97 protein-coding genes (2 of these 97 only partly in view) are annotated in these 115,343 nt (G+C 73.2%); 53 read left to right on the top strand and 44 right to left on the bottom strand.

Translation table 11 applies throughout. The features are described 5' to 3' along the window. Together BKA05_RS16460 and BKA05_RS16455 are read left to right on the top strand one after the other, a co-directional pair. Nucleotides 1–460, top strand: partial view of a hypothetical protein gene (locus BKA05_RS16460; RefSeq protein WP_179532395.1) — the 3' portion only. Its footprint begins 116 nt before the window's first position; the window shows 460 of its 576 coding nt (coding positions 117–576); its start codon lies beyond the left edge, outside the window; the stop codon is at nt 458–460. Continuing rightward, entirely contained in the window at nt 460–993 is a 534-nt protein-coding gene (locus BKA05_RS16455) for a SecDF P1 head subdomain-containing protein (RefSeq protein WP_179532394.1), read from the top strand. Before BKA05_RS16460 ends, BKA05_RS16455 begins: the two co-directional genes overlap by 1 nt. A 100-nt stretch (nt 994–1,093) precedes the next feature. Here BKA05_RS16455 and BKA05_RS16450 read toward each other — a convergent pair whose 3' ends face one another. Together BKA05_RS16450 and BKA05_RS16445 are read right to left on the bottom strand one after the other, a co-directional pair. Continuing rightward, nucleotides 1,094–1,939: an aldo/keto reductase gene (locus tag BKA05_RS16450; RefSeq protein WP_179532393.1), complete on the bottom strand. Its 846-nt coding sequence runs from the start codon at nt 1,937–1,939 to the stop codon at nt 1,094–1,096. Between the two features lie 97 nt (nt 1,940–2,036). After that, nucleotides 2,037–2,786: an aspartate/glutamate racemase family protein gene (locus BKA05_RS16445; RefSeq protein ID WP_246289823.1), complete on the bottom strand. Its 750-nt coding sequence runs from the start codon at nt 2,784–2,786 to the stop codon at nt 2,037–2,039. Between the two features lie 76 nt (nt 2,787–2,862). Here BKA05_RS16445 and BKA05_RS16440 point away from each other — a divergent pair, with 76 nt between their 5' ends. Together BKA05_RS16440 and BKA05_RS16435 are read left to right on the top strand one after the other, a co-directional pair. Further along, nucleotides 2,863–3,777 (top strand): LysR family transcriptional regulator, encoded by a 915-nt coding sequence (locus BKA05_RS16440; protein WP_179532392.1) that lies wholly within the window; start codon nt 2,863–2,865, stop codon nt 3,775–3,777. A gap of 123 nt (nt 3,778–3,900) precedes the next feature. Then, nucleotides 3,901–4,344, top strand: coding sequence for an NUDIX hydrolase (locus tag BKA05_RS16435; RefSeq protein ID WP_343045714.1), 444 nt, complete (start codon nt 3,901–3,903; stop codon nt 4,342–4,344). Nucleotides 4,345–4,438: 94 nt separating this feature from the next. Here BKA05_RS16435 and BKA05_RS16430 read toward each other — a convergent pair whose 3' ends face one another. After that, nucleotides 4,439–4,993 carry a GNAT family N-acetyltransferase gene (locus tag BKA05_RS16430; RefSeq protein WP_179532390.1) on the bottom strand — a complete coding sequence of 185 codons (555 nt, stop codon included), beginning with the start codon at nt 4,991–4,993 and terminating at the stop codon, nt 4,439–4,441. A 193-nt stretch (nt 4,994–5,186) separates the two neighbouring features. On the opposite strand from BKA05_RS16430, the gene dnaK reads away from it, so the two are divergent. The 4 genes from dnaK (at nt 5,187) to BKA05_RS16410 (ending at nt 9,490) form a co-directional block, all read left to right on the top strand. Then, a complete protein-coding gene (dnaK, locus tag BKA05_RS16425; RefSeq protein WP_179532389.1) occupies nt 5,187–7,058 on the top strand; it encodes a molecular chaperone DnaK in 1,872 nt (623 codons plus the stop codon). Beyond that, the gene (gene grpE, locus BKA05_RS16420; RefSeq protein ID WP_343045713.1) at nt 7,055–7,756 is read left to right on the top strand and encodes a nucleotide exchange factor GrpE; all 702 of its coding nucleotides are present in this window, start codon (nt 7,055–7,057) and stop codon (nt 7,754–7,756) included. Before dnaK ends, grpE begins: the two co-directional genes overlap by 4 nt. Before the next feature lie 89 nt (nt 7,757–7,845). After that, a complete protein-coding gene (gene dnaJ / locus BKA05_RS16415; protein ID WP_179532388.1) occupies nt 7,846–9,024 on the top strand; it encodes a molecular chaperone DnaJ in 1,179 nt (392 codons plus the stop codon). Between the two features lie 16 nt (nt 9,025–9,040). Beyond that, on the top strand, nt 9,041–9,490 hold the full coding sequence (locus tag BKA05_RS16410; protein ID WP_179532387.1) for a heat shock protein transcriptional repressor HspR: 450 nt from the start codon (nt 9,041–9,043) through the stop codon (nt 9,488–9,490). 35 nt (nt 9,491–9,525) lie between these two features. On the opposite strand, the gene BKA05_RS16405 is transcribed toward BKA05_RS16410, so the two are convergent. Then, nucleotides 9,526–11,436, bottom strand: coding sequence for an alpha-amylase family protein (locus tag BKA05_RS16405; RefSeq protein WP_415836686.1), 1,911 nt, complete (start codon nt 11,434–11,436; stop codon nt 9,526–9,528). Between the two features lie 169 nt (nt 11,437–11,605). Here BKA05_RS16405 and BKA05_RS16400 point away from each other — a divergent pair, with 169 nt between their 5' ends. Further along, a complete protein-coding gene (locus BKA05_RS16400) occupies nt 11,606–12,922 on the top strand; it encodes a DUF445 domain-containing protein (RefSeq protein ID WP_179532386.1) in 1,317 nt (438 codons plus the stop codon). After that, the gene (locus BKA05_RS19385; protein ID WP_218842432.1) at nt 12,919–13,932 is read left to right on the top strand and encodes an Abi-alpha family protein; all 1,014 of its coding nucleotides are present in this window, start codon (nt 12,919–12,921) and stop codon (nt 13,930–13,932) included. Before BKA05_RS16400 ends, BKA05_RS19385 begins: the two co-directional genes overlap by 4 nt. A 252-nt stretch (nt 13,933–14,184) precedes the next feature. On the opposite strand, the gene BKA05_RS16390 is transcribed toward BKA05_RS19385, so the two are convergent. The 3 genes from BKA05_RS16390 to BKA05_RS16380 form a co-directional block, all read right to left on the bottom strand. Next, nucleotides 14,185–15,816: an ATP-binding response regulator gene (locus BKA05_RS16390; protein ID WP_179532385.1), complete on the bottom strand. Its 1,632-nt coding sequence runs from the start codon at nt 15,814–15,816 to the stop codon at nt 14,185–14,187. A 2-nt stretch (nt 15,817–15,818) separates the two neighbouring features. Further along, the gene (locus BKA05_RS16385) at nt 15,819–16,466 is read right to left on the bottom strand and encodes a hypothetical protein (RefSeq protein WP_179532384.1); all 648 of its coding nucleotides are present in this window, start codon (nt 16,464–16,466) and stop codon (nt 15,819–15,821) included. A gap of 73 nt (nt 16,467–16,539) precedes the next feature. Then, nucleotides 16,540–17,301 (bottom strand): hypothetical protein, encoded by a 762-nt coding sequence (locus tag BKA05_RS16380; RefSeq protein WP_179532383.1) that lies wholly within the window; start codon nt 17,299–17,301, stop codon nt 16,540–16,542. Between the two features lie 261 nt (nt 17,302–17,562). Here BKA05_RS16380 and clpB point away from each other — a divergent pair, with 261 nt between their 5' ends. Then, nucleotides 17,563–20,154, top strand: a complete 2,592-nt coding sequence (gene clpB, locus BKA05_RS16375; protein ID WP_179532382.1) for an ATP-dependent chaperone ClpB — start codon at nt 17,563–17,565, stop codon at nt 20,152–20,154. 390 nt (nt 20,155–20,544) lie between these two features. On the opposite strand, the gene BKA05_RS19380 is transcribed toward clpB, so the two are convergent. Beyond that, nucleotides 20,545–21,297, bottom strand: a complete 753-nt coding sequence (locus BKA05_RS19380) for a pentapeptide repeat-containing protein (protein ID WP_343045712.1) — start codon at nt 21,295–21,297, stop codon at nt 20,545–20,547. 76 nt (nt 21,298–21,373) lie between these two features. Between BKA05_RS19380 and BKA05_RS16365 the strand changes: the two genes are divergently transcribed. Further along, entirely contained in the window at nt 21,374–22,546 is a 1,173-nt protein-coding gene (locus BKA05_RS16365) for a hypothetical protein (RefSeq protein WP_218842431.1), read from the top strand. Between the two features lie 88 nt (nt 22,547–22,634). On the opposite strand, the gene BKA05_RS16360 is transcribed toward BKA05_RS16365, so the two are convergent. Then, nucleotides 22,635–23,819 (bottom strand): pyridoxal phosphate-dependent aminotransferase, encoded by a 1,185-nt coding sequence (locus BKA05_RS16360; RefSeq protein WP_179532380.1) that lies wholly within the window; start codon nt 23,817–23,819, stop codon nt 22,635–22,637. A gap of 49 nt (nt 23,820–23,868) precedes the next feature. On the opposite strand from BKA05_RS16360, the gene pyrE reads away from it, so the two are divergent. After that, nucleotides 23,869–24,420: an orotate phosphoribosyltransferase gene (gene pyrE / locus BKA05_RS16355; RefSeq protein WP_343045711.1), complete on the top strand. Its 552-nt coding sequence runs from the start codon at nt 23,869–23,871 to the stop codon at nt 24,418–24,420. Next, on the top strand, nt 24,417–25,382 hold the full coding sequence (locus BKA05_RS16350; RefSeq protein ID WP_179532378.1) for a DUF368 domain-containing protein: 966 nt from the start codon (nt 24,417–24,419) through the stop codon (nt 25,380–25,382). The genes pyrE and BKA05_RS16350 overlap by 4 nt, the downstream gene beginning before the upstream one ends. Here the strand turns inward: BKA05_RS16350 and BKA05_RS16345 are convergent. After that, entirely contained in the window at nt 25,342–25,998 is a 657-nt protein-coding gene (locus BKA05_RS16345; RefSeq protein ID WP_179533273.1) for a DedA family protein, read from the bottom strand. The two genes, BKA05_RS16350 and BKA05_RS16345, sit on opposite strands and share 41 nt — an antisense overlap. Before the next feature lie 124 nt (nt 25,999–26,122). On the opposite strand from BKA05_RS16345, the gene BKA05_RS16340 reads away from it, so the two are divergent. Together BKA05_RS16340 and BKA05_RS16335 are read left to right on the top strand one after the other, a co-directional pair. After that, nucleotides 26,123–27,136 (top strand): IS481 family transposase, encoded by a 1,014-nt coding sequence (locus tag BKA05_RS16340; RefSeq protein ID WP_179532377.1) that lies wholly within the window; start codon nt 26,123–26,125, stop codon nt 27,134–27,136. Nucleotides 27,137–27,219: 83 nt separating this feature from the next. Then, nucleotides 27,220–27,858 carry a TrmH family RNA methyltransferase gene (locus BKA05_RS16335; RefSeq protein WP_179533272.1) on the top strand — a complete coding sequence of 213 codons (639 nt, stop codon included), beginning with the start codon at nt 27,220–27,222 and terminating at the stop codon, nt 27,856–27,858. Between the two features lie 160 nt (nt 27,859–28,018). On the opposite strand, the gene BKA05_RS16330 is transcribed toward BKA05_RS16335, so the two are convergent. From BKA05_RS16330 to BKA05_RS16315, 4 genes are all read right to left on the bottom strand, one after another. Continuing rightward, nucleotides 28,019–30,145: a M14 family zinc carboxypeptidase gene (locus BKA05_RS16330; RefSeq protein WP_179532376.1), complete on the bottom strand. Its 2,127-nt coding sequence runs from the start codon at nt 30,143–30,145 to the stop codon at nt 28,019–28,021. 111 nt (nt 30,146–30,256) lie between these two features. Next, nucleotides 30,257–31,999, bottom strand: coding sequence for a M14 family zinc carboxypeptidase (locus tag BKA05_RS16325; protein ID WP_179532375.1), 1,743 nt, complete (start codon nt 31,997–31,999; stop codon nt 30,257–30,259). A 105-nt stretch (nt 32,000–32,104) separates the two neighbouring features. Then, on the bottom strand, nt 32,105–32,851 hold the full coding sequence (locus BKA05_RS16320; RefSeq protein ID WP_179532374.1) for a septum formation family protein: 747 nt from the start codon (nt 32,849–32,851) through the stop codon (nt 32,105–32,107). Nucleotides 32,852–32,902: 51 nt separating this feature from the next. Beyond that, entirely contained in the window at nt 32,903–33,400 is a 498-nt protein-coding gene (locus tag BKA05_RS16315) for a DUF2867 domain-containing protein (protein ID WP_179532373.1), read from the bottom strand. Between the two features lie 61 nt (nt 33,401–33,461). On the opposite strand from BKA05_RS16315, the gene fbaA reads away from it, so the two are divergent. Next, nucleotides 33,462–34,493, top strand: a complete 1,032-nt coding sequence (gene fbaA, locus BKA05_RS16310; protein WP_179532372.1) for a class II fructose-bisphosphate aldolase — start codon at nt 33,462–33,464, stop codon at nt 34,491–34,493. 110 nt (nt 34,494–34,603) lie between these two features. Next, a complete protein-coding gene (locus tag BKA05_RS16305) occupies nt 34,604–35,029 on the top strand; it encodes a DUF3151 domain-containing protein (RefSeq protein WP_179532371.1) in 426 nt (141 codons plus the stop codon). 16 nt (nt 35,030–35,045) lie between these two features. Here the strand turns inward: BKA05_RS16305 and BKA05_RS16300 are convergent, their stop codons facing one another. Beyond that, complete coding sequence (locus BKA05_RS16300; protein WP_179532370.1) at nt 35,046–35,807, bottom strand: PIG-L deacetylase family protein; 762 nt, start codon at nt 35,805–35,807, stop codon at nt 35,046–35,048. Between the two features lie 32 nt (nt 35,808–35,839). After that, nucleotides 35,840–36,766 carry a LysR family transcriptional regulator gene (locus tag BKA05_RS16295; protein WP_179532369.1) on the bottom strand — a complete coding sequence of 309 codons (927 nt, stop codon included), beginning with the start codon at nt 36,764–36,766 and terminating at the stop codon, nt 35,840–35,842. Between the two features lie 102 nt (nt 36,767–36,868). Between BKA05_RS16295 and BKA05_RS16290 the strand changes: the two genes are divergently transcribed. Beyond that, on the top strand, nt 36,869–37,906 hold the full coding sequence (locus tag BKA05_RS16290) for a YeiH family protein (RefSeq protein ID WP_179532368.1): 1,038 nt from the start codon (nt 36,869–36,871) through the stop codon (nt 37,904–37,906). Nucleotides 37,907–37,962: 56 nt separating this feature from the next. Here the strand turns inward: BKA05_RS16290 and lysS are convergent, their stop codons facing one another. Beyond that, on the bottom strand, nt 37,963–39,711 hold the full coding sequence (lysS, locus tag BKA05_RS16285) for a lysine--tRNA ligase (protein WP_179532367.1): 1,749 nt from the start codon (nt 39,709–39,711) through the stop codon (nt 37,963–37,965). Nucleotides 39,712–40,070: 359 nt separating this feature from the next. Here lysS and BKA05_RS16280 point away from each other — a divergent pair, with 359 nt between their 5' ends. Next, complete coding sequence (locus BKA05_RS16280; RefSeq protein ID WP_179532366.1) at nt 40,071–41,054, top strand: helix-turn-helix transcriptional regulator; 984 nt, start codon at nt 40,071–40,073, stop codon at nt 41,052–41,054. A gap of 93 nt (nt 41,055–41,147) precedes the next feature. On the opposite strand, the gene BKA05_RS16275 is transcribed toward BKA05_RS16280, so the two are convergent. After that, nucleotides 41,148–42,065, bottom strand: coding sequence for a diacylglycerol/lipid kinase family protein (locus tag BKA05_RS16275; protein ID WP_343045710.1), 918 nt, complete (start codon nt 42,063–42,065; stop codon nt 41,148–41,150). Between the two features lie 214 nt (nt 42,066–42,279). Between BKA05_RS16275 and BKA05_RS16270 the strand changes: the two genes are divergently transcribed. The 4 genes from BKA05_RS16270 to ppc all read left to right on the top strand — a co-directional run bounded on the left by BKA05_RS16270 (nt 42,280) and on the right by ppc (nt 49,447). After that, a complete protein-coding gene (locus BKA05_RS16270; RefSeq protein ID WP_179532365.1) occupies nt 42,280–43,578 on the top strand; it encodes an adenylosuccinate synthase in 1,299 nt (432 codons plus the stop codon). Nucleotides 43,579–43,623: 45 nt separating this feature from the next. Then, the gene (gene purD / locus BKA05_RS16265; RefSeq protein ID WP_179533270.1) at nt 43,624–44,889 is read left to right on the top strand and encodes a phosphoribosylamine--glycine ligase; all 1,266 of its coding nucleotides are present in this window, start codon (nt 43,624–43,626) and stop codon (nt 44,887–44,889) included. Nucleotides 44,890–45,099: 210 nt separating this feature from the next. Continuing rightward, a complete protein-coding gene (purB, locus tag BKA05_RS16260; RefSeq protein WP_425489725.1) occupies nt 45,100–46,530 on the top strand; it encodes an adenylosuccinate lyase in 1,431 nt (476 codons plus the stop codon). Between the two features lie 67 nt (nt 46,531–46,597). Then, nucleotides 46,598–49,447, top strand: a complete 2,850-nt coding sequence (gene ppc / locus BKA05_RS16255) for a phosphoenolpyruvate carboxylase (protein ID WP_179532363.1) — start codon at nt 46,598–46,600, stop codon at nt 49,445–49,447. A gap of 93 nt (nt 49,448–49,540) precedes the next feature. Here ppc and BKA05_RS16250 read toward each other — a convergent pair whose 3' ends face one another. Continuing rightward, entirely contained in the window at nt 49,541–51,004 is a 1,464-nt protein-coding gene (locus BKA05_RS16250; protein WP_343045709.1) for an MFS transporter, read from the bottom strand. A gap of 284 nt (nt 51,005–51,288) precedes the next feature. Here BKA05_RS16250 and BKA05_RS16245 point away from each other — a divergent pair, with 284 nt between their 5' ends. The 5 genes from BKA05_RS16245 (at nt 51,289) to BKA05_RS16225 (ending at nt 55,154) form a co-directional block, all read left to right on the top strand. Further along, complete coding sequence (locus tag BKA05_RS16245) at nt 51,289–51,879, top strand: antibiotic biosynthesis monooxygenase (RefSeq protein ID WP_179532362.1); 591 nt, start codon at nt 51,289–51,291, stop codon at nt 51,877–51,879. Nucleotides 51,880–52,006: 127 nt separating this feature from the next. After that, nucleotides 52,007–52,903, top strand: coding sequence for a phosphoribosylaminoimidazolesuccinocarboxamide synthase (locus tag BKA05_RS16240; RefSeq protein ID WP_179532361.1), 897 nt, complete (start codon nt 52,007–52,009; stop codon nt 52,901–52,903). Between the two features lie 11 nt (nt 52,904–52,914). Next, complete coding sequence (locus BKA05_RS16235) at nt 52,915–53,343, top strand: SRPBCC family protein (protein WP_179532360.1); 429 nt, start codon at nt 52,915–52,917, stop codon at nt 53,341–53,343. Nucleotides 53,344–53,427: 84 nt separating this feature from the next. Then, a complete protein-coding gene (locus BKA05_RS16230) occupies nt 53,428–55,008 on the top strand; it encodes an AMP-binding protein (RefSeq protein ID WP_179532359.1) in 1,581 nt (526 codons plus the stop codon). Then, the gene (locus tag BKA05_RS16225; protein WP_179532358.1) at nt 55,005–55,154 is read left to right on the top strand and encodes a hypothetical protein; all 150 of its coding nucleotides are present in this window, start codon (nt 55,005–55,007) and stop codon (nt 55,152–55,154) included. Before BKA05_RS16230 ends, BKA05_RS16225 begins: the two co-directional genes overlap by 4 nt. A 114-nt stretch (nt 55,155–55,268) precedes the next feature. Here the strand turns inward: BKA05_RS16225 and BKA05_RS16220 are convergent, their stop codons facing one another. Together BKA05_RS16220 and BKA05_RS16215 are read right to left on the bottom strand one after the other, a co-directional pair. Next, a complete protein-coding gene (locus BKA05_RS16220) occupies nt 55,269–55,769 on the bottom strand; it encodes a YflT domain-containing protein (RefSeq protein WP_179532357.1) in 501 nt (166 codons plus the stop codon). A 61-nt stretch (nt 55,770–55,830) separates the two neighbouring features. Continuing rightward, nucleotides 55,831–56,619, bottom strand: a complete 789-nt coding sequence (locus BKA05_RS16215; protein WP_179532356.1) for an N-acetylmuramoyl-L-alanine amidase family protein — start codon at nt 56,617–56,619, stop codon at nt 55,831–55,833. A gap of 100 nt (nt 56,620–56,719) precedes the next feature. Between BKA05_RS16215 and purS the strand changes: the two genes are divergently transcribed. Genes purS through BKA05_RS16200 form a run of 3 tightly spaced genes read left to right on the top strand, consistent with a single transcriptional unit; the run spans nt 56,720 to nt 58,121 of the window. After that, entirely contained in the window at nt 56,720–56,995 is a 276-nt protein-coding gene (purS, locus tag BKA05_RS16210; RefSeq protein WP_179532355.1) for a phosphoribosylformylglycinamidine synthase subunit PurS, read from the top strand. Continuing rightward, a complete protein-coding gene (gene purQ / locus BKA05_RS16205) occupies nt 56,992–57,660 on the top strand; it encodes a phosphoribosylformylglycinamidine synthase subunit PurQ (RefSeq protein ID WP_179532354.1) in 669 nt (222 codons plus the stop codon). Before purS ends, purQ begins: the two co-directional genes overlap by 4 nt. 14 nt (nt 57,661–57,674) lie before the next feature. Then, nucleotides 57,675–58,121: a DUF3817 domain-containing protein gene (locus BKA05_RS16200; protein WP_179532353.1), complete on the top strand. Its 447-nt coding sequence runs from the start codon at nt 57,675–57,677 to the stop codon at nt 58,119–58,121. Between the two features lie 298 nt (nt 58,122–58,419). On the opposite strand, the gene BKA05_RS16195 is transcribed toward BKA05_RS16200, so the two are convergent. Beyond that, nucleotides 58,420–59,871, bottom strand: coding sequence for a glycoside hydrolase domain-containing protein (locus tag BKA05_RS16195; RefSeq protein WP_179532352.1), 1,452 nt, complete (start codon nt 59,869–59,871; stop codon nt 58,420–58,422). Between the two features lie 239 nt (nt 59,872–60,110). On the opposite strand from BKA05_RS16195, the gene purL reads away from it, so the two are divergent. From purL to BKA05_RS16160, 7 genes are all read left to right on the top strand, one after another. Further along, the gene (gene purL / locus BKA05_RS16190) at nt 60,111–62,360 is read left to right on the top strand and encodes a phosphoribosylformylglycinamidine synthase subunit PurL (protein WP_179532351.1); all 2,250 of its coding nucleotides are present in this window, start codon (nt 60,111–60,113) and stop codon (nt 62,358–62,360) included. A gap of 122 nt (nt 62,361–62,482) precedes the next feature. Continuing rightward, nucleotides 62,483–62,905: an alternative ribosome rescue aminoacyl-tRNA hydrolase ArfB gene (arfB, locus tag BKA05_RS16185; RefSeq protein WP_179532350.1), complete on the top strand. Its 423-nt coding sequence runs from the start codon at nt 62,483–62,485 to the stop codon at nt 62,903–62,905. A 67-nt stretch (nt 62,906–62,972) separates the two neighbouring features. Beyond that, nucleotides 62,973–63,812, top strand: a complete 840-nt coding sequence (locus BKA05_RS16180) for an alpha/beta hydrolase family protein (RefSeq protein WP_179532349.1) — start codon at nt 62,973–62,975, stop codon at nt 63,810–63,812. A 52-nt stretch (nt 63,813–63,864) separates the two neighbouring features. Further along, entirely contained in the window at nt 63,865–64,224 is a 360-nt protein-coding gene (locus BKA05_RS16175; RefSeq protein ID WP_179532348.1) for a sterol carrier family protein, read from the top strand. Nucleotides 64,225–64,251: 27 nt separating this feature from the next. Further along, nucleotides 64,252–65,589, top strand: coding sequence for a dipeptidase (locus tag BKA05_RS16170; RefSeq protein ID WP_179532347.1), 1,338 nt, complete (start codon nt 64,252–64,254; stop codon nt 65,587–65,589). A gap of 224 nt (nt 65,590–65,813) precedes the next feature. Next, complete coding sequence (locus BKA05_RS16165; RefSeq protein WP_179532346.1) at nt 65,814–68,195, top strand: molybdopterin cofactor-binding domain-containing protein; 2,382 nt, start codon at nt 65,814–65,816, stop codon at nt 68,193–68,195. Between the two features lie 11 nt (nt 68,196–68,206). Continuing rightward, on the top strand, nt 68,207–68,683 hold the full coding sequence (locus tag BKA05_RS16160) for a (2Fe-2S)-binding protein (RefSeq protein ID WP_179532345.1): 477 nt from the start codon (nt 68,207–68,209) through the stop codon (nt 68,681–68,683). 18 nt (nt 68,684–68,701) lie between these two features. Here BKA05_RS16160 and BKA05_RS16155 read toward each other — a convergent pair whose 3' ends face one another. After that, nucleotides 68,702–70,414 carry an ATP-binding protein gene (locus BKA05_RS16155; protein WP_179532344.1) on the bottom strand — a complete coding sequence of 571 codons (1,713 nt, stop codon included), beginning with the start codon at nt 70,412–70,414 and terminating at the stop codon, nt 68,702–68,704. Nucleotides 70,415–70,730: 316 nt separating this feature from the next. Between BKA05_RS16155 and purF the strand changes: the two genes are divergently transcribed. The 3 genes from purF to BKA05_RS16140 all read left to right on the top strand — a co-directional run bounded on the left by purF (nt 70,731) and on the right by BKA05_RS16140 (nt 73,738). Then, complete coding sequence (gene purF / locus BKA05_RS16150; RefSeq protein WP_179532343.1) at nt 70,731–72,284, top strand: amidophosphoribosyltransferase; 1,554 nt, start codon at nt 70,731–70,733, stop codon at nt 72,282–72,284. A 17-nt stretch (nt 72,285–72,301) separates the two neighbouring features. Then, nucleotides 72,302–73,384, top strand: coding sequence for a phosphoribosylformylglycinamidine cyclo-ligase (gene purM, locus BKA05_RS16145; RefSeq protein ID WP_179532342.1), 1,083 nt, complete (start codon nt 72,302–72,304; stop codon nt 73,382–73,384). A gap of 174 nt (nt 73,385–73,558) precedes the next feature. Then, on the top strand, nt 73,559–73,738 hold the full coding sequence (locus BKA05_RS16140) for a DUF3073 domain-containing protein (RefSeq protein WP_179532341.1): 180 nt from the start codon (nt 73,559–73,561) through the stop codon (nt 73,736–73,738). A 106-nt stretch (nt 73,739–73,844) separates the two neighbouring features. Here BKA05_RS16140 and BKA05_RS16135 read toward each other — a convergent pair whose 3' ends face one another. From BKA05_RS16135 to BKA05_RS16100, 8 genes are all read right to left on the bottom strand, one after another. Then, nucleotides 73,845–74,984 carry a Glu/Leu/Phe/Val family dehydrogenase gene (locus BKA05_RS16135; RefSeq protein ID WP_179532340.1) on the bottom strand — a complete coding sequence of 380 codons (1,140 nt, stop codon included), beginning with the start codon at nt 74,982–74,984 and terminating at the stop codon, nt 73,845–73,847. Between the two features lie 79 nt (nt 74,985–75,063). Beyond that, nucleotides 75,064–76,461: a hypothetical protein gene (locus BKA05_RS16130; protein ID WP_246289822.1), complete on the bottom strand. Its 1,398-nt coding sequence runs from the start codon at nt 76,459–76,461 to the stop codon at nt 75,064–75,066. An 80-nt stretch (nt 76,462–76,541) separates the two neighbouring features. Further along, a complete protein-coding gene (locus BKA05_RS16125) occupies nt 76,542–79,829 on the bottom strand; it encodes a response regulator (protein WP_179532339.1) in 3,288 nt (1,095 codons plus the stop codon). A gap of 139 nt (nt 79,830–79,968) precedes the next feature. After that, nucleotides 79,969–81,228, bottom strand: coding sequence for an SGNH/GDSL hydrolase family protein (locus BKA05_RS16120; RefSeq protein WP_246289821.1), 1,260 nt, complete (start codon nt 81,226–81,228; stop codon nt 79,969–79,971). 225 nt (nt 81,229–81,453) lie between these two features. Then, on the bottom strand, nt 81,454–82,557 hold the full coding sequence (locus BKA05_RS16115; RefSeq protein ID WP_179532338.1) for a substrate-binding domain-containing protein: 1,104 nt from the start codon (nt 82,555–82,557) through the stop codon (nt 81,454–81,456). A 183-nt stretch (nt 82,558–82,740) separates the two neighbouring features. Beyond that, nucleotides 82,741–83,028, bottom strand: a complete 288-nt coding sequence (locus BKA05_RS16110) for a DUF1905 domain-containing protein (protein WP_179532337.1) — start codon at nt 83,026–83,028, stop codon at nt 82,741–82,743. Nucleotides 83,029–83,072: 44 nt separating this feature from the next. Beyond that, the gene (locus BKA05_RS16105; RefSeq protein ID WP_179532336.1) at nt 83,073–84,368 is read right to left on the bottom strand and encodes a hypothetical protein; all 1,296 of its coding nucleotides are present in this window, start codon (nt 84,366–84,368) and stop codon (nt 83,073–83,075) included. Continuing rightward, the gene (locus tag BKA05_RS16100; RefSeq protein ID WP_179532335.1) at nt 84,365–84,766 is read right to left on the bottom strand and encodes a hypothetical protein; all 402 of its coding nucleotides are present in this window, start codon (nt 84,764–84,766) and stop codon (nt 84,365–84,367) included. The genes BKA05_RS16105 and BKA05_RS16100 overlap by 4 nt, the downstream gene beginning before the upstream one ends. 187 nt (nt 84,767–84,953) lie before the next feature. On the opposite strand from BKA05_RS16100, the gene BKA05_RS16095 reads away from it, so the two are divergent. From BKA05_RS16095 to ppsA, 3 genes are all read left to right on the top strand, one after another. Beyond that, the gene (locus BKA05_RS16095) at nt 84,954–85,580 is read left to right on the top strand and encodes a hypothetical protein (protein WP_179532334.1); all 627 of its coding nucleotides are present in this window, start codon (nt 84,954–84,956) and stop codon (nt 85,578–85,580) included. 185 nt (nt 85,581–85,765) lie between these two features. Continuing rightward, a complete protein-coding gene (locus BKA05_RS16090; protein WP_179532333.1) occupies nt 85,766–86,665 on the top strand; it encodes a pyruvate, water dikinase regulatory protein in 900 nt (299 codons plus the stop codon). Next, entirely contained in the window at nt 86,662–89,091 is a 2,430-nt protein-coding gene (ppsA, locus tag BKA05_RS16085) for a phosphoenolpyruvate synthase (protein ID WP_179532332.1), read from the top strand. Before BKA05_RS16090 ends, ppsA begins: the two co-directional genes overlap by 4 nt. A 144-nt stretch (nt 89,092–89,235) precedes the next feature. Here the strand turns inward: ppsA and BKA05_RS16080 are convergent, their stop codons facing one another. After that, nucleotides 89,236–90,306, bottom strand: a complete 1,071-nt coding sequence (locus tag BKA05_RS16080) for a hypothetical protein (protein ID WP_179532331.1) — start codon at nt 90,304–90,306, stop codon at nt 89,236–89,238. A gap of 208 nt (nt 90,307–90,514) precedes the next feature. Here BKA05_RS16080 and BKA05_RS16075 point away from each other — a divergent pair, with 208 nt between their 5' ends. After that, a complete protein-coding gene (locus BKA05_RS16075; RefSeq protein WP_179532330.1) occupies nt 90,515–93,094 on the top strand; it encodes an AMP-binding protein in 2,580 nt (859 codons plus the stop codon). On the opposite strand, the gene BKA05_RS16070 is transcribed toward BKA05_RS16075, so the two are convergent. The 5 genes from BKA05_RS16070 to BKA05_RS16050 form a co-directional block, all read right to left on the bottom strand. Continuing rightward, nucleotides 93,041–94,138, bottom strand: a complete 1,098-nt coding sequence (locus BKA05_RS16070; protein ID WP_179532329.1) for an ABC transporter ATP-binding protein — start codon at nt 94,136–94,138, stop codon at nt 93,041–93,043. The two genes, BKA05_RS16075 and BKA05_RS16070, sit on opposite strands and share 54 nt — an antisense overlap. An 11-nt stretch (nt 94,139–94,149) precedes the next feature. Further along, nucleotides 94,150–95,811: an ABC transporter permease subunit gene (locus BKA05_RS16065; protein WP_179532328.1), complete on the bottom strand. Its 1,662-nt coding sequence runs from the start codon at nt 95,809–95,811 to the stop codon at nt 94,150–94,152. A gap of 4 nt (nt 95,812–95,815) precedes the next feature. After that, nucleotides 95,816–96,844, bottom strand: a complete 1,029-nt coding sequence (locus BKA05_RS16060) for an extracellular solute-binding protein (protein WP_218842430.1) — start codon at nt 96,842–96,844, stop codon at nt 95,816–95,818. A 224-nt stretch (nt 96,845–97,068) separates the two neighbouring features. Beyond that, nucleotides 97,069–97,719: a helix-turn-helix transcriptional regulator gene (locus BKA05_RS16055; RefSeq protein ID WP_179532327.1), complete on the bottom strand. Its 651-nt coding sequence runs from the start codon at nt 97,717–97,719 to the stop codon at nt 97,069–97,071. A gap of 202 nt (nt 97,720–97,921) precedes the next feature. Further along, on the bottom strand, nt 97,922–98,863 hold the full coding sequence (locus BKA05_RS16050; RefSeq protein WP_179532326.1) for a MerR family transcriptional regulator: 942 nt from the start codon (nt 98,861–98,863) through the stop codon (nt 97,922–97,924). A gap of 174 nt (nt 98,864–99,037) precedes the next feature. Here BKA05_RS16050 and BKA05_RS16045 point away from each other — a divergent pair, with 174 nt between their 5' ends. Then, on the top strand, nt 99,038–99,334 hold the full coding sequence (locus tag BKA05_RS16045) for a hypothetical protein (protein WP_179532325.1): 297 nt from the start codon (nt 99,038–99,040) through the stop codon (nt 99,332–99,334). Nucleotides 99,335–99,404: 70 nt separating this feature from the next. On the opposite strand, the gene BKA05_RS16040 is transcribed toward BKA05_RS16045, so the two are convergent. After that, nucleotides 99,405–100,268: a sigma-70 family RNA polymerase sigma factor gene (locus BKA05_RS16040; protein ID WP_179532324.1), complete on the bottom strand. Its 864-nt coding sequence runs from the start codon at nt 100,266–100,268 to the stop codon at nt 99,405–99,407. Nucleotides 100,269–100,454: 186 nt separating this feature from the next. Here BKA05_RS16040 and BKA05_RS16035 point away from each other — a divergent pair, with 186 nt between their 5' ends. Both BKA05_RS16035 and BKA05_RS16030 read left to right on the top strand, forming a co-directional pair. Then, entirely contained in the window at nt 100,455–101,996 is a 1,542-nt protein-coding gene (locus BKA05_RS16035; protein WP_179532323.1) for an adenylate/guanylate cyclase domain-containing protein, read from the top strand. Between the two features lie 58 nt (nt 101,997–102,054). Further along, a complete protein-coding gene (locus tag BKA05_RS16030; RefSeq protein ID WP_179532322.1) occupies nt 102,055–103,170 on the top strand; it encodes an acyltransferase family protein in 1,116 nt (371 codons plus the stop codon). On the opposite strand, the gene BKA05_RS16025 is transcribed toward BKA05_RS16030, so the two are convergent. The 6 genes from BKA05_RS16025 to BKA05_RS16000 form a co-directional block, all read right to left on the bottom strand. Continuing rightward, entirely contained in the window at nt 103,143–104,060 is a 918-nt protein-coding gene (locus BKA05_RS16025) for a serine/threonine-protein kinase (protein WP_179532321.1), read from the bottom strand. The two genes, BKA05_RS16030 and BKA05_RS16025, sit on opposite strands and share 28 nt — an antisense overlap. 56 nt (nt 104,061–104,116) lie before the next feature. Next, the gene (locus tag BKA05_RS16020) at nt 104,117–104,851 is read right to left on the bottom strand and encodes a helical backbone metal receptor (protein ID WP_179532320.1); all 735 of its coding nucleotides are present in this window, start codon (nt 104,849–104,851) and stop codon (nt 104,117–104,119) included. A gap of 129 nt (nt 104,852–104,980) precedes the next feature. Beyond that, nucleotides 104,981–105,487, bottom strand: coding sequence for a thioesterase family protein (locus BKA05_RS16015; protein WP_179532319.1), 507 nt, complete (start codon nt 105,485–105,487; stop codon nt 104,981–104,983). Between the two features lie 234 nt (nt 105,488–105,721). Next, nucleotides 105,722–108,910, bottom strand: a complete 3,189-nt coding sequence (icmF, locus tag BKA05_RS16010; protein WP_179532318.1) for a fused isobutyryl-CoA mutase/GTPase IcmF — start codon at nt 108,908–108,910, stop codon at nt 105,722–105,724. A gap of 182 nt (nt 108,911–109,092) precedes the next feature. Beyond that, complete coding sequence (locus BKA05_RS16005) at nt 109,093–109,602, bottom strand: MarR family winged helix-turn-helix transcriptional regulator (RefSeq protein ID WP_179532317.1); 510 nt, start codon at nt 109,600–109,602, stop codon at nt 109,093–109,095. 5 nt (nt 109,603–109,607) lie between these two features. Next, on the bottom strand, nt 109,608–110,411 hold the full coding sequence (locus BKA05_RS16000) for a putative protein N(5)-glutamine methyltransferase (protein WP_343045708.1): 804 nt from the start codon (nt 110,409–110,411) through the stop codon (nt 109,608–109,610). 139 nt (nt 110,412–110,550) lie between these two features. Between BKA05_RS16000 and BKA05_RS15995 the strand changes: the two genes are divergently transcribed. The 4 genes from BKA05_RS15995 to BKA05_RS15980 all read left to right on the top strand — a co-directional run. Beyond that, nucleotides 110,551–111,732 carry an oxidoreductase gene (locus BKA05_RS15995; protein WP_179532315.1) on the top strand — a complete coding sequence of 394 codons (1,182 nt, stop codon included), beginning with the start codon at nt 110,551–110,553 and terminating at the stop codon, nt 111,730–111,732. A 74-nt stretch (nt 111,733–111,806) separates the two neighbouring features. Beyond that, complete coding sequence (locus tag BKA05_RS15990) at nt 111,807–114,701, top strand: ATP-binding response regulator (RefSeq protein WP_179532314.1); 2,895 nt, start codon at nt 111,807–111,809, stop codon at nt 114,699–114,701. Between the two features lies 1 nt (nt 114,702). Then, nucleotides 114,703–115,083 (top strand): response regulator, encoded by a 381-nt coding sequence (locus tag BKA05_RS15985; protein WP_179532313.1) that lies wholly within the window; start codon nt 114,703–114,705, stop codon nt 115,081–115,083. A gap of 41 nt (nt 115,084–115,124) precedes the next feature. Further along, nucleotides 115,125–115,343 carry the 5' end (the start) of an NAD(P)H-dependent amine dehydrogenase family protein gene (locus BKA05_RS15980; RefSeq protein WP_179532312.1) on the top strand. It continues 945 nt past the right edge of the window, so 219 of the gene's 1,164 nt are visible here — the first part of the coding sequence; the start codon lies at nt 115,125–115,127; its stop codon lies beyond the right edge, outside the window.

The raw sequence follows: 115,343 nt of genomic DNA, 5'->3' as shown, positions 1-115,343 counted from the left end.
CTTCCTCGGCATCGGCGAGGACCCGTCCGCCGAGACCGTCTCCGACGACGTCGACTTCTACCTGCCCAAGCCCTCGCCGACCGACGGGCCCTCCGGACCGCTCATCACGCTGGCGCCGTCCGAGGACGGTGGCGAGTCGCAGAGCCAGCCCGCGGAGCCGGAGGAGTCGGAGTCCGAGGAGCCGGAGCAGGACGAGATCACCCTCTCGGCCGGCCAGACCTCGGTGGGCGTCATGGAGAACATCGACCTGACCGGCGTCTACCCGGGCGGTGAGGGGTCGGTCCTGCAGGTGCAGAAGTTCGCCAGCGGCGGCTGGCAGGACTTCCCGGTGACGGCGGTCGTCAGCAACGAGACCTTCTCGACCTTCGTGCAGACCAGCTTCCAGGGCGTCAACCGGTTCCGGGTCGTCGACAACGACACCGGCACGGCGTCCAACGAGATCAAGGTGACGGTCGGCTGATGCGCCGTCGCACCACCGCCCCCGCCGTCGTGGGCCTGCTCGTCGCCTCCCTGGCCCTGACCGGCTGCGGCGGCGACGACGAGGCCGCTCCTCCCGCCGACGGCCTGCAGGTGCGGCCCGTGCTCGGTGGGGCCGACGGGCTCGGCTGCACCGCGCTGGGCGACGAGCAGTCGCTCGCTGACCTGGGTCTCCCCGGCAACGCGCCGGCCGAGGACGAGGTGGAGGCCTGCGCCCTCGACGGCGTCGGCTACCGCCTCGGGCGGGCCGCGGTGGACGGCGGGGTGGTCAGCGTGGAGCTGCGCGCCTCGGCCGACGACTACCTCATCGAGATCGTGCTGGACGACCAGGCCGCTGCGGCGATGGAGGACCTCACCTCCGACGCCGCCTCCTCGGACTCCCAGATCGCGCTGCTCGCCGACGGGCTGGTCCTCAACGCCCCGATGGTCGCCGGTGTCGTGGGCGGCAGCCTGCAGGTCAGCGGTCCGTGGAGCGGCAGCCAGGCCGAGGAGATCGCCGCGCTGCTGCGCGGCTGAGCCCGGCCGGCCTCTCGGCGTACGACGACGAAGTGTGGAGCCCCGGATCCACCAGGTTGATCCGGGGCTCCACACTCTGCTCGTCGCGGCGGCCGACCGCTCAGGCGGGCACGTAGTCGAAGGTGTCCGGGTTCGGACCCCGACGACCCTCCTCGCCGCGGTCCAGCGCGCTGATCGCCTCGATCTCCTCGGGGCTCAGCTCGAAGTCGAAGATCGCGAAGTTCTCCTCCATGCGCTCGCGCTTCGTCGACTTGGGGAAGACGATGTCGCCGCGCTCGACGTGCCAGCGCAGCGTCACCTGGGACGGGGTCTTCCCGTGGGCGGCGGCGATCTTGCCGATCACCTCGTCGTCGAGGACCGCGCCCTGCGCGATCGGGGACCAGGCCTCGACCTCGACCCCGTGGCGGATCGAGGCGGCACGGGCCTCCTCGTTGCAGAAGTAGGGGTGCACCTCGATCTGGTTGACCGCGGGGATCACGCCGGTCTCGGCCACGATGCGGTCGAGGTGGGCGGGCTGGAAGTTGGAGACGCCGATCGACCGGGCCCGGCCGTCGGCCACGAACTCGCCCAGCGTGCGCCACGTGGAGACGAAGTCGCCGTCGTACAGCGTCGGCAGCGGCCAGTGGATGAGGAACAGGTCGACGTGGTCGAGCCCCAGCGCCTGGAGCGACTCGTCGAAGGAGCGGCGGGCGTCGTCGGGACGGTGGAAGCCGTTGTTGAGCTTGGAGGTGACCCACAGGTCGCGGCGCGGGAGGCCGGAGTCGGCGATCGCCCGGCCCACGCCCTGCTCGTTCTGGTACATCTGCGCGGTGTCGATGTGGCGGTAGCCCACCTCCAGGGCGGTGCTGACCGTGTCGGCGGTCTGCTCGGGCGGCACCTGGAAGACACCGAAGCCGAGCTGGGGGATCTGCGTCTGGTTGTTCAGGGTGATGGTGGGAACGCTCATGCCTCCCACAACACCAGCCGGTGTACCGGTATTCACCACCCGGCCGGTCGAGTGGGTGCGGGCCTTCTCACACCGCGGCTCCGGTGTGCGCGCGGCGTCAGGCGGGGACGCGGGGCAGCGCCTGCGGCAGGGGCAGCGGCAGGGCCGGGTCGAGCGCCAGGTCGGCCAGTGCGTCCGCGTGCACGAGGGCGGTGTCGAGCACCGGCAGGGGCGCGGCCCCGGGCGGCACGAGCAGGCCGATCTCGGTGCAGGCCAGGGCGACGACGTCGGCTCCCCGGGACGCCAGGCCCCGCATGATGTCGACATATCGATCGCGTGAGGACTCGCGGAAGACGCCCCGGGTGATCTCCTCGAAGACCACGCGGTCCACCTCCACCCGGTCCTCGAGGTCGGGGGTGACGACCTCGAGGCCGTACGCCGCGAGCCGGGTCGCGTAGAAGTCGAGCTCCATCACCGGGCGGGTGCCGAGCAGGCCGACCCGCGTGCGGCCCTCGCGCAGGCAGGCCGCGGCGACCGCGTCGGCGATGTGCAGCACCGGGGTCCGCACGGCCGCGACCAGGTCGTCGTAGTTGCGGTGCATCAGGTTCGTGCAGATCGCCAGCACCTCGGCGCCGCCGGCCTCGCAGGCCGTGCCGGCCTCCGCGAGCATCCGGCCCGACCGCGCGTAGTCGTCGGCGACCTGGCAGGCGCGCACCTCGGAGAAGTCCAGCGACTGCAGCGAGATCCGGGCCGAGGCGTGCGCGCCGCGCGCCTGCGCCACCCGCTCGTTGACCCGGCGGTAGTAGGTCGCCGTGGAGTGCCACGACATGCCACCGATCAGGCCGAGGGGACGCAGGCGCTCGCTCATGGCTCCATCGTCGACGGACGGGGACTGATAAGGAATCCGTGTTCTGGTTCGGCACCCCATAAGCGATGCTTGGGTCATGGATCCGCGCCGCCTGCTCGTCTTCCGCGAGGTCGCCCGGGCGGGCTCGCTCACCGCGGCCGCCCGGGCGCTGGGCTGGACCCAGCCGGCGGTCAGCCAGCACCTCGCGGCCCTGGAGCGCTCCGTCGCGATGCCGCTGGTGCTGCGCGGCCCGGGCGGCACCTCGCTCACCGAGGCCGGGGAGGTGCTGCTGCGCCGGGCCGACGCGGTGGCCGCCGAGCTGCACGCGGCGGGGGAGGAGCTCGCGGCGCTGGCACAGCTGCGCGCGGGGCGGGTGCGCCTGCAGGCGCACCCCTCGGCCGCCGCCACCCTCGTCCCCGACGCCGTCCGCGCCCTCGCCACCTCCCACCCGGGCATCTCCGTGGGCCTGGTCGAGGCCGAGCCGCCGGAGGCGCTGGCCGCCGTCGAGGCCGGGGACGCCGACCTCGCCCTGGCCTTCGGGTACGACGCGGAGCCGGTCGGTCTCGGGTCGCTGGTGTGGCGGCCGCTGCTCACCGAGCCCGTGCACCTGGTGCTGCCCGGGGGCGTGGGGTCGGGCGTTGGGTCGGGCGCGGCGTCGGGCGTGGCGTCGGGCCCGGGGGTCGGGCTCGCCGACCTCGCCGACGCCGATTGGATCGGTGGCTGCGAGCGCTGCCGGGTCCACCTCGTCGACTGCTGCCGGGCCGCCGGGTTCGAGCCGGCCCTGCGCCACGAGACCGACGACTACGTGGTCGTGCAGAACCTCGTCGCCCGCGGGCTCGGCGTCACCGCGCTGCCGCAGTCGGCCCTCACGGCCTACCGGCACCCCGGCGTACGCGTGGTGGAGGAGGCGGCCCTCGGGCACCGCGTCGTCGGCGTCGCCCACCGCCCCGGCGCCGACCAGGTCCCCGCCACCGCCGCCCTGCTCGAGGAGATCCGGCGCGTCGCCACGTAGCCGCACGGACCGATGGCGACCGCAGCCGGCCCGACCACGCTCGGCGCCGGGGGTCGGGCCGGTGTTCGGTCCGTCCGGCTACGCCGCCGCCGAGCGTTCCTGACGGCTTGTCACAATGGGGCGGTGCACTACACCGAGTACGACACCCGTCTCGCGGCCTACGCCGTCGTCACCGACGACGAGGGCCGGGTGCTGCTCGCGCTGTGGAACGAGGGCTCGCGGCGGCAGTGGACCCTGCCCGGCGGTGGCCTGGAGCTGCACGAGCGCGCCGAGGACGGGGCGGTCCGCGAGGTGCTGGAGGAGTCCGGCTACCACGTCGAGATCGACGAGCTGCTCGGCGTGGACAGCTACGTCTTCCCGGCCGAGCGACGCAGCGTCCCCACCGACCGGCCGATGAAGGCCTTCCGGGTGCTCTACCGCGCGCACGTCACCGGTGGTGAGCTCACCCACGAGCGCGACGGCAGCACCGACGAGGCCGCGTGGTTCCACGTCTCCGAGGTCGCCGGGCTCGACCGGGTCTCGGTCGTCGACGTGGGCCTGCGGATGGCGGGCCTGGCCCTGCGCTGAGCGCCCCGCGGGCGAGCGTCGCACGGTCGAACCGGCGTATTGATACGCCGGCTCGACCGGTGTCGAACCGGCGTATCAATACGCCGGGTCGGCGTCAGGCGGTGGGGACCCAGAAGCGTCGCTTCGCGGCGACCTGCGGCGTCCCCTCGGCGACGGGTCGGTCGGGGTCGAGCACGCCGCCGCAGCGCTCGATGACCGCCGCGGAGGCGGCGTTGTCGACGTCGCAGGTGACCAGCGCGCGCTCGATGCCGAGGTCGGCGCACAGGGCCAGGCAGCCGCGCAGGATCGCGGTGGCGTGGCCCCGGCGCCGGTACGCCGGCCGCACGCCGTACCCGATGTGCCCGCCCCAGACCTCGAGGAACTCGTTGAGCTCGTGGCGCACCGAGGCCCGTCCGACGAGCACCCCGTCGACCTCGGCGACCAGGAACGAGGCGGGCACGAAGCCGGGGTCGAGGCGACGGCCGTGGCGCTGGTCCTCCAGGCGTGCGACGTACTCCGCCCACGTCTCCTCGGCGGCGCCCTCCTCGCGGCGCTGCGCGAGCAGGAAGTCGAAGCCGTCGGCGGCGAGCTCCTCGTGGGCGGCCCTGGCCGGGGCCTCGTCCTCCACCCGCAGCGGTCGCAGCAGCAGCTCTCCCCAGATCTCCGTCATGGGTGCAGCCGATCACGGGAATGAACACGGGCGCGAATGCATTGAGCCCAGTGAAGAAAGTTGAGTCACTCCCACTCAAGTAACTTGCCTGAGCATCCGGAGCGACGCACACTGGCTCCATCAAGCGCGATCCCGAGCGAGCGATCCCGGGATCGGTGTTCCCCAGATCCAACTCATCGTGGAGGTAGCAACCATGGCCCGTGCCGTCGGCATCGACCTGGGTACGACGAACTCCGTCGTGTCCGTCCTCGAGGGTGGCGAGCCCACCGTCATCGCGAACGCCGAGGGCGCCCGGACGACCCCGTCCGTCGTCGCCTTCGCCAAGAACGGCGAGGTCCTCGTCGGTGAGGTCGCCAAGCGGCAGGCTGTCACCAACGTCGACCGGACCATCCGGTCCGTCAAGCGCCACATGGGCACCGACTGGAAGCAGTCGATCGACGACAAGGACTTCACGCCCCAGCAGATCTCGGCGTTCATCCTGCAGAAGCTCAAGCGCGACGCCGAGGCCTACCTCGGCGAGACGGTCACCGACGCGGTGATCACCGTCCCGGCGTACTTCTCCGACGCCCAGCGCCAGGCCACCAAGGAGGCCGGCGAGATCGCGGGTCTCAACGTGAGCCGCATCGTCAACGAGCCGACCGCTGCCGCCCTGGCCTACGGCCTGGACAAGGGCGAGGACCAGACGATCCTGGTCTTCGACCTCGGTGGCGGCACCTTCGACGTCTCCCTGCTCGAGGTGGGCGAGGGCGTCGTCGAGGTCAAGGCGACCTCCGGTGACAACCACCTCGGTGGTGACGACTGGGACGCCCGGATCGTCGAGTGGATGGTCAAGAAGTTCAAGGACAACAACGGGGTCGACCTCGCCGCCGACAAGATCGCCAAGCAGCGCCTGCAGGAGGCCGCGGAGAAGGCGAAGATCGAGCTGTCCTCCTCCAGCGAGACCACGATCCACCTGCCCTACATCACCCACGGCGAGTCCGGCCCGCTGCACTTCGAGGAGCGGCTGACCCGCGGTGAGTTCCAGCGGATGACCCAGGACCTCCTCGAGCGCACCAAGGCCCCCTTCCAGGCCGTGCTCAAGGACGCCGGTGTCTCGATCTCCTCGATCGACCACGTCGTGCTCGTCGGTGGCTCCACCCGCATGCCGGCCGTCACCGAGCTGGTCAAGGAGCTGCTCGGTGGCAAGGAGCCCAACAAGGGCGTCAACCCCGACGAGGTCGTCGCCGACGGCGCGGCCCTGCAGGCGGGCGTGCTCAAGGGCGAGGTCAAGGACGTGCTGCTCCTCGACGTCACCCCCCTCAGCCTCGGCATCGAGACCAAGGGTGGCGTGATGACCACCCTCATCGAGCGCAACACCACGATCCCGACCAAGCGCTCGGAGATCTTCACCACCGCCGACGACAACCAGCCCTCGGTGGAGATCAAGGTCGCCCAGGGCGAGCGCCAGATGTGGAGCCAGAACCAGCCGCTGGGCAACTTCGAGCTCACCGGTCTCCCGCCGGCGCCGCGGGGCGTGCCGAAGATCGAGGTCACCTTCGACATCGACGCCAACGGCATCGTCCACGTCATCGCCAAGGACCAGGCCTCCGGCAAGGAGCAGTCGATGACCATCTCCGGCGGCTCCGCGCTGTCGAAGGAGGACATCGACCGGATGGTCAAGGAGGCCGAGCAGTACGCCGAGGAGGACGCCAAGCGTCGCGAGGCCGTCGAGACCCGCAACCAGGCCGAGCAGCTGGTCTACACGACCGAGAAGTTCCTCGCCGACAACGACGAGAAGCTCCCCGAGGACGTCAAGACCGAGGTCCAGGCCGACGTCGACGCCCTGAAGTCGGTCCTGGAGAACGCCGAGGCCCCGGCCGAGGACGTCCAGGCCGCCGTCACCAAGCTCGGTGAGTCGAGCCAGAAGATGGGCGCCGCGATGTACGCCGCCGCCGAGGCCGACGCCTCGGCCGCCGGTGGCAGCACCGGCGCCACCGGTGAGGCCGACGACGACATCGTCGACGCCGAGGTGGTCGACGAGACCGACGCCGACGGCAGCGCCGACGGCCAGGACGAGAGCAAGTGACCCAGCCCGACCACGAGGGCACCACCGACCGGGGGTCGCAGCACGCGGCCCCCGGCTCGGGGTCCTTCGGCGAGGAGGCAGCGACCATGACCGAGAACACCGAGGTCGAGGCGGGCGCCGAGGGCGGCGACCCCGCCGCCGAGCCCACCCCGGCCGAGCAGCAGGACGCCGGCCCCGCCGAGCAGCAGGCCGGTGCCACCGGCGACGCCGCGGACGACGGCGGGGCGCTCGACGTCGACCCGCTCCAGGCCGCGCACGACGAGGTGGCCACGCTCAAGGCCGAGCTCGCCGAGCGGACGCTGGACCTCCAGCGCCTGCAGGCGGAGTTCGTCAACTACAAGCGGCGCGTGGACCGCGACCGCGACCTGCTCAAGGAGAACGCGACGTACGCCGCTCTCGCGCCCATCGTCGAGGTGCTCGACACCATCGACCGGGCCCGCGAGCACGAGGAGGTCGCCGGCGGGTTCAAGTCGGTCGTCGACCAGCTCGAGCGCACCGTCGCGAACGCGGGGCTGGTGCGTTTCGGCGCGCCGGGCGACGCGTTCGACCCCACCCTCCACGAGGCGCTGTCCCACATCGGGGAGGATCCCGACGTGGAGGTCACGACCTGCAAGGTGATCGCCAAGGCCGGCTACCGGATCGGTGAGCGGGTCGTGCGCGCCGCGCAGGTGCTGGTGGTGGACCCGGCTGGGTCCTGACCGACGTGCCGACCGGCGTAGCGGAGCGGCACTGAGCAAGAACTGAGACGAAGGGAGGTTCCCCCGTGGCGGGCAACGACCATGACGGCATGCGTCCGGACTGGGCGCAGAAGGACTTCTACGCCGTGCTCGGCGTGAAGAAGGACGCGAGCGCCGACGAGATCAAGAAGGCCTACCGGCGCCTCGCCCGGGAGAACCACCCCGACTCCAATCCCGGTGACACCACCAAGCACGACAGGTTCAAGCAGGTCGCCGAGGCCTACGACGTCGTCGGTGACCCCGAGAAGCGCACGAAGTACGACGAGCTGCGTCGCATGGTCGCCTCCGGTGGCTTCGGCGGCGGCTTCGGCGGCGGCTTCGGCGGCGGCCAGGGCATCAACCTCGAGGACCTGCTGCGCGACCGTGCCGGCGGGGCCGGTGGGGGCGGCGGCGGGTTCGGCGACATGTTCGGCGACCTCTTCGGCGGCGGCTTCGGTGGCCGTCGTGGCAGTGCGCGCCCGCGGGCCGCGAAGGGCCAGGACGTCGAGAGCACCGCCACCATCTCCTTCACCGACGCCATCGACGGCGTCACCATCTCGCTGCGGCTGACCTCCGACACCGCGTGCGCGACCTGCTCGGGCACCGGCGGCAAGCCCGGCACCAAGCCGCACGTCTGCGCCCAGTGCGAGGGCAGCGGCTTCGTCACCGGGTCGATGGGCGGCGGCTTCTCCCTCAACGAGACCTGCCCCGCGTGCGGCGGCCGGCAGCTGCTCTACGACGAGGCCTGCCCCACCTGCCACGGCTCGGGCCGCGGCGCCTCCTCGCGGACCATCCAGGCCCGCATCCCCGCCGGGGTGAAGGACGGCCAGCGGATCCGCCTGCGCGGCAAGGGCGGCCCCGGGCAGCACGGCGGTCCCGCTGGTGACCTCTACGTGACCGTGAAGGTCTCCGGTCACCGCGTCTTCGGGCGCTCGGGTGACAACCTCACCCTCGACGTCCCGGTCTCCTTCGACGAGCTCGCGCTCGGCGCCGAGGTCAAGATCCCGACCCTCGGTGGCTCGCCGGTCACCCTGCGCGTCCCCGCCGGCACCCCCAACGGGCGCACCTTCCGCGTGCGCGGCAAGGGCGCGACCAAGGCCGACGGGACCAAGGGCGACCTGCTCGCCACCGTCGAGGTCCAGGTCCCCGCGGTCCTCGACGTGGACGCCCGCGCGGCGGTCGAGGCCTACCGCATCGCGATGGCCGACAAGCCGTTGCGCTCGAACCTCTTTGACCAGGCCCGGTCGTGAGCGGGCGGTGCCGGACATGACCCGCGGACGCGGACCGTACGGCGCCGACCCCGACGCTGCCGTCTTCGTCATCTCCGTCGCCGCCGAGCTCTCCGGCCTGCACCCGCAGACCCTGCGCACCTACGAGCGGCTCGGCCTGATCTCGCCCGGTCGCACCGGCGGCGGCGGTCGCCGCTACTCCCAGCGTGACATCGAGCTGCTGCGGGTCATCTCCGAGCTGACCTCGGCCGGCATCGGCATCGAGGGCGTGCGACGGATCCTCGACCTCGAGAACCGCGTCACCGCCCTCGCCCAGCGCAACGAGGAGCTGCAGGCAGAGCTCGAGGCGACCCGGGACGCGCTGCGGCAGGCGCTGGCGCAGCGGCGTACCGACCCCCGCGCCGCGGCGGCCGCACCCAACCGGCTGCCGGTCCTGCGCGGCCCCGACCCCGGCTCCTCGCTGGTGGTCTGGCGCCGCCAGCGCTGAGCGGGCCCCCGGTCGCCCCCCGGTCGCCTGGCAGGTCAGCGGGTCAGCCAGCGCACCTGGTACGCCGCGAGGAGCACCTCGCCGGGCCCGACGTCGCCCCCGGTCGGGGCCAGCCGGTCGCGGACGGGCTCCGGCCCGTCGAGGCCGACCCGCTCCAGCAGCCAGCGGGGCACCGCGCGGGGCGTGGCCGTCATGTTGTGCAGGGCGAGGAACGGGCCGTGGGGGTGGCGGCGCAGCACGGCCAGCACCCCGTCGGGGGCCTCGGTGAGCACCTCGGCCGGGGTGGCGGCGTGCAGGTGCGGGGTCGAGGCCCGCACGGAGGCCAGGTGCTGGATCCGGGGCAGCAGCCCGTGCGGGTCGGGCGGGCGGGGCGACCCGTCGATCCACGGCATCCGTGGCCGGTGCACCCAGCGGTTGTCGTCGGCGTGCTCGGGCTCGGCGTCCCAGGTCGGGTCGTTGAGCAGGCCGACCTCGTCGCCCATCCAGATCACCGGGACGCCACCGAAGCCGAGGATCGCGGCGTGCAGCAGCAGGATCCGCTCCACCGCGAGCGGGTCGCCGGCCTCCAGGCCCGCCAGCGAGGCCAGCGACCCCGACGTGCGCTTGTCGCCGGTCGCGGGGTTGAACTGGAAGACCAGCCCGCGGGCCCAGGAGCCGGGGAAGGAGCCGTCGTACCAGTCGGCGAGGAAGCGTCGGTGGGCCGCGCCGTCGAGACCGGCCGCGCCGGCGTCCTCGTCGGAGATCGCCCAGCCGATGTCGTCGTGGCAGCGCGCGTAGCAGATCCAGCCGGTGGTCGACGGCGGTGCCGGCAGCGCCGCGAGCGCCTGCGAGGACAGCCGGGTGTCGCCGCTGGCGAGCATCGACCACAGGTGGACCATGAGCGCGTTGTGGTAGGCGAGGTCGCTGACCTTGCCGTGCCGCTCGCCCTCACCGAGGTAGGCCAGCAGGTCGCGCGGACCCACGATCGCCTCGGCCAGGAAGACCACGGCCGGGCAGGCGATCCGCGCCACCGCGCGCAACGCCTGGGTCAGCGCGTGGACCTCCGGCTGGTTCTGGCAGGTGGTGCCCTTCCGCTTCCACATGAACGCGATCGCGTCGAGGCGGAAGACCTCGCAGCCGGAGTTGGCGAGGTCGCAGATGATGTCGGCGAACTCCTCGAGCACCGCGGGGTTGGCCCAGTTCAGGTCCCACTGCCAGGCGTTGAACGTCGTCCACACCCAGCCCTGCAGGTCGTCGTCCCAGGTGAAGTTGCCCGGTGCGAAGTCGGGGAAGACCTCCGGCAGCGTCTCCTCCCAGCGGTCGGGCTCGGTGCGGTCGGGGTGGACGAGGAAGAAGTCCCGGTGGGCCGGGTCGCCGGCGCGCGCCTGCTCCGCCCAGGCGTGCTCGCGCGCGACGTGGTTGAGCACGAGGTCCAGGCACAGGCTCATGCCCTGCTCGCGCATCCGGGCCGTCAGCGCCCGCAGGTCGTCCATCGTGCCGAGGTCGGAGCGGACCGAGCGGTAGTCCTGCACGGCGTACCCGCCGTCGTGCGGTGCCGGCCGCGGCTGCAGCAGCGGCAGCAGGTGGAGGTAGGTGACGCCCAGCTCGCGCAGGTGCTCCAGGCGCTGGCCGACCCCGTCGAGGGTCCCGGCGTAGCGGTCGACGTACGTCGCGTAGCCGAGCGTGTCGGGCGCCTGGAACCAGTCCGGCGCGAGGACCCGGCGCTCGTCGAGGTCGTGGAGATCCTCGGGGCGCGCGGCGAACCGGCGCGCCGCCACGAGGAGCAGGCGCTCGACGACGGGGTCCGCGTCGGCGTACACCGCCTCGACCCCGGCCCGCAGGTCGGGGAGCCAGCGCTCGACGCGCCGCTCGAAGGTCCGCGCGAGGTGGTCGGGCAGGTCGGCGAGCGCGGCGCGGACCTCGGCTCGGACCGACTCGGGCAGGACGCTGGCGGTGTGACGGCTCACACGCAAACGTTATCGCCGTCCCGGTGGTCGCTCGGCTCCGCACGACGCGAACCTGTCTGAGACGTCGTGTCGCACACAACGTCCCGGACCCCTGTCGCGCGGCGCCGCGGGCGGATAGCCTGCGCGGACGGCCGACGACGGGGTCGGGCGGGACGGCAGGGGTAGCACGGTGGACTGGTTGCTCGAGTGGGTCCGGGACTGGGCCGCGCACGTGCACTGGGTGCACTTCCTGACGATCCCGGTCTTCACCGGCGTGGTGGGCTGGCTCATCAACTGGTCGGGCCTGTGGATGCTCTTCAGTCCCGTGCACTTCAAGGGGGTGCGGATCCCCGGCATGCGCGAGCTCGCCAGCGTGCTGCCGCGCAAGGTCCAGGAGGTCCCGGGTGTCCTGCAGGGCGGGATCGGCTGGCAGGGCATCGTGCCGGCGCGGGCGGCCAAGATGGGCTCGATCGCCGTGGACAAGGCGATCGCCAAGCTGGGCACGCCGGCGGAGTTCTACCAGCAGCTCGAGCCCGACAAGATCGCCGAGCACATCGTCACCGTCTTCCGTCCCGAGCTGCCCCAGCTCGTCGACGACGTGATGCGCCGCGAGCACCCGCGGCTGTGGCGCGACCTGCCCCGACCGGTCCGGCAGGCGGTCATCGACCGCGTGCAGGCCCAGCTGCCCAGTGTCGTCGGCAACGTGACGACCGAGATCGGCATCCACATCGACCAGATCCTCGACCCCAAGATCATGGTCATCGACCACTTCCGCGAGAACCCCGCGCTGGTGGTGCGCATCTTCCGCGACTTCGGTCAGCGCGAGCTCAACCTGATGGTGACCTTCGGCTTCGTCTTCGGGTTCCTGCTCGGCATCCCGGTCGCCTTCATCGACAGCATCTTCGCGCAGTGGTGGCTGCTGCCGATCCTCGGCGTCGTCGTCGGCTGGATCACCAACGCGTTGGGCATGTGGCTGATCTTCGAGCCGCCCGAGCCGCGGCGGATCCTCGGCATCCCCGTGCACGGGCTCTTCCTGCGCCGTCAGGACCAGGCGGCCGAGGTCTACGCCCGGATCATCGCCGAGGACGTCATCACCCTCGAGCGGATCGGCGACTTCATCCTCGAGGGGCCCAGTGGCGACCGGACCCGCCAGATGCTGGCCACCGCCCTGCGCCCGGCGATCGAGAAGGCGGCCGGCCCGGCGCGCGCCGCGGTGCGGGTCGCGATGGGGCCGGCGCGTTTCGACACGATCCGCGACAGCGTCGCGGAGGAGGCGGTGAGCCGCACGCTCACCCCGTTCAAGGATCCCGAGTTCAGCCGACGGCAGTCGGAGAAGATCCGGACGCTCATCGCCCGGCGGACCAAGGAGCTCCCGCCCCGCGACTTCGTGGAGATGATGCGCTCGGCCATCAAGGAGGATGAGTGGATGCTCTACGCCCACGGCGCGATCATGGGGCTCGGCGGTGGCTTCCTGCACCTGTGGATCTTCGGGGTGTCGGGCGGATGAGCAGCGGCACCGAGCGACGCCCCGGCGCCGCCGGGCCCACCGTGGGTCCCCGGGTCGAGCCGCGGGTCGAGCCCCGGGTGGAGCCCCGGGCGGAGACGGAGTCCGCGCGGGCCCTGGCCGAGCAGGTCGCGCCCGTCGTGGAGGCCCTGCCCGGCCTGGCGCGCGTCGCCGCGTCCGCGGCCTGGCACACCGGCGAGTGGGGCGTGCGCAGCTACGTCCGCTCCGCCAAGCGCCTGGCCCGGGCGGCCACCGACCGCGAGGAGGCCGCCCACCTGGCCCAGGAGGCCACCGAGGCCGCGCAGGTCGTCTCCGACCTGGCCCGCGCGGTCAGCGCCGGCACCCCCGTCGGTACGGCGCTGCTGCGCGCCGCGGAGTCGCTCGGCGCGGTCCGCGAGCCGACCGGTCGCTCCGGGAGCCCGGTCGTGCCCGGCGGGCTGGTGGATCGGGACGAGCCCCAGTCGCAGTCGCTGCGCGAGCGGGGCGCGGAGCTCCTCGAGCGCTCCCGGGACGTGTGGTCCAGCGAGGCCGGCCACCCGGCGTACGAACGGATCCTCAGCGAGCTCGCCCCCGACGAGGCGCGCATCCTGGTGCTGCTGCTCGAGAAGGGCCCGCAGCCCAGTGTCGACGTGCGCACCGGAGGGCCGATCGGGATGGTCTCCAGCCAGCTGATCGCGCCGGGGCTGACGATGATCGGCGCCCGCTCGGGGGCGCGCTTCGTGGACCAGGTCCCGGCCTACCTCAACAACCTGCACCGGCTCGGCCTGGTGTGGTTCTCACGCGAGCCGCTGCGCGACCCGCTGGAGTACCAGGTCGTCGAGGCGCAGCCCGACGTGCTCGCCGCGATGCACTCGGTGAAGTTCGCGAAGGTCGTGCGTCGCAGCATCCACCTCACGCCCTTCGGCGAGGACTTCTGCCGCACCGTGCTGGTCGACGAGCAGGCCGCCGCCCGGACCTTCCCCGCCCACCAGGCGCCCCCGGAGGCGCATAGCGGCGAGCCCGCCCCGGACTGACCTCAGTCCGCCCGCTGGTGCCGGACGGACCACTTCGGGCATCGACCGCGGTCTCGTCACGCGGGTCGCGCCTTCGCAGGCTCAGGCGCGCCGCTGCTCGACCTCCTCGGCCGCGCCCCTTCGCTGCGCTCAGGTGCTGCCTCGGACGCCCCCGGCAGCCACGTTCGCTGCGCTCACGTCGTAGCCGGACCCCTGACCACGCCCCGCCCGGGGGTGGCCAGGGGTCGGTGCTCCCTGAACTGCGGAACGGCTCTAGGACTGGTCTGGAGACGGGTCCCTCAGGGCCGGTCCGCCCGCTCCCTCCACGGGCGGCTCGGAGAGCGGCGGCTCGTCGACCGCCATCAGGGAGATCGTGAAGACCGAGCCGCCGTACTGGCCCGGCCGGTAGGAGACGTCGCCGTTCTGCGCCTCGGCGAGCGTGCGGACGACGTAGAGGCCCAGGCCGGTGCCGGTGGCGACCGTGCCGGTCGCGCGCGAGAACTCCTTGAACAGCTGCGCGCGGAACTCCTCGGGCACCCCGGCGCCCCGGTCGACGACGTCGATGGCGACGTGGTCGTCGTGCTGGTCGTCGGGGCGGATGCGGATGGTGTACGGCGCCTCGCCGTACTTGATGGCGTTGCCCAGCAGGTTGCTCACCATCTGCTCCAGGCGCAACGGGTCGGCGCGCACCATCCGGTCGTCCTCGACGGTGACCTCGACGTCGATGCCGTAGCGGTCGCCGGCCACCGACTCCACGACGGTGCGCGGGTCCAGCGGGGCGAGGTCGATGCGCAGCGTGCCGCGCTGGATCTGCGCCGCGGTCAGCAGGTCGGCGGTGATGGAGTCGAGCATCCGCGCCTGGCGGGCCACCGAGGACATCAAGCGCGCCTGCATCTCGGTGTCGAGCTGCTCCTCGCCGTCCCAGCCGCTGGCCTCCGCGATGCCGCAGATGACCGCGACCGGCCCGCGGATCTCGTGGGCGGTGGTCGCGATCGCCCGCCGCAGCAGGGCGACGTCGTCGGAGGTGGAGTCGAGGTAGACCAGCAACGACCAGCCGGTACGCCGGATGGTGGCCCGGCAGGTGCCGCCGTCGAGCTCGACCTCGAACGACGCGTCGGCGTCGAGGCGGTGGTAGGCCACCAGGGTGGCGAGGTTGGGGGCGCTGAACCCGAGGGGCGTGCCGGGGCTGGTCTTGTTGACCAGCAGCCGCTGGGCGGTGGTGTTGGCGTAGACGATGCGGAAGAGCGGCTCGTCGGCGAGCTCGAGGATCCCCACCGGTGCCATGCTCATCGCCTGCCACCAGGAGATCGAGGAGGCGGCGACGCCGCCGGGGGTGGCCGGGGAGCTGGGCGAGGCGGGGGCGGGCAGGTGCCCGGCCGCGCCGCCGGGGATCGGCTGGGGCGAGGTCCCCGCCCGTGCCTCGGGGTCGGCCTGGCCGAAGGTCGGCGGCTGGGGGGCCATGCTCTCGGGGACCTCGAGCGGCGGGACGACCGACAGCGAGCGGGCGGGCCTGGGCTTGGAGCCGCTGGTCATGTCGCGGACGTAGTCGAGGATGGAGTCCAGCGAGGCACCCTTCTGCACGTACCCGTCGGCGCCGTTGGCCAGGGCGCGCTCGGACATCTGGGTGGCCCCGAAGCCGGAGAGCACGATGATCTTCGCGCCGGGCACGGTGCGGCGGATGGTGGGCAGTGCCTCGAGGCCGTCCATCACGGGCATCGACAGGTCCAGCAGGACGACGTCGGGGTGCTCGGTGCGGACCAGGTCGATCCCGGCCTTCCCGTCCCCGGCCTCGCCCACCACGTCGAAGCCGCCGCGGTTCAGGGCGAGGCGCAGCAGGTCGCGCAGGTCCGCGGTGTCGTCGATGATCACCGTGCGGAGGGGTCGTACGCGGGTGGCGGCGCTCATGGTCATGGCCTCTCGGGGTCCTTCTGCTGCGGTCGGTCGTCGTTCGGCTCGGTGGCGACCGACGGGTCGGGGGAAGCGTCCGCACCGACGGTGGCCGCGCTGCTGCGGACCAGGTCGAGCGCGTGGTAGCTGCTGCCCAGGAGATCGGTGATGATCCGGCTGGCGGAGTCGATCGAGACGGTCAGCGACTCCTGGGCACGCTGGCGGTCGTCGAGGTCGAGGGCCATCTTGGCGACGACCAGTCCCTGCAGGACGGTGTCGTTGAGCTCGAGGGCCTGCTGCTCGCGCTGGCGCAGGTCCTGGAAGAGCTGGGCGCCCTCCATGAGCGAGGAGTAGTTGCGGCGCAGCGTCCAGTAGTAGACGCCGACGACCGCGCCGACGACGTCCCACAGCGACAGCGGCCAGTCCCACGCCTCACGCATGGCGTAGCCCTGCGGGTCGTCGATGCCCAGCGAGGGCAGGGCCATGTGGACGGAGTGGATGCCGTGGTGGACGGCGCAGGAGAAGAAGATCGACGCGGTGGCGGCGCCCAGCGGGTTGCTGCGCAGCTGGCCGGACCGGGCGAGCGGCACGGTGATCGCCAGGGAGATGAAGACGTAGGCGGTGGCGATGATGCCGTTGCAGATCATGCCGATGACCCAGGGTTCCATGGTGGTTACCTCCTCTCGCTCGTGGTCAGGTCCGTGGGGTCGTGCGCGGTGCGTGCGGCGCCCTGGTGCGGTGTCATCCGCCGGCCCCGCTCAACGAGAGCGTCAGCAGCGCCAGCACGGAGGCGACGGCGACCGCCCGGGCCCCGCGGTGCCAGTCGACCCACGCCGGCAGCCGGAGACCGGCGTACGACGCGGGTGGACGGGCGCGCAGCAGGACTGCGCACGCGGCGACCACCCCGAGCTCCCACGCCACGGCCGCGAGGTCCCAGGGACCCACCGGCTCGGGCGCGGGCATGAGGCCCAGGGGCAGTCCCCAGGCCCGGGTGGTCGCCCACAGGACGACGCACCCGAGGTTGAGGGCCACGCCGACCCGCAGCAGGGCGGGGGTGATCGAGCGCAGCGCGAGGGCGGTCCACCCGAGCTGGGCCACGGCGGCGGTGGCGAAGAACAGGCCGAACAGCGTGGCCTCGCGGAAGTGCAGGGGACCCATCGCGGCGTGCACCCCCGCAGCGGCGGTGCTCGCGACGATCGCGAGCGGCAGCAGCAGTGACACCTCCGGTGCGGCCGTGGCCGCGGGGGTCGACCGGACGGGGGCGACGATGCCGGCGGCGGGCGGCGCCAGGGTGGCGAGTCGGCCCGTGGCGGCGGCGCTGCGCAGTGCGGCGATGCGCAGCTCGTGCTCGCCCGGTGCCGTGGGACGGGGGCTCCCCGGGGCGTGCGGGGTCACCAGGTGTGGCACCAGCAGCCAGCCCAGACCGATGAGGCCGCCGGCGACCAGTGCGTAGTGCACGGCGTGCGCGAGCAGCGTCAGGGTGTCTTGCGACCAGGCAGTCACGGGGTCTCCCTCCCACACCCCGTCTCCCCAGGCGAGGTGGCCTGCCGCACACGGTAGGCGCGAGCGGTCCCCGGGGCGAGTGGAATGCACACTTTCGTCACGTCCCCCGGGGTGGACCGGCCGATCGGAGGGGAGGGGTGGACCCGAACGGGTCATGCCGGGAGAATTCAGATAAGTTGAGTGGAACAGACTCAACTTGTGGTGCGTTGCACGAGGTGGGAGCCACACTCGGTCCCGCCAGTCGTCGAGGAGGAGACACCCATGAGCCAGTTCGGCGCCGACAGGTTCACGACCCGCAGCCGCGAGGCGATCGAGACCGCCCAGCTGACCGCCACGTCGGCCGGCCACTCGGCCACCGAGCCCATCCACCTGCTCGTCGCGCTGCTGTCCCAGGAGGACGGCGTCGCGCGGTCGCTGGTCACCAAGGCCGGCGTCGACGCCGCCGCGCTGGTCGCCGGAGCCCGCAGCGCGCTGGAGCAGCTGCCCCGCGCGAGCGGCGCCACCGTCCAGCAGCCGGCCGCCTCGGCCGCGCTGACCCGGGTGCTGGCCGCCGCGCTCGACCTCGCGTCGTCGATGAAGGACGACTACGTCGCGACCGAGCACCTGCTCATCGCCATGGCCGGCACCGAGTCCAGCGCGCAGAAGGTGCTGACCGACGTGGGGCTGAGCGAGGCCGGGCTGCGCGAGGGCCTCACGGCGGTCCGCGGCAGCCGGCGGGTGACCAGCCAGGACGCCGAGGACACCTACGAGGCGCTGGAGAAGTACTCCGTGGACCTCACGGCCGCCGCGGAGGAGGGCAAGCTGGACCCGGTCATCGGTCGCGACGCGGAGATCCGGCGCGTCGTGCAGGTGCTGAGCCGGCGTACGAAGAACAACCCGGTGCTCATCGGTGAACCCGGCGTCGGCAAGACCGCCGTCGTCGAGGGCCTGGCCCAGCGCGTGGTCGACGGCGACGTGCCCGACTCCCTCAAGGGCCGCCGGGTGCTCTCGCTCGACCTGGCCGCGATGGTCGCGGGCGCGAAGTACCGCGGCGAGTTCGAGGAGCGGCTCAAGGCGGTCCTGGAGGAGATCAAGTCCGCCGAGGGCCGCGTCATCACCTTCATCGACGAGCTGCACACCGTCGTCGGCGCCGGTGCCGGCGGCGACTCCGCGATGGACGCCGGCAACATGCTCAAGCCGATGCTGGCGCGCGGCGAGCTGCACATGATCGGCGCGACCACCCTCGACGAGTACCGCGAGCGGATCGAGAAGGACCCCGCGCTCGAGCGCCGCTTCCAGCAGGTGCTGGTCGGGGAGCCCAGCGTCGAGGACACCATCCAGATCCTGCGCGGCATCCAGGAGAAGTACGAGGCCCACCACGGCGTCCGCATCACCGACGCCGCGCTGGTGGCCGCCGCGACGCTGTCCGACCGCTACATCAGCGGCCGTCAGCTGCCCGACAAGGCGATCGACCTCATCGACGAGGCCGCCTCCCGGCTGCGGATGGAGATCGAGTCCTCCCCGGAGGAGGTCGACCAGCTGCGCCGGCACGTGGACCGGCTGAAGATGGAGGAGTTCGCGCTGGCCAAGGAGACCGACGACGCGTCGGTCGAGCGTCTGGCCGCGCTGCGCGCCGACCTCGCCGACGCCGAGGAGGAGCTGCGCGGCCTCGAGGCCCGCTGGGAGCGGGAGAAGTCCACGCTCGAGGGCGAGGGCGAGCTGCGCCGCCAGCTCGACACCCTGCGCATCGAGGCCGAGCGGCTCCAGCGCGAGGGCGACCTCGGGCAGGCCAGCGAGATCCTCTACGGCCGCATCCCCGCCCTGGAGAAGCAGATCGCCGCCGCGACGGAGTCCGTCGACGAGGGCGACCTCGAGCCGCTGGTCGGCGAGGAGGTCGGCCCCGAGCAGATCGCCGACGTGGTCGAGGCGTGGACCGGCATCCCCACGGGCCGGCTGCTGGAGGGGGAGTCGACCAAGCTGCTGGAGATGGAGGCGGTCATCGGCGAGCGCCTCATCGGGCAGCGCGAGGCGGTCACGGCCGTCAGCGACGCCGTACGCCGCTCGCGGGCCGGGATCTCCGACCCGAACCGGCCCACCGGCTCCTTCCTGTTCCTGGGCCCGACCGGGGTCGGCAAGACCGAGCTGGCCAAGGCGCTGGCGGACTTCCTCTTCGACGACGAGCGCGCGATCGTGCGCATCGACATGAGCGAGTACTCCGAGAAGCACGCCGTCTCGCGGCTGGTCGGTGCGCCTCCGGGGTACGTCGGCTACGACGAGGGCGGCCAGCTCACCGAGGCGGTGCGCCGGCGGCCGTACTCCGTCGTGCTCCTCGACGAGGTCGAGAAGGCCCACCCCGAGGTCTTCGACATCCTCCTGCAGGTGCTCGACGACGGGCGGCTCACCGACGGCCAGGGCCGCACGGTCGACTTCCGCAACACCCTGCTGATCCTCACCAGCAACCTCGGCTCCCAGCACCTCGTGGACCCGCTGCTGGACCCGGAGAAGCGCAAGGAGTCGGTGCTGGCGGTGGTGCGCTCGGCCTTCAAGCCGGAGTTCCTCAACCGCCTCGACGAGATGGTCACCTTCGACGCGCTGTCCAAGGACGACCTCACCCACATCGTCGACCTGCAGCTGGCGCTGCTGGAGAAGCGGCTGGCCGTGCGCCGGATCTCGATCGGGGTCTCCGACGCCGCGCGGACCTGGCTGGCCGACGTCGGCTACGACCCGGCGTACGGCGCCCGCCCGCTGCGCCGGCTGATCCAGTCCGCCATCGGCGACCCGCTGGCCAGGATGCTGATCGGAGGCGAGGTCACCGACGGCGGCACGGTGTCGGTCGACGTCGGCGACGGCGGGCTGGTGCTCTCCGCCGGCTGACCCACCGCCGGTCGTCCCGCCCCCGGCCCACCGTCGATCGGGTCGAGCCGGCGTATCAATACGCCGGTTCGACCCGTGTTCCCGCCGAGCCGGCGTATCAATACGCCGGTTCGACCCGTGTTCCCGCCGAGCCGGCGTATCAATACGCCGGTTCGACCCGTGTTCCCGCCGAGCCGGCGTATCAATACGCCGGTTCGACCCGTGTTCCCGCCGAGCCGGCGTATCAATACGCCGGTTCGACCCGTGTTCCCGCCGAGCCGGCGTATCAATACGCCGGTTCGACCCGTGTTCCCGCCGAGCCGGCGTATCAACACGCCGGTTCGACCCGTGTTCCCGCCGAGCCGACGTATCAATACGCCGGTTCGGCGCTGCCGTGCCGGACCGACCGACTCAGCGGCGGGCGGCGGCGAGCTGGGGGCCGGTGAGGAAGAGGGCGTCGTCGAGCCGGGTGCCGCGCAGGTCCGCTCCGCGCAGGTCGGCGCCCAGCAGGTCGGCGGGGCCGAGGTCGACGCCCGAGAGGTCGGCGCCGATCAGCAGCGCCCCACGCAACGAGGCGCCGTGCAGGTCCGTGCCGCGCAGGTCCGCGCCGGCGAGGTCGGCGCGGGAGTGGTCCGGGCGACCGGGGCCCCGCACGCGTGCCGAGGCGGCGGCCAGCAGTCCTCCGCAGGTCTCGTGCAGCTCGTCGAGGTCGGCGGTGAGCAGGTCGAGCGGGGTGGCGTCCCGCAGCGTCCAGAGCCGGCCGGCCAGCGCCTCCGCCTCGGGGTCGGGGGAGCGACGGGCCACCTCCTCCAGGTGCAGCAGCATCTCGTGGAGCAGCCGCTGGGCCGAGAGGACGGCCGCCATCTCGCCGAGGTCCTCGACCTCGCGCCACGAGCGACCCTCGTAGGTCACCGCGGTGACCTGCTGGCCGGCGCCGAAGCAGTCGAAGGTCGCGCACCCCGACCAGCCCCGCTCGACGAGGTCGGCGTGGATACCGCAGCGGTCGTCGCCCAGCAGGTGCAGGCAGGGGACCTGGCCGGGCTTGTCCGCCCCGAACCCCTGGTCGCGTCGGTAGGGCAGCAGGACGCAGCACAGCCCGGTGCACGCCGAGCAGTCCGCCGTGAGCGCGCCGGCGCGGCCGGTGCCGAGGGAGAGGGGGAGCACCCGCCCATCATCCCGGTCGACGCCCCGGCCCCCTGCGGCGGCGTCCCGCGCCCAGGGGTCTGCTGGAATGGGGTCCGTGCCGAACCCCCACGACCGCCCCCGCCAGGTGACGATGGCCGGGTGGGTGACGATCCTCGGCTCGGTCCTGGTGATCCTCTCCGTCTTCGCCCAGATCGGCTCGCTGGACTCCCTGGAGACCCGCCGTGGTCTCGAGGAGCTGCTCTCCGAGCCGCCCGCCGACGGTCTCGGGCTGGAGGTCAGCACGGTCCTCGACCTGATCCGGGTCATCGCCACCGCGACCGGCGCCATGGCCGCGGCCACCGCGATCCTGGGCTGGCAGGTCATGCAGCGCAGCCGCCCCGCCCGCCTGGTGCTCACGGTCCTGGCCGTCCCGATGTTCCTCGCCGGCTTCGTCACCGGTGGGTTCACCACCTCGCTGGTGGCCGCTGCGGCGGTGGTGCTGTGGCTGCAGCCGGCGCGCGCGTGGGTCAACGGCGACCCGGTCCCCGAGCGCTACCTCCGCCCGCCCGACGACGCGCGCCGCGACCGCGGGTCCGACGGGGCCGACCGGCCCTCGGGCGCCCCCGGCGCCCCCGGTGGCTGGCCCCCGCCCGGCCCCCCGCAGGGGCAGGGCGGCGCCGGTGACGCCGGCCCCGCGCCGTACTCCGGGTTCGGCCAGCAGCCCACCGAGGGCACCGCTCAGCAGCCCGACCAGCAGTCGGGCCAGCAGCCCGGCCAGTTCCCCGGGCCGCAGGGTGGGACCTGGCCCCAGCAGCTGCCGCCGTACGCCGCCGGCGACCGCGCCCCGCGGGGACCCGCTCCGCAGCCGCTGAGGGCGGGGCTGGTGATCACGTGGGTGACCTGCGCGATGGTGCTGCTCGGTCTCGGGCTGAGCGTCGTGGCGATGGCCGTCGACCCGTCGTTGGTCGACGAGGCGATCCAGCAGGCGATGGACCAGAACCCCTCGATGGCCGGCGAGGTGACCACCGAGCAGGTGCGGATCGCGCTGTTCGTGGTGCTGGCCGGCTTCGGGTTGTGGGCCCTGCTGGCCGCCGGCCTGGCCGTGCTCGCGTGGGTCGGCCGGTCGTGGGCGTGGGTCCTGCTGTGCATCTCCGCCGGGCTCTCGGCCGGGCTGTTCCTGGCCGTGACCGTGCTGGGCGCCTTCGTGGCCGTGATCGCCCTGGCGGCGACCGCCGGCAGCCTCGCGCTGCTGATCCGGCCCGAGGTGCGGGAGTGGTACCGCCGCTGACGCCTCACCACCGCCTCGTGTGTCCGAGCGCGGGCCATGGGCCGCGCTGTCGCACGAGCCGGTCAGCGGGGCAGGTCAGCGGGGCAGGTCAGCGGGCCAGGTCAGCCCGGGAGAGCCGGTCGATCCCCTCGGTGATGACGTCGGGGGTCTTGCAGAAGGCCCAGCGCACCAGGTGCCGCCCGGCGGCGGGGTCCTCGGAGTAGAAGCCCTGCAACGGGATGGGGACGACGCCGGCCCGCTCGGCCACGCCGAGGCTGAAGGCGCGACCGTCCTCCCAGCCGAGGTGCTCCACGTCGGTGACGGTGAAGTAGGTGCCCTCGCTCGTGCGCGGCGAGAGCCCCAGCGAGCGCAGCCCCTCCAGCAGCAGGTCGCGACGCCCCTGCAGGTCGCGCGCCAGCTCCAGCGGCCACTCCGCCTCGTGGTCGAGGGCGTACGCGACCGCGGGCTGCAGCGGAGAGCCGGAGGTGAAGGTCAGCCACTGCTTGGCCGCGAGCACCGCGGCGACCAGCCGGGCCGGGCCGGTCGCCCACCCGACCTTCCAGCCGGTGAACGACCACGACTTCCCGACGCTGGAGAGCGTCAGGGTCCGCTCGCGCATGCCCGGCAGACCCGCGAGCGGGACGTGCGACCGGCCGTCGAAGACCAGGTGCTCGTAGACCTCGTCGGTCACGACCAGCAGGTCGTGCTCGATCGCCACGTCGGCGACGAGCCGCAGCTCCTCGCGGGTGAGGACCGTCCCGGTCGGGTTGTGAGGGGAGTTGAGCAGCACCAGGCGGGTGCGCGGCGTGACCGCCGCACGCAGCGCGTCGCCGTCGAGGCGGAAGTCGGGCGCGTGCAGGGTCACCCCACGGCGTACGCCGCCGGTCATGGCGATCATCGCGTCGTAGGAGTCGTACGACGGCTCGAGCACGATCACCTCGTCGCCCGGGTCGAGCAGGCCGAGCAGCGCCGCCGCGATGCCCTCGGTGGCCCCGGTGGTCACGCAGACCTCGGTGTCGGGGTCGAGCTCGATCCCGTGGTGCCGCTGCTGGTGGCGCGCGACCGCCTGCCGCAGCGCGGGCACCCCGATGCCGGGGGCGTACTGGTTGGCGCCCTCGCGCAGCGCGCGCACCGCCTGCTCGACCACCGACGAGGGGCCGTCCACGTCGGGGAAGCCCTGCCCGAGGTTGACGGCGCCGGTGCGCACGGCCAGTGCCGACATCTCCGAGAAGACCGTCGGGGGGATCCCCGCCAGGCGCGAGGCGAGCAGGGAGCGATCTGCGGGGGCCACCATGCACCCCACCGTAGACACGGTCGGCTGCGGGCCCTGTTGAATGGGCCCCGTGACCGACGCGAACGCCACGGACCCGGCGCTGGCCGCCGACATCGACGCCCGCTGCCGCCTGACCGGCACCTTCACGCTGCGCTCGGGGCAGGTGGCCGACACCTACTTCGACAAGTACCTCTTCGAGGCCGACCCCGCGCTGCTGCGCCGCGTCGCCGAGCAGATGGTGCCGCTGCTGCCCGAGGACACCGAGCTGCTCGGGGGGCTCGAGCTCGGCGGGGTGCCGATCGCCACGATGGTCGCCCAGCTCACGGGCACGCCGGCGCTGTTCGTGCGCAAGACGGCCAAGGAGTACGGCACCTGCAAGCTCGCCGAGGGCCCCGACGTCTCCGGTCGCCGGATCACCCTGATCGAGGACGTGATCACCACCGGTGGCGCCGTCCGCGACGCGACCCGCGAGCTGCGGGCCGCGGGCGCGATCGTCGAGACGGTCGTCTGCGCCATCGACCGCAGCCCCGAGGGGGAGAACCCGCTCGCCGACGTGGGCCTGGAGGTCCGCCCCGTGCTGACCCGCGCCCAGCTCGACGCCGCCCAGGCTGCCGGCCGATGACCAGGACCGCCCCCGCGGAGCCCGCCGCGCCCGTACGCCGCTCGCGGGCCCTGCTGCCGCTCGACCTGCTCCGCGGCTTCCTCATCGGGATGGCCGAGCTGGTGCCGGGCGTCAGCGGGGGCACGGTCGCGCTGGTGACCGGTGTCTACGACGAGCTCATCGACTCCGCCTCCCACGTGATCGGCGCGGCCCGTCAGGGGATCGCTGGCCGGCGGGCTGCGCTGCGGACCGAGCTGGCGCGCACCGACTGGTGGCTGGTGCTGCCCGTGCTCGTGGGCATGGGGGCCGCGGTGCTGACGGTGGCCGGGGTGATGGAGTCGTTCGTCTCCGACCACCCCGAGCACGCGCGCGGGCTGTTCTTCGGCCTGGTGCTGGTGAGCATCCTGGTGCCGATCCGGATGCTCCCCGAGGCGACCCGGCCGCGCTGGGCGGACGCCCTGCTCGTGGTGGCGGTCGCCGTGACCGCGTTCGTGGTCGTCGGCCTGGCCGGCTCCGGGGCGACGGCCGACCCGCCGCTGGTGCTGGTCGCCCTGGCGGCGTCGGTCGCGATCTGCGCCCTGGTGCTGCCCGGTGTCTCCGGCTCGTTCTTCCTGCTCACCGTCGGTCTCTACACCACCACCCTGGACGCGGTGGACTCGCGCGACCTGGTCTACGTCGGCGTCTTCGCGCTGGGCGCGGTCGCCGGACTCGTGGTCTTCGTGCCCGTGCTGCGCCACCTGCTGCACGCGCACCGGCGCACCACGCTGCTGGTGATGGCCGGGCTGCTCGCCGGCTCGCTGCGCGCGCTGTGGCCCTGGCAGGAGGCTCCCGAGGGGGCCGCGGGCGAGGCGCACGGCCCGGGCGCGCTGCTGGCGCCGTACGACCCGGTGGGCGGGCCGCTGCTGCTGGCCCTGCTGGGCGCGGCCGTGGTGGCCGCGCTGCTCAGCCTCGAGACCTGGCGAGCTCGCGCCGCCACTCGATGACCAGCGGGATCGCGAAGACCGCGAGGATCGCGAGCAGCGCGAAGTCGAGGTTGTCGCCGAGCCACTTGATGTTGCCGAGGAAGTAGCCGAGCAGCGTGATGCCGACGACCCAGAGCACGGCGCCGACGAAGCTCCAGACGAAGAACACCCGGCGGTCCATGCGGGTGGCGCCGGCCACCACGGTGATGAAGGTGCGCACGAACGCGACGAAGCGTCCCAGCACCAGGGCGATCGCCCCGTGCTCGTCGAAGAACTCGTGGGTGCGGTCGAAGTGCTTGCGGCGCAGGAGCCGCCCGTCCCGCTCGTAGAGCGGCGGACCGATGCGTCGGCCGATCTCGTAGCCGGCGACGTTGCCGCCGAACGCGGCCAGCACCATGAGGGCCATCGCGATCGTCAGCTCGGTGGCCACGCCGCCGGGGAAGAGGTCGATCTGCTCGGTGGCGATGAACAGCCCGATGCTGAACAGCAGCGTGTCCCCGGGCAGGAACGGGAACAGCAGCCCGCACTCGACGAACAGCACCGCCAGGCTGATCCAGAAGAGCGCCTCCCCGAAATGACCCAGCCACCACTCCAGGTCGAGGAACTCGATGCCGAACAGGAGCGGCTCGATCCCCATCACCCGTTCAGCCTAGCTGTTCTGACCACGGACGTTAGGTACGGCGGGTCGGCTGGACCATGACGAAGACCTCCGGGTGAGGTGTGGAGCTACCACAGCAACCACATCCACCACGGAGGTCTTCATGACCCACGCTAACGCCACCCTCACCCCAGCCGGGCGACTGCGTCTGGCCCAGCTCGTCGTCGACCACGACTGGACCTACGCCCGTGCCGCCGAACGGTTCTCCGTCAGCATCACCACCGCCCGCCGCTGGGCCCTGCGTTACCGCGAATCCGGCAGGGCCGGCATGGTCGACCGGTCCTCACGACCGCACCGCTGCCCAAACCAGCTGCCCCGACGAACCGAGCGTCGGATCGTGAGCCTGCGAGTCACCCGGCGCTGGGGACCGGCCCGGATCGCCTACCACCTCGGGCAGAACCCCTCGACCGTCCACCAGGTCCTGCGCCGCTACGGCTGCCCACGGCTGAAGTGGACCGACCCCGCCACCGGCACCCGGATCAAGACCTCCTCGCGGGACAAGCGACGCTACGAGCACGCCGCACCGGGCGATCTGGTCCACGTCGACATCAAGAAGCTCGGCAAGATCCCCGACGGCGGCGGCTGGCGCGTCCACGGCCGCGGATCAGCCCAAGACCGCAGCGCCGGCGCCACACGCGACCGGGCCGCCCGCTCCGGTGCCACACCCTCGCGCGGCTACGTCTACCTCCACCACGCCGTAGACGACCACTCCCGGCTGGCCTACTCCGAGATCCTCACCGACGAACGCAAGGAGACCGCCGCAGGGTTCTGGCAACGCGCCCGCGCCTACTTCGCCGAGCACGGCATCGCGGTCAGCGCCGTCTTGACCGACAACGGCTCCTGCTACCGATCACGGCTCTGGGCCGCGACCCTGGGCCAGGACGTCAAACACCGCCGCACCCGCCCCTACCGGCCCCAGACCAACGGCAAGGTCGAACGCTTCAACCGCACCCTGCTCGAGGAATGGGCCTACGCCTGCGCCTACACCTCAGAAGCCGACCGCGCGTCCGCCTACCCGGAGTGGCTCCATCACTACAATCACCACCGCGGCCACACCAGCCTCAAAGGCAAGTCACCCATCGACCGCGTGCCCAACCTCCCCGGGCAGAACACCTAGCCAGCGCCGCCGACTACCGTGCGGGGGTGTCGCGAATCGAGCAGTCCTCCGAGGAGGAGGAGCGGCGTGCGCCGTACGACCCGATGCCGCACGGACCCGCCGAGGTGGGGGTCGGCCCGTGGCCCGGCGAGTGGCCCGTGGGCGACCACTGGGACCGCGACCTGCTGCGCGACGGCGACCGACGCAACGTCGTCGACCGGTACCGCTACTGGACGATGGAGGCGATCCGCGCCGACCTCGACACCCGGCGGCACGGCTTCCACGTCGCCATCGAGAACTGGCAGCACGACTTCAACATCGGCACCGTCGTCCGCTCGGCCAACGCCTTCCTGGCCGCCGAGGTCCACATCGTCGGCAACCGGCGGTGGAACCGCCGCGGTGCGATGGTGACCGACCGCTACCAGCACGTCCTCCACCACCCGACGGTCGAGGACCTCACGGCCCACCTGCGCGAGCGGGACCTGCCGTTGTACGGCGTGGACAACCTGCCGGGCTCCCAGCACCTGGAGACGATGGCGGTGCCGCGCGAGGTGTGCTTCCTCTTCGGCCAGGAGGGCCCCGGCCTCTCGCCCGCCGCCCGCGAGGCCTGCGACGCCACCTTCTCCATCGCCCAGTTCGGCTCCACCCGCTCCATCAACGCCTCTGCCGCGGCCGCCATCGCCATGCACACCTGGGTGGTCCAGCACGCCGACCTCTCCCACGACGACACCTGGCGCGGCTGAGGCGGCGGAGCCCCGCGGGACGTCATACGGACGGGACGTCCGCTTGCGCTGGACGTATGACGTCCCGCGCCGCCGCGAGCACCTAGGTCAGCGACGGGCCGAACGCGAACGCCGGGCCGGACCACGAGGGTCCGACCCGGCGTCCAGGTGCTGCAGTGCGTCAGCGGCAGGCGCGTCGCAGGTCGAGCTTCTTGACCTGGCCGCGGGCGATGTAGAGGTTCTTCTTGCTCTGCACCTTGCCGTCGACCTCGCAGGTGAGGACGTAGGACTCCTTGGTGCCCTTGACCTTCGAGGACTTCGCGGAGAACTGGCCGACCTCGACGGTGTAGGTCGGGGTCACCGAGGCGTAGTTGATGACCTCGATGACGTAGGTGCCGGCCGGGGCGTCGGGGATCTCGACGGCCTCGCCGGAGCCCGGCAGGTTGCCCGAGGTGCCCATCTCGACCAGCTCGTCGCCCTTCTTCAGGTAGACCGCGAGGTCGAGGTCGTCCGGGGTCGGCCAGGTCAGATCGATCCGCATGACGTCCGAGGCCTTCTTGGCGACGTACTCGTGGGTGGCGGTGCCGACGCCGGGGACGGTCACCGAGCCCTCGATGGTCTCCGAGGCGAACGGGGCGTCAGCCAGCTCGTCGACCTTCTTGCCCATGACCACCGGGCGGGTCGAGGGGTTCACGATCCAGTTGAACCTGCCCTTCTTGCCCACCGTGATGGAGGAGTCGACGAAGTCCTCGAAGCTGGAGTCCCAGGTCGGGGAGTCGAAGTCCTTGCGCAGGCGGATGGTCGCGCCCTTGGGGGCCTTGCCCTTGAGGACACCGTGGTACTTGGTGTCGATGGCGTGCTTCAGGGCGATGAAGTAGGCCTCGCGGTTGCCCTTGCCGGCGTACTCGCCGGCACCGAGGTACTGGTCGACGACGTCCTCGTACGGCGGGTGGAACTCGTCGGGGCCGATCTCGAAGGTGTAGCCGTAGCCACCGGTGGCGTTGTAGGACCAGTCCTCGGTCGTGCCGGTGGTGTCGTAGAGCTGCCAGCCGTGCTGGTTGGAGTAGCCGTTCTGGGCGGCCATCTTGGCGCCGACCTTCTTCAGGCCCTTCTCGTCGGGGCTGTCGCCCACCGGGAGGCCGTCGGGGCCGATGGTGGAGGGGGCCACGCCGTTGGGGCGCAGGATCAGGTTGCCGAAGGTGTGGTTGGAGATCAGCATCGTGACCTGGCGGCTGCGCACCAGCTCCTGGATGTTCTGGGTCTCCGGCTCCGAGAACGGAGCGGCACCCCGGTAGGTCGGGTCGAGCGGGCCGAGCTCGACCTCCGCCGGGTTCGGGGTGCTGCCGGCGGCGCCGGGGCCGCCCCAGAAGCCGCCGTAGTTGCGGTTGAGGTCGACGCCGAGCAGGAAGCCGCCGTTGGTGGTGAGCTGCGCGGCGCAGGACCCGTCGGGGGTGTCGACGCCGTCGATGAGGCGGCAGTTCTTGCGCATGTAGGCGTGACCCGGCGTGCCCAGGATGGAGACGGTGTCACCGCCGTCCAGAGCACGCAGGTCGACGAACTCACCGTCGGTGCGGGAGAGGTCGAAGCCGTCGGCGTTGACCACGGGGACCACGACGACGCGGCCCTTCTTCAGCAGCTTCGTGGTGCGCTTGTCCTTGCCGTAGCCCTCGGCGAGGTCGATGGCGAACTCCATGGCGTTCTCGCCGGAGGGCCACTCGCGGGCGTGGTGCAGGCCCATCAGCACGAAGGTCGGCTTGCCGGTGTCGGGGCCCTTGACGCCCTGGCCGATCTCGACGCCCTGGACGATGCGGCCGTCGAGGGTCGGGTGGTTGAGCTCGAACAGCTTGACGTGCTGGGGGAACCGCTCGGCCAGGTCGGCCATGTCGGCGTTGTAGTCCTCGAGGGTGCGGTAGCCGTCGCGGCCGGAGGGCAGCGGGCTCTGCACGACCGAGGCGGCGTAGGCCTCGTCGGTCTTCCACACCTCGAGCGAGCGGGCGACGAGGTCGGGGATCTCGACGTCGTAGGTCAGGCCGGCGGCGAGCAGCCGGGCGCGGTCGGCGACCGAGTGCAGGACGACCTCGACGTAGTCGTGGCCGGCGTGCTCGGTGAGGTCCAGGCCGAGCTTGGAGAGCACCATCTTGTCGGCGCGGGTCGGGGTGTCGACCTTGACCAGCTGCGGACGGAAGATGTTGGCGGGGGAGGTGGTGGCGGCCTCCGAGCCGATCGCCGTGAGAGGGGCGAGGGCAAGGGCGGCCAGCGTGGCGGTCGCCGCGAGGGCGGTCCGGCGGGCGCGGGTTCGGCGGATCATCGTCGAGCTCCTGGGTCGTCCCGAGTCGGGGGATGGCGGGTTGAGTTGTCAACGCAGGATCGGCCGTCAGGTCACGCACCTGAGGCGTGGCTCACCTCTGGGGTGGAGGTGTCAGCACCGTCGCAGGGCCACCCGGACCCGCTCACCGCGCTCCACCCGGACCCGCGTCACCTGGCTCCTGCCCCGTGCGGACGTGCAGGTCAGGCGGTACTTCTCCGCCTGCGGCGACGTCGGTCGCGTCGACGGGTTGACGTGCCAGGTGAAGTCTCCGGACCGGGGCACGACGAGGGTCGTGCGCAGGCGTGCCGGGCTGGTGCCGTCCCAGGTCGTGGTCGCAGCATCCCGGGTCAGCGTGAGCGTCGCGCCGGCGGGCGCACGCCCGGTGAGGACGCCGTGCGCCCGCCGATCGGCGGCGTGCTCCAGGGCGACGAGGTACGCCGCGCGGTTGCCGCCCCCGGGGCGGTCGGCGCCGACGTACTCCGCGACGACGTCCTCGAAGGGCGGGTGGAACTCGGTGGGCCCGATCTCGAAGGTGAACCCGAACGCGCCCGTGGCGGCGTAGGCCCAGTCCTCGGTGGTGCCGACCCCGTCGTAGAGCTCGTGGCTGCGCTGGTTGGTGTAGCCGTTCTCGGCGGCGAATCGCGCGCCGAGGCGGCGCAGGGCCTTCTCGTCGGGAGCCAGGCCGAGGGGCACGCCGCCGTCGGTGACGTGGTCGGGCGCGCCGGCCCACGGCCGCAGCACGAGGTTGCCGGAGGTGTGGTTGGTGATCAGGGTCGTCACCTGCCGCGACAGCACCAGGTCGCGCACGTTGCGCGTCTCGGGCTCGGAGAAGGCGTCGGCGCCGTGGTGGCGCGGGTCGAGCAGCCCGGCGTGGAACTCGGTGACGCTCGGGGCGGTCCCGGCGGCGCCCGGGCCGCTCCACCACTGGCCGTAGTTGCGGTTGAGGTCGACGCCGAGGCCGAAGCCCGCAGGCGTGGTCAGCATCGCCGCGCAGGTGCCGTCGGGGGTGTCGACCCCGGCGACGAGGCGGCAGTTCTTGCGGAGGTAGGCCAGGCCCGGGGTGAGCACCTGGGTGGCGACGGGGAGCAGGGTCCCGGTGGGGTCCAGCGGGTTGAGCACGTTGAGGTCGACCAGCCCGCCGGAGGTGCGCGACAGGTCGAAGCCGTCGGGGTTGACCACCGGCACGACGACCACGCGCACGCGCCGCAGCAGCCGGCGTACGTCGCGGTCGGTGCGCTCGAGCGCCACCAGGTCGTGGGCGAACTCCATCGTGTGCTCCGCCGAGGGCCACTCGCGGGCGTGGTGCAGCCCCAGCATCAGGAAGGTGGGGCGGCCGTCGGCGGGACGCCGGACCCGGTGGGCGATCTCGACGCCGTGCACCTCGCGGCCGTCGAGACCAGGCTCAGGGAGCGTCAGGTGCCGCACCAGGGAGCGGTGCTCGCGGGCCAGGTCACGCAGCTCGGTCTCGTAGTCCTCGAGCGTGCGGTACGACGTGCGGCCGGACGGCAGCGCGGAGCGGACCGTGCGGGCGGCGTACTCCGCATCGAGGCGGTTGCGCTCGGCCTCGCGGGCCACCAGGTCGGGGACCAGCACCTCCGAGTGGAACCCGGACGCCTCGAGGCGTGCCCGCTCCGCGGCGGTGTGCAGGACGACGTCGACGCCCTCGGTGCCGCCGTGCTCGGTGAGGTCGAGCCCGAGGGCTCCGACCGACTCGGCGTCGGCGTGCACCCGCACCAGCTGTGGGGTCCAGGGACGCTCGGTGGAGACGGCGGCCGGGCTCGGCCCGAGCAGCGAGGCGGCGAGCGCGGCGGCGCCGACCGCGGCGGCGAGGAGGGGGCGGCGGAGGGGGGCCATGACTGCGCAACGCGCCGCCGGCTCAGTGGTGACGGCTGCGGCGCCCGGTGGGACCGGATTCACAGCGGACGAGCGGGCCGGCCGCCCGGCCGGCCCGCTCCCCGGTCAGACCTTCTCGTAGCAGAGGACGACCCACCGGCGGTTCTCGTCGGTGAACCACGACCAGGCGAACTTCGGCGTCCGGACGCGGTCGGGGCAGCGCTCCAGGGCGGCCCGGCGCACCTTCTTCTCGGCCCGGGCGTCCTTCGCCGGGACCGAGAGCCAGAAGGCCTCCTTGTTGCGCCAGCCGAGGTGACGGACCTTGGTCTTGCAGACGGTGCCGTAGAAGTCCTTGGTCATGCAGCGCCGCACGTTGCTGTGCAGCTTCTTGGTCACCGTCGGCATCCCGGCCCCGGTGATCACCATCAGCCTCTCGCCCTTGACCCGGGCCAGGTCGCAGCGGAACCAGCGGGCACCGGCGTCGCGCTGCTCCTGCGAGGGCATGAACCAGAACTTCTCGTAGGCCGAGCGGCGGTAGAGCAGGTGGTCGTCGGTGGTGATGGTCTCCCACCCCGGGGCGCAGGCGGCGACGACCGCCTTGCCGACCTTGCGTCGCCGGTCCCACGACAGGTCGTCGGGGAGCTGGCCCACGCCCACGACCTCGGTGGTGTGCCGGCGGGCGCAGTCGACGTCCTCGGTCGCGGTCTCACCCATGACGTCGGCCCAGGTCATGTCGGCGCAGGTGCCGACGGCGGGCGCGCCCGCCATCGGGTCGGGCTCGACCGGCTCGTCGGCTGCGCCGGCGGGTGCCGTGAGCAGCGTGAGGCTGAGCAGAGAACCCAGGGCCGGCAGGACGATGGAACGCAGACGCACGATGGACTTCCTCGGAAGGGGCGCCCCGGCGGGGCGCAGGCGCCGTGGATGCTAGGAGAGGTCGGCGCGGATCCGGGCATCGACGAGCGTCGTCACGACCTCGCGGGCGCCGACGTCGGCCAGCAGGTAGGCGGTCCCGAGCAGTCCCTCGGGCTCGAAGGTGATCTGCAGGTCGACCGCGCAGCCGTCCGGGCGTCCGTCGACACGGAGCTCGAGCCGCACCCGGCCGGGAGCCCGCACCGCGGCCTCCAGCACCAGCCGGTGCCCGGTCGTGGTCGGGCCGGCGGCCAGGACCCGCCAGAAGCCGGCTCGGTCACCGGCCCGCAGCAGCGGCCCGTAGGGGACCGGCCAGCGGCGACCACCGCCGAGGGCCAGCCGGTCGAGCGCCCCGCGCACCACGAACGGGGCGGCATCGGCGTACCAGTGCCGGCCGGGGCCGGCACCCGCGAGCACCGCCCACGCCTCGTCGGCCGAGCGGGGCGACGTCGAGCCCCGGCCCGAGGTGTGCAGCGACCGGGGCAGGCGCAGGGAAAGGGACGGACGACCCATCGAGACCACGGACCCTTCCTACTAGGGTGAGTGACGTCTGACCCCACCCGAGGAGCGCCACGTGCCCATCGCCACCCCTGAGAAGTACGCCGAGATGCTGGACGCCGCGAAGGCCGGTGCCTACGCCTTCCCCGCGATCAACGTCTCGTCCAGCCAGACCCTCAACGCGGCGCTGCAGGGCTTCGCCGACGCAGGCTCGGACGGGATCATCCAGGTCTCGACCGGCGGCGCCGAGTACCTCTCCGGCCCCACCCGCAAGGACATGGTGACCGGGTCCGTCGCGTTCGCGGCGTACGCCGCCGAGGTCGCGAAGAACTACCCGGTCAACATCGCGCTGCACACCGACCACTGCCCCAAGGACAAGCTCGACGGCTTCGTCCGCCCGCTGCTCGACCTCTCCGCGGAGCGGGTCAAGCGCGGCGAGGCGCCGCTGTTCCAGTCGCACATGTGGGACGGCTCGGCGGTGCCGCTGGAGGAGAACCTCACCATCGCCGGCGAGCTGCTCGAGAAGTGCATCGCCGCCAAGATCATCCTCGAGATCGAGGTCGGCGTGGTCGGCGGCGAGGAGGACGGCGTCGAGAACGAGATCAACGAGAAGCTCTACTCCACCCCCGAGGACGCGATCGCCACCGCCAAGGCGCTCGGCTACGGCGAGCGCGGCTACTACATGACCGCGCTGACCTTCGGCAACGTCCACGGCGTCTACAAGCCGGGCAACGTCAAGCTGCGTCCGGAGGTGCTGAAGGCGGCCCAGGAGGCCGTGGTCGGCGAGTTCGGTCTCGAGGCCGGCTCCAAGCCCTTCCACCTGGTCTTCCACGGCGGCTCGGGCTCGACGGCCCAGGAGATCTCCGACGCCGTCGACTACGGCGTGGTGAAGATGAACGTCGACACCGACACCCAGTACGCCTTCACCCGGCCCGTGGCCGCGCACATGTTCAACAACTACGACGGCGTGCTGAAGGTCGACGGCGAGGTCGGCAACAAGAAGGCCTACGACCCGCGCGCCTGGGGCAAGGCGGCCGAGGCCGGCATGGCCGCCCGCGTGGTCGAGGCCTGTGAGCACCTCCGCTCGGCGGGTCGCTCGCTGGGCTGAGCGCCCCCACGGCACCGCAGCACCGAGTCGTGCCCCCCAGCGCGCGCCATGGCGCCCGCTGGGGGGCACGACTGCGTCGAGGCTCAGGTCGGCCTGGCACGATGGCGACCATGAGCATCGGACAGGACCTGATGGCGGGCCCGCCCCCCACCCACCTCCCCGAGGACCCGGCCGCCGCCGCGCTGGCCGAGGGCCAGGAGCGGCACGCGGTGGCGCGGCAGTTCCCCGCCTCACCGTTCGCCTGGGCGGCGCTCGCCGGCGCGGCCGCCGAGCAGCAGGCCGACCCCGTGACGATCTACGCCTACGCCCGCGTCGGCTACCACCGCTCCCTGGACATGCTGCGCCGCAGCGGCTGGAAGGGCCACGGGCCGGTGCCGTGGGAGCACGAGCCCAACCGCGGGTTCCTCATGTGCCTGGCGCTGCTGGCTCTGGCTGCCCGCAGCATCGGCGAGGACGACGAGTGGGAGCGCTGCTCGACCTTCCTGCGCGACTCCAGCCCCACGGCGTACGACCAGCTGCTGACCGACCTCGGCTGAGCCCCGTGGGCTGGGGCTACTCGCCCCAGCCCATCGCGAACACCTCGAACGGCGCGGCGAACGCGCACCCCAGCCGCTGCCCGGTCGCCCGGGCCATCCCCTCGAGGAACTCGCGGGGGTCGAAGTGCTCCCAGCCCAGGCCGTCGATGTAGGCGCGGTGCGCCTCGAGCGAGGCCACACCGGCATCGAAGGTGTCCGTGGTGTCGACGGCGTGCGTGGACTGCGGTGACCCGAAGGCCCACACCTCACCGACGCCGTCCCACCGCTCCAGCGACCCACCGCCCTCGGCCAGCTGCTCGGTGAACACCCAGCGGTTGCCGGCGTCGCGGACGGCGTCGAGGACCGCCCGCCCCACGGCGATGTGGTCGGCCTGGTTGAGGTTGGCCCCGCCCCAGGTGTCGCGGAAGTTGCCGGTGAGCACCACGTCGGGGCGGTGGCGTCGCACGGCCCCGGCGATCGCGCGCCGCAGGGGCACGCCGTACTCCAGGACGCCGTCGGGCAGCCCGAGGAAGTCGACGGTGTCGACCCCGACGACCCGCGCCGACTCCACCTGCTCGGCCTCCCGGACCGGGCGGCACTCCTCCGGCGACATCGCGTCGATGCCCGCCTCGCCGCTGGTGACCATGCAGTAGACGACCTGCTTGCCCTGACCGGTCCAGCGGGCCACCGCGGCGGCTGCGCCGAACTCCAGGTCGTCGGGGTGGGCGACCACGCACAGCAGCCGCTCCCAGTCCTCGCGCAACGCCGTCAGGGGGGCCGGTGCCTCGTCGGTGCTCATGGCGCCATCGTGCTCCTCCCGGCGGCGGCTGGCTACGCCCTCGGCTCGTCCCGGGTGGTCTCGTGGGAGGCGCGGGCGATCCGCAGCAGCCGCGCCGCGTCGCCGACCGGGCGCCGGCTGGGCAGCCACACCGCGCGCAGGGTGCGGGCGAGGTCCAGCCCGGCCACCGGCACCTCGACCAGGGCGCCGGTGGCCAGCTGGTCGGCGACGCCCAGCTCGCTCAGCACGGCCGGGAGGTCGCCCTGCAGCGCGGCCGCGCGGACGGCGGCGGTGCTGGCCAGCTCGAGGTGGTGGCCGCCCAGCGGTGCGCCGGCACGGGTCAGGGCCCGGGCCAGGGTGCGGCGGGTCCCCGAGCCCTCCTCCCGCAGCACCAGCTCGGCGTCGGCCAGCTCGGCCGGGGAGAGCGGGGTGGTACGCCGGGCCCACGGGTGCTCCGGGGCGACCACGACCACGAGGCGGTCCAGGCCCACCGCGGCGACCGAGACCTCCTGCGGCACCGAGGGCGACTCCACGAAGCCCAGGGGGACCTCGCCGCTCAGCACCCGCTCCAGGACCTGCTCGCTGTTGGCGACCTCGAGCCGCACCTGATGGCCCGGCTGCTCGCGGCGGAACCGCGCGATCCACGCCGGTGCCAGCTGCTCGGCGATGGTGAGGCTCGCGACCACACGCAGCCGGGCGGCCCGCTCGGCGGCCAGGGAGCGCGCGCCCGTGCTCACCCGGTCGACCGCCTCCAGCGCCTGCCGGGCCCACGCGACCACGACCTCGCCCTCGGAGGTGACCCGCGAGCCGGCGGGGCTGCGCTCGAGCAGCTGCAGGCCCAGCTGGCGCTCGAGGCGGGAGAGCAGCCGGCTCGCGTGCGGCTGCGTGGTGCCGAGGTCTCGCGCGGCCGCGCCCACCGACCCGCCGGCCGCGACCCGCACCAGCAGGTCGAGGGCGACCAGGTCGGGGCGATCATTCATGCGCACAGCGTATGGGTGGCGGGGTTCCCATGTCTGTCAGGCATGGACCGGAGCGCAGGAGCCGTCTAGTCGCGGGGCGCGTCACCGCCCAGGCTTGGTGCCATGCCCACCGATCTCGCCGTCCGCCCCGGAACGGCCGGCAACCAGGCCCCGCCGGTGCCGCCCGGCGTGCGGGCCGGACTGTCGCTGGCCGCCGGGCTCGGGCTGGTGGCGGTGGTGGTGCACACGCTGGTGCCGGGCGTCCCGACCACGCTGGTCGCCGTGCTGCTCGGCGCTGTGGTCGCCGTCTCGGGGGCGCTGGAGGGCCGGCGGGGTGCGCTCGTCGCGCCGGGCCTGCACGTCGCCTCGCGTCGCGTGCTGCGCATCGGCGTCGCCCTCCTGGGGCTGCAGGTGGCGCTGACCGAGGTGCTGGCGCTGGGCTGGCCGGTGCTCGCCGTCGTGCTGCTGGTGGTGACCGGGGGGATCGCCGGGACGCTGGCCCTGGGGCGTGTCCTCGGGCTGCGCGGGGAGCTCGTCGTGCTCGTGGCGGCCGGGTTCTCGATCTGCGGGGCGGCTGCGGTCGCGGCCGTCGCCGGCGTACGCCGCAGCCGGGACGCCGACACGGCCGCGGCGGTCTCCCTCGTGGTGCTGTGCGGCAGCGTCGTGATGGTGGGGCTGCCGGTCCTCGCGCTGCTGGCCGGCCTGGACCCGGTGGCGGCGGGCGCCTGGTCGGGGGCCAGCACCCACGAGGTGGGCCAGGTCGTCGTCGCCGGTGGGCTCGCGGGCGGCGGGACGGCGCTCTCCCTGGCCGTGCTGGTCAAGCTCGGCCGGGTACTGCTGCTCGCACCGGTCGTCGCGGTGCTCGGGTGGCGGGCGCGGTCGGCGGGTGCGGCGGCGGGGGAGCGGGCGCCGGTCGTCCCCGGCTTCGTGGTGGTGTTCGTGCTGCTGGCGGTGGTGCGGACGTGGGTGCCGCTGCCCGAGGGCCTGCTGGCGCTCGCGGGCCTGGTGCAGGACGTCACTCTCGCGGTCGCGATGGCCGCCCTGGGCTGCGCGCTGCGGCCGCGGGTGCTCGGCGCGGTCGGCGGGCGCGGGCTCGCGCTCGCCGCGTGCTCGACCGGGCTGGTGGTGCTGCTCGGGGCGCCGGTGGTGCTGGCCCTGTGAGGGTGCGGGGGTCTCGTGGCTCGTCGCGCGGAGCGAGCCTCGAGACCCGGTGACGCCTACGGGGTCAGCAGCGCGCGGACCTTGTCGGCACCCAGCGCCAGGAACAGCGTGGGCAGCCGCGGGCCGCGCTCGGCGTCGACGAGCAGGTGGTAGAGCAGGCCGAAGAACGCCTTCTGGTCGGCCTTGACCTCCTCGGTCGGCGGGTCGTCCAGGCCCATGCCGCGGGCGAGCTTGGGGACGCCGTAGATCAGGGCGGTGGTCTCCTCGAGCTCGAGCCGGTCGGGGAGCCGGTCGAGCAGCTGGCGCAGCCACAGCTCCTCGTCCTCGCTCAACGACGCCAGTCGCTCGGCGTCCTTGCTCTCGCGGACGGTGGTGCGGTCCTCGGCGGGGACGTACTCCGACATCCACGTCATCGCGCGGCCCAGCCGCGGCTCGAGGTCCTCGACCGAGTCGTGGGCGTGGCCGACGTCGCCGATGATCCTGCTGATCAGCTCCGCGGAGCCGGCGGTGACGTCGGCGACCGAGCTGAGCAGGCGGAACGGCACGACGACCTTCGGTCGCGGCAGGGTGCCGGCCGCCGCGGTCGAGACCGCGCGCTCGTAGGCCAGCACCTGGGCGTCGCGCTTGTCGGGGTTCTCGGCCTTGCGGGTCAGGGAGTCCCACTCGTCGTACAGGCGCACGACCTCGGGACCGAAGTCGATGTCGAAGGCCTGCTTGGGCTGGCGGCGGGCGTAGAGCCAGCGCAGGATCGGCGCCTCGAGGATGCGCAGCGCGTCGCTCGCGGTGGGGACGCCCCCGGAGGAGGAGGACATCTTCTGCATGCCGGCGAAGCCGACGAAGGCGTAGGCGACGTAGGAGGGTGCGCGGAAGTCGAAGACCCGCTTCACCAGCTCCTTGCCGACGGTGTAGGACGAGCCGGGCGTGGAGTGGTCGAGCCCGCCGGGCTCGAAGTCGACGCCCTCGTAGGCCCAGCGCATCGGCCAGTCGACCTTCCACACCAGCTTGCCCTCGGCCTGCGTCGCGACGTTGGTGACGTGGGAGTCGCCGCACGAGGAGCAGGTGTAGGCGAGGTCCGTGGTCTCGTCGTCGTACGACGTCAGCTCGACGGTGTCGCGCCCGCAGGTGCGGCAGTAGGGCTTGTAGGGGAAGCGCGCGAGCGAGCCGGCGTCGGTGAGGGCGTCGTCCTCGTCGGCGACGGAGTCGGCCAGCGCGGCGGCCTCCTGCTCGGACTCGGCGGCGGGCTCGGCCTTCTTGGTGCGGTGCTTGGCCAGCACGTCCTCGATGACGTCGCGGTTGCGGATCGCGTGCAGGACCTGCTCGGTGTAGGCGCCGGCGAGGTACTGCTCGGTCTGGGAGACCTCGACCATCTCGACGCCGAGCTCGACCAGCGCGGCGCGCAGGGGGGCCTTGAAGTGCTCGGCCCAGGAGTCGTGGCACTCCCACGGGTCGGGTACGGCGGAGAGCGGGCGTCCGATGTGCTCGGCCCAGGACGCGGGGACCCCGGCCGGCACCTTGCGGAAGCGGTCGAAGTCGTCCCAGGAGTGCAGGTGGCGCACGGCCACCCCGCGGCGGCACAGCTCCTCGGCGACGAGGTGCGGGGTGAGGAACTCGCGCAGGTTGCCCAGGTGGATCGGGCCGGACGGGCTGGCGCCGGAGGCGCAGGTGACGACCCGGCCCTCGGGCAGGCCGTCGGTCAGCGCCTCCTGGCCGCCCGCGTGCCGGATCGCGTCGTCGGCGGCGCGGGTCACCCAGTCGGTCGGCTCGGTGCTCTTGCCGCTGGGTCGGGCGGAACCGCCTCGTGACATGGGGTGCTGCTCCTGCTGGTGGTCCGGGAAGGATGCGGCCCGCTCCGGGCCGCGGCCACGCTACCCGCTGGGCGCGGTGGCGGCCCATCTCGCGGGGGTGTGAGACGCATCGGCCCGGACCGGTGGAGGGCCCGTGCTCCCGGCGTGGGCCGCGGGATGCGCGAGGGCGTCGGAGCCATCCCCTGTAGGTGACCCCGACGCCCTCGAGGTGGTCCGGAGCGCCGTCATCCCCCGACGAAAGGCGCTCCGCACGGACCGGAGCCCGTGCCACCGCGACCCAGCATGGGGTTGTCCGGTGCGTGCCACAAGGAGGGTAAAGGCCTCTGGCACCATCCTGTCAGGAGTCGTACCATCGCGAGATGGTCATCCCGGACTCCGTCATCACCGCGCTGGGGTTCGGCAAGACCGCCGACCGCGCCTACCACCAGGTCGTCTCGCAGAACGGCCGCGAGCTGGTGTCGATCGCGTCGTCGGTGCTGCGCACCCCCGAGGAGCTGCTGCGCGACCTCGCGCCGCTCGTCGAGCGCGGCATCGTGCGGGTCGAGGACTCCCGGTTGTTCGTGCTGACCCCCGCGGAGGTGGTGGTGCGGATGGTCGAGATCAGCGCGGAGTCCGCGGCCGCCGCCCACGGGCGGCTGGAGGCGGTCGCGCGGGCGCTGCCCCACCTCACCGCGAGCAACGTGCGACCCGCCGCCGGCGAGCTCGCCGAGGTGCAGCCGGTCGATGGGGAGATCAGCAGCGGCGGGCAGCCCGTGGAGCTGCTGGCCTCCCTCATCCGCGGCAGCATGGGCGACCTGCTGTGGCTGCGGCCCGACCAGTTCCACAAGCCGCGCGAGGACGCGATGGCCCAGATCGTGGGCGAGCAGGTGGCGAAGGGCCGCCGCTCCCGGGCGATCTACCCCGTGCGTGCGCTGCACGAGGCCGCGGACACCCTGGCCCTGCGGGCGAGCGTCGGTGAGGAGATCCGGCTGCTGCCCCAGCTGCCGACGCGGATGTTCATCATCGGCACCACCCACGTGATCCTCCCCGAGCCGCTCGGCTTCGTCGACGAGCCGCGGTCGTTGGTGCGCCAGCGCGGGTGGGTCGAGGCGATGACGCTGTGGTTCGAGAGCCTGTGGGAGAAGGCGTCCCCGCTCACGTCCACCTCCGGCCGCGGGGCCGGCGACATGCGCGGCTTCCTGCTCCAGCAGCTCGCCGCCGGTGCCCAGGACGAGCAGATCGCCCGGCGGCTCGGGGTCAGCCTGCGCACCGTGCGGCGTCGGGTGGCCGACCTGATGTCCGAGCTCGGCGCCGAGTCACGCTTCCAGGCGGGGGTCGAGGCCGCCAAGCGCGGCTGGATCTAGTCCTCCGGCCCGGCCTCCTGCGGGCGGAGCCCCTCCGGGTGGTCGAGCAACGAGGAGCGCCAGCGACGAGCGGGCGTCGAGACCGCCGGTCGGTCAACGTGGGGGCAGCACCATCCGGTACGCCGCGGGCTCGACGTGCCAGGTCCGGTGCCGCTCCGGGCCGTAGACCTCGCCGTCGGCCGAGCAGTAGAACTCGTCGCCGGAGACCGACACGGTCGAGCCGCGCAGGTAGATCACGTCGTCGCGCTCGGGGTGCTTCCCGCGCACCAGCTGCGCGACGTACCCCATCCGCGCGAGCGGGCCGATCGAGCGGGCGACCATGACGTCGACCTGCCCGCTCTCGGGGTCGGCGTGCGGGGCCAGCGAGGTGCCGCCGCCGACCTCGGAGCCGTTGCCGACCGCGACCATCAGCACCGGCTCGTCGAAGTCCACGACCCGCTGACCGTCCACCTCGACGCACAGTCGCAGGTAGGGCGGCTTCACCGAGGAGAGCAGCGCACCGATCGGGTAGCCGAGCCTGCCGAGGTTGGCCCGGCCGACGCCGACCTCGTGGAGACGGTCCTTCCAGCGTGCCCCGCGACGGCTGGCCTGGGCGCCCGCACCGGCGTGCACGTGGTTGACCACGATGTCGCCGACCTCGTCGACGATCAGGTCGACAGGCCGCGCCTCGCCCTCGAGCACGACCCGGGCGGCGTCCTCGATGTCGAGCGGGATGTCGTTGCCGCGGGCGAAGTCGTTGCCGGTGCCCAGCGGCAGCAGCGCCAGGGTGCGCTCGGCGAGCTCGTGGCGCCGGTGCAGCGCGGAGACCACCGCGTGCATGCTGCCGTCGCCGCCCGCGACGACGATCGTGCGCGAGCCGGCCCGGTGCAGGACGCCGTTGAGCTCGCCGGGGTCGGAGGTCGCCGCGACCTCCACCGACGTGGCCCCACGCAGCACGGCCAGGCCCCGCTCGAGCGTCTCGTCGTCGGCGGTGCCGGCGTCGCTGTTCTTGATCACGAGCAGGGGCTCCACGACGTGGGAGCGTAGCCCTCGGCCGCTGCGCCCTGGGGGTGAGCGGGTGTCCGCGCGCGGCGGCGACGGGCTCCCGGCCTCCTGATTTTGGTAGCGTTGCGCCGCAAGAGCCCCGGCGCGTCTTGTGCCGGGCTCTTCGCGTTCCCCCGGCGCTGCAGGCGCTGGGAGCGCAGTGACCGGCACAAGGCTGGCAACAGGAAAGGGGCGCGAGCAGATGCCCGCGATCGCCATCATCGGTGCCCAGTGGGGCGACGAGGGGAAGGGCAAGGCCACCGACCTGCTCGGCTCCAGCGTCGACTACGTCGTGAAGTTCAACGGCGGCAACAACGCCGGCCACACCGTCGTCATCAACACCCCGGACGGCAAGCAGGAGAAGTACGCGCTGCACCTGCTGCCCTCCGGCATCCTCACCCCCGGCTGCACGCCGGTCATCGGCAACGGCGTCGTCGTCGACCTCGACGTGCTGATGGAGGAGCTCGACGGGCTCGAGGCCCGCGGCGTGGACACCTCCCGCCTGGTCGTCAGCGCCAGCGCGCACGTCATCCCCGACTACAACCGGGTGCTGGACAAGGTCACCGAGCGGTTCCTCGGCTCCCGCCGGCTCGGCACCACCGGCCGCGGCATCGGGCCGACGTACGCCGACAAGATGAACCGCATCGGCATCCGCATCCAGGACCTCTTCGACGAGAAGATCCTGCGCCAGAAGGTCGAGGGCGCCCTGGAGCTGAAGGCCCAGGTGCTCACCAAGGTCTACAACCGGCGTGCGCCGCTGGTGGAGGAGACCGTGGCCGAGCTGCTCAAGCACGCCGACCGGCTGCGCCCGATGGTCCGCGACACCGGCCTGCTGCTCAACCAGGCGCTCGACCGTGGCGAGACCGTGCTGCTCGAGGCCGGCCAGGCCACGCTGCTCGACGTCGACCACGGCACCTACCCGTTCGTCACCTCCTCCTCGGCCACCGCCGGCGGCGCGTGCACCGGCTCGGGCATCCCGCCGATGCGGATGGACCAGGTCATCGGCATCGTGAAGGCCTACACCACGAGGGTGGGCGAGGGGCCGTTCCCGACCGAGCTCTTCGACGACTCCGGCGAGCACCTGCGCAAGGTGGGCGCCGAGTTCGGCACGACGACGGGGCGTCCCCGCCGCTGCGGCTGGTACGACGCGGTCATCGCCCGCTACGCGGCGCGGGTCAACGGGGTGACCGACTTCGTGCTGACCAAGCTCGACGTGCTCACCGGCCTCGAGCAGGTGCCGGTCTGCGTGGCCTACGACGTCAACGGTGTCCGCCACGACGAGATGCCGGTCAACCAGACCGACTTCCACCACGCGGTGCCGATCTACGAGTACCTCCCCGGCTGGTGGGAGGACATCTCCGGCGCCCGCACCTTCGCCGACCTGCCGCAGAACGCGCAGGACTACGTGCGTGCGGTCGAGAAGATGTCCGGCGCGCGGATCTCGGCCGTCGGCGTCGGCCCCTCGCGGGACGCGACCGTCGTCGTCCACCCGCTGATCTGACCCTCCCCTCCGGCTGAGAAGGACCTCCGCGTGAGCTCGTCCCCCCTGACCTGTCTCGTCATCGGCACCGGGGGGCGCGAGCACGCGCTGGCCCGCGCGCTCTCGCTCGACCCCGGCGTCGGCGCGGTGCACGCGGCGCCCGGGAACCCCGGGATCGCCGCGGTCGCCACGCTCCACGACGTGGACCCGCTCTCGGGTGAGGCGGTCGCCGACCTGGCCGAGTCGCTGGGTGCGGACCTGGTGGTCGTGGGCCCCGAGGCCCCGCTGGTGGCCGGAGTCGCCGACGTGGTGCGTGCGCGGGGCATCGCGGTGTTCGGTCCCTCGGGCGCCGCCGCGCAGCTGGAGGGGTCCAAGGCGTTCGCCAAGGAGGTCATGGAGGCCGCCGGCGTCCCGACCGCCGCCGCGATGGTCTGCACGACACCGGTGGAGGTGCAGGCCGCGCTGGACGCCTACGGCCCGCCCTACGTCGTGAAGGACGACGGCCTGGCCGCCGGCAAGGGGGTCGTGGTCACCACCGACCGCGACGCCGCCGTCGAGCACGCCGCGCAGTGCGAGCGGGTGGTCATCGAGGAGTTCCTCGACGGGCCGGAGGTCTCGCTCTTCGCGCTGTGCGGCTGGAACGAGGCCGACGGGGCCACCGTCTACCCGCTGCAGCCGGCGCAGGACTTCAAGCGCATCTTCGACAACGACGAGGGACCCAACACCGGCGGCATGGGCGCCTACACCCCGCTGCCGTGGGCGCCCGACGGTCTGGTCGAGGAGGTGCTGCGCGACGTCCTGCAGCCGACCGTCGACGAGATGGCGCGCCGCGGCACCCCGTTCTCCGGCCTGCTCTACGCCGGTCTCGCGCTCACCTCGCGCGGCGTGCGCGTCGTGGAGTTCAACGCCCGCTTCGGCGACCCCGAGACCCAGCCGCTGATGGCGCTGCTGGACTCCCCGCTCGCCCCGCTGCTGATGGGCTCGGCCACCGGCACGCTCGCCTCGGTCCCCGCGCCGGCCTGGAAGCCGGGCGCGGCCGTCGCCGTCGTGATGGCCTCGGCCGGCTACCCCGAGTCCTCCTCCAAGGGCGACGTGATCCGCGGGCTCCCCGACGCGGAGGCGCTCGAGGGCGTGCACGTCATCCACGCGGGCACCTCGATGGTCGAGCGGGCCACGGTCACCGCCGGCGGACGCGTGCTCGCGGTCGTCGGGACCGGTGACTCCCTCGGTGCGGCCCGCGAGGCGGCGTACGACGGGGTGAGCTGCATCGAGTTCGAGGGCGCCCAGCACCGCACCGACATCGCGGCGCGGGCTGCGGCCGGCGAGGCGTGAGGTCCAGCGGGGGGCCGGTGAGGCTCACGGCGCCCCGATGCAGGTGCAGCGGCGGGGCGGAAGGTTCGACTGATGTCAGTCCCACCTTGAATGTAGCGGTCGAACCTTCGACCGCGAACCCGAAGGTCTGACTGATGTCAGTCGAACCTTCCGGCCCCCGCCCCGGACCGCGATGTGCCCCGCACGAGCGGACGCGCGACAATGGCCGCCGTGACCGTCCCGAACGTCCTCGCCACCCGCTACGCCGCCGCCGACCTCGCCGAGATCTGGTCGCCCGAGCACAAGATCGTCCTGGAGCGCCAGCTCTGGGTCGCGGTGCTGAAGGCCCAGAAGGACCTCGGCATCGACGTGCCCGACGGGGTGGTCGAGGCCTACGAGGCCGTGGTGGCCCGCGGCGAGGAGGCCGTCGACCTCGACTCGATCGCCGCGCGCGAGCGGATCACCCGCCACGACGTGAAGGCGCGCATCGAGGAGTTCTGCGCGCTCGCCGGCCACGAGCACATCCACAAGGGGATGACCAGCCGCGACCTCACCGAGAACGTCGAGCAGCTGCAGGTCAAGCAGTCCCTCGCCCTCCTGCGTGACCGCGCCGTCGCCACCCTGGCCCGGCTCGGCCGGCTCGCCGCCGAGCACGAGACCACCGTGATGGCCGGCCGCTCCCACAACGTGGCCGCTCAGGCGACCACGCTGGGCAAGCGGTTCGCGACCGCCGCCGACGAGATGCTGGTCTCCGTCGAGCGCGTCGAGGACCTGCTCGCCCGCTACCCGCTGCGCGGCATCAAGGGCCCGATGGGCACCGCCCAGGACATGCTCGACCTCCTCGACGGCGACGCCGACAAGCTCGCCGACCTCGAGCAGCGCGTCGCCGCCCACCTCGGCTTCGAGCGGGTGCTGACCAGCGTCGGGCAGGTCTACCCGCGCAGCCTCGACTTCGACGTGCTCTCCGCGCTGGTGCAGCTGACCGCCGGCCCGTCGAACCTCGCGACCACGATCCGGCTGATGGCCGGCAACGAGATCGTCACGGAGGGCTTCAAGGAGGGGCAGGTCGGCTCCTCGGCGATGCCGCACAAGATGAACACCCGCTCCTGCGAGCGCGTCAACGGCCTGGCCGTCGTCACCCGCGGGTACCTCTCCATGGTCGGCGAGCTCGCCGGCGACCAGTGGAACGAGGGCGACGTGTCCTGCTCCGTCGTACGCCGCGTGGCGCTGCCCGACGCGTTCTTCGCCGTCGACGGGCTGTTCCAGACCTTCCTCACCGTGCTCGACGAGTTCGGCGCGTTCCCGGCCGTCATCCAGCGCGAGCTCGACCGCTACCTGCCGTTCCTGGCCACCACCAAGGTGCTGATGAGCGCGGTCCGCAACGGCGTGGGTCGCGAGACCGCCCACGAGGCGATCAAGGAGGCCGCCGTCGGCACCGCCCTGTCGATGCGCCAGGGCCAGGCCGAGAACGACGTCTTCGCCAAGCTCGCCGCCGACGAGCGGCTCGGCCTCACCCAGGCGCAGCTCGAGGCGCTGGTCGCCGAGCCGATCAGCTTCACCGGCGCCGCCGTCGCGCAGGTGCAGACGGTCGTGCGCGCCGTCGAGGCGCTGTGCGAGCGGCACCCCGCGGCTGCGGCGTACTCGCCCGGCGCCATCCTCTGACGCCCGGCCAGCCCCCAGCCCCGGACACCTCACCCGGGTGAAACATCGGACGTGTTGACTGGGCCGCATGGCTGAGGAGACCCGTACGCCGGAGACCGCCGACCTGATCGAGGCCGACCGCCGCGAGCCCCGGGTGTCGGCGTTCGCGGGGGGCGTGTCCTCCGACGAGCAGCACACGGCGCTGCGGGCGTCGGTGCGCCAGCTCGGTGCCCTGCTGGGCGACGCGATCAGCCGCCACGAGGGCCCGGAGACGTTGGCGCTGGTCGAGCAGGTCCGCGAGCTCTCGCGCGACCCCGACGACGGCGACCTGCGCGCGCTGCTGCGCGAGCAGGACGACGCGACGGCCGTGACGCTGGCGCGGGCGTTCACGGCGTACTTCCAGCTCGTCAACGTCACCGAGCAGCTGCACCGCTGGCAGGAGGTGACCCAGGACGGCGAGGGGCCGCTGGCCGCGACGACCGGCCGCATCCGCGAGGCGCTGGACGAGGGCACCCTCAGCCCCGCGCTGCTGACCGAGGTGCTCGGCCGGGTGGAGTACCGCCCCGTCTTCACCGCCCACCCCACCGAGTCCACCCGCCGCACGGTGCTGCGGCTGCTGCGCAAGGTCGCTGCCACCATCGCCGCCGCCGAGGACCCGCGCCGCCGCCCCGGCGACGACGCGCGCACGGAGCGCCGCCTCGCCGAGCTGGTCGACCTGCTGTGGCAGACCGACGAGCTGCGCATCGCCAAGCCGCAGCCCACCGACGAGGCGCGCACCGCGCTCTACTACCTCGCCCAGATCGCCCAGCACGTCATCCCCGGGCTGATGGAGGAGCTGCAGCACCAGCTCGGCACCGTCGGGGTCGAACTGCCGGCCGACGCGCGTCCGCTGCGGTTCGGCACGTGGGCCGGCGGCGACCGCGACGGCAACCCGTTCGTCACCCCCGAGGTGACGCTGGAGGTGCTCGGCCTGCAGCACGACTTCGGGCTGCGCGAGCTGGTCCGCCAGGTCGAGGAGCTGCTCACCGAGATGAGCGCCTCGACCCGCGTCGTCGACGTGACCGAGGAGCTGCAGGAGTCGCTGGCCGCCGACGCCGAGGCGCTGCCGATCACCTACTCCACGATCAAGCGGCTCAACGCCGAGGAGCCCTACCGGCTCAAGCTCAGCTTCGTCCGCGTCCGCCTCCAGCGCACCCGCGACCGGCTCGCCCACGGCACCGCCCACGAGCCCGGCCGCGACTACCTCGGGTTCGCCGAGCTGCTGCGCGACCTCACGCTCGTGCGCGACTCGATGCTCGCCGACGGCGACACCCTCACCGGCAACGGCGCGATCCTGCGGATCATCCGCACCGCCACCGCGACCGGCCTCGGCATGGCGACCCTCGACGTCCGCGAGCACTCCGGCACGCACCACGACGCCCTCGCCGAGCTCTTCGACCGCACCGGCGAGCTCGAGGTGCCGTACGCCGACCTCGACCGTGAGCAGCGCATCGAGCTGCTCTCGCGCGAGATGGCGGGTCGGCGTCCGCTCGTCGGCGCCGGGCACCCGCTGGGTGACGGCCAGGCCGCCGCGAGCCTGGGGCTGATGCAGACCCTGCGCACCGCGCTCGACACCTACGGACCCGACGTCGTGGAGACCTACATCGTCTCGATGGCCCACGACGTCGACGACCTGTTCGCGGTCGTGGTGCTGGCGCGCGAGGCGGGGCTGGTCGACACCGGTGCCGAGGGGGAGGACGCGGTGGCCCGGATCGGGTTCGCGCCGCTCTTCGAGACCGTCGCCGAGCTCGAGGTGGCCGGGCCGCTGCTGGAGCGGCTGCTCTCGGACCCGGCGTACCGTCGCGTGGTCGCCGCCCGCGGCGACGTGCAGGAGATCATGCTCGGCTACTCCGACTCCTCCAAGGACGCCGGAATCGCGGCCTCCCAGTGGCAGATCCACCGCGCCCAGCGCGCGCTGCGCGACATCGCCCGCGAGCACGGCGTGCGGTTGCGGCTCTTCCACGGCCGCGGAGGCTCGGTCGGTCGTGGCGGCGGCCCGACGGCCGAGGCGATCCTGTCGCAGCCCTACGGCTCGCTCGACGGGCCGATCAAGGTGACCGAGCAGGGCGAGGTCATCTCCGACAAGTACCTCCTGCCCGAGCTCGGTCGCTACAACCTCGAGGGCGCGCTCGCCGCGGTGGTGGAGGCCTCGGTGCTGCACCGCACCTCGCTGCTGCCGCAGGAGGTCCTCGACGACTGGAACGGCACCATGGACCTGGTCGCCGGCAACGGCCAGACGGCCTACCGCGGGCTGGTGCGCGACGAGGCGCTCGTGCCGTTCTTCGTCACCGCGACCCCCGTCGACGAGCTCGGCAAGATGAATATCGGCTCCCGCCCGTCCAAGCGCCCCGGCGGCGCCGGCGGCCTCGACGACCTGCGTGCCATCCCGTGGGTCTTCGGCTGGACCCAGTCGCGGATCATCCTGCCCGGCTGGTTCGGCGTCGGCTCCGGCCTCGCCGCGGCGCGGGAGGACGGCCGCCTGGAGACGCTGCAGGAGATGTACGGCTCGTGGAGCTTCTTCCGCACCTTCCTCTCCAACGTGCAGATGACGCTGACCAAGACCGACCTCGACATCGCCGGCCGCTACGTCCGGACGCTGGTGCCCAGCGAGGCGATCGGGATCTTCGACGTCATCCGCGCCGAGCACGAGCGCACCGTCGAGGAGGTGCTGCGGGTGACCGGGCAGTCCGCGCTGCTCGAGCAGGCGCCGGTGCTGCGTCGCACCCTCGAGCTGCGCGACCACTACCTCGCGCCGCTGCACGCCCTCCAGGTCTCGATGCTGGCCCGTTCTCGCGAGGCTGTCGGCGACGACGAGGACGCCTCGGCGCCCGAGGACGTCCAGCGCGCGCTGTCGCTGACCATCAACGGCATCGCCGCCGGGCTGCGCAACACCGGCTGAGCACGTCGGCCGTAGCCGGACGGACCGAACGAGGCGGTCGGACCGTGGGTCCCGTCCGGCGCATGGCCCCTCGGGTCCGTTCGGTCCGTCCGACTACGCAGAGCCTCGCGGCGACCGCAGCGAGCGGACCGCGACGGCCAGCGAGGCGGCGACCATGAGCGCGGCCACGACCAGCGCCGCGCGCAGGCCGGCGGCAGCGCCGTACGACGTGGCGACGACGGTGTAGGCGGTGACGCCGGCGGCGGTGCCGAGCGCGGAGCCGATGCGCTGACCGGTCTGCAGCGCGCCGCCCGCGGCGCCGCCCATGCGCGGCGGCACCTCGTCGAGGGTCAGGGTGATGTTGGGGGAGATGACCGCGCCGCCACCGAGCCCGGCGACGAACAGCAGCGGGGTCAGGACCCACCCGATGCCGGCACCGTCCTGCCCGGGCAGCACCACCGCGAGCGCGACCACCGACAGCAGCACCACCACCAGGGCCGCGACCGTCAGCGGGCGCCCGACCCGGGTGACCACCCGGCCGGCGAGTGGGGAGGAGATCGCCGAGCCTCCGGCGAACCCGGTCAGCACCGCGCCCGCCGCCAGCGGCCCCAGCCCCAGCTCGGTCTGCAGGTGGATCGCGAGCACGAGCACCAGGCCGGTGAACCCGGTGAAGTAGAGGCTGCCGACCGCGATGCCGTCGGCGAAGCCGGGGGTACGCCGGAGCAGGCCGACGTCCAGCAGCGGCGCACCGCCCCGGGCGACCACCCGGCGCTCCCACCGCACGAACGCCCAGCCCAGCGCCGGCACCGCCGCGAGCAGCACCAGCCACCGGTAGCCGCCGCCCTCCAGGCTCACCAGCGGGTAGATCACGCACAGCACGGTCAGCCCGACCAGCAGCGCGCCGACGAGGTCGAGTCGCGGGTCGCTGCCCTCGGCGGACACCTCGGACGGGACGATCCGCGCGACCAGCACCAGCGCCACCAGCCCCACCGGCACGTTGACCCAGAAGATCCAGCGCCAGCCGTCCTCGCTGCCGGCGAGGGTGATGATCAGCCCGCCGAGCACCGGGCCCAGCGCGGAGGAGATCGAGACGACGAAGCCGAACAGCCCGAACGCCCGGCCCCGCTCGGCGCCGCGGAAGAGGGTCTGGATGAGGCCGGAGTTCTGCGGGGTGAGGAGGCCGGCGCTGATGCCCTGCAGCAGGCGGGCGGCCACGACGAGCTCGATCCCGGGCGCGAGCCCGACCAGGGCACTGGAGGCGACGAACCCGCTCAGGCCGATCAGCATCAGCCGTCGCCTGCCGAACGCGTCGCCGAGCCGGCCGCCGATGACGAGGACCAGCCCGAAGCTCAGCGCGTACCCCGACACCACCCACTGCACGGCCGCTGCGGACGTGTCGAGGCCCGACTGCATCGAGGGGATCGCGACGTTGACGATCGTGACGTCGAGCAGCGACATGAAGCCGACGACCAGCGACACCGCGAGGATGCGCCAGCGCCGCGGGTCGGGCTCGTACGCCGTACCCCGCTGCCCCGGCGCGTCCTCGCCCGTCGCGGGCTGCGCCTGCTGCTCGACCACCACCCCACCCTCTCCCCGCGCCCAACACCCACCCGGGTCGAGCACAGCGGGTGGAGCACAGCGGGTGGAGCACAGCGGGTCGAGCCGGCGTATTGATACGCCGGTTCGGCGTGCGGGGTGGGTCGAGCCGGCGTATTGATACGCCGGTTCGGCGTGCGGGGTGGGTCGAGCCGGCGCATTGATACGCCGGTTCGGCGCGCTGGGGCGTGGTGGTGGCCACTCGGGGAGGCTGTGGAGGAGCGCCGACGTGGCGGACCGGGAGCAGGGCCGCGACCATAGGAGGCATGTCCACCCCCGTCACCGTGAGCATCACCCGGCACCTCGACCCCGGTCGCGAGATCGAGATGACCAGCTGGCTCCAGGCGGGTACGTCGCTGGCCCAGCGCTTCCCGGGGTTCCTCGGCGCCGGCTGGGTCCGGCCGGAGGCGGACTCCGAGACGTGGCACATGCTCTACCGGTTCGCCGACGCCGAGTCGCTGAAGGCGTGGGAGGACTCCCCGCAGCGCCAGTGGTGGCGTGACTCCGCTGCCGGGCTGGGCGTCGTGGAGAGCCGGGTGGAGCGGCGTACCGGCATCGAGGGCTGGTTCGACGAGCCGCACTCCCGCGACATCCGCGACCTGCGCGTCGGGCCCAAGGCGCCGCCGCGCTGGAAGCAGGCCGTGACGATCTTCCTGGTGTTCTACCCGCTGTCGGTGCTGGTCAACTGGCTGGCCGGCCAGGCCGGTGTCAACGACCTGACGCTGCTGCTGCGGGTCTTCCTGGTCATCGCGGTGATGACGCCGACGATGACCTACTTCGCGCTGCCGTGGATCACGCGACGGATGGAGTGGTTCCTGCAGGGGCAGCCGCCGCCCTGGCGCCGCGCCCGCGGCTGAGTGGTCTCGGGTGGTCTCGACGCCGCTCGTCGCTGGCGCTCCTCGCTGCTCGACCACCGGGGGTGGCCCGCTCGGCAGTGGCGCTCCTCGCTGCTCGACCACCTGTCCCGACCCCTAGGCTGGGCCCGTGGCCGACCTCAACATCCCGCCCGCTCCCGCGATCGCCGGCACCCGGCACGTCCACTCCGGCAAGGTGCGTGACCTCTACGAGGTCACCGAGGGCGAGCACGCCGGCCGCTTCCTCATGGTGGCCAGCGACCGGCTGTCGATCTTCGACTTCGTGCTCGACACGGCCATCCCCGACAAGGGCGAGATCCTGACCCGGATGTCGCTGTGGTGGTTCGAGCAGCTCGCCGACCTCGTCCCGCACCACGTCGTGTCCACCGACGTCCCCGAGGCCGTGCGCGGCCGCGCGGTGATCTGCGAGAAGCTCGACATGTTCCCCGTCGAGTGCGTCGCCCGCGGCTACCTCACCGGCTCCGGCCTCATCGACTACCGCGCCACCGGCGAGGTCTGCGGCGTACCGCTGCCCGAGGGCCTCGTGGACGGCAGCCGCCTCGAGCAGCCGATCTTCACGCCCGCCACGAAGGCCGAGCTCGGCGACCACGACGAGAACGTCTCCTACGACGCGGTCGTCGCCACCATCGGCGCCGACGACGCCGCCAGGCTGCGCGACCTGACGCTGCAGGTCTACGCCCGCGCCGAGTCGCTGGCCCGCGAGCGCGGGATCCTGCTGGCCGACACCAAGCTGGAGTTCGGGCGGAGGGCGGACGGCGCGACCGTGCTGGGCGACGAGGTCCTCACCCCCGACTCCAGCCGCTTCTGGCCGGCCGACGACTACGAGCCCGGCCGCACCCAGCCCTCCTACGACAAGCAGATCGTGCGCAACTGGGCGCTCTCGCCCGAGTCCGGCTGGGACAAGGCGTCCGGCGAGGCGCCGCCCGCGCTGCCGGCCGAGGTCGTCGAGCGCACCCGGTCCCGCTACATCGAGGCCTACGAGCGCCTCACCGGTCAGCGGTTCTGAGGAGTACGACGATGCGCACCGTCGGGGGGACCGTGCCGTTCCCGGTGCCGGCCGAGGTGGCCTTCGACTACCTCGTCGAGCCGGCCAACCGCCCGCAGTGGCAGTCCAGCCTGGCCGCGGTCGAGGACGTCACCGGGGAGGTCGGGGTCGGCCAGACCTGGACCGACGTGACCACGCCCGGGCTGCGCCCGGCGATGCGCACGACCTCCTACGACCGTCCGCATCAGTGGTCCGAGGACGGCACCTGGAAGCGGGTCACGGCGGCGCTCGACCTGACCTTCGCCCCGACCGGGGCCGGGTGCGACGTGCACTTCCGGTTCCGCATCACCGGGCCGGGTCCGGTCCGCGCGATCGGGCTGCTGGCGTCGTACGCCTCGGTGCTGCCGGTGCGCGCCGACCTGCGCCGCGCGGCGGCCATCCTGGGCTCACGCACCACCTGAGCGGCGATCTTTGGACCGCAGCACTGCTCGGGTTCGTGACCGGTCGGTAGGTTGGCGCCGAACCCGACGTGACGGAGGCCACCAGTGACCAGCTACAACCTCGCGAGCCTGCTCGAGACCAGCGCCGCGACGTACCCCGAGCGCGACGCCATCGTCTTCGGCGACACGCGCCTGAACTACGCGACCGTGAACACCCTGGCCAACCAGGTCGCCGGCGCACTCGCCGAGCGCGGCATCGGCCACGGCGACAAGGTCGCGCTCAGCTGCCCGAACCTGCCCTACTTCTCGATCGTCTACTACGGCATCCTCAAGGCCGGCGCGGCCGTCGTGCCGCTCAACGTGCTGCTCAAGGGCCGCGAGGTGGCCTACCACCTCGCCGACTCCGAGGCGAAGGCGCTGTTCTGCTTCCAGGGCACCCCGGAGCTGCCGATCGGCGAGGCCGGTCACCAGGGATTCTCCGAGACCCCGGGCTGCGAGCACTTCTTCATGATCACCGCCGACCCGGCCGCCGCGTCGCCGATCGAGGGCACGACCACGCTCTTCCAGGCGATCGGCTCGCAGGCGCCGACGTTCGACACGGTCCAGACCGACGAGGACGACACCGCGGTCATCCTCTACACCTCCGGCACCACCGGTCAGCCCAAGGGCGCCGAGCTGCGGCACCGCAACATGCGCGACAACGCGCTGTCCGGCGAGGCTCTCTTCGGTGCCGACGCCGCGAACCCCGACACCTACCTCTGCGTGCTCCCGCTGTTCCACTCCTTCGGCCAGACCGTGATCCAGAACGGCGGCTTCGCCTACGGCGGCACCGTCGTCATGCTGCCCCGCTTCGAGGCCGAGCCCGCCCTGGGCCTGATGCTCAAGGAGCAGGTCACCTTCTTCGCCGGCGTCCCGACGATGTACTGGGGCCTCCTGGGTGCCCTGACCCCCGAGGTCGACGTGGAGACGCTCGCCAAGAACCTCCGCGTCGCCGCCGCCGGTGGGTCGGCCCTGCCGGTGGAGGTGCACAAGGACTTCGAGAAGAAGTTCGGCGTCACGATCCTGGAGGGCTACGGCCTCTCCGAGACCTCCCCGGTCGCCTCCTTCAGCCCGTACGGCGAGCCGCCGCGCGTGGGCTCGATCGGCACCCCGATCCCCGGCGTCGAGATGTGTCTGCTGCAGGCCGACTCCTGGGAGCGGGTGCCCGAGGACCTCGAGGAGGACGGCAAGACCGCCGTCGGCGAGATCGCCATCAAGGGCCACAACATCATGAAGGGCTACTACGGCCGCCCCGAGGCGACCGAGGAGGTCCTCAACGCCGAGGGCTGGTTCCGCTCCGGTGACCTGGGCCGCAAGGACGGCGACGGCTTCTACTACATCGTCGACCGCTCCAAGGACATGATCATCCGCGGCGGCTACAACGTGTACCCCCGCGAGATCGAGGAGGTCCTCCTGACCCACGAGGACGTCTCGCTGGCCGCGGTCATCGGCGTCCCGCACGAGTCGCACGGCGAGGAGGTCAAGGCGTACGTCATCCTCAACCCGGGCGCCACCACGACCGCCGAGGAGCTCGTCGCGTGGGGCAAGGAGCAGATGGCCAACTACAAGTACCCGCGCCTGGTCGAGGTCGTCGAGAACCTCCCCATGACCGCCACCGGCAAGATCCTCAAGCGCGAGCTCACGTGAGGCTGCTCCTCCTGATGGTCGCCGCCCTCATGACCGTGGGCGGCGGCCTGTGGTGGTACGGCTCGCCCGACGTCGCCTTCGGCCCGCTCCTCGCGGGCCTGGGCGTCGCGCTGTTCATCGTGGTGCTGCGGCCGAGCCGGCGCTGAGCGTCGGGAGAGGTCGTCTGCCCTCACCGGGTCTCGACACGCGGGTCACGGCTTCTCAAGCTCAGCCGTGCCGCTCGCTCGACCACCATCGACGGGTCCGCTGGCGCGTCCCCGTCACGCGAAGGGGTTCGGCAGTGCCCCGGGCAGACCGGCGAGCAGCTCGCGTGCACGGGCGGCCGACTTGTGCTCGACCAGCACCTCGTAGCGGGTGGCGACGACCTGGGTGACGGAGGAGAAGTCGCGCTTGCCGCGCGTGGCGGCGTACCCCATGAGTGCGAACACCAACCCGAACAGCGCGCCGATCAGCAGCGGCGGCAGCAGGGCGGCCAGGGCGGACTCGTCGGTGAGCAGCACGAAGATCAGCCCCACGAACAGCCCGAACCACGCGCCCGACGCCGCCCCGCTCAGCGCCACGCGGCCCGTGGTCAGCCGGCCGGTGATCTTCTCGACCCGCTTGAGGTCGGTGCCGACGATCATCAGCTGCTCGACGGGGAACTCCTCGTCGCTGAGGAAGTCCACGGTGCGTTGCGCCTGCGCGTAGTCGTCGTAGACCGCCAGGGACTGCGGGAACTCCAGGCTCAGGGGAGAGGCGAGGTCCGGGCGCTGCTGGCTCATGTCTCCAGTGTGCCGCAGCCACCCCCACCCGTCCGGCCGGAGGCGGCCGGGGGGTGCGGGCTCACCGCAGCCAGCGTCGTACGCCGGAGGCCAGCGCACTCGCGAACCGCTCCTGCCCCGCGGGGCTGGTCATCACCGCGGCGTCGCCGGCGTCGCGCATGTTGCCCAGCTCGACCAGCACCGCGGGCATCGCGGAGAGGTTGAGCGTGGCCAGGTCGGTGCGCAGGTCGAGCCCGTCCCCGCCGGCGACGTAGGTGGCCCGGGCGAACCCGGCGTCCTCGAGCGCGCCGCGCACCACCTCGGCCACCCGCAGCGACGCCTCGTCGCCGGCGATGACGTGGAAGCCGTGGGCACCTGCGGCGTACGACCCGTCGCCGTGCACCGAGACCTTGAGGTCGGCCCCCTCGGCGTTGCCGGCGGTGCCCCGCTCGTCCACGCAGGGCCCCCAGCGGTCGGCGGAGTCACCGTCGCGGGTCAGCGTCACGGTGGCACCGGCCCGACGCAGCCGCTCGGCGAGACGGCGGGAGACCTCCCAGGTGAAGGTCGCCTCGGGGTAGCCGGCGTCGGTGGCGGTGCCGCTGGTGTTGCAGGCCTTGCGGAACCCGCCGGCCTCGACCAGCCGCGCGGTCTCGGCGGGGAAGCGGGCGTTGCCGAGCTGGTGGCCGGGGTCCACGACGACGTGCCGTCCGGCCAGCGGGAGCGGGCGCAGCACGTGGCCGGTCACGATCTCCTGGGGCGGTGCGACCTCGTCCGCCCCGGCGGGGGCGGGGCCGAGCGCGGCCCCGAGGGTGACGGCAGCGCCGAGCACGAGCAGGAGCGGCACGACGGCCGCGGCTCGGGGGCGCCTCATCGCGCGAGGGTATCGCCCGTCGGAGCGTCCGCGGGCCCCGATAGACTCGCCCCCGGTTGTCCACCCCTTGCTGTCACCACTCTGAGCCAGGAGCTGCCCCGTGGCCCGTGTCGTCGTCGACGTGATGCCCAAGCCCGAGATCCTCGACCCCCAGGGCAAGGCCGTGCTCGGCGCACTGCCCCGCCTCGGCTTCTCCGGCGTGACCGACGTCCGCCAGGGCAAGCGCTTCGAGCTCGAGATCGCCGGCGAGGTGACCGCCGAGGTCCTCGCCGAGGTCGAGAAGATGGCCGAGACCCTGCTGTCCAACCCCGTGATCGAGAACTTCGCGGTCCACGTCGAGGACGACGTCACGCCCGCCGCCGGGAGCCCCGCGTGAAGATCGGCGTCGTCACCTTCCCGGGCTCCCTGGACGACGTCGACGCCGCGCGCGCGGTCGGTATCGGTGGCCAGGAGGCCGTCGCCCTGTGGCACGGCGACCACGACCTGAGGGGTGTCGACGCGGTCGTCCTGCCCGGCGGGTTCTCCTACGGCGACTACCTGCGCTGCGGCGCCATCTCCCGCTTCTCCCCGGTCATGACCGAGGTGATCGAGGCTGCGAAGAAGGGCATGCCCGTCCTCGGCATCTGCAACGGCTTCCAGATCCTCTGCGAGTCCCACCTGCTGCCCGGCGCGCTGATCCGCAACGACCACCGCAAGTTCGTCTGCCGCGACCAGCGCCTGCGCATCGAGAACAACCGCACCGCCTGGACCTCCGCCTACGCCGAGGGTCAGGAGATCACCGTCGTCCTCAAGAACGGCGAGGGCGGGTACGTCGCCGACGAGCCCACCCTCGACCGGCTCGAGGGCGAGGGCCAGGTGCTCGCCCGCTACCTCGACCTCAACCCCAACGGCTCGGCCCGCGACATCGCCGGCGTCACCAACGAGCGCGGCAACGTGGTGGGCCTGATGCCGCACCCCGAGCACTCCGTGGAGGAGCTCACCGGCTCCGGCACCGACGGGCTGGGCTTCTTCACCAGCCTCGTCGAGTCCGCCTTCGCCTGAGCCGCACCTCCACCATGAGCCCTGCACTGCTGTTCGGCCGCGTGGCGGTCGCCGAGGCCATCACCTGGGCGCTGCTGCTCACCGGCATGTTCCTCAAGTACGTCACCGAGACCACCGAGCTCGGGGTGAGCGTGTTCGGCATGCTGCACGGCGTCGTGTTCGTCGCGTACGGCGTGGTCACGCTCGTCGTCGCGGTCGACCAGCGCTGGCGGCCGGGTCGGACCCTGGCCGCGCTGGCCTGCGCCGTACCCCCCTTCGCGACCGTGCCCTTCGACCGGTGGGTCGAGCGGCGCCACCCGCTGGCCGACGCCTGGCGACTCCGCACGACCGACCCCACCGGCCCGCTCGAGCGCGTGGTCGCCTGGCTGGTCCGCTCCCCGACCCAGGGCCTGGCCGCCGGCCTGGTCGCCGTCGCCGCCCTCACCGGTCTGGCTCTCCTCGTCGGCCCGCCGACCTCCTGAGCCGCCGCCTGGTCGCTGGTCGAGGTGCGAGGCCGGCCCCGGCCGGGCCTCGAGACCCTCAGGGGGAGGGCCGCCGAGGCGGTGCCGCTCCCGGTCGGGCCCACCCCCGGCGGAGGGGAACCACCCCTTCCGCTCCTTCGTCGCTCCAGGGGGGCCAGGCCCATCCACCCTCCGCCGGGGGTGAGCCCGCCCGTCCGCGTCCCCGCGTCGGCGCCCCTCCCCGTGGCCGGGCACAGGCGACGGGTCGAACCGGCGCGTCCTGACGGAAGGTTGCGCCCGCTCGGCCTCAGCTCCTGCGTCAGCTACGGACGCCCTTGAGCAGCTTGCGCCAGACCCGCTTGTTCACGACCCCGGAGGGCTCCATGCCCACCCGGTCCTGCCAGTCCTTCACGGCCGGCTCGACGCCGGGGCCGTAGACGCCGGTGACCACCAGGGTCGCCTTGGGCGAGGCGGCGTTGAGGGTGCGCTGCAGGCGGCGTACGGCGTCTCCGGAAGAGCCGTACTTCAGGATCGGCTTGGAGCCGGCGGCCAGCAGCGACATCCAGTGCTGGCGCGACCAGAGGTCCTGCTCGTCGAAGCCGCGGTCGGCCTGCCAGGCGCGGGTGGCCTTGAGGGTGCGGCTGCCGTAGTCGCCGGTGAGGTCGCCGTCGAAGTACTTCCGCTCCCGCAGCAGGCACTGCAGCGTGGTGACCAGGGCCGGGTCGGGCACGACCTCCTGGCCGTTCTTCTTCGTCCGCGGGGGGCGCAGCAGCGGGTAGTCCTGCCAGCTGATGCGCGTGCCGCCGCACTTGTCCTTCTCGGCGCGGGCGGTGGTGCCGCGACCGAGGTCGAGGAAGTTGCTGTCGATGTTGATGCGGACGCCGCCCCAGGTCTCGTCGTGGCCGCCGCGGTACTGCTTCATCCGGCCGCCGGGGCGCCACCCGTCGTCGCGGATGTAGGTGGTGTCGGTGTTGGCCCTCCCGTCCCAGCGGGCGATCCAGATGGCGTCGGGCAGCACGTAGCGGTCCGGGCGCTGGACCCGGGCGTCGTCGAGGGCGGCGATGCCGGAGCTGGCGCTGGAGTAGACGCCGGAGACGTAGCCGAGGCGGTGCAGCTTCTGGGTCCAGCCGGAGAGGAAGGACAGGGCCGACTCACGGCAGTCGGTGTTGGAGGCGTCGAACCCCTCGAGGTCGTACCACAGCGTGCTGCCCTCGGCGATGCCGAGCGCGAGGGCATCGGCGACGGTCGTCTCCGCCTCGGCGCGGCCCATCTTCAGCGCCTTGTGGTAGTCCTTCTTCCTCCCCGGCTTGGGGTTGATCCGCACGTCGTCGGAGTAGCGCGGGAAGCGCGGCTGGCAGGAGGCCTGCGGGCCCAGGGTGATCGGCAGCAGCCGCCAGCCGAGGGTGGCCTGCTGGAGCACCCACTCCTTGCTGAGGTTGGGCTGGTTGCGGCAGGCGCGAGACTTCCCGGAGATGTAGATGCCGACCGCGGAGAACGGTGAGTTGTTCCACCAGGTGCGCATCGCCTTGCTGTCCGGCGCCAGGCACTGGTCGAAGCCGTAGCCGGTGAAGTTGCCCGGCGTGACCACCACGCCCCCGTCGACGATGGGGGAGCGACGAGCACCGACCTCGGCGGCGTACGCCGCGGTGCCGGACGGGGCGGCGCCGAGCACGGTCAGCGCGAGCAGCCCGGAGGCGGCGGCGCTGCCGGCGCGCCGCAGGAGGGCGCGGCGCGAGGAGGTGCGGGTGCGGACGAGGCCCGGTCGGGTCATGGTGGAGCTCCAGCGGCACGGAGTCGAAGCGGGGGGAAGTCGTCGTCCCTGGCGGAGCGACCACAGCACGATAACCACATCAGTCACACGAGTAACAGGCTTCGCCGCGAACTACAGACATGTAGTTCTCGCAGGTCAGCAGGGGTTTCGGTCTGGACGGCCGGTCCGATCGGCCGCCGAGGGCGCCGGTTGAGGGGCGCGGCTGACCGGCGGCGGACGGGGGTCGGTAGATTTCTCCCGTGCTGGACACCGTCGCCGTCGCCGCCGAGGACCCGAACCGCGAGCAGCCCTGGGCCGATCTCGGCCTGAAGGCCGACGAGTACGCCAGGATCCGCGAGATCCTCGGGCGCCGTCCCACCTCCTCGGAGCTGGCGATGTACTCGGTGATGTGGAGCGAGCACTGCTCCTACAAGTCCTCCAAGGTGCACCTCAAGCAGTTCGGCGAGCTGCCCCAGGAGACCCCGGTCGGCAAGATGCTCGCCGGCATCGGCGAGAACGCCGGCGTCATCGACGTCGGGCAGGGCTACGCGGTGACCTTCAAGGTCGAGTCGCACAACCACCCGTCGTACGTCGAGCCCTACCAGGGCGCCGCGACCGGCATCGGCGGCATCGTCCGCGACATCCTCGCGATGGGCGCGCGCCCGGTCGCCGTGATGGACCCGCTGCGCTTCGGCCCGCTCGACGCCCCCGACACCCACCGCGTGCTGCCCGGGATCGTGGCCGGCGTCGGCGGCTACGGCAACTGCCTGGGCCTGCCCAACATCGGCGGCGAGGCCGTCTTCGACTCCACCTACCTCGGCAACCCGCTGGTCAACGCCCTGTGCGTCGGCGTGCTCAAGCACGAGGACCTCCACCTGGCCAAGGCCTCCGGCGTGGGCAACCAGGTCATCCTCTACGGCGCCCGCACCGGCGGCGACGGCATCGGGGGCGTCTCCGTGCTGGCCTCGGAGACCTTCGACGCCGACGGCCCCGCCAAGCGGCCCTCGGTGCAGGTCGGCGACCCGTTCATGGAGAAGCTCCTCATCGAGTGCACGCTCGAGATCTTCGCCGCCGGCCTGGTCGCCGGCATCCAGGACCTCGGCGGCGCCGGGCTGTCCTGCGCGACCTCCGAGCTGGCCTCGGCCGGTGACGGCGGCATGCACGTCGAGCTCGACCGGGTGCCGCTGCGCGACTCCACGCTGGCTCCCGAGGAGATCCTCATGAGCGAGAGCCAGGAGCGGATGATGGCCGTCGTCGAGCCCGACGACGTCGCGGCGTTCATGGCCATCTGCGCCAAGTGGGACGTCGAGGCCGTCGTCGTCGGCGAGGTCACCGACACCGGTCGCCTCGAGATCGACTGGCACGGCGAGCGGGTCGTCGACGTCCCGCCGCGCTCGGTGGCCCACGACGGCCCGACGTACCAGCGCCCCTTCGCCCGCCCCGACTGGCAGGACGCCCTCCAGGCCGACGCCGCGGAGGCGCTGCCGCGCCCGGCCGACGCCGCGGAGCTGCGGGAGACCGTGCTGCGCCTGGTCGCCTCGCCGAACCTGTGCGACAAGTCCTGGATCACCGACCAGTACGACCGCTACGTCCGCGGCAACACCGTGCTCTCCCAGCCGGCCGACTCCGGGATGATCCGGATCGACGAGCAGACCAACCTCGGTGTCTCGGTCTCCACCGACTGCAACGGCCGCTACGCCAAGCTCGACCCGTACGCCGGGGCCCAGCTCGCCCTCGCCGAGTCCTACCGCAACGTCGCGACCGGCGGGGCGACCCCGCTGGCCGTCTCCGACTGCCTCAACTTCGGCTCGCCGGAGGACCCGTCGGTGATGTGGCAGTTCGCCGAGGCCTGCCGTGGCCTCAAGGACGCCTGCCTCGAGCTCGGCGTGCCCGTCACCGGCGGCAACGTCAGCCTCTACAACCAGACCGGCGAGACCGCGATCCTGCCGACCCCGGTCGTCGCCGTCCTCGGCGTCATCGAGGACGTCACCCGGCGCACCCCGTCGTCGTGGTCCACGGTCGGCGAGACCGTGCTGCTGCTCGGCGAGACCCGCGAGGAGCTCTCCGGTTCGGAGTGGGCGCACGTCGTCCACGGCCACCTCGGCGGCCGCCCGCCGGCGCTCTCGCTCCAGGGGGAGAAGGCCCTCGCCGCGCTGCTCCACGAGGCCGTCGGCCTCGTGACCTCCGCCCACGACCTGTCCGACGGCGGCCTCGCCCAGGCGCTGCTCGAGGCCTCGCTGCCGTCGATGACCGGCGCCTCGGTGTCGCTCGCCGGGGTCCACGAGGACCCGTTCGTCGCGCTCTTCTCCGAGTCCACCGGGCGCGTGCTCGTCACCGTGCCGGCCGGCGACACCGCCCGGCTGACCGACCTCGCCGCGCGCCACGGCGTACCCGTCACCGAGCTCGGCACCACCGGCGGTGACTCGGTGGACCTGCAGGGGCTCTTCGACCTGCCGCTCCTCGAGGTCCGCTCGGCCTGGATGGCCACCCTCCCCGCTGCGCTGGGCTGAGGGCCGGCAGTTTCACCACCCGAGTGGTGAAACTGCCGCTTGTCTCATGAAGTTCCGGTCGACAAGCGCCGGTTTCACCACCCGGGTGGTGAAACCGGCTCCGGGCTCCCGATGATGGACCGGTGCCCGACGACCTGCCCGTGACCCGGACCCTGGTGATCCCGGGGTCCGAGCTCAGCGAGCGGTTCAGCCGGTCCTCGGGGCCGGGCGGGCAGGGCGTCAACACCGCCGACTCCCGCGTCGAGCTGGTGTGGGACGTCGCGGGCTCCGCCCTCCCCGACCACGTACGCCGCCGGGTGCTCGACCAGCTGGCCGGCCGACTGGTCGACGGGGTGATCACCGTGGCCGCCTCCGAGCACCGCACCCAGCTGGCCAACCGCCGCGCCGCGCGGGAGCGCCTCGCGACGCTCGTCCGCCGCGCGGCCGGCCCGCCGCCTGCGAAGCGGCGACCCACGAAGCCCACCCGCGGCTCACAGCGTCGTCGCCTCGATGCCAAGAAGCGTCGTGGCGAGGTGAAGCGTGGCCGATCCGGCGACTGGTCCTGACCCCGGCGACGGGACGCCTGGACCCATCCGACCCGCCCCATGGGACCGAACCACCCGCGTGCCCCGGATGCCGCGTCGTACCCTCCTCACGCTCCCGGCCCTGGGAGCGGCCGCTGTCGGCCTGACCGTGCTGGTCCGTGGGGGCGTCGGCCCCGAGGAGGTGCCACCCATGCCCGAGGGAGTGCGCGAGCCACGGCGTCACGACTACGGCAGCGACCCCAGCCAGTTCGGCGAGCTCACCCTGCCCGCGGGCGTCCCGCGCGGGGTGGCGGTGGTGGTGCACGGCGGGTTCTGGAAGACCGCCTACGGCATCGAGTACGCCCGTCCGCTGGTGCCGAGCCTGGTCGAGCAGGGCTGGGCGACCTGGGCGATCGAGTACCGCCGCGTCGGGAACGGCGCGGGTGGTGGCGGTGGCAACCCGGAGACCTTCGAGGACGTGCGGGCCGCGATCGAGGAGCTCGACGAGCTCGTGCTCGGGGTCGACCCGAGCACCGTCCCTGTCGTCGGTGTCGGCCACTCCGCGGGCGGCCACCTCGCCACCTGGGCCGGCGGGCAGGGCCTGCTGACCCACGTCGTGTCGCAGGCCGGCGTCCTGGACCTGCGCGGCGCGTACACCGCCGGGCTGGGCGGCCCCGGCACGGTCACCGGCATCGTCGGCGGCGTGCCCACGAGCGAGCACGCCGGCATCGACCCGGCCCAGCAGGTGCCGCTGCCCGTGCCCGTGTGGTGCGTCCACGCGACCGGCGACGACATCGTGCCGATCAGCCAGTCCCGCTCCTACGTGGAGGCCGCCACGGCCGCCGGCGGTACTGCACGCCTGGTGGAGGTCGAGGGCGACCACTTCACGGTCATCGACCCCGCCTCGGACGCCTGGGCGACCACGTTGACGATCCTCGAGGCGCTCTGACCGACCGGGTCGTGCCCCTGCGCGCGCCTCGTGTCCGCCGTACCCTCTCCAGGTGCCCGCCCGCCTCCGCCTCGCCGACCCCGCCGAGCTCGCCGACGCCCTCGACCGGCTCCGGGCCGGTGGCGACGAGCGCGTCGACCTCAAGCTGGTCGTCAAGCATGTGCTGGCGGTGCTGGAGCAGCGGGCGCCCGGGCACTCGGTGGAGGTGCGCGTCCCGCCGTACGCCGCCGTGCAGTGCATCCCCGGCGTGCGCCACACCCGGGGCACCCCGCCGGCGGTGGTGGAGACCGACGCGCGCACGATGATCGCCCTGGCAGCCGGTGAGCTGGCCTGGGCCGACGCCGTGGCCGAGGGCCGGGTCAGCGCGTCCGGGGAGCGGACCGACCTGACGCCCCACCTGCCACTGCTGTAGGTCCGCCCGCCGACTACCGTGCTCGGCATGAGTGACGACCTCCGCGCCCGCGTCCAGTCCGTCCTGCCCGGCATCCGGTCCGACCTCGAGGACCTCGTGCGCATCGAGTCGGTCAGCGCCGACCCGGAGCGGGCGGGCGAGGTTCAGCGCAGCGCCGAGGCCGTGAAGGCGCTCTTCGACGCCGAGGGCTTCACCTCCGAGATCGTCAGCGCCGACGGCGGTGCCCCGGCCGTCATCGCCCACAAGGCGGGGCCGGCGGGTGCCCCGACCGTGCTGCTCTACGCCCACCACGACGTCCAGCCCGAGAACGACCACGCCGACTGGGACTCCCCGCCCTTCGAGCCCACCGAGCGCGGCGACCGTCTCTACGCCCGTGGTGCGGCCGACGACAAGGCCGGCATCGCCGCCCACCTGGGCGCGGTCCGCGTCTTCGGCGACGACCTGCCCGTCAACGTCGTGATGTTCATCGAGGGCGAGGAGGAGGTCGGCTCGGAGACGCTGCCGGCGCTGCTCGCCGAGCACCACGAGTCGCTGCGCGCCGACGTCATCGTCATCGCCGACTCCGGCAACTGGGACATCGGCGTCCCCGCCCTCACCACCAGCCTGCGCGGCCTGGTCCGCATGGACATCGAGGTCCGCACCCTGACCCACGCCGTGCACTCGGGCATGTGGGGCGGGCTCGTCCCGGACTCGCTGATGGCGCTGTCGCGGGTGATCGCGAGCCTCCACGACGACGAGGGCAACGTGGCGATCAAGGGCCTGCACGCCGGCCCGGCCGCGGACGTGGAGTACCCCGAGGACCGGCTGCGCGCCGAGTCCGGCGCCGCCCCCGGCATCGACTGGATCGGCTCCGGCTCGGCCGTCGAGCGGCTGTGGACCAAGCCCGCCCTCTCGATCACCGGTCTCGACGCCCCCAAGGTCGCCGGCGCCTCCAACACCCTCGTCCCGGCCGCCAGGGCCCGCATCTCGATGCGCATCGCCCCCGGTGACACCGCCGAGAACGCCGTCGCCCGCCTCGTCGAGCACCTCGAGGCGCACACGCCGTGGGGCGCCACGCTCACCCACACCGTCGTCGACACCGGCGAGGCGACCCAGATCGATGCCACCGGTCCGGCGTACGACGCCGCCCGCTCGGCCTTCACCGAGGCCTGGGACGGCACCGAGCCGATCGACATGGGCGTCGGCGGCTCGATCCCGTTCATCGCCGAGTTCCTCGACGCCTTCCCGCAGGCCAGCGTGCTCGTCACCGGCGTCGAGGACCCCGACACCCGCGCCCACGGCGCCAACGAGGGCCTGCACCTCGCGGAGTTCGAGCGGGTCGTGCTCGCCGAGACCCTCCTCCTCGCCAAGCTCGGCGCCGAGTAGCCCACCCCTCCCCGGGGACTCCTGTCCCCGCCGAGCCGGCGTATCAATACGCCGGTTCGACCCGCCGTCCCCGCCGAGCCGGCGTATCAATACGCCGGTTCGACCAATCCGGAAGCCGACCCTGTCCGAATGCCGGTCGGGGGAGTGACGACGGTCACTCCTCGACCTAGGTTCGCGACACGGGCAGGGGTACCCGCCCCCGCCCGCATGGGGAAAGGGCAAGGATGCACGAGTCCAGCACGACCGCACGCAGCACGACCGGCCACGTCGACAGCCCGGGAGGGACGGGTGAGGTCGCGAGCAGCCCGCCGGGCCTGGACCGCCGACGGTTCGTCGGGTACGTCCTCGGCGGCGCCACGCTCGTCACGGCCGCCGACCTGACGCTGGGGCGCGTCCCCGCGCGCGGCGCCGTCCCCTCGCTGCCGCAGATCCCGGAGATCTACGACCTCGAGGACCTCCAGACCGACGCCGCGCTGGCCACGAGCCAGCTGATCACGGTCACCATCCGCGAGGACGGCACCGCCGCGTTCGAGCTGCCGCGCATGGAGGTCGGTCAGGGCATCGTCACTTCGACGGCGATGATCCTCGCCGAGGAGCTCGACCTGCCGATGCGCAAGATCGAGGTCACCCTCGCGCCGGCGCGCCCCGAGCTGCTGATGAACCAGCTCACCGGCGGCTCCAACACGACCGTCTCGACGTTCACCCCGATCCGGGTCGCGGCGGCCATCGCCCGCCAGCAGCTGCTCGAGGCCGCAGCCGCGCGGCTGGGCACCGACGCCGACCGGCTGAGCACGATCTCCGGCGCCGTCGTCGACGGCGCCGGCAACGCCATCCCCTACGGCGAGCTCGCGGCCGACGCCGCCAGCCAGGTGGTCAAGCAGGTGGGGGTGACGCTGCGCCCGCGCGAGGAGTACCGCGTCATCGGCACCGGTCGCAAGCGCACCGACGCCAAGGCGGCGGTCACGGGGCAGAAGGACTTCTCCACCGACCTGCAGGTCAAGGGCGCCAAGCCCACGATGGTCTGCCGCCCGCCCACGCACCGCGGCCGTCCGGTCCGGCTGCGCAACGAGAAGCAGATCCTGAAGATGAAGGGCGTCACCCACGTGGCGCAGATCCCCACCGGCATCGCCGTGCGGGCCAAGACCTTCGGCCAGTGCATCGACGCCATCCGCAAGATGGACGTCGAGTGGGACCTCGGCGACCTGGCGGGCGAGAACGACGAGTCGATCCTCGCGGGGCTGCGCGCCGCCGAGCTGCCGATGGCGGTCCCGCAGGTGCCGATCCTGGCCGAGCAGGTCGACCTCGACTTCGAGTTCATGTTCCGCAGCAGTGCGGCCCTGGAGCCGTACGCCGCGATCGCCGACGTCCGCGAGGACCGCGCCGAGATCTGGGCTGGCCTGAAGGTGCCGATCCTGGCCCAGCAGAACATCGCGCAGGAGCTGGGCATGACCCAGGACCAGGTGAAGGTCAACGTCGTCACCGGCGGTGGCTCCTTCGGGCACAAGCTCTTCAGCGACCACGCGATCGAGGCCGCGCAGATCTCCCAGGCGATGGGCAAGCCGGTCAAGCTGATGTGGCACCGCGCCGACGAGCCGCGGCAGGGTCGTCTGCACCCGATGTGCACCTCGCGCGTGCGGGCCACGATGCTCGCCGGTCAGGTGCTCTCCTTCGAGCAGCGGCACACCAGCGTCGTCACCGACTTCAGCCATGGGCTCGGCGAGATCATCACCTCCACCATCGACGAGGCGCCGACCGAGGTCGGTCGCTACCTCGGCGGTCTCGGGTTCGCGGAGACGATCTTCACCCTCACCCAGGAGCTCCCCTACAACCTGGGGGCGATCACCCAGCTGCTGATGGAGACCGACCAGCGCTTCAGCACCGGCAGCATGCGCAACATCTACAGCCCCGACGTCTGCGTGGCCGCGGAGCTGACGATGGACGAGATCGCTCGCCGGATGGGCAAGGACCCCCTCGAGCTGAGGCTCGAGCTGTGCCGCAACGACCGGGTGCGCGCGGCGATCGAGGCGGTGGCCAAGCGCGGGAACTGGGGCCGGTCGATGCCCAAGGGCACCGCCCAGGGCATCGCCGTGCACAAGGAGTACAAGGGCTGCACCGCCGTGCTGGTGGAGATCGACTGCCGGCCGCGGACGGTCAACCGCAAGGTGCGCAACGCGGTCACCGGTCCGCGCGTGACCAAGGCGGTCATCGCCGTCGACGCCGGTCTGGTCATCAACCCGATCGGCCTCGAGGCCCAGATGCAGGGCGGCTTCATGGACGGCCTCGCGCTGACCCTGACCAGCAGCTGCCACCTCGAGGACGGTCGGTTCCTGGAGGCCAGCTGGGACAACTACTTCTACACCCGGCAGTGGAACGTGCCTCCGGAGATGGAGGTCATCGTGATGGATCCCGACGTCGACCAGCCCGGTGGTGCCGGCGAGGCGGCCGTCGGCTCGTCCGCGGCCGCGGTGGCCTGCGCGTACGCCCGGGCGACCGGCAGCGTGCCGACCCGGTTCCCCATCAACCACGACACGATCTCGTTCAAGCCCAAGTCCTTCATCCCCCCTGTGCCCAAGTCGCCGACCAACGGCCTGAAGTTCACCTACTGAGGAGAAGACAGATGCCCAAGCAGACCTTCGTCCTCAACGGCGAGCGGGTGACCGTCAAGGTCGCCAACGACGAGCGCGTCCTGTGGGTCCTGCGGGACCTGCTCGGCGTCACCGGCCCGAAGTACGGCTGCGGGATCAACGTGTGCAAGGCGTGCACGTCCCACATCAACGGCAAGGCGTTCAACCCGTGCTCGGTCAAGGTGGGCGACCTCGAGCCCGACGACGAGATCACCACCATCGAGGGCCTGGCGGACACCGTGAAGGGCGACCTGCACCCGATGCAGGAGGCCTGGATCGACCGGGACGTGCCGCAGTGCGGCTACTGCCAGCCGGGCCAGATCATGGCGGCGGTCGCCCTGGTGCGGAAGGTGCAGCGCGAGGGCGGCACCATCACCGAGGCCGACCTCGACGGCATCCGCAACATCTGCCGGTGCGGCACCTACACCCGCATCCGCGAGGCGGTGCGGCAGGGCGCGCGCAGGATGTGAGCGGCCGGTGGCGGCTGCTCAGGCGTCGGCGCGGGGGAGCCGCACCGTGAAGGTGCTGCCCTCGCCCGGCGCCGAGCTGACGGTGATCGTGCCGCGGTGCCGGTCGACGACCCGCTTGACGATGGCCAGGCCCAGGCCGGTGCCGGGCTGCTGGACGGCCTCGGGCGCCTCGCTGCGGAAGAACTCCTCGAACAGGCGCTCCTGGTCGGCGGCCGAGATGCCGATGCCGTCGTCGGCCACCGCCAGCACCACGTGGGGACCCGCGGGACCGTCGGGCTCCTCGGTGAGCGTGACCCGGACGGCGGCACCGTCGGGGGAGTACTTCACGGCGTTGCCGACCAGGTTGGAGGCGACCCGCTCCAGGTCCCCGGGCTCACCGCGCACCGGCAGCGGGTGGGCGGGGACGTCCAGGGTCACCGAGATCTCACGCGGCGCGGCCTGCACCGAGACCATCTCCACGCTGTCGCCCACGAGCCCGACCAGGTCCACGGGCGGGCACTGCGTCGGGTCGGTCTCCTCGGTCGCCCGGGCCAGCGCGAGCAGGTCGGTCACGATGTCGACCAGGCGGCCGCTGGCCCGCTCCAGGCCCCGCAGGCTCCTGCGGGCGTCCGCGTCCTGGACGCCGAGCTCGTCGAGCACGTCCTCGAGGATCGAGGCGTAGCCCCGGGCGGCCGCGAGCGGGTTCTGCAGCTCGTGGGCCATGGTGGCGATCAGCTGCTGGGTGTACGCGGCCGCGTGCTGCTCCCGGGCGAAGCTGCGTGCGTTGAGGACCGCGCGGCCCAGGTCGTGACCCATGTCGAGGGCCGCGTCGGCCTCCTCGTCGGACCAGTCGGCCCGGTCGTGGCGGAACATCAGCATCCGGCCGAGGCACTCGGTGCCCGCCCCGAGGGGCACCAGCAGGAGCGAGGTGTCGCCCTTCTCCTCCAGGCCCGCGAGCAGCGCGGCGTGCTCGGCGGGGGTGAGCAGGCCGGGCGCGGTGCGCTGGGGGGAGACCACCAGCGTGCGCTGCCGGGCCCAGCAGCCGTGTGCGAGGGACCGGGCCAGGGCGGACAGCTCGTCGAGGGACTCGACCTCCTCGGCGTTGTCGAGCAGCACGCGGGCGTCGTCGACGCCGAAGCCCTCGCGCGCGGCCGCCACGGTGGCCTCGAGCAGACGGTCGAGGTCCAGCTGCGCGGTCGCATCGCGTACGACGCGGCGCGCGGCGGCGGCGAGGCGCACCTGCTCGGCCAGGCGGCTGCGCTCGATGGCGACCAGGATCGCCTCGCTGGCCTGACGGGCGTAGATCTCGATGCTGCGCCGCTTGTCCGGGCCCGGGCGCAGGCCGTCGAGGGGCAGGTCCACCCACAAGATCCCCTGCAGCTGCTCGTCGCGGTCCAGCAGCGGGGCGAAGAGCATGTCGTAGGGCTGCCAGGCGTGCGGGTGGTCGACCGTGGTCTCCTCGCCCACCCACACGTGGTCGGCCAGGCGCAGCGTCTTCTCGTGCGGCAGGAAGCACAGTCCGCCCCATCGCTCGGACTCCTCGAGCCACTGGTCCACGATCTCGCGCGGGGTGACGTCGCCACCGAGCTCGGCCTGGGCGTCCTCGTCGCCGCTGACGACGAGGAACTCCAGCTCGTCGCTGTTGCGGAAGACGCTGACCGCGGAGAGCCGGAAGCCGGCCGCGCTGGCCACCCCGTCGGTGATCGAGCGCAGCGTCGCGCGCAGGTCGGCGTGCCGGAACAGGTCGGGCACCAGGTCGGCGGTGGGGGTCCGGTCCGACGGCGGTGCAGCGATCGACAGGGGGGTGCTCGAGGTGCCCGTCGGTGGTGCGTCCGACGGGGGAGGGGGCACGGGGCTGTGCACGGCGGGTTCTGTCACGCGGACGGAGGTCCGATCCGGAAGGGGGCGATGCGGCGGCTCCGGCAGGATAGGCAGAATATGTCGATACGGGAGGGGGTTTGGCGCGGTTCGGACCGGTCGGGCAGGCGCGCACCCCCCGGTCGACCCGGTCCGGTCCGACCGACCCGTGAGTGGGTGGCTGGGGCGTACGGCCCGTAGAATCCCACCCGTGCCCTTCCAGAGCAGTGGCCACAGTGCCCGCAGGGGCGGCGACGGACGTCTGACGGACGCGCTGGACCCCCAGGACCAGGGACCCCAGGACGCCTGTGGCGTCTTCGGCGTCTGGGCGCCCGGCGAGGACGTCGCCAAGCTGACCTACTTCGGTCTCTACGCACTCCAGCACCGGGGTCAGGAGTCGGCCGGGATCGCGGTGAGCAACGGGCGTCAGATCCTGGTCTACAAGGACATGGGCCTGGTCTCGCAGGTCTTCGACGAGACGACGCTGGACTCCCTCAAGGGCCATCTCGCGATCGGGCACTCGCGCTACTCCACGACCGGGGCCAGCACCTGGCACAACGCCCAGCCGACCTTCCGGCCCACGCCGGACGGCTCGATCGCGCTGGGCCACAACGGCAACCTGATCAACACCCACGAGCTGCGCGAGGCGGTGGCCGCGCTGCCGGGCCCCGAGGGCGAGCTCGACCTGGCCCAGCGCCCGGGCGAGACCTCGACCAACGACACCAGCCTGGTCACCGCGCTCATGGCCCACCACCCCGACATGGGGCTGGAGGAGCGAGCGCTGGAGGTGCTGCCGATGCTGCGCGGCGCCTTCTGCTTCGTGTGGATGAACGAGAACACCCTCTACGCCGCCCGCGACCCCCAGGGCATCCGTCCGCTGGTCCTCGGCCGCCTCGACCGCGGCTGGGTGGTGGCCTCCGAGGACGCCGCCCTGAAGACCATCGGCGCCTCGGTCGTGCGGGAGGTCGAGCCCGGCGAGATGCTGGTCATCGACGAGAACGGCCTGCGCTCGCACCACTTCGCCGAGCCGGAGCCGAAGGGCTGCGTCTTCGAGTACGTCTACCTCGCCCGTCCCGACGCCACCATCGCCGCCCGCAGCGTGCACCAGGCCCGGGTGGAGATGGGTCGTCAGCTGGCCCGGGAGTTCCCGGTCGAGGCCGACCTGGTGATGCCGGTGCCCGAGTCCGGCACCCCGGCCGCCGCGGGGTACGCCGAGGAGTCGGGCATCCCGTTCGGCCAGGGCTTCGTCAAGAACGCCTACGTCGGCCGCACCTTCATCCAGCCCAGCCAGACCCTGCGCCAGCTCGGCCTGCGGCTCAAGCTCAACGCGCTCGAGCACATGGTGCGCGGCAAGCGCCTCGTCGTGGTCGACGACTCCATCGTGCGCGGCAACACCCAGCGCGCGCAGATCCGTATGCTCCGCGAGGCCGGGGCGCTCGAGGTGCACGTACGCATCTCCTCGCCGCCGGTGAAGTGGCCGTGCTTCTACGGCATCGACTTCGCGACCCGCGCCGAGCTGATCGCCAACGGGCTCGACGTCGACGAGATCGCCGCCAGCGTGGGGGCCGACAGCCTGGGCTACATCTCCTTGGAGGGGATGATCGAGTCGACCGGTCAGCAGCGCTCGGCGCTGTGCACCGCCTGCTTCACCGGCGAGTACCCGGTCGAGCTGCCCGACGAGTCACTGCTCGGCAAGCACCTGCTCGAGGCGACGTTGAGCTCGCCGACGATGGGCCGGGCCCTCCCGGTCCTCAACAACCCCTGATCCCCGACAGGAGTCCCGTGAGCGACAGCACCAGCGCCGGCAACGCCTACGCCGAGGCCGGCGTCAGCATCGAGGCGGCCGACAAGGCCATCGAGCTGATGAAGGTCTGGGTCGAGAAGGCCAAGCGCCCCGAGATGATCGGCGGCCTGGGTGGCTTCGCCGGGCTCTTCGACGCCAGTGCGCTCACCCGCTACAAGCGGCCGCTGCTGGCCACCTCCACCGACGGGGTGGGCACCAAGGTCGCCATCGCGCAGGCCATGGACGTCCACGACACGATCGGCTACGACCTGGTCGGCATGGTCGTCGACGACCTCGTGGTCTGCGGCGCCGAGCCGCTGTTCATGACCGACTACATCGCCACCGGCCGGGTCGTGCCCGAGCGGATCGCCGCGATCGTCAAGGGCATCGCCGAGGCGTGCGTCGAGGCCGGCTGCGCGCTGGTGGGCGGCGAGACCGCCGAGCACCCCGGCCTGCTCGCCCCCGACGAGTACGACGTCGCCGGCGCGACCACCGGCGTGGTGGAGGCCGACGACCTGCTCGGTCCCGCGCGGGTGCGCCCCGACGACGTGGTGCTGGCCATGGCCTCCTCGGGCCTGCACTCCAACGGCTACTCGCTGGTGCGCCACGTGCTGCTCTCGGAGTCCGGCGCCGGCTGGGCCCTCGACCGCCACGTCGACGAGCTCGGCGGCCCGCTGGGCCGGACCCTGCTGACCCCGACCCGCATCTACGCCAAGGCCTGTCTGGACCTCGCGCGCAGCACCACCGTGCACGCGATGTCCCACGTCACCGGCGGTGGCCTGGCGACCAACCTCGAGCGCGTGATGCCCGAGGAGCTCTCCGCGACCATCGAGCGCGGCACCTGGACCCCCGACCCGGTCTTCGACCTGGTGCGGCGCGTCGGGGACGTCTCCCAGGCCGACCTGGAGATGACCCTCAACTGCGGCGTGGGCATGGTCGCGCTGCTGCCCGCCGACCAGGTCGACGCCGCCGTCGCGCTGCTGGCCGGCTACGGCATCCACGCCTGGCCCGCCGGTCGGGTCTCCCACGCCACCGGCCGCCCCGGGGCCGTCGAGCTGGTGGGTCAGCACCCGGGCTGGTGACGCACGCGCCTGAAACTGCCCCCCTCGTGGCCGCCCGACGCACACCACGCGCACCAATCCGGGGAGGGGTGTGCGGGAACAGCCACCGAACAGGTAGCGTTGGGGCCACGAGTATTCGAGAGACAGCCCGGGAGCCTGAGTGCCCCGGCCAAGTGTGCGAGGGGGCTGGACCCTATGGGCCGCGGCCGTGCAAAAGCCAAGCAGACCAAGGTCGCTCGCGAACTCAAGTACCGGACGCATGAGACGGACTTGGGTGCGCTGGCGCGAGAGCTCCACGGGGGCGATGCCTCCGATGACGTCGCTCAGGACGATCACGACGAGTGGTCGGACTACGCCGACCCCCGCCGCGATTGACCCCTCGCGACTCCTGACGCGCTGACCGCGTTCTCGAGTCGGCCCGACCCCCTCGGGGACGGGCCGACTCGAGGCGATGTCGGCCGCGTGTGCGGCGACCCCGTGATCAGGCGCGCGGGGCGTTCCAGATCCCGCGCAGTCGTCCGACGGTGCGGATGCGCTCCTCGGCGATGCGGTCCGCCGCGACCGCCGGCGAGATCCGCTCGCTCTCGGCGAGCGCCAGGATCTTCCGCGTGGTCTCCACGATGCCGGTGGCGCGCTGCTGCGCGCGCTCGAAGGAGAAGCCGCGCGGGTCGAGCTCGTCGGCTACCTGGATCAGCCCACCGGCGTTGACCACGTAGTCGGGGGCGTAGGTGATGCCGGCGTCCATCAGGTGCTTGTCCACCCCGGGGTGCGCCAGCTGGTTGTTGGCGGCCCCGCAGACGACCTTCGCGCTCAGCGCGTCGACCACCTCGTCGGTGATGGCGCCGCCCATGGCACAGGGTGCGTAGACGTCCAGCGCGCCGCCGACCAGCGCCTGGGTCGAGTCGACCGAGCGGACGCCGGGGTAGCGGGCGACCACGGCGTCCACGGCCGGGCCGTGCACGTCGGTCACGACGACGTCGGCGCCGTCCTCGACCAGGTGACCGACCAGGTGCCCGCCGACCTTGCCGACGCCGGCAACGCCGACGGTCCGGCCCGCGAGCGAGGTGGTGCCCCACACGGACTCCGCCGCGGCGCGCATCCCCTGGAAGACGCCGTACGCCGTGAGCACCGAGCTGTCCCCGGCGCCGCCGTGCGCGACGGTGCGCCCGGTGACGAAGTCGCACTCGCGGGCGACGTGGTCCATGTCCGCGCTGAAGGTGCCGATGTCGCAGGCGGTGCGGTACCGGCCGCCCAGGCTCTGCACGAAGCGGCCGTAGGCCCGCAGCAGCGCCTCGGTCTTCAGCGTCGCGGGGTCGCCGATGATGACGGCCTTGCCGCCGCCGAGGTCGAGACCCGTGACGGCGGCCTTGTAGGTCATCCCGCGGGAGAGGTCGAGCACGTCGCGGAGCGCCGCGTCGGTGCTGGCGTAGGGGTAGAAGCGGGTGCCGCCCAGGGCCGGCCCGAGGGCGGTGGAGTGGATCGCGACGATGGCGCGCAGCCCGGTGGCCTCGTCGGTGCAGAAGACGACCTGCTCGTGCTCGGCGGCCAGCTCGAACACGTCGCCGGCGGCGGCCGGGACGGAGGTGACGGGTGCGGCGGGCGTGGTGGGTGAGGTGCTCATGGTCAGGCTCTCTGTCGGGCCGCGGGGGTGGTGCGGCCGGGTGGACGACCCGCAGGGGTGGCGCGGATCACGTCCCAGCCTAGGACGCCGGCCGGCTCCCGCGCATCACGACGACGTCCCCGTGGGTGCCGTAGCCGCACACCCGACCGCCGTGCCGGGTGTCGTCGAAGGTGACCAGCAGCCAGTCGTCGCCGTGGGGCACCAGCGTCGGCCACGGGATGTTGCTCGGGTACGCCGCCGCGAGCACGCCCCGGGGGCGCAGGTCGAGGTCGAGGACGGCCCACTGCCCTCGCAGCCCGCGGGGTCCGTCGCGACCGTCGGAGACCAGCACGGTGGTCCGCGGCGACCCCGCGGCGTCGCCGGGCTCCCCGCCGCCGCGCGGGTCCTCGTCCGGTGCGGCGGGAGGCAGCGCCAGCAGCGTGGTCCCCTCCGAGGCGCGCCGCCCGGGGTCGGCGGCTCGCAGGCGGAGGGTGTCGAGGTCGGGGCCCTCGGCGAGGACGGGGTGGAACCGGAAGAACCGGCTGGCGCTGACGTAGCCGACCAGCCAGCCGTCGTCGGTGCGCAGCAGGTGCGGGTCCCAGACCCCGACGGAGGGGCCGTCGACGGGCAGCGGGAGCGGCTCCGCGGCGACGACGTGCACGCCGGTGAGCAGGTCCGCACCCGTCGCCGCGAGGGTCACCGCGACGGCGGCGTCGTCGCGGTCGGGGTCGAAGTCGCCCCAGGTGCTGGTGGCCAGCAGCCAGGCGTCGTCGTCGCGCAGCAGGTGGCCCGCGTGGTCGCCCTGCACGCCGCGGCTGTCCAGGCGGCGGACGTACAGGTCGGCGGTGTGGACGAGCGCCTCCCCGTCGTGGTCGCGGGCCGAGTGGTCGCGGGTGGACTGGTCGAGGGCGGAGGGGTCCAGGGCCCACACGGAGGTGTGGCCGGAGCCGAAGGGGCCGGGGCCCGCGCTGGTGGCGAGGAACCGGAGCAGACCGGTGCCGTCGTCGTAGGGGCGGCCGTCGGCGTGGGTGACCAGCCGCAGGTCGCGCAGCCCGAGCTGGCCGAAGCCGCCGGCGACGAGGGAGAGCGCCCGGCCGTCGTGACCCACCTGGAGGTCCTCGAGCCAGGCCGCGGTGCGGACCAGGCGTGCGGCCGCCGGGTGCGTGCCGGCCAGGTCGGTCCGTGCGCGCCCGGTCCACGGGCCACCGGGGTGGTCCTGGGTCAGCACGCTGACGTGGGTGCCGGTCAGGCACAGGGCCAGGGACGCGGCCGCCTCCACCCGACCGGCACGGCGGCTGCGGAGGACCACCGGCCCCGTCATCCCGTCGAGCTCGAGGCGACAGTGCTCGCCGTCGTACACGGCGCGGAGCAGCAGCCCGCGGCCGGTCAGGGTGAGGGTGAGCGGGGCGGAGTCGACGAGCTCGGCGCGCACCGCGGCGTAGGGAGCCGGACGGGGCAGGGCGGTGACCGAGGAGCGACCGGGCCGGGCGCGGAGCACCGGGCGGTCGACCCTGCTGACCGGGTCGACGGGTCGGAACCGGGCGACCTCCTCGTAGCTCAGGGCGAGGGGGTCGGTCCTCAGCGCAGCCTCCGGCGCAGCTCGGCGACGGCGGCCTCGACCTCGCGGTCGAGCTCGTCGAGCATCTCCTCGACGCCGGCCAGCGAGCCGGTGTGCGCCTGCGCCTCGATGGCCGCGGCGGCGGCGGAGACCCGCGGCAGGCCCAGGTTGAGCGCGCTGCCCTTGACCAGGTGGGAGCTGGTGAAGGTCTCGTGGGCGTTCCCGCTGCGGTGGGCCTCGCGGATGTCGCGGACCTGCCCGTCGATGCGGCCGACGAACGAGCGGGCGGTGCGGTCGAAGAAGCTCTCGCCGTCCTTGACGAGCTCGGCGAGGACCTGGCGGCGCTCCTCGTCGACCACGGGGAGCGCCGGCTCCTCCTCCGGGTCGGGCCCGGGTGTCACGGCGGCGTGCGCCCCGCCCGTCGGCGTGGCGGCGCGGGTCGCCTGCGGGGCGCTCCGTCCGTCGGAGGCGGGGCCGGAGCGCTTGGTCCAGCGCTGCACGACCTCCTCCAGCTGGGTGGGGTCGACGGGCTTGGTGAGGAAGTCGTCCATGCCGGCGTCCAGGCAGCGCTCGCGCTCGCCCTCCAGGGCGGAGGCCGTCATCGCGATGATCGGGACCCGCTCACCGGTCGGCTCCGAGGCACGGATGGCCCGGGTGGCGTCGAAGCCGTCGATGCCGGGCATCCGGCAGTCCATGAGGACCATGGCGAAGCCGTGGTCGCCCTTGAGCGCCTCGATGGCGGCCTCTCCGTCGTCGGCGACCTGCACGCGGACCCCCAGGGCCTCCAGCAGCCCGGTCGCCACCAGCTGGTTGACCGGGTTGTCCTCCACCACCAGGACCCGCAGGTCCAGCGAGGGCACCACCAGCCGGCGGGGTGCGCGCGGCGCCGACTCCTCGGGCTCGCCCACGAGCCGCAGGAGGGCCTCGAGCAGCTCGGAGTGCCGCACCGGCTTGGACAGCGTGGTCGCGATGCCGGCCTCACGGGCGCTGCGGGCGCCGACGCCCTGGTCGGAGGTCAGCAGCACCAGGGTCAGGTCGCGCAGGTCTGGGTCGGCCTTGATGATGCGGGCCAGCTCGAGGCCGTCGATGCGCGGCAGCACCAGGTCGAGCAGGGCGACGGTGAAGTCACGACCGGCTCGGTGCGCCTCACGCAGCGTGGCCAGGCACTCGGCCGGGGTCGCGACGGCCACGGGCGCGAGCTGCCAGGCGGAGAGCTGCTCGGTGAGGATGAAGCGGTTGGTCTCGTTGTCGTCCACGACCAGCACGCGCTGGCCCTCCAGCGACTCCGCCGGCGCGGCTTGCAACCGGGGCGGCACGGGGGTGCGCTCGAGGTCGGCGGTGAAGGAGAACGTCGAGCCCTTGCCCGGGGCGGAGTCGACCCAGATGCGTCCGCCCATCGCCTCGACGAGCTGCTGGCAGATGGCCAGGCCCAACCCGGTGCCTCCGTGCCGACGGGTGGTCGCCAGGTCGGCCTGGGTGAAGGCGTCGAAGAGGCCGGCCTGCGCCGCGGTGGGGATGCCGATGCCGGTGTCGGTCACGTCGACCCGGAGGACGACGCGGCCGTCGTCGCCGGACTCCACGTGCGCCCGGATCGCCACCTCGCCGTGCTCGGTGAACTTCACCGCGTTGGAACCGAGGTTGGTGAGGACCTGCCCGAGCCGGGTCGGGTCGCCGCGGAGGTACTCCGGCACGTCGGGGTGGCAGGCCACCAGCAGCTCGACCCCCTTCTCGTGGGCCGGGCTGGCCAGCACCGAGGCAGTCTGCTCGAAGACGCTGCGGACCTCGAAGTCGACGTCCTCGAGCTCGAGCTTGCCCGCCTCGATCTTGGACAGGTCGAGGATGTCGTTGATGATCGCCAGCAGCGAGAGGCCGGACTGGTGCACGCCGTCGGCGAGCCGGCGCTGGTGGTCGTCGAGGTCGGTGCGCAGCAGCAGCTCGTTGAGGCCGATGACGCCGTTCATCGGGGTGCGGATCTCGTGGCTCATCGTGGCCAGGAACTCCGACTTCATCCGCGAGGCCTCCATGGCCCGGTCCCGCGCGTCGGCGAGGGCGGCGGCGGCACGCTCGCGCTCGGCCACCACCGCGAGCTGCGCCGCGACCTGGTGCACGAGGTCGTGGGCCGGCTCGGAGAGCGGGGACTCGTCGGCCAGCACCTCCAGGACCGCCACCACCTCCTCGGCCACGACCACGGGCAGGGCCACCCGCGACAGCGTGCGGCCCTCGATCCGCGCCGTCGACTGGGCCACCCGGCCGGTGGTCAGGCAGGCCTCGGCCAGGTCGGTGCCGGCCGCGGCGGAGGCGGTCGCGGGGTAGACCTGGTCCAAGCGGTCCGCCGGGTCCTCGGAGGCGGCGGGCGGCTGCGCAACCCACCCGGCGACGGGCTGCCAGCCGGTGTGCTCGGGGAGTCGCACGGCGGCGACCTCGATGGCCTCCTCCAGCGTGCGGGCGCTGTTGGCGGCGGTCGCCATCTGCTGCATCAGCCGCAGCCGCCTCGACGAGGCGGAGGCGGCGACCTCGGCCCGCCGCACCTCGGTGATGTCCTGGTTGGTGCCGTCCATCCGCACCGGACGCCCGCCGGCCGGGTCGCGCGTGACCCGGCAGCGGGCGTGCACCCACCGGACCTCGCCGTCGGGGCGCAGCACGCGGGTGTCGAACTCGAAGGAGTGCCGCTCGCGCAGCGCCTCCTCCGTCACCTCGCGCACGTGCTCGCGGTCCTCGGGGTGCAGGCACGCGACGAAGGCCTCGAACGTGCCGTCGAACTCCTCGGGCGGCACGCCGTAGAGCCGGTGCAGCTGCTCGGACCAGGTGACCAGGCCGGAGTCGAGGTCCCAGGTGAAGGAGCCGATGCCGGCGATCTCCTGGGCCTCGCTGAGCTGGCGGGCGCGGGCCTCGGACTCCGGGTCCGCCGCCGTGGACGGAGGCGCGGGCGGGGGCGGGGCAGGCGAGGGGGCGGCGACGGCGTACGGCGTGAAGCGGTGCAGCCAGCCGGTGATCCGGCCGTCCTCGCGCACCGGGCTGTAGCTGAGGAGGCCGTCGACGAGGGTGCCGTCCACGCGCTGCAGCGTCACCGGGAGGTTGTCGCGACCGCGCGTCCCGCGCTGGAGCAGGGAGAGGTGCATGTCGACCCGGGCGCGTTGGCTGCGGGGGAAGACCTCGTGCGCGGGCAGTCCGGGGAGGTCCTCGGGCCGGCGGCGCAGCAGGGCGGCCATCGCGGAGTTGGCCCACACGGTGACGCCGCCGCGATCGAGCACCCACAGGCCGTCGGTCGTCGCCTCGACGACCGATCCCAGCCAGGCGGAGTGCCCCACACCTGCTCCTTCCCAATGGATCCGTGGGACCCATCATGTCCTGTCATCCTCACCCGTGCGGCAGGAGTCGGGAAGCCGTCCGCGGAAGTGGCGGGCCCGGGGCGGCGACGCGACCGCCCCGGGCCGGGGTGCGCAGGAGCTACTGCAGCGTCATCCGGGGCTCGCCGCCGACGAGACCGGTACCGGAGATCGCGCAGGTGCCCCCGCGCGGCGCGCCGCCGTTCCAGGCCTGTCGCACGCAGCTGCGGGTCGCCAGCTGCGCCCAGTAGTTGGGGTGCAGCGACTCCTGGACGTAGTACGGGCTGTTGGAGCAGCAGGTGCTCACCGTGCGGATCTGGTTGATCCACTCGGTCTTGTCGACGGCGGTGGGCTGGGTCCACGACGTCAGCCCCTTCTCCTCGTAGAGACCGACGGTGCTCTCGCAGAGGCGGCGTCCGTTGAACGCGGACGCGAGGTCCAGGGTCCGGGTGTTGGTCAGCCCCGAGGCGGTGATGGCGCTCTTGACGGTGTTGTTGATGGTGGGCAGTGCGCTGGTGTTGGCCCAGTCGGCGTCCTTGTCCCAGAAGCCGCAACCGCCGGTGCTCTGACGGGTGTAGCCGCTCTGGGAGTAGCGGAAGCCGGAGGCCTTCGGGATCGGCGAGGGGTAGGTCTGCACGAGCAGGGTCCACGAGGTGTCGGAGTAGCCGGCGTTGCGCATCGCGGTCCGCAGGTTGGTGAAGCCGGTGGCGATGCGGGCGCGGACGGTGTTGACGTTCGACGTGGTGAAGTTCGACGTGACCGAGCTGTCGTCGTAGCAGTAGTCCTTCCACCAGCTCGGGGAGTAGAGGAAGTCGGCGACGCAGGTGGCCACGATGTCGGCGAAGTTGAAGTCGTTGCCGCCGATGGAGACCACGACCATCTTCACGTGGTGGGTCGCGGCGAACTGCTGCAGGGCCTTGGCCTGGCCGATGTTGCCGGCGCCGTCGTCGTAGAAGTCCAGGCCGGGCTTGAAGGTGCTGCCCGAGGCGTCGGTGGTGGTCCGCGCGCCCGAGCAGGCGAGGTTCTTGCCCAGGGTCCCGCCGCCGATGAACACCTCGGCGGCCTTGCTGCGGTGGCAGCGGTCGATCGCCTCGCCGCTGGGGGTGTCCCAGTACGCCGTGGGGCCGAGCGCGTCGGCGTACCCGGAGCTGGCGTTGGACGAGCCGGCCCAGCGCCCGGCCTCGCCGGAGATGTAGGAGTCACCGACGCTGACGACGTACGGCGTGCCCACCCCGGGGCCGTCGGCGCGGGCACTGGCCACGGGCGTGCCGGGCAGGGCGCCGCTGGTGAGCACGCTCAGCAGGGCCACCAGCAGGAGCAGGACGGCCGCGGGCACCGCGAGGCGGGGCCGCAGCCGCGGGAGGGAGACGGACGAGGGCATGACGGAGCCTTTCCCGAGCAGACGAACAAGGCCTCGCCGACGCGGTCGTCGATGTGGCCCGCCTCACACCGAGGCGCGATCGCACGCTAGCGAGGTCGCCCGATCGTGGGAAGGGGGCACGCGTGAGGGCGATCGGGCGGGAGGGAGGCCCGCCGATCGCCCACGTCCCTCCATCGGCGCTCCCCGTGCGCGGATGAGCCAGGCCCCCGCAGTCGGGGCGCCGGTCTAGTCCTGGGGGCGGGGCGGCTGGACGGACCCGCGGTCCACGAAACGATGACGCACCCGCACCGAGCGGGTCCCGGGCTCGCCCCGGATCAGGCGGACCGCGATGCCGGCGGCCTCCTCGGCCTGGCGCTCGACGTTCTGGTCCATGGTGCTGAGCCCGAAGAGCTCGGACATCGGGTGCCCGTCGACCCCGATGACCGAGAGGTCGTCGGGCACCGACAGCCCGTGGCGTCGGGCGCCGACGCTGACGGCGGCGGCGATCTCGTCGGAGTAGCCGAAGACGGCGGTGGGTGGCCGGTCGACCGCGAGCAGTCGCTCCACCGCCCGCGTCCCGGCGTCCACGCCGTAGGTCTCGGTGACCAGCAGCTCCGGCCTCGCCTCGAGGCCGGCGGCGGCCAGTGCCTCGCGGTAGCCGGCGACGCGCAGAAGGTCGGCGTCCCAGGTGGTGGCGTCGGTGTCGCTGGTGCGCACCATCGCGATGTCGCGGTGCCCGGCGGCGACCAGTCGCTCGACCGCCGCGCGCGCCATGGCCCGGTCGTCGACGTCGACGTGCGGGAGGCCGCGGGCCTGGCCGCCCGCGATGACCATGGGGACCCCGAGCAGGTCGAGCCGGTCGCGCTGCTCGGGGGAGAGCGGCAGGGCCGCGAGGATGACGGCGTCGACCTTGCGGCGTGCGGGCAGGTCGCGGACGAACGCGCCGCGCTCGGCCGGCCCGTCGACCTGGTAGACGAGCACGTCGATCCCCTCGGCGCGCAGCGCGCGCTCGAGGCCGGAGAGCATCGTGGAGTAGAACCAGACGTCGATGCGGGGCATGACCACCGCCACCCGGCCGGTCTCGCGCCGCGACAGCGAGCTCGCCTCGGGGGAGATGACGTAGGAGAGCTGCTCGGCGACCTCGCGGACCCGCTCCCGGGTCGAGTCCCCGACGCCGGGGACGTCGCGCAGGGCCCGGGAGACCGTGGCGATCGAGACCCCGGCGACACGGGCGACGTCGGCCATGTTGGCGGGGTTGGCGGGGTTGGCGGAGCTGGCGGGGGCGCCGGTGGTGGGCGTCGACGCCGCCGGGGCAGCCTCGCCCGCGCCCTCCTGGTCCTCGTGCTCCACAGCGTCAGGGTAGGACACCGCGCGGGACCGTGTGGCGAGACTCGGCGCGGCGGGACTACCCCTGGGGGTATCCGAGATGTCACACTGTGCGTACGGCGTCGGCCGGGACGTCTGCCCCCCAGCGGTCCGGCCGGCGCCTCTTCGGTTCCGTTGCCCCTCCGTGGCCCTCCCCGGGACCCGCGGTCAGAGCGCGATCTCGACCTCGAGGTCGACGACGTCGCCCACCTCGACGCCCTCGCGTCGTCGGACCTCGGCCTTCACCGGCACGAGGTAGCCGCCGTCCTTGGGCCACAACGAGGTCGTCCAGGTGGTCGCCCCGAGCCGCACGCGCACGGGGACCATCCCCCAACCGTAGGTCACCGCCGTCGCGGTCTCCTGCACCTGCTCGGCCGGGTCGCCGTCGATGCGCACGAAATGGTGGGGCGCGGGGCCCCGCCAGGTGAAGACCTCGCCGCGCACCTCGAGCCGCATGGCCGCAGCCTAGGGCCCGAGGGGGACGGCTGGTCGGCTCCTGATCAGTCGAGGACCCGCGGGGCGGCCTCGTCGTCGAGCCAGTCCGAGCCGTCGTCCTCGTAGTGCTCGTGGTCGGGGGCGCCGTCGCGGTCACGGCGGCGGGCGCCGCCGGCGCCGCCGGCGGCTCGGGCGGCCACCGTGCCGGCGCCGCCCCGGCTCCCGGCCGCCGCGGTGCCGCGTGAGGACGGGGTGCGACCGGCGGACGAGGCGGCCCCCACGCCACCTCGCGCCGCCGGCCGGCTCGTGGCCGGCGCCCCGACCGCAACACTGCGGCCGAGGGTGCCGGAGACCGCCGATCGGCTCAGGCCGCCCAGCGGTCGGCCCAGAGGTCGGCCCTGCGGTCGGGCCTGGGGCCCCGCGGTGGACCGCACCTGCTGGCCGCCCACCAGGGCACCACCGGTGAGGCCGCGCAGGACGCCGCTCCTGGCCAGCCCGCCGAGCAGTGCGCCGCCGCCGAGCCCGACACCCACAGCGGTGCCGGCCCCGCCGGCCTCGGCCGTCGGCGACGACGTCAGGACGGAGGGCTGGTCGGTCGCGGTCGAGCCGTCCGGGCTGCCGGATGGGTCCTCGACCGAGGCCCCGGTCGGGTCGGAGCCGTCGCCGCCGGGACCGACCGGCTCACCGGCGTACGGCGGGTGCGGATGGCCCCCGAGGAGTCCTGCGGCCCCGGGGCCGCTGCCGCCGCGCGGGCCGGGCACCGAGCCCCGACCACCGCCGCCGGCACCGCCGCCACCCGACGCCGTCTCCGGCTCGGGGTCGGGGAGGCCGTGGATGCGCTTCATCACCGCGATCGGCTCGTCGTAGCGCCGGTCGAACTCCTCGGCGATCTCGCGGGCCCGCCGCTCGCGCAGCGCCTCGCGGTCGGCGAACGCGCCGGCCGCCGCGGAGTGCCTGCTCTGCTCGCGCAGCCGCTTCTCGTCGTCCCACTCCGGGTCGTCACGGAACTCGCCGGGGTCGGCGATCGCGGCGGTCTCGGGGTCGGTGTCGAGCCGGTCCCGTTGCTCACGGACCCGTCGGATCGTCTCGGCGGCCGATCCGAGTGCCTCGCGTCCCTCGTTGAACAGGGTGATCCGCTCGTCGAGGTGGTCGGCGGAGCGACGCATCGCCTTGAACATGGCCGGCCCGGTCTGCCCGCCGATGCCCAGGCCGGAGTTGGCCGCGACCCGCAGGGCGCGGGACACGTCACGCAGCCGGTACGTCGCGCTCAGCCACTCGGCCTCGCCGTTGGCCCGCACCACCGCCTCGTCGGCCTCGGCCAACGCGGCGTCGAGGCGCAGGCGCTCGGGACCGCGTGTCATCGGTCGAGACCTCCGTCGGTCGCGGACCGCACGCTGCCGACCTCCGCAGCGATGTGGGCGAGGTCCTCCTGCGCGTGCTGATCGGCCACGTTGAAGCCCTTGCGGAACGTGTCGACGCCCTCGCTGTAGTGCTGGAGGTCGTGGACCATCGTCAGGATCGCCTCGCGGACCGCACGCCGGGCGAGCTCGGTGTGGTGACCCAGCACGGCGCCGTTGCCCAGGGTGCCGAACCGTCGCTCGGGGACCTGCGCCGGCTCGAAGCCGTCGACGCGGTCCACACCGTCGGCCAGCGCCGCCATGATGTCGCCGATGACGACGTTGTCGATGCGCAGCTCCTGGAGCAGCTGCGCGATCGCACCCATGTCGACGGGCGTGCCGTCCGGCCCGATGGCCACCATCACGTGCCTCCCGAGAGCGTGTGCTGGTCGTGTCCTGAGGAAGTCCTCGAGCCTCGAAGGTAAAGGCCCGACCCAGCGTCTTCCCACGTGCGGCAGACCTCAATCCTCCTCCCAGTGAATCGGGATGGCCGTCCGTCGAGGTGCCGTGCTCTGTTTGGCCACGTGCACGGAAGGGCAGCAGGGGCGGGTGAGCAGACGACTGGCGGGACTCGCCGCCCTGACCCTCCTGGTCGGCGGCACCACCGCCTGCGGTGACGACGCGGCCGACCCCCGCCCGAGCGACGGGGCCAGCGCGATCGGCGCCGCGACGACGTCCCCGAGTGCGACGACCGAGGACGCGTCGCCGATCGACACCTACGCCGACGTGGAGCCGGCGCCGCAGGCCCTCGACGCGAGCCTGGTCGACGGGGTGGAGGCCTTCGGGATCTGGGCCGACGCCGAGGCGGAGGAGACGCCCCAGCAGCTGGGAGGAGGCACCCGGACCGACGACGGTGAGGCGGTCGCCGTCGCACTCAGCTCCCGGGAGGGACTCCTGGCCATGAAGAACGCCAGGGCGGAGATCCGCTACCTCGACAGGCACAGCGGCCTCGCGACCGGCCCGTTGGAGATGCTCGACCCGGTCGTCGTCGACGGCCTGGAGATGGCGCGAGCGCGCGGTGCCAGCATCAACGGGCTCGACGTCGACTTCTTCATCCACGCCACCGGGGAGAGGACGATCGAGCTCGACTTCCTCACTCCGGCGTCGCTGGGCGAGGCCGAGCGCGAGGAGTGGATCGGGCAGGTCATGGCCACCCTGGAGATCTCCGCCCGCTGAGGCCCACGCTCCCCCGAGGGCGCACCGACCTCGCCCGCACGGGTGACGGATCCCACGTCCGACGCTCGGACGAACCCGCTGATGTCTGTCGGTGGCCGTCGGGGGGCGCTACGGTCCAACCCACCCCTCGGCCGGGGTTCCCGCAGGCCGGGAGGGCCCGGTGGGGACCACGTCAGGAGGCGGCGATGAGCGAGGCGGAGGACGGTGTCGTCCCGGTCTTCTTCCTGTCCGACTCCACCGGCATCAGTGCGGAGACGATGGGCAACGCCCTGCTGCTGCAGTTCCCGGAGCTGACGTTCGAGCGCAGCACCATCCCCTTCATCGCGGGGGTCGAGCAGGCCAGGAAGATCGCCGCCATGCTCGACGAGGTCGCCGCGGGGCCGGTGATGCCGCTGGTGTTCTGCACCGCGGCGGACGACGACGTGCGGCACGAGCTGAACCGCACCGTCGCCCCGGTCATCGACTTCTTCGACATGCACATGAACCGCGTCGAGGGCATCCTCGGCCAGCGCGGCATCCGCCGGGCGGCGCGACTGCACGGCGTGGGCGACATCAAGCGTTACAACGCCCGGATGGCGGCGGTGGAGTTCACCATCGAGCACGACGACGGCCAGTCGCTGCGCGCGCTGGACAAGGCCGACGTGATCCTGCTGGCGCCCTCGCGGTGCGGCAAGACCCCGACGAGCATGTACCTCGCCCTCCAGCACGGCCTCTACGTCGCCAACTACCCGCTCGTCGAGGAGGACCTCCACGAGTCCGAGCTGCCGGCCCCGGTGCGGGAGTACGCCGACCGCTGCTTCGGTCTCGTCACGACCGTCGAGCGGTTGAGCCGGGTCCGCAACGAGCGCCGCCCCGGATCGCGCTACTCCTCCCCGGAGCAGTGCCGGTGGGAGCTGCGACGCAGCAAGGAGCTCTTCGAGGCCCACCGGCTCCCGGTCGTGGACTCCTCCGCGAAGTCCGTGGAGGAGATCTCCGCGATCATCCTGCAGACCAAGAAGCACCGTGCCCGCAACGCCGCGGCCGCGAGACTCAGCAGTAGCCAGCACACCCGCAGCACCAGCAGCAGAGGGGACTCCCCAGCATGACCGCCACCACGTCCGGCACCGACAGCACCGCTCACGAGAACGTCCGGTGGTTCGCCGAGCTCGGCCTCGGCGACCTCGAGCAGGTGGGTGGCAAGAACTCCTCCCTCGGCGAGATGGTCTCCCACCTGACCGACCTCGGCGTGCGGGTCCCCGACGGCTTCGCCACCACGGCGGACGCCTTCCACCGCTTCATCGGTGACACCGGCCTGGCCGAGCGGATCGCCGGCCTGCTGCGCGACCTCGACACCGACGACACCCGGGCGCTGGCCGCGGTCGGCAAGGAGATCCGCGACGCCGTCGTGGGGCAGTCCTTCCCCGAGGACCTCGAGGCCGACATCCGCGCGGCGTACGAGCGACTGGTCTCCGAGGCCGGCGGTGAGGCCTCCTTCGCGGTCCGCTCCTCCGCCACCGCCGAGGACCTCCCCGACGCCTCCTTCGCCGGCCAGCAGGAGACCTTCCTCAACGTCCGCGGGATCGACGCGATCCTCACCGCGATCCGCGAGGTCTACGCCTCGCTCTACAACGACCGTGCCATCGCCTACCGCGTCCACCACGACTTCGCCCACGACGCCGTCGGCATCTCCGCCGGGGTGCAGCGGATGGTCCGCTCCGACATCGGTTCCTCGGGCGTGATGTTCACGATGGACACCGAGTCCGGCTTCACCGACGCGGTCTTCATCACCTCGGCGTACGGCCTCGGTGAGGGCGTCGTGCAGGGAGCGGTGAACCCCGACGAGTTCTACGTCTACAAGCCCGCGCTGCGGGCCGGTCGCCCGGCGGTGCTCAAGCGCGGTGTCGGCGGCAAGGCCACCAAGATGGTCTACACCGACGACGCGACGGTCGGCCGCACCACGGAGTTCGTCGACGTGGAGCCGGCCGACTCGCGGCTGCTCTCGCTGACCGACGACGAGGTCACCGAGCTCGCGAAGCACGCGCTGGTCATCGAGGAGCACTACGGGCGACCGATGGACATCGAGTGGGGCAAGGACGGTCTCGACGGGAAGCTCTACATCCTCCAGGCCCGCCCCGAGACCGTGCAGTCGCGGCGCACCGGAGCCCTGGAGCGGTTCAAGATCGACGCGGCCGCGACCAAGGGCGCGTCGGTGCTCGTCGAGGGCCGCGCGATCGGCCAGAAGATCGGCGCCGGTCCCGTGCGGGTGCTCACCTCGCTCGAGGACATGCACACCTTCAACCCCGGCGAGGTGCTCGTCGCCGACATGACCGACCCCGACTGGGAGCCGATCATGAAGCGCGCCTCGGCGATCGTGACCAACCGCGGGGGCCGCACCTGCCACGCGGCGATCATCGCCCGCGAGCTGGGCATCCCCGCGGTCGTCGGCACCGGGGGCGCCACCCGCGACCTCTCCGACGGCACCGAGGTCACGGTCTCGTGCGCCGAGGGTGACACCGGCCTGGTCTACGACGGGGTGCTGGACTTCTCCGTCGAGCGCACCGAGCTGGACTCCATGCCCGACGTGCCGGTCAAGATCATGATGAACGTCGGCACCCCCGAGCAGGCCTTCGCCTTCTCACGGCTGCCGCACAGGGGCGTCGGCCTGGCCCGCCTGGAGTTCATCATCAACCGGCAGATCGGGGTGCACCCCAAGGCGCTGCTCGACCTCGAGCGCGACCCCGCCTCGCTCGAGGCGGACCTGCGCGCCGAGATCGAGGAGACCATCGCGGCCTACGACGGCCCGCGCGACTTCTTCGTCAAGCGCGTCGCCGAGGGCGTGGCCACCATCGCGGCGGCCTTCGCCCCCGAGCCGGTGATCGTGCGGATGAGCGACTTCAAGTCCAACGAGTACGCCAACCTCGTCGGTGGTCCGGCCTACGAGCCGCACGAGGAGAACCCGATGATCGGCTACCGCGGTGCCTCGCGGTACCTCTCGGAGGAGTTCGCCGAGTGCTTCGAGATGGAGTGCGCCGCGCTGCGCCACGTGCGCGACGAGATGGGGCTGACCAACGTCAAGGTGATGATCCCGTTCGTCCGCACGGTGGCCGAGGCGAAGGGGGTCATCGACCTGCTCGCCTCGCACGGCCTCGAGCGCGGGAAGAACGACCTGCAGGTCGTGATGATGTGCGAGCTGCCGTCCAACGCGGTCATCGCCGAGCAGTTCCTCGAGCACTTCGACGGTTTCTCGATCGGGTCCAACGACATGACCCAGCTGACGCTGGGCCTGGACCGCGACTCCGCGATCGTGGCCGCCACGTTCGACGAGCGCGACCCTGCGGTGCTGCACATGCTGGAGCTGGCGATCACGGCCTGCAAGAAGCAGGGCAAGTACGTCGGCATCTGCGGTCAGGGCCCCTCCGACCACCCGGACCTGGCGCAGTGGCTGCTGGACCAGGGCATCGAGTCGATGTCGCTGAACCCCGACACCGTGGTCGACACCTGGCTGCGCCTGGGCGGGGTCACCGTCAGCTGAGATCGCCGGGTACTCCGCATCCGATGTCACCCTCGGCGCGCGCTGAGGGTGAAATCGCTTGCGGAGCATCCCGACACGCGCGAAGAGCCGCGGCCCCCGGAGCGGGGACCGCGGCTCTGTGCGTGGAGCCCGGGACGAGGCCCGTCAGGCCGCCGGGGTGCCCAGGAGGCCGCCGCCGAGGATGCCGCCGAGCAGGTCACCCAGGCCCAGCAGGTCCAGGACTCCGGCGAGGCCGCCACCGGACAGGATGTCGGTGAGGGTCTGCAGCGGGTCGGCGCCCGAGGGCAGGAAGCCCAGCATCGTCCCCAGCACCTGGGCGAGCACGTCGGCAGAGCCGACGCCGCCCGGGACGAGCGCGCCGAGCGTGCCGAGCTGGTCCACCAGCTCGGTCAGCGCGCTCAGCCCGGGGGCCGAGTCGCCGCTGATGTTGCCGGCGAGACCCTGCAGGGTCGCGATCAGCTGTGCGATGGCGGCCTGGACCTGCGCCGGCGCGGTGACCGGGTCGAAGCCGGCGCCGAGACCGCCGAGCTGGCCGGCCAGCTGGCCGAGCAGCGCCTGCAGGTCCGAGAGACCGCTGATCGGCAGGGAGGCCCCGCCGGGCAGTCCGCCCTGGAGCAGGCTGATCAGCGTGTCGAGGGCCTCGGGGCCGCCGCCGATCTCGGTGAGCGACCCGGCCAGCCCCTGGAGTGCGGAGACGACACCCTGGACGTCCATCGCCTGCAGGGCGGCCAGCAGCGCCTCGAGCTCGGCGGTGTCTGCGCCGGGGACGCTGGCGCCGATGCCGTCGAGCGCGCCCTCGAGCTGGGCGACCAGCTGGGTGAGCGCGGCCGCCAGCTCGGGCGGCAGAGCGCCGGTGAGCGAGTTCAGGTCGAGCCCGTCCAGGCCGAGCTGGCCCTGCTGGACCTGCTCGAGCACCGACTCCTCGGTCACGGGCGCGGGGGCGGCGCAGGCGCGCGACTTGGCGGCCTTCTTGGCCTTCACGCGCTTCTTGGCCTTGCGCACCTTCGCCGACTCGCCGGACCGCTTGGCCTTGCGCAGCTTCTTCTTGGCTTTGCTCAGGTCCTTGCGGGCCTGCTGGCAGTCGGACGTGGTGGCGCGGTCCGCGGAGGCGCCCGCGGCCTGGGCGCTGCCGCCCGTGATGGCCACGCCGCCGAGGGCGAGGGCCAGGGTGACGGCGCCGGTGACGACCCGGTGCCGGAGCATGCGTGAGTGCATGGTGAAACGTCCTCCCATGTAGATGATCCGCGGCCCTCCCAGACCGCGGCGGGTTCAGCATGACCCCGGGTCTCGACCGGCGTCCGGGATACGTAAAGAAATGTCCGATCGGAGGACGGGCTGGTCCAGCCCGCCCGTGGCCGCCGATGGGGAGCCCTCTGGGCGAGACGACTCGCGGCGAAGGTGAGGCTTGCCTTACCCTCGTGTGGTGACCCTGACCCCCCTGCGGCCGCTGGCGCCGACCCGCCGAGGCGTGCGCCTCGCGCAGGACCTCGCCCGCCACGGGGATCGGCCGGCGCTCGTCGACGACGCCGGCGTGACGTCGTACGCCGCGCTGGCGGGGCTGGTCGCCGCTGCCGCCGAGCGTCACCTCGCCCGCGCGGCCGAGCCGCTCGTGCTGCCGGTGCGGCCCTGCCGCGAGGACGTGGTGACCTACCTGGCCTGCCTGGCCGCGGGGCGTCCCGTGCTCCTCACCGATCCCGACGGCGCCACCGACGAGCTCGAGGCGCGGTTCGGCCCGCGGGTCGGCGCCCCGGCCCCGCACCCCGACCTGGCCCTGCTGCTCTCCACCTCCGGCAGCACCGGCAGCCCCCGCCTGGTGCGTCTGGGGGCCCGGGCGGTGGACGCCAACGCCGCAGCCATCGCCGAGTACCTCGGCCTGCGCCACGACGACGTCGGCATCACCGCCCTGCCGCTGCACTACTGCTACGGCCTCTCGGTGCTGCACTCCCACCTCGCCGTGGGGGCGGCGGTCGTGCTGACCCGGACCAAGGTCGTCGACCCCTGCTTCTGGGCCGCCGTCGACGCCCACGGCGTCACCAGCCTCGCCGGGGTGCCGCACAGCTTCGAGATGCTCGAGGCCTCCGGCCGTGCCGAGGCGCTGGCCCGTGGCGCCCACCCCTCGCTCCGGCTGCTCACCCAGGCCGGGGGGCGGATGGCGCCCGAGACCGTGCGCGCGTGGGCGCGGCGTGGGGAGCGCGGCGGGTTCGACCTGGTCGTGATGTACGGCCAGACCGAGGCGACCGCCCGGATGGCCTACCTGCCCGCCCACCTGGCCGCCGAGCGACCCGAGTGCGTCGGGGTGCCGGTCCCCGGGGGCGACCTGCGGCTCGACCCCGTGCCCGGGCAGCCCGACGGGGTCGGCGAGCTCGTCTACACCGGGCCCAACGTGATGATGGGGTACGCCGAGGAGCGGGCCGACCTCGCGCGCGGCCACGACCTCGCCGAGCTGCGCACCGGGGACCTCGGCGTCCAGGAGCCCGACGGCCTGTGGCGGGTCGTCGGCAGGCTGGCGCGCTTCGCCAAGGTGATGGGCCTGCGGGTGGACCTCGACCGGGTCGAGGCCGGTCTGGCCGACCAGGGCGTCGAGGCCCTGGCCGTCGAGGCCGGGGACCGGCTCGCCGTCGGGGTGCTCGCGCCGCCGGCCGGGCCGGACCGGCCCGCCGACCGCGACCCGCTCGCCGACCTCGCCACCAGCGCCGCGCGACTCGCGGGACTGCCCGAGGCGGCCGTCACCGTCGTACCCCTGGAGGAGTGGCCGGTGCTGGCCTCCGGCAAGCCCGACCGGCAGCGGGTGGCCGCCCTGGCCGGCCGAGAGGTCACCCGCGCACGGCCGAGAGGTCGCTCGCGCACGGCCGAGACGTCACTCCCGCCCACCGCGGTGCTCGCCCAGGTGCTCGGAGGTCCGGTCGGGCCCGAGGACTCCTTCGCCTCCCTCGGGGGCGACTCGCTCTCCTACGTCGAGGCCTCCGTGCGGCTCGAGCGGGCGTTGGGCCCCCTGCCGCACGACTGGCACCTGCGTCCGGTCGGCACCCTCGCCGAGGTCGCCGGGCCGCGGCGGCGCTGGTGGCGCAGCGTCGAGACGGGCACCCTGCTGCGGGCGCTCGCGGTGGTGGCGATCGTGGGCAGCCACGCCGACCTCTTCGCGGTCGTCGGTGGGGCGCACTTCCTGCTGGTCCTGGTCGGCTTCAACCTCGGGCGCTTCGCCCTCGCCTCCACCCGCCGCGACGAGCGGGTCCGGGCGGTGCTGCGCAGCGCGGCCCGCGTGGCCGTGCCGTCGGTGCTGTGGATCGGCGGGGTCGGCCTGCTGACGGGGGCCTACCCCTGGCCCACCGCCCTGCTCGTCAACAGCCTCGTCGGGCCGGCGGGCTGGAGCGAGCCGGCGTGGTACTTCTGGTTCGTCGAGGCCATGGTCTGGTGCGCCGTCGCACTGGCCGCGGTCCTGGCGGTGCCGGCGCTGCACCGGCTCGACGTGCGGCACCCGTTCTGGTTCCCGGTGGGTCTCGCGGTCGCGGGCCTGGCCACCCGCTACGAGCTCGTGCTGCTGCGCGAGGGCGGCACGGTGATCCACCGGCCAGAGGTCGTGTGGTGGCTGGTGGCCCTGGGGTGGGCCGCAGCGCGCGCGGGCACGACCACCCACCGCGTGGTCGTGAGCGCGCTGCTGGCCGCGACGCTGCCCGGCTTCTTCACCGACCCCCAGCGCGGCCTGGTCGTGCTGCTGGCCTGCCTCGCGCTGGTCTGGGTGCGGCGTACGCCGGTGCCGACCGTGCTCGTCGCCCCGCTGGCCTGCGTGGCCGGCGCGTCGCTGTGGATCTACCTCACCCACTGGCAGGTCTACCCCCACCTCGAGGTCGACCACTCCTTCTGGGCCACCGTCGCCTCGCTGGTCGTGGGCGTGCTCGCCTGGCGGGCCTGGCGCCTCCTGGAGCAGCCGCTGACCGCCCGCGGCACGTCCTCAGGCAGGCGGAGCGGTGAGGGCGGTGTCGCCGGAGAGCAGGACGGGACGTGAGCCGGGCACGACGGTGACGTCGACGGCGGTGCCGACCTCGAGGCGTACGCCGTGCTGCTGCCACGAGCGGACCGTGCGGCCGGACGCGAGGCGGACCTCGTGGAGCACGAAGGCACCGTGGTACTCGACCCGCTCGACGACCGCGGTGGAGGTCGGCTCGGCGCGGAGCGCGACCTCGTGGGGGCGCAGCATCACCTCGACGTGCACGTCGCTGTCGCCCCAGCCGGGGACGGTCGACACCACGCCGATCTCGCAGGTCAGCAGCGCACGCTGCACGTGGGCGGGCAGGAAGTCGGCGTCGCCCATGAAGGTCGCCACGAACCGGTTGGCCGGCGTCTCGTAGACCGCCGTCGGTGCGCCGACCTGCTCGACGACCCCGTCGCGCATGACCGCGAGCCGATCGCCCAGCGAGAGCGCCTCGGTCTGGTCGTGGGTGACGACCATGGCCGCGCTGCCGGTCGCCCGGATCGCGGCCAACGTGTCGGCGCGCACCTGGGCGCGGAGGTTCTCGTCGAGGCTGGAGAACGGCTCGTCGAGCAGCACCAGCGAGGGGCACGGGGCCAGCGCCCGGGCCAGCGCCACGCGCTGCTGCTCGCCGCCGGAGAGCTCGTGGGGGTGCCGGTCGCGCACGTGGCCCAGGCCCACGAGGTCGAGCACCTCCGCGACCCGGGGGCCGCGCTGGGCGCGGGGCAGCCGGTCCAGGCCGAAGGCGACGTTGGTCGCCACGTCGAGGTGGGGGAAGAGCGCGTGGTCCTGGAAGACCAGCCCGACGCGCCGCTTCTCCGGGGGCACCCACCGCGAGCCGGCGACCTCGCGGCCGCCCAGCTCGACCGATCCCGAGTCGGGCCGCTCGAGCCCGGCCGCGAGCCGCAGCAACGTCGACTTGCCGCACCCGGACGGGCCGATGAGGGTCAGCACCTCGCCCGCCGCGATCTCGAGGTCGACGGCCCGGACCGCCTCGTGCGCGCCGTAGGCCTTGCACGCGCCGCGCAGGCGCAGGGCGGGCTCGGTCGCCACGCGGGCGACGGTCTCGGAGGTGCTCATGACGCCAGCCATCATCGCGCGTGCCTGGTCGCGGGGTTGCGGAAGGTCAGCGCGACGGGCACGACGGCGACCAGGACGATGAGCAGCGCGGGCAGGGCGGCGCGCTCCCAGAAGTTCTCCGAGGCCAGCTCGTAGACCCACACCGAGAGGGTCGTGAAGCCGAACGGCCGCAGCAGCAGCACGAGCGGCAGCTCCTTGACCGCGTCGACGATCACCAGGGTCAGGGCGACCGCCACGCCGGAGCGGGCCAGCGGCAGGTGCACCCGGCCGAGCAGCCGCCCCGGCCCGGCGCCCAGGGTCAGCGCGGAGGCGCTCACGGTCGGCGGGATGCGCGCGAAGCTCGCGTCGACGGCCTGGTACGCCGGGGCCGTGAACCGGACCACGTAGGCCAGCAGGATGCCCAGCACCGACCCGGTGACCAGGATGCCGGTGCCGTCCTCGCGACCCAGCGCCTGCAGCAGCCGGTCCGCGGCAGAGAAGAGCGCCAGCACCCCGATGCCCACGACGGCACCGGGCACGGCGTACCCGAAGGTCGTGACCTGTGCCGCCGCGCGGACCCACGGCCCGCCGCCCAGTCGCAGCGCGTGGGCGAGGACGACGGAGACCAGGACGCAGGTCGTCGCGGCGATGGCGGCCACCAGCACCGAGCTGGTCAGGTGGTCGGCGAAGCGGGTGTCGGTGAAGGGGTTCTCCTCGGCCACGGCCGCGGCGGCCCAGGTGACCAGGCGCAGCACCGGCAGGCCGAAGGCGAGGGCGGCCACCGTGCCGCAGGCGCCCGTGGCCGCCACGGCCCGTCCTCCGGTCAGCCGACGGCGCTCGAGACCCCGGCCCCGGCCGCCGCGCTGGTGGTAGCGGGCGTCACCGCGCAACGCGCGCTCGGCGGCCAGCACCGCCACCGCGAACAGCAGCACCAGGCTCGCCAGCGAGACCGCGGAGGCGACGTCGAAGGAGCCCTTCCACACCAGGTAGACGCCGACGGAGACGGTGCGGACGTTGAAGTACTGCACGGTCGCGAAGTCGGTGAGCACCTCCATCGTCACCAGCGCGAGCCCCGCGGCCAGCGAGGGGCGCGCGAGCGGCAGCAGCACGGTGCGGAACGCGCGGGCCGGCGAGGCGCCGAGCGTGCGGGCGGCGTCGTACGCCGTCGGGGCCAGGTCGCTGAAGGCCGCCCGCACCAGGAGGTAGACGTAGGGGTAGAGCGTGAGGACGAGGACGATCGTCGCGCCGCCCAGCGAGCGCACCGGCAGCGCCCCGAGGTCGTCGCCCAGGACGCTGCGCAGCCCGGTCTGCACCGGCCCGGCGTAGTCGAAGGTGGAGAGGAAGACGAAGCCGAGGATGTAGGCCGGCACCGCCAGCGGCAGCACCAGCAGCCACGACAGCACCCGGCGGCCGGGGAACTCGTGGACGCTGACCAGCCACGCCAGGCCGGTGCCCAGGACGCTGGTGCCCAGGGCGACCAGGACCGTGAGCGCGAGGGTGGTGGCCACCATGCCGCCGACCCCGCCGGGCAGCTGCAACCCGCCCTGGAGCAGGGCGCCCACCGCCACCGCCACCACCGGGCTGGCGATGACCGCCGCCACCACCAGGACCGCGGCCGACCACCCGGGACGACCGGCGGCCAGCAGCCGGCGGCGGGTCCGGGGGCGGGCCAGCCCGGGGGCGGGGACGGTCACGGGGTCACCGGTAGCCGGCGGCGTCGAGGACCTCGACGGCCTCGGCGTTCAGCGAGCCGTACGCCGAGGCGTCGACCGGCATCCGCGAGAAGCTGCCGAAGCCGGCGACCAGCGGCTCGGGCTCGACCGCGGGGTTGACCGGGAGCTCGTGGTTGCCGTCGACGAAGGCGCTCTGCCCGTCGGTGGCCAGCCACTCCAGCAGCTGCTGGGCCTCGGCCGAGGACGGGCTGCCGGCGACCACGCCGGCGCCGGAGATGTTCACGTGGGTGCCGGCACCGTCCTGGCTGGCCCAGTACAGCTCCACCCCGAAGTCGGGGTCCTCGTCGAGCAGCCGGGCGAGGTAGTAGTGGTTGCTGATGCCGACCTCGCACCCGCCGGCGTCGATGGCCTCGAGCAGCTCGACGTCGTTGGACATGATCTGGACGTCGTTGGCGACCCAGCTCTCGACGATCTCCTGGGCCCGCTCGCGACCGTGCAGGTCGATGAGGCTGGCCACGAGGCTCTGGGTGTAGGACGCGGTCTCGTCGCGCATGCAGATGCGGCCCTTCCACCGGGGGTCGCCCAGGCCGGCGTAGGTGTCCTCGGCGTCGAGGTCCGCCGGGTCGACCGCGTCGGGGTCGTAGACCACGGTGCGGGCGCGCATCGCCAGGCCGTACCACTCGCCGTCGGGGTCGCGGAGGTCCTGCGGCACCGCCTCCTCGAGGACGGGGGACTCGACGGGCTCCAGCACGCCCTGCTCGCCGGCGTTCCAGAGCATCCCGGCGTCCACGGTCATGAACAGGTCGGCGGGGGTGTCCTCGCCCTCGGCCTTGAGCCGCTCGAGCAGCTCGGCGTCGTCGCCGTAGAGGAACTCCACCGTCAGGCCGGTCTCGGCGGTGAACTCCTCGAAGGCCTCCTCGAGGTCGTAGTGCCGCGCGGAGTAGACCTGCAGGTCGGCCTCCTCGCCGCCGAGCAGTCCGCAGCCGGAGAGGGCCAGGGGTGCGAGCAGCGCCATGGCCAGTGCGGGCAGGGTGCGGGCGGGCGGACGGCGCATCGGGTCACTCCAGGGGTCGGCGGGGAAGAGCCACCAGGAAGGTTAGCCAACCCTTCGCAGGACGCGAACTCGTCCCGGCGCTCGAGCGGCCCGGAACGACCGGAGCCCCTGGCGCGGCACCCCGGGTGGGGAGCAGCGCCAGGGGCTCTGGCCTCCGCGTCCTCCCGTCCGATGCCAGTGCGACCGGGAGGGCGCCGGGTCACGAGGACCCGTGGTCCACGTCGTCAGACGGCGACGGGCTGGGCGTCGGGCAGCAGGCCGTGGGCCATGCCCCAGGCGACGGCCTGGGTGCGGCGCTCGACGTCGATCTTGCGGTAGGCCTGACGGATGTAGGTCTTGATCGAGTTGATCGACAGACCCAGCTCCTCGCCGATCTCGCCGTTGGTCAGGCCCTGGGTGATGAGCGTGAGGATCTCCAGCTCACGCGGGGTGAGGCGGCTGCCGGCCGGCGCCTGCGGGGTGCGGATCGGCGCGACGGGCTCGACCTTCTCGGCCGGGGTGTGCACGGGCGGGGCGGGGACGCCGCGACCCGAGACGACGTCCTCGAGCGCGACCACGAGCTGCGCCGCGGTCATCGACTTGGACAGGTAGGGGCTGGTGGTGTCGGGCAGCTGGTCGGCCGGCGCCCAGCTGAACACGACGGCCTGGGCCTCGGCGGCGGCCTGCAGGTTGCGCAGCATGGAGGCGCTGAACGAGGACTGCTGCATCGGCTCGTAGAGCACGACGTCGACGTCCTCGGGGTGGGCCAGGGCCGTGCGGACGTCGACCAGACGCACGCGCTCGCCGTAGGACGCGAGCAGCGTCTCCAGGCCGGCGACGGCGAGGTCGTTGTCGTCGACCACGGTGGCCGTCAGGGGGGTCCTCTCGTTCTGCATTGCTCGTCACCTCGTGTGCTTGTCGGAATCCTTGGGTGAGGCGTCTCGGGCGCCTCATCTCTCCTGTATCCCGTTGCTCCAGAGTTCAATCACCACTCACCCGTTCGGGTTGACCCGGTTTGGTCAAATCTCGAGCCCGACCCGTGGCCCAGGTGGTGGCGAGCAGGTTCCGAGCGGGCCAGTCGGGGGTGGACCCGACGGGTCAGTCCGTCGGGGTGAGCAGCGTGCGGGCCCGCTCGACGAGTCCGGTCGCGGCGGTGACGGGGTCCCCGGCCAGGTGCAGCGCGCCCCACGACTCGGCGAGCTCCGCGCTCGCCCCGGCGCCGGCCAGCCCGAGTGCGCACTGCTGCGCCAGGCGTCGTACGACGGCGAGCTCGGTGTCGTCGAGGGCGAAGACCTGCGGCGTCGCGCCGGCCAGGACCACGACGTCGGGGTCGATGACGTCGACCGCGGCCCGGATCGAGGCCAGCGGGCTGTGGGGCCCGAGGAAGCGGGTGCGCCACCCGGCGCGCTGGAGCACGACCTCGAAGGCCTTCAACGCGATGTCGTGGGACTCCTCGGGCGGGCAGGCGAGCAGCACGGTGGGGCCGGTGCGGGTGCCCGGGCCGACGGCGAGGGCGGCCAGGCGACCACGCACCAGGTCGCTGGCGAAGTGCTCGTCGGCGACGTCGAAGTCGCCGGCCTCCCATCCCTGGCCGACGTGGGCCATGAACGGCAGCAGGACGTCGCGGATGGCACTCTCGACCGACACGGTGCGCAGCAGCCGGTCCAGGACCTCGTGCATGGCACCGACGTCGTAGGCGAGCATCGCGGCCTCGAGCTCGGACAGCGCGCCGACGACGTCGAGGGAGCCGGAGCTGGAGGCGGTGCCCTCGACGGGCTCCTCCTGGGCCTCGGCCCAGGTGCGCTCGTTGGCCAGGATCTCCGCGGCCGCCTGGCCCGCCGGGACGCCTCGCTCCCTGGCGCGCTGCATGGCGATGGCGCGGCGCTCGTCCTCGGGGCCGTAGAGCCGGTAGCCGGCCTGCGTGCGCTGAGGGCTGAGCAGGCCGTAGCGGACCTCCCAGGCGCGCAGCAGGGTCTCGCTGACGCCCACCCGGGTGGCCAGCACGCCGATGCGCCAGCGTTGTGCCGGACCGCCGCTCATGAGCTCTCGCACCCCCAGTGGAGCGTGGCACTCCCGGCCACGCCCGCAGTCCTGACGTTATACGAACATTGCACGCGGGGCGTACACTCCACGTGAGTCGTCCGGGCCGTCTGCCGGTCCCGGGCGCCGGAGCATCGCACACCTGCACCACCGACCCCGAGGGAGGGCGAGACCATGTCGGACCCGCAGCCGCTCGGCCGGTTGATCGACTCGCTGGGCGTGGAGCACCGTCCCGCGGAGGGCGAGCTCGTGCTCGGCGCCGTGGTGCTGATGAAGGTGATGGAGGCCGACGGACGCATCTCGATGCGCTCGGCGTGGTCGCCCGGCCTGAGCTGGATGGAGCGGGTGGGCATGCACCAGGCGGCCGCTCGTGCCGACCTCCCCCCGCGCCCCGAGCCGGGCTGGGACACCCGCGAGCTCGACGCGGACATGGGGTCGGACATGGGGCGCGACGACACCGACCTCGGCTGAGGTCCGACGGGTCCCTCCGGCCGCCGGGTCGATCCCTGCGCCGGCGCCGGCGTGAGCCGGCCCGTCACGCTCAGCTGGCCTCGGCGAGCGCGCCGCGCAGCTGCACGAGCAGTCGCTGCAGGCAGCGCGACACCTGGATCTGGCTCATCCCGAGCCGCACCCCGATCTCGCGCTGGGAGAGCTCCTGACCGAAGCGCAGGCGCAGCAGGTCGCGGTCGCGCGGGGTGAGGGTGGCCAGCAGGGGCTGCACCAGCAGGCGGGCCTCGGTGCGCTCGATCGACTCCTCGACCTCGGGGTCGGCCACGTCGCGGACGGGCCCGTCCTCACCGCCGGTCTCGCCGCCGACGGGGGAGTCGAGGGAGACCAGGGAGAAGCAGGAGCGGGCGACCAGTGCCTCGCGCACGACGTCCACGGACTCCTCGACCTCGGCGGCCAGCGCCGACACCGACGTCTCGTCGACGCGGTCCAGGGCGGCGCCGGTGCGCACCAGGCGCGTGTGGGCCCGCTGCACCTCGCGCGGCGGGCGGATGGTCCAGGAGTGGTCGCGGAAGTGTCGACGGATCTCGCCGGTCATCGAGGGGACGGCGTAGGCCAGCAGGTCGCGCTCGTGGGTGGGGTCGAAGGAGCGCACGGCGCGCACGAGGGCGAGGTAGGCGACCTGGGTCAGGTCCTCGACCGGCACGGAGCGCCGGGCGTAGCGCCGGGCGACGGCCTCGGCGACGCGCATGTTGAGCTCGACGACCCGCTCGAGGCAGGCCTCCCGCTCGGCCTCGTCGACGCCGGGTGCGTTCGCCCGCGCGAGCAGGGCGGTGGTCCACTCCGAGCGCTCGCCGTCGGTGATCGAGCGGACGTCTGCCGGCACGGTCTCGCAGGAGGTGCGCGGGGCGGGGATGCCGGGCTGCTGACGACGGTCGTCGAGCGGGCTCGTGGTCATGGCCTGGGTCGCTCTCTGTGCTGCGCGCCGCCCGGGGGGCGGTGCGGTGGTGCGTTCGGGTGCCGACAGGTCCCTCATCGGTGTGGGATTCCCCCACCTTAGACAACCCTCTACAAACCTTGCACACATCTCACCCCTTTGGGCCGCCGTGACCGTCCTCCGCGCCGCGGCCGTCGACGCGGCAGAATGCGGGGCGTGGCCGGCACCCGCGCTCCCTTCGGCTCCTGGCTGCTCGGCCCGGAGGGCCAGTCACTGCGCCGCCTGCGGGTGCGGGTCCAGCTGTTCCTCACCCTGGGGATCACCGCCACGCACGCGGCGGGTGCGGGGGTCGTCGTGGTCCTCACGCTCTTCGTCGTCCCCCAACCCGGTGGTGGTCGCGACCTGCTGGTCGCGCTGGCCATCGCCGTCCCCGTCTACGTCGGCCTCGCCCTGGTCGTGGGGGTGCTGTGGGGCACGAGGGTGGCGTTCCGGAGCCTGCGCTGGGCGCTGCGGGGGGAGGAGCCCTCGCCCGCGGACCGCCGGCGCTCGATGCGGGTCCCGCTCCAGCTGGCCGCCGTCTCCGCAGCCCTGTGGCTCGGCGCGACGGTGCTCTTCACCGCGCTGGCGCTGTGGCTGGCCCCCGGCCGCGCCCTCGGCACGGCGCCGACCGTGGCCATCGGGGGGACGGTGGTGTGCGCCATCACCTACCTGATGGCGGAGTTCTTCCTCCGGCCGGTCTCGGCGCGCGCGCTCGCCGGCTCGCCCGAGTCCCGCCCGCGCGGCCTCGGGGTGGGTGGGCGGATGCTCACCTTCTGGCTGCTCGGGACCGCGGCGCCGTTGGTGGGCCTCGGGTACGCCGCCGTGCTGGCGCTGGCCCAAGGCGACGTCTCCGCGGAGCGGATGGCCGTGGAGGCACTGGCGATCTCCGGGGTCGTGCTCGTGTTCGGGCTGCTGGTGACCGTGCTCAACGCCCGCGCGGTCGTGGCCCCGCTGGTCTCGGTCCGGGCCGCCCTGGGCCGGGTCCAGGACGGGGACCTCGACCAGCGGGTCCCCGTGTACGACGCCACGGAGCTCGGGCTGCTCCAGGCCGGGTTCAACCACATGGCCGAGGGGCTCGCCGAGCGCGAGCACCTGCGCGACCTGTTCGGCCGGCACGTGGGGCAGGAGGTGGCCCGGGCGGCCGCCGGCGGCGACGTCGAGCTCGGCGGGGAGTCGCGGCGGGTCACCGTGCTCCTCGTGGACCTCGTCGGCTCCACGACCATCGCGGCGCGGCGTACCCCGGCCGAGGTCGTCGAGCTCCTCAACGGCTTCTTCGAGGTCGTCGTGGACGAGATAGACCGCGAGGGCGGGCTGGTCAACAAGTTCATGGGCGACGCGGTGCTCGCGGTCTTCGGGGCGCCGGTGGACCTGCCCGACCACGCCACCCGCGGCCTGCGGGCGGCACGCGCGATGGTCGAGCGGCTGGCGCGCGAGCAGCCCGACCTCGACGCGGGCGTGGGGGTCTTCACCGGGGAGACCGTGGCCGGCAACGTGGGCACCCGGGCCCGCTTCGAGTACACCGTCATCGGGGACGCAGTGAACGCCGCGGCCCGCCTCACCGAGCTGGCCAAGGACGTCGAGGGGCGGGTGCTGACCAGCGCCGAGACCCTTGCCGACGCCGGTGAGGACGAGGCCGCGCACTGGCGTCCCGGCGACCGGGTCACCCTGCGGGGCAGGACCGAGGAGACCGCGCTCCACGTGCGTCGGTGACCAACGACACGTCGTCGCCGGTGCGGCACCCGGGCGCCGCGCCCCCCACCCTGGCCCCGTGCCCCTCCCTCCCGCCGACGCGCCCGCCGACGCGCCCGCCGAGCGTCGTGCCGGTGGTCGGATGCTGTGGGTCGACGTCGCGAAGGGCGTGTGCATCCTGCTGGTGGTGCTGCACCACGCGGTCGTGAAGGACCTCGCGATGCAGACCCCTGCGGCCCTGGCCGCGGTGGCCGACGCCTGGCACTGGGTCACGATGGCGCTCAAGCCGGTGCGGATGCCGCTCTTCTTCGTGCTCAGCGGCCTGGTCGCCTCGAGCGCCGTGCGCCGACCGTGGGCGCAGGCCAGGCGACGGGTGCTCTCGCCGTACTACCTCTACGTCGTGTGGCTGGTCCTGCAGGGCGCGTTCTTCTCGGTGGAGCGGATGCTCCCGATGAACCGGACCCAGGACCTCGGTGAGCTCGCGGCCGACCTCGTGTGGGCCTCCACCGGGCTGTGGTTCCTCTACGCGCTCGCGGTCTACTTCGCCCTGGCCCGGCTGCTGTCGGGCCTCCCGGTCCTCCCGGTGCTGGCGGCCAGCGCGGTCGTCTCGGCCTGCGCCGGGCTCCTTCCGACCGACGACTGGAACAGGGTGTCGGTGGTCTTCCACTTCACCTTCTTCGCCGTCGGCGCGCTCGCCCCCGACCTGGTACGCCGCTGGGCCGGCCCGGCCTCGCGGGTCCCGCGGCGCCTGGGGCTGGCCTACCTGGCGCTGGTCGTCGTCCTGCCGCTGGTCGGGATGCCGCGCATCAGCCTGATGCTGGTCGCCAGCGTGGTCGGCGTGCCGCTCGGCATCGGGCTGTGCGTGCGGCTGGCCGAGGGACGCTCCGCCCACACGCTGGCCTGGCTCGGTCGACGCACGCTCCCGATCTACGTGCTGCACGCCCCGCTGCTCGCGCTCGCGCTGCACCTGCCCAGCCCGATCGGGACGGGGTGGCTCGGGGCCGCGGAGGCTGCGGCGTACCCCGTGCTGCTCAGCGCCGTGGCCGTCGCGGCCGCCCTCGCGCTGCACGCGGTGCTGCGCCGGCTCGGGGCCGACGCGCTCTTCGAGCTGCCCCGCCGACCGCGTAGTGCCCGGTTGCCGGGGACGGCAGCCGGCGGCTCGGCCGCTCAGGCGACGGTGGCAGCGAGCTCCTGAGCCTCGACGGGCGCGCGGTGACGACCGGCGGGCCGCTCGAGCGGGGCGACGACGCCCAGGGTGTCGACGGCCAGCATGGCCTCGAGGTGCTCGGCGACCGCGCGGGCCGAGGGGCGCTCCGCGGGCTCGCGGCAGGTCATGGCCGAGAGCAGGCCGGTCCAGCCGGCGCCGAGCGAGGTGGGGATGGTCGGGCCGCGGTGCACACGGGCCCAGGCGGCCTCCTCCGGGCTGCCGTCGAACTCGCGGCGCCCGGTCAGCGCCTCGAGGAGCATCAGCCCGAGCGCGTAGACGTCGACCGGTGTGCCGAGCGGCGCGCCGAGGACCTGCTCGGGGGCGAGGTAGGCGATGGAGCCGACGGTGTGACCGGGACGGCCGTGCGGGTCGGGCTCCCCGTCGCGCAGGGTCACCCCCAGGTCGCACAGGCGGGCGTGGCCGCTGCTGTCGAGGAGGACGTTGGCCGGCTTCACGTCGCGGTGGACCAGGCCCTCGGCGTGGAGGTAGGCCAGCGCGGAGGCCACGTCGCGGCCGACGACGGCGACCTCGCGCCGGCTCAGCGGTCCGCTGGCCAGCGTCGCGTCGAGGTCGGGACCGTCGACGAGCTCCAGGGCGAGGTAGGGAGCTCCGGGGCCCTCCCATGCGGCGTCCAGGACGCGGACCAGGCCCGGGTGGGAGAGGTGGGCCAGCATGCGGCCCTCGTCGAGGAGTCGGAGCCGGTGCTGCGCCTGGCCACCCTCGGTGCGGGGGCGCTTGAGGGCCACGTCGCGGCCCAGGCGCAGGTCGTGCGCGCGGTGGACGGTGGCGGTGCCACCGAGGGCGATGAGCTCCTCGACCCGGTAGCGGCCCACGATCTCGGAGCCTTCGGTCGGCTCGGGGGCGTCGGGCTGGTTCATGGGGAGGGGTCCTCTCGCGTGCGGTCCCTCCAGGGGTTCCCCAGGGCCCGCCGGGTCTAACCCTCCGTAAGGGTGGGTCGCGCCACGTCGCGGGCGGCCGCGACCAGGGAAGGGCCGTACCACGTGAGCGCCCGACCGCTGACCAGCTCCACCGGGGTCGTGAAGCACTCGGGGCCGTCGTCGGCGGTGAAGACGTAGGGCTCGTCGGGCAGCAGCACGGCGTCCGCGCCGCACCTGTCGAGCTCCTCGACCGGCACCGTGGGGTAGCGGTCCGGGGCGTCGGGGTCCTGGGCCTGCACGACCTCCCAGCCCAGGCGACGGCACAGGTCCGCGGTGAAGGTGCGCGGGCCCACGACCATCCACGGGTCCCGCCAGATCGGTACCACCACGCGCCGGGTCACCGGCGGGAGCGGCCCGCACCACAGTGACCGCGCCTCGGCCAGCCACGCCGGTCGCTCCCAGCCCAGCAGGTCCAGCAGCCGCTCGAGCTCGGCGACCCCCTCGGGGACGGTCTCGATGTCGGTGACCTCGACGCGCAGCCCGCGCTCGCGCATCCGGCGCACGTCCAGCTCGCGGTTCTCCTCGCGGTTGACGACCACCAGGTCCGGCCGCAGCGCCTCGATCGCCGCGAGGTCCGGGTTCTTGGTCCCGCGCACCCGCCGGGCGCCGTACGACTCGAGGTCGGGGGGATGGGTGCACCAGTCGGTGACCCCCACCAGCGCCTCCGGGTGCACGGTGGCCAGTGCCTCGGTGATCGAGGGGACCAGCGACACCACCCGCCGAGCCGTCACCCGCGCACGCTCCGGACGTCACCCACGCACGCGCACCCGGGCGCCGCCGTGCGTGAGCGACCTCCCGAGCGTGCGTCGGTGACGGCTCGGCCGGGCACGGGTGACCTCTCGGCAGTCAGCGCGAGTCGGTCAGCGCAGCGCCATCGAGCCGGACGTGACCGCCTCGAAGGGGAGCTTCTCGTGCTCGGCCACCCGGGCGTCGATGGCCTCGGCGACGTCGGCCGGCCAGGGCGCCGTACGGCGGTCGGAGAGGTCGATGTGCAGGAAGATCTCCTCGAAGACCGCGCTGACCTGCTGGTGGGTGTCGTCGAGGATGTAGACCAGCGCGTGGGCGGCCCGCTCGGAGCGGCCCAGCAGCCGCACCCGCACCGACATCCGGTCGCCGGTGCGCAGCTCGCGCAGGTAGGTCACGTGGTGCTCGGCGGCGAAGCAGGCGTGCCCGGCCTTGATCGGCCAGTCCACCGGGATGCCCAGGTCGACCAGGGACTCGTCGAGGCCCTCGCTGCCGATCCCGAGGTAGTGGCGCACGTTGAGGTGGCCGTTGTTGTCCTCGAAGGCGATCGGGACGGGCTGCTCGGCGTACGCCGGGAGGTCCTTGAGCTGGTCGTAGCTGGGGTGCGTCGTGGTGCTGGTCACGGGGTGAACCTATCGGACGTCGGTGGTCGAGCAGCGAGCGCCAGCGAGCGGGCGTCGAGACCTCCGGCCCGACGCGCGTGGCCCGGGGATCTCGACGCCCGCCTCGTCGCTGGCGCTCCTCGGCTGCTCGATCACCTGGGCCAAGGTCTCGACCCGCCCGTCGCGACCTCGTCCCTCGGTCGCGGGGCTCGCTCGACCTCTTCGGGTTGCTCCCGGGCTCCGCCCGGGAGCACCTCAGACGTTGCGGCGGTACTGGCCGCCGACCTCGAAGAACGCCTCGGTGACCTGGCCCAGCGAGCAGACCCGCGCGGCGTCCATGAGCACGGCGAAGACGTTCTCGTCGGGGGAGGCGGCCGCCTCCTTCAGGCGCGCCAGCGCCTCGGTGGCCTCCTGCTCGTGGTTGCGGGTGAAGTCGCGGACCCGACGCAGCTGCGACTCCTTCTCCGACTCGGTGGCCCGGGAGAGCTCGACGTGCTCGGGGGTGGCGTCGTCGCCGCCGGGCTTGAGGAAGGTGTTGACGCCGATGATCGGCAGCGACCCGTCGTGCTTGCGGTGCTCGTAGAGCATCGACTCGTCCTGGATCCGCCCGCGCTGGTAGCCGGTCTCCATCGCGCCGAGCACCCCGCCGCGCTCGTTGATCGCCTCGAACTCCCGCAGCACCGCCTCCTCCACGAGGTCGGTGAGCTCGTCGATGATGAAGGAGCCCTGGAGCGGGTTCTCGTTCATCGCCAGGCCCCACTCGCGGTTGATGATCAGCTGGATCGCCAGCGCCCGTCGCACCGACTCGGTGCTCGGGGTGGTCACGGCCTCGTCGTAGGCGTTGGTGTGCAGGGAGTTGGCGTTGTCGTAGATCGCGATGAGCGCCTGCAGGGTGGTGCGGATGTCGTTGAAGTCCATCTCCTGCGCGTGCAGGGACCGACCGCTCGTCTGCACGTGGTACTTCAGCTTCTGGGAGCGCTCGCCCGCGCCGTACCTCTCCTTCATCGCCACCGCCCAGATCCGGCGGGCGACGCGGCCGATCACGGAGTACTCCGGGTCCATGCCGTTGGAGAAGAAGAACGACAGGTTGGGCGCGAAGTCGTCGATGTCCATGCCGCGCGCGAGGTAGGCCTCGACGTAGGTGAACCCGTTGGCGAGGGTGAAGGCGAGCTGGCTGATGGGGTTCGCCCCGGCCTCGGCGATGTGGTAGCCGGAGATCGACACCGAGTAGAAGTTGCGCACCCGCTGGGCGATGAACCACTCCTGGATGTCGGCCATCATCCGCAGGCTGAACTCGGTGGAGAACAGGCAGGTGTTCTGCCCCTGGTCCTCCTTGAGGATGTCGGCCTGCACGGTGCCGCGCACGGTCTGCAGGGCCTCGGCCGGCTCGATGCCGCGCTCGCGGGCCTGGTCCATGACGGTGTTGAGGAAGAAGGCCAGCACGGTGGGGGCCGGGCCGTTGATCGTCATGGACACGCTGGTGGTGGGGGCGAGCAGGTCGAAGCCGTCGTAGAGCTGCTTCATGTCCTCCAGCGTCGCGACGCTCACGCCCGAGGTGCCGACCTTGCCGTAGATGTCGGGGCGCTCGTCGGGGTCGCGGCCGTAGAGCGTCACCGAGTCGAAGGCGGTCGAGAGGCGGGTCGCCTCGTTGCCCTCGCTGAGCAGCTTGAAGCGGCGGTTGGTGCGGGCGGGGTCGCCCTCGCCGGCGAACATCCGGGCCGGGTCCTCGCCCTCGCGCTTGAACGGGAAGACGCCGGCGGTGAAGGGGAAGCGGCCCGGGAGGTTCTCCCGGCGCCAGAAGCGCACCAGCTCGCCGTGGTCGGCGTACCGCGGCACGGCGACCTTGGGGACCCGGTTGCCGGAGAGGGACTCGCGGCCCGGCACCGCGGCGTACTCCTCGACGAGCGACGGCCACTGCTCGAGCTGGTCGGCGACCGTGGGGTCCAGGGTGCGGCGGGCGTCCTCGAGGAGCGCCGGTACGCCGCCGGCGTCCGCCCCCGCGGACTCCAGCTCGGCCGCGACGTCGGCCAGCCGCTGGGCGCGGCGGGCCTGCTCGACGAGCTCCTCGGTGCGCGCGTGGTAGCCGCGGACGGTCTCGACGACCTCGGCGAGGTAGCGCACCCGTTCCTGGGGGACGACCGCCCGGATGCCGCTGGAGTGCTTGACGTCGACGGGCGTCAGCGCGCCCTCGGCGACCGGGAGACCCTGGGCGGCGAGCAGGCCTCGCAGGTGCTGGTAGAGCGCGGTGACGCCGTCGTCGTTGAAGGTGGCCGCCGAGGTGCCGAAGACCGGCATGTCGGAGGGCTGCTTGCCGAAGGCCTCGCGGTTGCGGACCAGCTGGCGGCCCACGTCGCGCAGCGCGTCGGCGGCCCCGCGCCGCTCGAACTTGTTGATCGCCACGACGTCGGCGAAGTCGAGCATGTCGATCTTCTCCAGCTGCGAGGCGGCGCCGAACTCCGGCGTCATGACGTACATCGAGGTGTCGACGAACGGCACGATCGCGGCGTCGCCCTGACCGATGCCGGGCGTCTCGACGACGACGAGGTCGAAGCCGGCCGCCTTGAGGACGGTGATGACGTCCTCGAGGTGCTCGGGGATCTCGTGGGCGCCGCGGGTGGCCAGGCTGCGGAAGTAGACCCGGTCCCGGTCGTGGCCGGGCAGGTCGAGGGAGTTCATCCGGATCCGGTCGCCGAGCAGGGCCCCGCCGCCCTTGCGCCGGGTCGGGTCGACGGCCACGACGGCCACGCGCAGCTTGTCCTGCTGGTCGACGCGGAAGCGGCGGACGATCTCGTCGGTGAGGCTGGACTTGCCCGAGCCGCCCGTGCCGGTGAGCCCGAGGACCGGCGCGTGGCTGCGCTCGGCGGCCGCGCGCAGCTCGGCGCGCGTGTCGTCGTCGAGGCGGCCGAGCTCGGCGCCGGTGATCGCGCGCGCGACCGCCGACCGCTCGCCGGCCAGCACCTGCTCGGCGGTGACGGGGCGCAGGTCCCACAGGTCGGTGTCGCAGTCGGCCACGACGGTGTTGACCATGCCCGGCAGGCCGAGACGCTGGCCGTCCTCGGGGGAGAAGATCGTGACGCCCGAGGCCCGCAGCCGGCTGATCTCGTCGTGGACGATCACGCCGCCGCCGCCCCCGACGACCTTCACGTGACCGGCCCCGGCCGCGCGCAGCAGCTCCACGAGGTACTCGAAGTACTCCACGTGCCCGCCCTGGTAGGACGACACCGCCACGCCCTGGACGTCCTCCTCCAGCGCCGCGTCCACGACCTCCTGGACCGAGCGGTTGTGGCCGAGGTGGATCACCTCGCAGCCCTGGCTCTGGAAGATCCGCCGCATGATGTTGATCGAGGCGTCGTGGCCGTCGAAGAGGCTGCTCGCGGTGACCAGGCGGACCGGGTGCTGGGGGACGTGCAGGCTGGGGCGGTCGGTGCTCACGGGGTTCTCCATCGGCAGATGCTTGGATGTCCAACTATCTCTGTCCGAGTGTAAGCCCGGTCACGGCGGGCCGTCGAGGCCGGTCCGCGGGGCGGGGCACGCCGGTTCGGCGGGGCGTGCGGGTCGAGCCGGCGTATCAATACGCCGGTTCGGCGGGGATGCGCGGGGCCTTGAGGGGTGGGGAGGGGGAGGGGTCAGTCGCCGTCGACGCGGTCGCCGGCGCCGGCGCGGAGCGTGCCGAGGAGGCGGGTCAGGTCGCGGACGGTGTCGTCGCCGAGGTCCGAGCCGAGGGCGGTGAAGACCGCGTTGAGGTCGACGGTGGCCGCGTCGACGGTCGCGGCGCCGGCCTCGGTGAGCTCGGCGTGGACGACCCGGCGGTCCTCGCTGCGTCGCTGCCGGCGTACGAACCCCTGGGCCTCGAGCCGGTCGACGGCGCTGGTGACCGAGGCCGGGTGGACCTGGAGCAGCGAGCCGAGGCGCGTCATGGGCAGCGCGCGGTCGCGGGTGAAGGAGAGCAGGCGCAGGACCTCGAAGCGGGCGAAGGTCAGCCCGTGCGGCCGCAGGGCGCGCTCCACCCGCTCGGCGAGCAGCTGCTGGGCGCGCGTGACGGAGGTGACCAGGGCCATGGCGTCCGCGGCGTCGCCCCAGCCGTGCGCCACCCACTGGCGGTGCGCCTCGCGGATCGGGTCACGGGTCGGCTCCATCGGGGTCAGTATCCCGCGTCGACGCCCCTGGGTCGGCGACCGACCGCCGCCGTCGCGTCGAGGGCGTCGTCGGTGTGCAGCGCCGCGTCGAGGCCGGCGTCGCGCAGCAGGGCGAGGGTGGAGGGTGACTGGGCTCGTCCGGTCTCCAGCAGGAGTACGCCGGTGGGCGCGAGCCACTGCGCGGCGCCGGCCGCGACCCGGCGCTGGACGGCGAGGCCGTCGGGCCCGCCGTCGAGGGCCGCGCGCGGCTCGTGCAGGCGCGCCTCCGCGGGCATGAGCGCCACATGGTCGGTCGGGACGTACGGCGCGTTGGCGAGCAGGACGTCCACGCGCCCGCGCAGGCCCGCCGGCAGCGCGTCGTAGAGGTCTCCCCGGTGCACCCGGTCGGCCGGCAGGTTGCGGCGCGCGCAGTCGACCGCGGCGGGGTCGAGGTCCGCGGCGTGCACCTCGGCGTCGGGGCGCCGGTGGGCCACGACCGCCCCGAGAGCACCGGTGCCGCAGCCGAGGTCGACCACGACCGGGTCGCACCGGGACTGCAGGGCGGCGAGGGCGAGGCGGACCAGCAGGCCGCTGCGCGCACGGGGGACGAAGACACCGGGCGCCGTGCGCACCCGCACGCCCTCGAAGCCCACCCAGCCGAGGAGCACCTCGAGCGGCTCCCCGGCGACCCGCCGCACCACGAGCGACTCCAGGTCCTCGCCCGTGGCGGCGTCGCTCAGCAGGGCGGCCTCCTCCTCGGCGTACACGCACCCTGCCGCGCGCAGCCGAGCCACCAGTCCCTCGGGGTCGATGGGATCGGCGGGGGCCACGCGACGATGATCGCGTCCGGTGGGGGTAGTCCGCATCCCATCGCACCCTCAGCGCACGCTGAGGGTGCGATTTCCTGCGGAGTACCCCGATCCAGCCTTGAAACGAGAACACGTTCTAGAACGGGGCTACCATCAACGGGTGAGCACCCCCGACGTCCTCGCACCGGCCTCGCTCGGGCCGGTGGCGCTGCGCAACCGCACGGTCAAGGCCGCCACCTTCGAGGGCCGTACGCCGCACGGCCAGGTGACCCAGGAGCTGATCGACTACCACCTCGCGGTGGCCGAGGGCGGCATCGGGCTGACCACGGTGGCCTACCTCGCGGTGGCGCCGGAGGGCCGCACGCACCGCGAGCAGGTCGTCGTCGGACCCGACACCGAGGGCGGGCTGGCGCGGATGGCCGAGGCGGTCAAGGCGACCGGGGCCGCGATCGCAGGGCAGGTCGGTCACGCCGGGCCGGTCGCCAACGGGCGCTCCAACGGCGTCCACGCGCTGGCCGCCAGCCGGATGCCGAGCCCGTTGTCGATGCAGATGGTGCGCAGTGCCACCGAGGCCGACCTGACCCGGGTGACCGGTGCCTACGTCGCGACGGCCCGCACGCTGGTGCGCGCGGGCTTCGACGTGCTCGAGCTGCACATGGCGCACTCCTACCTCATCAGCTCCTTCCTCGCGCCCGGCCTCAATCGCCGCAAGGATCGCTGGGGAGGGCCTCTGGAGCACCGGGCCCGCCTGGCCCGCCAGGTCGCCCGCGCGGTGCGTGAGGAGGTGGGCGACGCCGTCGCGGTGACCGCGAAGGTGTCGTTGTCCGACGGCTTCAAGGGCGGGGTCACCCTGCGTGAGTCGATCCAGCTGCTGCGGCTGCTGGAGGAGGACGGCACGCTCGACGCCGTCCAGCTCTCGGGCGGCTCCTCGCTGATGAACCCGATGTACCTCTTCCGCGGCGACGTGCCGGCCGACGAGTTCGCGGCGTCGATGCCTCTGCCCGTGCGCTGGGGCATGCGGACGCCGGTCGGCCGCTCCTTCCTCAAGGAGTACCCCTTCGAGGAGGCCTACTTCCGGCCCAAGGCCCTCGAGGTGCGCGAGGCCGTCTCCCTGCCGCTGATGCTCCTCGGCGGCATCAACCGACTCGAGACGATGCAGCAGGCGATGAGCGACGGCTTCGACTTCGTGGCCATGGGTCGCGCCGTGCTGCGCGAGCCGGACCTGGTGAACCGGCTCACCGCCGGACAGGCCGCCGCCGGCGTGTGCATCCACTGCAACCGGTGCATGCCGACGATCTACTCCGGGACCCGCTGCCCGGTCCGGGACGCACTGCCGGTGTGAGGCTCTTCCGGGGGCGCATGAAGAAGGCGTGAGGTCCCTCGCGCGACGTCGTGTCGCCGGGGGACGGTGGGGCCATGCCTCCATCCGCGGGATCCCGCCTCGACCCTGACGTGGCCGACACGTCGGTCGACGTGCCCGTCGTGGACCCCCGCGCAGGCTCGTACGACGACGGGACCCCGTGGACCCACGACCCGGTGTTCGCGTGCGCCGGTGAGATGGCCGCGCGGATGCGCTCGCACCCGTGGGAGGACAGCGTCCTCGGTGCGCCCGCCCGGTGGCCGGCCGTGCTCAGGACCTCCGTGAGCATGGTCCTGCGCAGCAAGTACCCCATGACGCTGACCTGGGGCGAGCAGTTCGTCATGCTCTACAACGACGCCTACGTGCCGGTGCTGGGTGACAAGCACCCGACAGCCCTGGGTAGCCCCCTGGCCGAGCAGTTCCCCGAGATCTGGGACGCGATCGGGCCGATGCAGGACGCCGTGCTGCGCGGCGCCGAGGCCACCTGGGACGAGAACCTCCCGCTGGTCCTCGAGCGGGGCAACGGGCCGGAGGAGTGCTTCTTCACCTTCTCCTACTCGCCGGTGCCCGACGGCGACCAGCCCGGCGGCGTCCTCGCCGTCCTCTCCATGACCACCCCCGAGGTCCTGGGCGCGCGGCGCCTGGAGATCCTCAACGACGTCGGCGCCGTGGCGGCGTCCGACCCCGAGACGGCGGCCGCTGGCATCGCGGCCGCCCTCGACCGGCATCCCAGCGAGCTCCCCGGCGGCCGAGTGTGGCTGACGGAGGACGGCGTGACCCGTGTGGTCGCGACGTTCGGTGAGCCGGGTCCGCTCCCCGAGGCTCCCACCTCGGTGGAGGGCCCGACCTTCCTGGGAGCCGGTCGGACGGCGTGGCTGGGACTTGGGGGGGCCCATCGACCCAGCCACGCCGTCGCCCCCCAGCGCGAGCCCGTCGAGCCCGTCGAGCCCGTCGAGGGCTCGGGCGACGACCGGGCCAGGGACATCCTCGAGCTCCGGCTGCCGGAGCGCCGGCCCCTCGACGACCCGCACCGCCGCTTCCTCGAGCAGCTCTCGCAGCACGTCGGTCAACGTCTCGAGGCCGCCCGGGCGCGCCAGCTGGAGGCCGAGCGGGCGCAGGCCCTCACCGAGCTCAGCACGGCCAAGTCGCACTTCCTGTCGACGATGAGCCACGAGCTGCGCACGCCGCTCACCCTGCTGCTCGGCCCGCTCCAGGACGTGCTGACGGGGCGGGTTGACGTCTTGGACCGGGCGGCTGTCGTGCGGCTCGACGCACAGTGCCAGCGCCTGCTCGCGATGGTGGAGGACCTGCTGGAGGTCTCCCGTGCCGACGGCGGTCGACTGACGGTCCACCCCGAGCCCGTCCAGGTGCAGGACCTCACCGCCCGACTCGTCGCGCCGCTGCTCGAAGCGGGCGAGCGGGCCGGGCTGACCATGACCTGGACCCCTCGCGGCTCGGGGACGTGCCTGCTCGACGTACGCCTGTGGGAGAACGTGGTCCTCAACCTCGTCAGCAACGCCGTGAAGTACACCCTCGAGGGGTCCGTGCACGTCGACCTGGAGCTCGGCGAGCAGCTGGTGCTGACGGTGCGTGACACCGGCATCGGCATCCCGGAGTCCCAGCAGCCCCTGGTCTTCCAGCGGTTCCACCGGGTGCGGGCCCACGAGGGACGCAACATCGAGGGTGCCGGCGTCGGGCTCGCGATCGTCGCCGACTCCGTCGCCGCCCTGGGTGGCCAGCTGGGGCTGGAGTCGGAGCCCGGCGCGGGGACCACGATGACGGTGCGGCTCCCGGTCCGGGGGACCGAGGACGGCGGCACCGCGGCGCCCAGCGCCAACCGGCTCGCCGGGGTGCGGGCCAAGGCCCTCGACCTGGTGCCGGCGGGTGGCGCCCTCGGGGTCGCGTCGCGGTCGGCGCAGGACGACGGGCCGGTCGTGCTGGTGGTCGACGACAACCTGGCGATGCGTCAGCACGTCGCCGCGTCGCTGGCGCAGGTCGGGCGCGTCCTGGAGGCCAGCGACGGACAGGACGCCCTCGGCGTCCTCGCCCGAGAGCACGTCGACCTGGTGGTCAGCGACGTGATGATGCCGCGACTGGACGGCGAGGGCCTGGTGGCTGCGATCCGTGAGTCGCGGGACCGACCCGACCTCCCGGTCCTGCTGCTCTCGGCGCGCGCCGGCAGCGAGGCAGCGGTGAGTGGCCTGGCGCGGGGCGCGGACGACTACGTCGCCAAGCCCTTCTCCCGCGAGGAGCTGGTGGCCCGCGTTCGCGCGCACCTGGAGCTCTCGGCGCTGCGGCGGGAGAGGCAGCGCCGCCGGGACCGCGAGACCATGCTCGCCGGGGTCTCCCACGACATGCAGACGCCACTGGCCACGATCGCCAACGCGCTGGAGCTGCTGGGGTCGCTGGGCATCGCGGACCTGCCGTCCGAGATCACCGGCACCATGGGTCGCAGCGTGGCCTCGCTGCGCGGCCTGGTCGCGGAGTTCCTCGACTGGTCCGCACTGTCGACCGGTGCGGGGGTGCGGGTGCACCTGGAGGACCTCGAGGTGCCGACGCTGGTCGCCGACGTCGTCTGGCCGCGCGGCCTGGAGCTGACCACCCAGGTGGCGGCCGGTGCGCGGGTGCGCGCCGATGGGCAGCGGGTGCTGCGGATCCTCGCCAACCTCGCCGGCAACGCCGTCGCCGCGGGCGCGACCCGGCTGTGGGTGGTGACCGACCGAGACGTCGACGGCCTGCACCTGCGGATCCGTGACGACGGCTCGGGGATCTCCGACGGGATCCGGGAGCGGCTGTTCCAGCCCTGGACCACCTCGCAGGACTCCCGGGGCAGCGGTCTCGGCCTGCACGTCTCCCGTGAGTCCGCGCGGGCCATGGGCGGCGACCTGACCCTGGTCGACACCTCGACCGCCGGCACGACCTTCGACCTGCGACTGACCTCCGGAGACTGACATGACCTCACTGCTGCTGGCGGAGGACGACCACGACCTGCGCGACCTGACCACCCTGGTGCTGGCCCGGCACGGCTGCGCCGTGACCGCGGTCCAGGACGGGGGCGCCGCGCGCGACCTCGTCGTTGGCGGGGCGCGTTTCGACGTGCTCGTCCTGGACCTCGACATGCCCGTGTGCACCGGGATCGACGTGGCCCGGGCGGCCCGAGCGGCCGGGCACACGGGGCGGATCATCCTGTGGACCGGGTGGAACGTCTCGGTGGAGGACCCGGCCATCTCGGACCTGGACGTCCGGGTGCTGGGGAAGCAGGACGTCTCGGTGCTGCGGTCGGCGGTGCTGGAGACGGGTCCGGGGCTCGACCTGGAAGCGCGCGCCGGCTGAGCCACTTCCCTATGACTAGAACGTGTTCTAGTCTGCGACCCATGTCACAGGTCATCCCCGAGAAGCCGCTGCGGGTCGTCGTCTGGTCCACCGGGACCATCGGTCGGCACGCGATCGCGGGCGTCGACGCCCACCCCGACCTCGAGCTGGTCGGCGTCTGGGTCTCCAACCCCGACAAGCACGGCAAGGACGCCGGCGTCCTGGCCGAGCTCGGCCGCGAGCTCGGTGTTCCCGCCACCACCGACCGGGACGCGCTGATG

It is taken from the genome of Nocardioides marinus (assembly GCF_013408145.1).
GTDB classification, from domain to species: domain Bacteria; phylum Actinomycetota; class Actinomycetes; order Propionibacteriales; family Nocardioidaceae; genus Nocardioides; species Nocardioides marinus.
This window is presented reverse-complemented; position numbering and strand designations above follow the sequence as displayed.

Excerpts from the sequence above, each read along its gene's own strand:
- BKA05_RS16455 (WP_179532394.1), top strand. The coding sequence starts at position 460 with ATGCGCCGTCGCACCACCGCCCCCGCCGTCGTGGGCCTGCTCGTCGCC.
- BKA05_RS16450 (WP_179532393.1), bottom strand. The coding sequence starts at position 1,939 with ATGAGCGTTCCCACCATCACCCTGAACAACCAGACGCAGATCCCCCAG.
- BKA05_RS16445 (WP_246289823.1), bottom strand. The coding sequence starts at position 2,786 with ATGAGCGAGCGCCTGCGTCCCCTCGGCCTGATCGGTGGCATGTCGTGG.
- BKA05_RS16440 (WP_179532392.1), top strand. The coding sequence starts at position 2,863 with ATGGATCCGCGCCGCCTGCTCGTCTTCCGCGAGGTCGCCCGGGCGGGC.
- BKA05_RS16430 (WP_179532390.1), bottom strand. The coding sequence starts at position 4,993 with ATGACGGAGATCTGGGGAGAGCTGCTGCTGCGACCGCTGCGGGTGGAG.
- dnaK (WP_179532389.1), top strand. The coding sequence starts at position 5,187 with ATGGCCCGTGCCGTCGGCATCGACCTGGGTACGACGAACTCCGTCGTG.
- dnaJ (WP_179532388.1), top strand. The coding sequence starts at position 7,846 with ATGCGTCCGGACTGGGCGCAGAAGGACTTCTACGCCGTGCTCGGCGTG.
- BKA05_RS16410 (WP_179532387.1), top strand. The coding sequence starts at position 9,041 with ATGACCCGCGGACGCGGACCGTACGGCGCCGACCCCGACGCTGCCGTC.
- BKA05_RS19385 (WP_218842432.1), top strand. The coding sequence starts at position 12,919 with ATGAGCAGCGGCACCGAGCGACGCCCCGGCGCCGCCGGGCCCACCGTG.
- BKA05_RS16390 (WP_179532385.1), bottom strand. The coding sequence starts at position 15,816 with ATGAGCGCCGCCACCCGCGTACGACCCCTCCGCACGGTGATCATCGAC.
- BKA05_RS16385 (WP_179532384.1), bottom strand. The coding sequence starts at position 16,466 with ATGGAACCCTGGGTCATCGGCATGATCTGCAACGGCATCATCGCCACC.
- clpB (WP_179532382.1), top strand. The coding sequence starts at position 17,563 with ATGAGCCAGTTCGGCGCCGACAGGTTCACGACCCGCAGCCGCGAGGCG.
- BKA05_RS16360 (WP_179532380.1), bottom strand. The coding sequence starts at position 23,819 with ATGGTGGCCCCCGCAGATCGCTCCCTGCTCGCCTCGCGCCTGGCGGGG.
- BKA05_RS16350 (WP_179532378.1), top strand. The coding sequence starts at position 24,417 with ATGACCAGGACCGCCCCCGCGGAGCCCGCCGCGCCCGTACGCCGCTCG.
- BKA05_RS16345 (WP_179533273.1), bottom strand. The coding sequence starts at position 25,998 with ATGGGGATCGAGCCGCTCCTGTTCGGCATCGAGTTCCTCGACCTGGAG.
- BKA05_RS16340 (WP_179532377.1), top strand. The coding sequence starts at position 26,123 with ATGACCCACGCTAACGCCACCCTCACCCCAGCCGGGCGACTGCGTCTG.
- BKA05_RS16335 (WP_179533272.1), top strand. The coding sequence starts at position 27,220 with ATGCCGCACGGACCCGCCGAGGTGGGGGTCGGCCCGTGGCCCGGCGAG.
- BKA05_RS16330 (WP_179532376.1), bottom strand. The coding sequence starts at position 30,145 with ATGATCCGCCGAACCCGCGCCCGCCGGACCGCCCTCGCGGCGACCGCC.
- BKA05_RS16325 (WP_179532375.1), bottom strand. The coding sequence starts at position 31,999 with ATGGCCCCCCTCCGCCGCCCCCTCCTCGCCGCCGCGGTCGGCGCCGCC.
- BKA05_RS16315 (WP_179532373.1), bottom strand. The coding sequence starts at position 33,400 with ATGGGTCGTCCGTCCCTTTCCCTGCGCCTGCCCCGGTCGCTGCACACC.
- BKA05_RS16305 (WP_179532371.1), top strand. The coding sequence starts at position 34,604 with ATGAGCATCGGACAGGACCTGATGGCGGGCCCGCCCCCCACCCACCTC.
- BKA05_RS16300 (WP_179532370.1), bottom strand. The coding sequence starts at position 35,807 with ATGAGCACCGACGAGGCACCGGCCCCCCTGACGGCGTTGCGCGAGGAC.
- BKA05_RS16295 (WP_179532369.1), bottom strand. The coding sequence starts at position 36,766 with ATGAATGATCGCCCCGACCTGGTCGCCCTCGACCTGCTGGTGCGGGTC.
- BKA05_RS16290 (WP_179532368.1), top strand. The coding sequence starts at position 36,869 with ATGCCCACCGATCTCGCCGTCCGCCCCGGAACGGCCGGCAACCAGGCC.
- lysS (WP_179532367.1), bottom strand. The coding sequence starts at position 39,711 with ATGTCACGAGGCGGTTCCGCCCGACCCAGCGGCAAGAGCACCGAGCCG.
- BKA05_RS16280 (WP_179532366.1), top strand. The coding sequence starts at position 40,071 with ATGGTCATCCCGGACTCCGTCATCACCGCGCTGGGGTTCGGCAAGACC.
- BKA05_RS16270 (WP_179532365.1), top strand. The coding sequence starts at position 42,280 with ATGCCCGCGATCGCCATCATCGGTGCCCAGTGGGGCGACGAGGGGAAG.
- ppc (WP_179532363.1), top strand. The coding sequence starts at position 46,598 with ATGGCTGAGGAGACCCGTACGCCGGAGACCGCCGACCTGATCGAGGCC.
- BKA05_RS16245 (WP_179532362.1), top strand. The coding sequence starts at position 51,289 with ATGTCCACCCCCGTCACCGTGAGCATCACCCGGCACCTCGACCCCGGT.
- BKA05_RS16235 (WP_179532360.1), top strand. The coding sequence starts at position 52,915 with ATGCGCACCGTCGGGGGGACCGTGCCGTTCCCGGTGCCGGCCGAGGTG.
- BKA05_RS16220 (WP_179532357.1), bottom strand. The coding sequence starts at position 55,769 with ATGAGCCAGCAGCGCCCGGACCTCGCCTCTCCCCTGAGCCTGGAGTTC.
- BKA05_RS16215 (WP_179532356.1), bottom strand. The coding sequence starts at position 56,619 with ATGAGGCGCCCCCGAGCCGCGGCCGTCGTGCCGCTCCTGCTCGTGCTC.
- BKA05_RS16200 (WP_179532353.1), top strand. The coding sequence starts at position 57,675 with ATGAGCCCTGCACTGCTGTTCGGCCGCGTGGCGGTCGCCGAGGCCATC.
- BKA05_RS16195 (WP_179532352.1), bottom strand. The coding sequence starts at position 59,871 with ATGACCCGACCGGGCCTCGTCCGCACCCGCACCTCCTCGCGCCGCGCC.
- BKA05_RS16180 (WP_179532349.1), top strand. The coding sequence starts at position 62,973 with ATGCCGCGTCGTACCCTCCTCACGCTCCCGGCCCTGGGAGCGGCCGCT.
- BKA05_RS16170 (WP_179532347.1), top strand. The coding sequence starts at position 64,252 with ATGAGTGACGACCTCCGCGCCCGCGTCCAGTCCGTCCTGCCCGGCATC.
- BKA05_RS16165 (WP_179532346.1), top strand. The coding sequence starts at position 65,814 with ATGCACGAGTCCAGCACGACCGCACGCAGCACGACCGGCCACGTCGAC.
- BKA05_RS16160 (WP_179532345.1), top strand. The coding sequence starts at position 68,207 with ATGCCCAAGCAGACCTTCGTCCTCAACGGCGAGCGGGTGACCGTCAAG.
- BKA05_RS16140 (WP_179532341.1), top strand. The coding sequence starts at position 73,559 with ATGGGCCGCGGCCGTGCAAAAGCCAAGCAGACCAAGGTCGCTCGCGAA.
- BKA05_RS16135 (WP_179532340.1), bottom strand. The coding sequence starts at position 74,984 with ATGAGCACCTCACCCACCACGCCCGCCGCACCCGTCACCTCCGTCCCG.
- BKA05_RS16120 (WP_246289821.1), bottom strand. The coding sequence starts at position 81,228 with ATGCCCTCGTCCGTCTCCCTCCCGCGGCTGCGGCCCCGCCTCGCGGTG.
- BKA05_RS16110 (WP_179532337.1), bottom strand. The coding sequence starts at position 83,028 with ATGCGGCTCGAGGTGCGCGGCGAGGTCTTCACCTGGCGGGGCCCCGCG.
- BKA05_RS16105 (WP_179532336.1), bottom strand. The coding sequence starts at position 84,368 with ATGACACGCGGTCCCGAGCGCCTGCGCCTCGACGCCGCGTTGGCCGAG.
- BKA05_RS16100 (WP_179532335.1), bottom strand. The coding sequence starts at position 84,766 with ATGGTGGCCATCGGGCCGGACGGCACGCCCGTCGACATGGGTGCGATC.
- BKA05_RS16090 (WP_179532333.1), top strand. The coding sequence starts at position 85,766 with ATGAGCGAGGCGGAGGACGGTGTCGTCCCGGTCTTCTTCCTGTCCGAC.
- ppsA (WP_179532332.1), top strand. The coding sequence starts at position 86,662 with ATGACCGCCACCACGTCCGGCACCGACAGCACCGCTCACGAGAACGTC.
- BKA05_RS16080 (WP_179532331.1), bottom strand. The coding sequence starts at position 90,306 with ATGCACTCACGCATGCTCCGGCACCGGGTCGTCACCGGCGCCGTCACC.
- BKA05_RS16070 (WP_179532329.1), bottom strand. The coding sequence starts at position 94,138 with ATGAGCACCTCCGAGACCGTCGCCCGCGTGGCGACCGAGCCCGCCCTG.
- BKA05_RS16060 (WP_218842430.1), bottom strand. The coding sequence starts at position 96,844 with ATGCGCCGTCCGCCCGCCCGCACCCTGCCCGCACTGGCCATGGCGCTG.
- BKA05_RS16055 (WP_179532327.1), bottom strand. The coding sequence starts at position 97,719 with ATGCAGAACGAGAGGACCCCCCTGACGGCCACCGTGGTCGACGACAAC.
- BKA05_RS16050 (WP_179532326.1), bottom strand. The coding sequence starts at position 98,863 with ATGAGCGGCGGTCCGGCACAACGCTGGCGCATCGGCGTGCTGGCCACC.
- BKA05_RS16045 (WP_179532325.1), top strand. The coding sequence starts at position 99,038 with ATGTCGGACCCGCAGCCGCTCGGCCGGTTGATCGACTCGCTGGGCGTG.
- BKA05_RS16040 (WP_179532324.1), bottom strand. The coding sequence starts at position 100,268 with ATGACCACGAGCCCGCTCGACGACCGTCGTCAGCAGCCCGGCATCCCC.
- BKA05_RS16035 (WP_179532323.1), top strand. The coding sequence starts at position 100,455 with ATGCGGGGCGTGGCCGGCACCCGCGCTCCCTTCGGCTCCTGGCTGCTC.
- BKA05_RS16025 (WP_179532321.1), bottom strand. The coding sequence starts at position 104,060 with ATGAACCAGCCCGACGCCCCCGAGCCGACCGAAGGCTCCGAGATCGTG.
- icmF (WP_179532318.1), bottom strand. The coding sequence starts at position 108,910 with ATGGAGAACCCCGTGAGCACCGACCGCCCCAGCCTGCACGTCCCCCAG.
- BKA05_RS16005 (WP_179532317.1), bottom strand. The coding sequence starts at position 109,602 with ATGGAGCCGACCCGTGACCCGATCCGCGAGGCGCACCGCCAGTGGGTG.
- BKA05_RS15990 (WP_179532314.1), top strand. The coding sequence starts at position 111,807 with ATGCCTCCATCCGCGGGATCCCGCCTCGACCCTGACGTGGCCGACACG.
- BKA05_RS15985 (WP_179532313.1), top strand. The coding sequence starts at position 114,703 with ATGACCTCACTGCTGCTGGCGGAGGACGACCACGACCTGCGCGACCTG.